Origin of the sequence: Dokdonia sp. Asnod3-C12, assembly GCF_045063975.1 — a bacterium.
Taxonomy (GTDB): Bacteria; Bacteroidota; Bacteroidia; order Flavobacteriales; family Flavobacteriaceae; genus Dokdonia.
On record NZ_JBEFNY010000003.1, the window covers coordinates 1,057,672 to 1,173,014 of the forward strand.

92 protein-coding genes, 1 tRNA gene and 1 pseudogene (2 of these 94 only partly in view) are annotated in these 115,343 nt (G+C 37.9%); 27 read left to right on the forward strand and 67 right to left on the reverse strand.

Annotated features, from left to right (window positions below; all coding sequences use genetic code 11):
- From ACJJVW_RS04920 to ACJJVW_RS04945, 6 genes are all read right to left on the reverse strand, one after another.
- Positions 1-148 carry the 5' portion of an efflux RND transporter periplasmic adaptor subunit gene (locus ACJJVW_RS04920; protein WP_405222497.1) on the reverse strand. It extends 1,139 nt beyond the left edge of the window, so only the first 148 of its 1,287 coding nucleotides appear in the window; its start codon is at positions 146-148; its stop codon lies beyond the left edge, outside the window.
- 5 nt (positions 149-153) lie between these two features.
- Positions 154-1,611 (reverse strand): TolC family protein, encoded by a 1,458-nt coding sequence (locus tag ACJJVW_RS04925; protein WP_298329276.1) that lies wholly within the window; start codon positions 1,609-1,611, stop codon positions 154-156.
- A 139-nt stretch (positions 1,612-1,750) separates the two neighbouring features.
- Positions 1,751-2,920 (reverse strand): efflux RND transporter periplasmic adaptor subunit, encoded by a 1,170-nt coding sequence (locus ACJJVW_RS04930; protein ID WP_405250935.1) that lies wholly within the window; start codon positions 2,918-2,920, stop codon positions 1,751-1,753.
- Positions 2,921-2,942: 22 nt separating this feature from the next.
- Positions 2,943-4,202, reverse strand: a complete 1,260-nt coding sequence (locus tag ACJJVW_RS04935; RefSeq protein ID WP_405250936.1) for an ABC transporter permease — start codon at positions 4,200-4,202, stop codon at positions 2,943-2,945.
- A gap of 101 nt (positions 4,203-4,303) precedes the next feature.
- A complete protein-coding gene (locus ACJJVW_RS04940; protein WP_405250937.1) occupies positions 4,304-5,548 on the reverse strand; it encodes an ABC transporter permease in 1,245 nt (414 codons plus the stop codon).
- Positions 5,541-6,242, reverse strand: a complete 702-nt coding sequence (locus ACJJVW_RS04945) for an ABC transporter ATP-binding protein (RefSeq protein WP_298329288.1) — start codon at positions 6,240-6,242, stop codon at positions 5,541-5,543. The genes ACJJVW_RS04940 and ACJJVW_RS04945 overlap by 8 nt, the downstream gene beginning before the upstream one ends.
- A 325-nt stretch (positions 6,243-6,567) precedes the next feature.
- Here ACJJVW_RS04945 and ACJJVW_RS04950 point away from each other — a divergent pair, with 325 nt between their 5' ends.
- Together ACJJVW_RS04950 and ACJJVW_RS04955 are read left to right on the forward strand one after the other, a co-directional pair.
- Positions 6,568-6,951 carry a hypothetical protein gene (locus tag ACJJVW_RS04950; protein ID WP_405250938.1) on the forward strand — a complete coding sequence of 128 codons (384 nt, stop codon included), beginning with the start codon at positions 6,568-6,570 and terminating at the stop codon, positions 6,949-6,951.
- Positions 6,952-7,045: 94 nt separating this feature from the next.
- Positions 7,046-9,265 (forward strand): TonB-dependent receptor, encoded by a 2,220-nt coding sequence (locus ACJJVW_RS04955; protein ID WP_405250939.1) that lies wholly within the window; start codon positions 7,046-7,048, stop codon positions 9,263-9,265.
- A gap of 102 nt (positions 9,266-9,367) precedes the next feature.
- Here ACJJVW_RS04955 and ACJJVW_RS04960 read toward each other — a convergent pair whose 3' ends face one another.
- The 9 genes from ACJJVW_RS04960 to cyoE form a co-directional block, all read right to left on the reverse strand.
- Positions 9,368-11,869 (reverse strand): TonB-dependent receptor domain-containing protein, encoded by a 2,502-nt coding sequence (locus ACJJVW_RS04960; RefSeq protein ID WP_405250940.1) that lies wholly within the window; start codon positions 11,867-11,869, stop codon positions 9,368-9,370.
- Between the two features lie 154 nt (positions 11,870-12,023).
- A complete protein-coding gene (locus ACJJVW_RS04965) occupies positions 12,024-12,302 on the reverse strand; it encodes a hypothetical protein (protein WP_405250942.1) in 279 nt (92 codons plus the stop codon).
- Positions 12,303-12,848, reverse strand: coding sequence for a DUF420 domain-containing protein (locus ACJJVW_RS04970; protein WP_298329303.1), 546 nt, complete (start codon positions 12,846-12,848; stop codon positions 12,303-12,305).
- Positions 12,849-12,851: 3 nt separating this feature from the next.
- Positions 12,852-13,586, reverse strand: coding sequence for an SCO family protein (locus ACJJVW_RS04975; RefSeq protein ID WP_298329305.1), 735 nt, complete (start codon positions 13,584-13,586; stop codon positions 12,852-12,854).
- Positions 13,587-13,599: 13 nt separating this feature from the next.
- On the reverse strand, positions 13,600-14,283 hold the full coding sequence (locus tag ACJJVW_RS04980) for a hypothetical protein (RefSeq protein WP_405250944.1): 684 nt from the start codon (positions 14,281-14,283) through the stop codon (positions 13,600-13,602).
- Positions 14,284-14,412: 129 nt separating this feature from the next.
- Positions 14,413-14,796 (reverse strand): cytochrome C oxidase subunit IV family protein, encoded by a 384-nt coding sequence (locus ACJJVW_RS04985; RefSeq protein WP_298329310.1) that lies wholly within the window; start codon positions 14,794-14,796, stop codon positions 14,413-14,415.
- A 25-nt stretch (positions 14,797-14,821) separates the two neighbouring features.
- Entirely contained in the window at positions 14,822-15,799 is a 978-nt protein-coding gene (locus tag ACJJVW_RS04990; protein ID WP_339846862.1) for a cytochrome c oxidase subunit 3, read from the reverse strand.
- Between the two features lie 120 nt (positions 15,800-15,919).
- A complete protein-coding gene (locus tag ACJJVW_RS04995) occupies positions 15,920-16,501 on the reverse strand; it encodes a cytochrome c oxidase subunit 3 (RefSeq protein ID WP_298329316.1) in 582 nt (193 codons plus the stop codon).
- Positions 16,502-17,473 (reverse strand): heme o synthase, encoded by a 972-nt coding sequence (gene cyoE / locus ACJJVW_RS05000; RefSeq protein WP_013751072.1) that lies wholly within the window; start codon positions 17,471-17,473, stop codon positions 16,502-16,504. It abuts the gene before it with no gap.
- A 75-nt stretch (positions 17,474-17,548) separates the two neighbouring features.
- On the opposite strand from cyoE, the gene ACJJVW_RS05005 reads away from it, so the two are divergent.
- Both ACJJVW_RS05005 and ACJJVW_RS05010 read left to right on the forward strand, forming a co-directional pair.
- Positions 17,549-18,433, forward strand: a complete 885-nt coding sequence (locus ACJJVW_RS05005) for an MBL fold metallo-hydrolase (RefSeq protein ID WP_405250945.1) — start codon at positions 17,549-17,551, stop codon at positions 18,431-18,433.
- An 8-nt stretch (positions 18,434-18,441) separates the two neighbouring features.
- The gene (locus tag ACJJVW_RS05010) at positions 18,442-18,816 is read left to right on the forward strand and encodes a glyoxalase (RefSeq protein WP_405250946.1); all 375 of its coding nucleotides are present in this window, start codon (positions 18,442-18,444) and stop codon (positions 18,814-18,816) included.
- On the opposite strand, the gene ACJJVW_RS05015 is transcribed toward ACJJVW_RS05010, so the two are convergent.
- The 23 genes from ACJJVW_RS05015 to ACJJVW_RS05125 form a co-directional block, all read right to left on the reverse strand.
- On the reverse strand, positions 18,813-19,229 hold the full coding sequence (locus tag ACJJVW_RS05015) for a hypothetical protein (protein ID WP_405250947.1): 417 nt from the start codon (positions 19,227-19,229) through the stop codon (positions 18,813-18,815). The genes ACJJVW_RS05010 and ACJJVW_RS05015 overlap by 4 nt on opposite strands.
- A 68-nt stretch (positions 19,230-19,297) precedes the next feature.
- Positions 19,298-19,858, reverse strand: coding sequence for a hypothetical protein (locus ACJJVW_RS05020; protein ID WP_405250948.1), 561 nt, complete (start codon positions 19,856-19,858; stop codon positions 19,298-19,300).
- Between the two features lie 34 nt (positions 19,859-19,892).
- Positions 19,893-22,022 (reverse strand): gliding motility protein RemB, encoded by a 2,130-nt coding sequence (locus ACJJVW_RS05025; protein ID WP_405250949.1) that lies wholly within the window; start codon positions 22,020-22,022, stop codon positions 19,893-19,895.
- Between the two features lie 99 nt (positions 22,023-22,121).
- Positions 22,122-22,913 carry an energy transducer TonB gene (locus ACJJVW_RS05030; protein WP_405250950.1) on the reverse strand — a complete coding sequence of 264 codons (792 nt, stop codon included), beginning with the start codon at positions 22,911-22,913 and terminating at the stop codon, positions 22,122-22,124.
- A 162-nt stretch (positions 22,914-23,075) separates the two neighbouring features.
- Positions 23,076-23,804, reverse strand: coding sequence for an energy transducer TonB (locus ACJJVW_RS05035; RefSeq protein ID WP_298329338.1), 729 nt, complete (start codon positions 23,802-23,804; stop codon positions 23,076-23,078).
- A gap of 59 nt (positions 23,805-23,863) precedes the next feature.
- Entirely contained in the window at positions 23,864-24,253 is a 390-nt protein-coding gene (locus ACJJVW_RS05040) for a VanZ family protein (RefSeq protein ID WP_405250951.1), read from the reverse strand.
- Positions 24,246-24,626 carry a glycine cleavage system protein GcvH gene (gcvH, locus tag ACJJVW_RS05045; RefSeq protein WP_298329344.1) on the reverse strand — a complete coding sequence of 127 codons (381 nt, stop codon included), beginning with the start codon at positions 24,624-24,626 and terminating at the stop codon, positions 24,246-24,248. Before gcvH ends, ACJJVW_RS05040 begins: the two co-directional genes overlap by 8 nt.
- Before the next feature lie 104 nt (positions 24,627-24,730).
- Positions 24,731-32,203 carry a cell surface protein SprA gene (gene sprA / locus ACJJVW_RS05050; protein WP_405250953.1) on the reverse strand — a complete coding sequence of 2,491 codons (7,473 nt, stop codon included), beginning with the start codon at positions 32,201-32,203 and terminating at the stop codon, positions 24,731-24,733.
- A 7-nt stretch (positions 32,204-32,210) separates the two neighbouring features.
- Positions 32,211-32,792, reverse strand: a complete 582-nt coding sequence (gene ruvA, locus ACJJVW_RS05055) for a Holliday junction branch migration protein RuvA (protein WP_405222437.1) — start codon at positions 32,790-32,792, stop codon at positions 32,211-32,213.
- Between the two features lie 230 nt (positions 32,793-33,022).
- Positions 33,023-35,326, reverse strand: coding sequence for an NADP-dependent malic enzyme (locus ACJJVW_RS05060; protein WP_298329350.1), 2,304 nt, complete (start codon positions 35,324-35,326; stop codon positions 33,023-33,025).
- Between the two features lie 87 nt (positions 35,327-35,413).
- Positions 35,414-36,367 carry a carbohydrate kinase family protein gene (locus ACJJVW_RS05065; protein ID WP_405250954.1) on the reverse strand — a complete coding sequence of 318 codons (954 nt, stop codon included), beginning with the start codon at positions 36,365-36,367 and terminating at the stop codon, positions 35,414-35,416.
- A 44-nt stretch (positions 36,368-36,411) separates the two neighbouring features.
- Complete coding sequence (locus ACJJVW_RS05070; protein ID WP_405250955.1) at positions 36,412-37,749, reverse strand: MFS transporter; 1,338 nt, start codon at positions 37,747-37,749, stop codon at positions 36,412-36,414.
- A 121-nt stretch (positions 37,750-37,870) separates the two neighbouring features.
- Positions 37,871-38,800: a tRNA epoxyqueuosine(34) reductase QueG gene (queG, locus tag ACJJVW_RS05075; protein ID WP_405250956.1), complete on the reverse strand. Its 930-nt coding sequence runs from the start codon at positions 38,798-38,800 to the stop codon at positions 37,871-37,873.
- Positions 38,801-38,802: 2 nt separating this feature from the next.
- Complete coding sequence (locus ACJJVW_RS05080; protein WP_405250957.1) at positions 38,803-40,128, reverse strand: cytochrome P450; 1,326 nt, start codon at positions 40,126-40,128, stop codon at positions 38,803-38,805.
- A gap of 113 nt (positions 40,129-40,241) precedes the next feature.
- Entirely contained in the window at positions 40,242-41,264 is a 1,023-nt protein-coding gene (ruvB, locus tag ACJJVW_RS05085; RefSeq protein WP_298329362.1) for a Holliday junction branch migration DNA helicase RuvB, read from the reverse strand.
- 165 nt (positions 41,265-41,429) lie between these two features.
- Entirely contained in the window at positions 41,430-43,253 is a 1,824-nt protein-coding gene (locus ACJJVW_RS05090) for a cbb3-type cytochrome c oxidase subunit I (RefSeq protein WP_405222419.1), read from the reverse strand.
- A 37-nt stretch (positions 43,254-43,290) separates the two neighbouring features.
- Positions 43,291-44,373 carry a cytochrome c oxidase subunit II gene (locus ACJJVW_RS05095; protein WP_405250958.1) on the reverse strand — a complete coding sequence of 361 codons (1,083 nt, stop codon included), beginning with the start codon at positions 44,371-44,373 and terminating at the stop codon, positions 43,291-43,293.
- 28 nt (positions 44,374-44,401) lie between these two features.
- Positions 44,402-45,793 (reverse strand): quinol:cytochrome C oxidoreductase, encoded by a 1,392-nt coding sequence (locus tag ACJJVW_RS05100; RefSeq protein ID WP_405250959.1) that lies wholly within the window; start codon positions 45,791-45,793, stop codon positions 44,402-44,404.
- A 32-nt stretch (positions 45,794-45,825) separates the two neighbouring features.
- Entirely contained in the window at positions 45,826-46,521 is a 696-nt protein-coding gene (locus ACJJVW_RS05105) for a cytochrome c (RefSeq protein WP_298329375.1), read from the reverse strand.
- A 9-nt stretch (positions 46,522-46,530) separates the two neighbouring features.
- Positions 46,531-47,061 carry a DUF3341 domain-containing protein gene (locus ACJJVW_RS05110; RefSeq protein WP_298329377.1) on the reverse strand — a complete coding sequence of 177 codons (531 nt, stop codon included), beginning with the start codon at positions 47,059-47,061 and terminating at the stop codon, positions 46,531-46,533.
- Positions 47,062-47,067: 6 nt separating this feature from the next.
- Positions 47,068-48,831 (reverse strand): NrfD/PsrC family molybdoenzyme membrane anchor subunit, encoded by a 1,764-nt coding sequence (gene nrfD / locus ACJJVW_RS05115; protein ID WP_298329785.1) that lies wholly within the window; start codon positions 48,829-48,831, stop codon positions 47,068-47,070.
- Positions 48,832-48,862: 31 nt separating this feature from the next.
- Entirely contained in the window at positions 48,863-51,934 is a 3,072-nt protein-coding gene (locus tag ACJJVW_RS05120) for a TAT-variant-translocated molybdopterin oxidoreductase (protein WP_405250960.1), read from the reverse strand.
- Positions 51,935-52,023: 89 nt separating this feature from the next.
- Entirely contained in the window at positions 52,024-53,322 is a 1,299-nt protein-coding gene (locus ACJJVW_RS05125) for a c-type cytochrome (protein WP_405250961.1), read from the reverse strand.
- Positions 53,323-53,543: 221 nt separating this feature from the next.
- Between ACJJVW_RS05125 and ACJJVW_RS05130 the strand changes: the two genes are divergently transcribed.
- Positions 53,544-53,939, forward strand: a complete 396-nt coding sequence (locus ACJJVW_RS05130) for an SPOR domain-containing protein (protein ID WP_035335615.1) — start codon at positions 53,544-53,546, stop codon at positions 53,937-53,939.
- Positions 53,940-54,266: 327 nt separating this feature from the next.
- Here ACJJVW_RS05130 and infB read toward each other — a convergent pair whose 3' ends face one another.
- From infB to rimP, 3 genes are read right to left on the reverse strand one after another with little or no spacing between them, the layout of a single operon-like run.
- Positions 54,267-57,086: a translation initiation factor IF-2 gene (gene infB / locus ACJJVW_RS05135; RefSeq protein ID WP_405250962.1), complete on the reverse strand. Its 2,820-nt coding sequence runs from the start codon at positions 57,084-57,086 to the stop codon at positions 54,267-54,269.
- 52 nt (positions 57,087-57,138) lie between these two features.
- Positions 57,139-58,371 carry a transcription termination factor NusA gene (nusA, locus tag ACJJVW_RS05140; RefSeq protein WP_298329393.1) on the reverse strand — a complete coding sequence of 411 codons (1,233 nt, stop codon included), beginning with the start codon at positions 58,369-58,371 and terminating at the stop codon, positions 57,139-57,141.
- 11 nt (positions 58,372-58,382) lie between these two features.
- On the reverse strand, positions 58,383-58,847 hold the full coding sequence (rimP, locus tag ACJJVW_RS05145; protein WP_339846815.1) for a ribosome assembly cofactor RimP: 465 nt from the start codon (positions 58,845-58,847) through the stop codon (positions 58,383-58,385).
- A 214-nt stretch (positions 58,848-59,061) separates the two neighbouring features.
- Here rimP and ACJJVW_RS05150 point away from each other — a divergent pair, with 214 nt between their 5' ends.
- The gene (locus ACJJVW_RS05150; protein WP_405250963.1) at positions 59,062-59,895 is read left to right on the forward strand and encodes a universal stress protein; all 834 of its coding nucleotides are present in this window, start codon (positions 59,062-59,064) and stop codon (positions 59,893-59,895) included.
- A gap of 99 nt (positions 59,896-59,994) precedes the next feature.
- Here ACJJVW_RS05150 and ACJJVW_RS05155 read toward each other — a convergent pair.
- Both ACJJVW_RS05155 and ACJJVW_RS05160 read right to left on the reverse strand, forming a co-directional pair.
- Positions 59,995-60,248: pseudogene (locus ACJJVW_RS05155) on the reverse strand (Rho termination factor).
- A gap of 240 nt (positions 60,249-60,488) precedes the next feature.
- A tRNA-Gln gene (locus ACJJVW_RS05160) sits at positions 60,489-60,561 on the reverse strand.
- Positions 60,562-60,814: 253 nt separating this feature from the next.
- Here ACJJVW_RS05160 and ACJJVW_RS05165 point away from each other — a divergent pair.
- The 3 genes from ACJJVW_RS05165 to ACJJVW_RS05175 are packed head-to-tail and all read left to right on the forward strand — an operon-like array spanning position 60,815 to position 65,757.
- Entirely contained in the window at positions 60,815-64,138 is a 3,324-nt protein-coding gene (locus ACJJVW_RS05165; RefSeq protein WP_405250964.1) for a protein O-mannosyl-transferase family, read from the forward strand.
- Between the two features lie 8 nt (positions 64,139-64,146).
- A complete protein-coding gene (locus ACJJVW_RS05170; protein WP_339846809.1) occupies positions 64,147-65,091 on the forward strand; it encodes a TerC/Alx family metal homeostasis membrane protein in 945 nt (314 codons plus the stop codon).
- A complete protein-coding gene (locus ACJJVW_RS05175) occupies positions 65,092-65,757 on the forward strand; it encodes a polysaccharide deacetylase family protein (protein ID WP_405250965.1) in 666 nt (221 codons plus the stop codon).
- Between the two features lie 5 nt (positions 65,758-65,762).
- Here the strand turns inward: ACJJVW_RS05175 and ACJJVW_RS05180 are convergent, their stop codons facing one another.
- The 3 genes from ACJJVW_RS05180 to ACJJVW_RS05190 form a co-directional block, all read right to left on the reverse strand.
- On the reverse strand, positions 65,763-66,062 hold the full coding sequence (locus ACJJVW_RS05180) for a co-chaperone YbbN (RefSeq protein WP_298329410.1): 300 nt from the start codon (positions 66,060-66,062) through the stop codon (positions 65,763-65,765).
- A 63-nt stretch (positions 66,063-66,125) separates the two neighbouring features.
- A complete protein-coding gene (locus tag ACJJVW_RS05185) occupies positions 66,126-67,352 on the reverse strand; it encodes a metallophosphoesterase (RefSeq protein ID WP_405250966.1) in 1,227 nt (408 codons plus the stop codon).
- A gap of 110 nt (positions 67,353-67,462) precedes the next feature.
- Complete coding sequence (locus ACJJVW_RS05190; RefSeq protein WP_405250967.1) at positions 67,463-68,434, reverse strand: type I phosphomannose isomerase catalytic subunit; 972 nt, start codon at positions 68,432-68,434, stop codon at positions 67,463-67,465.
- 89 nt (positions 68,435-68,523) lie between these two features.
- On the opposite strand from ACJJVW_RS05190, the gene ACJJVW_RS05195 reads away from it, so the two are divergent.
- A complete protein-coding gene (locus ACJJVW_RS05195; protein WP_405250968.1) occupies positions 68,524-69,480 on the forward strand; it encodes an ABC transporter ATP-binding protein in 957 nt (318 codons plus the stop codon).
- On the opposite strand, the gene ACJJVW_RS05200 is transcribed toward ACJJVW_RS05195, so the two are convergent.
- A complete protein-coding gene (locus ACJJVW_RS05200) occupies positions 69,464-69,922 on the reverse strand; it encodes a hypothetical protein (protein ID WP_013751029.1) in 459 nt (152 codons plus the stop codon). The genes ACJJVW_RS05195 and ACJJVW_RS05200 overlap by 17 nt on opposite strands.
- 83 nt (positions 69,923-70,005) lie before the next feature.
- The gene (locus ACJJVW_RS05205; protein WP_405250969.1) at positions 70,006-71,118 is read right to left on the reverse strand and encodes an NAD(P)/FAD-dependent oxidoreductase; all 1,113 of its coding nucleotides are present in this window, start codon (positions 71,116-71,118) and stop codon (positions 70,006-70,008) included.
- Positions 71,119-71,185: 67 nt separating this feature from the next.
- On the opposite strand from ACJJVW_RS05205, the gene ACJJVW_RS05210 reads away from it, so the two are divergent.
- From ACJJVW_RS05210 to ACJJVW_RS05225, 4 genes are read left to right on the forward strand one after another with little or no spacing between them, the layout of a single operon-like run.
- Positions 71,186-71,668 (forward strand): toxin-antitoxin system YwqK family antitoxin, encoded by a 483-nt coding sequence (locus ACJJVW_RS05210; protein WP_405250970.1) that lies wholly within the window; start codon positions 71,186-71,188, stop codon positions 71,666-71,668.
- A gap of 4 nt (positions 71,669-71,672) precedes the next feature.
- Complete coding sequence (locus ACJJVW_RS05215; protein WP_405222380.1) at positions 71,673-72,383, forward strand: glycosyltransferase family 2 protein; 711 nt, start codon at positions 71,673-71,675, stop codon at positions 72,381-72,383.
- Entirely contained in the window at positions 72,380-73,870 is a 1,491-nt protein-coding gene (locus ACJJVW_RS05220) for a cellulose synthase family protein (RefSeq protein ID WP_405222377.1), read from the forward strand. Before ACJJVW_RS05215 ends, ACJJVW_RS05220 begins: the two co-directional genes overlap by 4 nt.
- Entirely contained in the window at positions 73,867-75,303 is a 1,437-nt protein-coding gene (locus tag ACJJVW_RS05225) for a mannosyltransferase (protein WP_405250971.1), read from the forward strand. Before ACJJVW_RS05220 ends, ACJJVW_RS05225 begins: the two co-directional genes overlap by 4 nt.
- Position 75,304: 1 nt before the next feature.
- Here ACJJVW_RS05225 and ACJJVW_RS05230 read toward each other — a convergent pair whose 3' ends face one another.
- The 4 genes from ACJJVW_RS05230 to ACJJVW_RS05245 are packed head-to-tail and all read right to left on the reverse strand — an operon-like array spanning position 75,305 to position 79,162.
- On the reverse strand, positions 75,305-76,936 hold the full coding sequence (locus ACJJVW_RS05230) for an ArnT family glycosyltransferase (RefSeq protein WP_405250972.1): 1,632 nt from the start codon (positions 76,934-76,936) through the stop codon (positions 75,305-75,307).
- Positions 76,933-77,553, reverse strand: coding sequence for a lipid-A-disaccharide synthase N-terminal domain-containing protein (locus tag ACJJVW_RS05235; RefSeq protein WP_298329438.1), 621 nt, complete (start codon positions 77,551-77,553; stop codon positions 76,933-76,935). The genes ACJJVW_RS05230 and ACJJVW_RS05235 overlap by 4 nt, the downstream gene beginning before the upstream one ends.
- On the reverse strand, positions 77,546-78,265 hold the full coding sequence (locus ACJJVW_RS05240; RefSeq protein ID WP_405250973.1) for a glycosyltransferase family 2 protein: 720 nt from the start codon (positions 78,263-78,265) through the stop codon (positions 77,546-77,548). Before ACJJVW_RS05240 ends, ACJJVW_RS05235 begins: the two co-directional genes overlap by 8 nt.
- Positions 78,266-78,271: 6 nt before the next feature.
- Positions 78,272-79,162, reverse strand: a complete 891-nt coding sequence (locus tag ACJJVW_RS05245) for a pseudouridine synthase (protein ID WP_405250974.1) — start codon at positions 79,160-79,162, stop codon at positions 78,272-78,274.
- Between the two features lie 321 nt (positions 79,163-79,483).
- Here ACJJVW_RS05245 and ACJJVW_RS05250 point away from each other — a divergent pair, with 321 nt between their 5' ends.
- Positions 79,484-80,107 carry an ExbD/TolR family protein gene (locus ACJJVW_RS05250; protein WP_405250975.1) on the forward strand — a complete coding sequence of 208 codons (624 nt, stop codon included), beginning with the start codon at positions 79,484-79,486 and terminating at the stop codon, positions 80,105-80,107.
- Positions 80,108-80,168: 61 nt separating this feature from the next.
- On the opposite strand, the gene ACJJVW_RS05255 is transcribed toward ACJJVW_RS05250, so the two are convergent.
- The gene (locus ACJJVW_RS05255) at positions 80,169-81,128 is read right to left on the reverse strand and encodes a carbon-nitrogen hydrolase family protein (RefSeq protein WP_405250976.1); all 960 of its coding nucleotides are present in this window, start codon (positions 81,126-81,128) and stop codon (positions 80,169-80,171) included.
- A 169-nt stretch (positions 81,129-81,297) separates the two neighbouring features.
- Here ACJJVW_RS05255 and ACJJVW_RS05260 point away from each other — a divergent pair, with 169 nt between their 5' ends.
- Positions 81,298-82,584: a putative DNA modification/repair radical SAM protein gene (locus ACJJVW_RS05260; protein ID WP_405250978.1), complete on the forward strand. Its 1,287-nt coding sequence runs from the start codon at positions 81,298-81,300 to the stop codon at positions 82,582-82,584.
- A 1-nt stretch (position 82,585) separates the two neighbouring features.
- On the forward strand, positions 82,586-83,356 hold the full coding sequence (locus ACJJVW_RS05265; RefSeq protein ID WP_405250979.1) for a TIGR03915 family putative DNA repair protein: 771 nt from the start codon (positions 82,586-82,588) through the stop codon (positions 83,354-83,356).
- A gap of 60 nt (positions 83,357-83,416) precedes the next feature.
- Here the strand turns inward: ACJJVW_RS05265 and ACJJVW_RS05270 are convergent, their stop codons facing one another.
- Positions 83,417-83,866, reverse strand: coding sequence for a nucleoside deaminase (locus ACJJVW_RS05270; protein ID WP_298329458.1), 450 nt, complete (start codon positions 83,864-83,866; stop codon positions 83,417-83,419).
- A gap of 38 nt (positions 83,867-83,904) precedes the next feature.
- Here ACJJVW_RS05270 and ACJJVW_RS05275 point away from each other — a divergent pair, with 38 nt between their 5' ends.
- Positions 83,905-85,683, forward strand: coding sequence for a 1-deoxy-D-xylulose-5-phosphate synthase (locus ACJJVW_RS05275; protein ID WP_379952812.1), 1,779 nt, complete (start codon positions 83,905-83,907; stop codon positions 85,681-85,683).
- Positions 85,684-85,739: 56 nt separating this feature from the next.
- On the opposite strand, the gene ACJJVW_RS05280 is transcribed toward ACJJVW_RS05275, so the two are convergent.
- Entirely contained in the window at positions 85,740-88,439 is a 2,700-nt protein-coding gene (locus ACJJVW_RS05280) for a T9SS-dependent M36 family metallopeptidase (protein WP_405250980.1), read from the reverse strand.
- 89 nt (positions 88,440-88,528) lie between these two features.
- Positions 88,529-89,860 (reverse strand): dGTP triphosphohydrolase, encoded by a 1,332-nt coding sequence (dgt, locus tag ACJJVW_RS05285; RefSeq protein ID WP_405253062.1) that lies wholly within the window; start codon positions 89,858-89,860, stop codon positions 88,529-88,531.
- A gap of 247 nt (positions 89,861-90,107) precedes the next feature.
- Here dgt and ACJJVW_RS05290 point away from each other — a divergent pair, with 247 nt between their 5' ends.
- Positions 90,108-91,370, forward strand: a complete 1,263-nt coding sequence (locus ACJJVW_RS05290) for a hypothetical protein (RefSeq protein ID WP_405222349.1) — start codon at positions 90,108-90,110, stop codon at positions 91,368-91,370.
- Positions 91,371-91,469: 99 nt separating this feature from the next.
- Positions 91,470-94,289 (forward strand): outer membrane beta-barrel protein, encoded by a 2,820-nt coding sequence (locus ACJJVW_RS05295; RefSeq protein ID WP_405250981.1) that lies wholly within the window; start codon positions 91,470-91,472, stop codon positions 94,287-94,289.
- 93 nt (positions 94,290-94,382) lie between these two features.
- Here ACJJVW_RS05295 and ACJJVW_RS05300 read toward each other — a convergent pair whose 3' ends face one another.
- Positions 94,383-94,748, reverse strand: a complete 366-nt coding sequence (locus tag ACJJVW_RS05300; RefSeq protein ID WP_041295652.1) for a toxin-antitoxin system YwqK family antitoxin — start codon at positions 94,746-94,748, stop codon at positions 94,383-94,385.
- 321 nt (positions 94,749-95,069) lie between these two features.
- Between ACJJVW_RS05300 and ACJJVW_RS05305 the strand changes: the two genes are divergently transcribed.
- Both ACJJVW_RS05305 and ACJJVW_RS05310 read left to right on the forward strand, forming a co-directional pair.
- A complete protein-coding gene (locus tag ACJJVW_RS05305; protein ID WP_405250982.1) occupies positions 95,070-97,310 on the forward strand; it encodes an inorganic phosphate transporter in 2,241 nt (746 codons plus the stop codon).
- A gap of 286 nt (positions 97,311-97,596) precedes the next feature.
- The gene (locus ACJJVW_RS05310; protein ID WP_013751007.1) at positions 97,597-97,749 is read left to right on the forward strand and encodes a hypothetical protein; all 153 of its coding nucleotides are present in this window, start codon (positions 97,597-97,599) and stop codon (positions 97,747-97,749) included.
- 267 nt (positions 97,750-98,016) lie between these two features.
- Here the strand turns inward: ACJJVW_RS05310 and ACJJVW_RS05315 are convergent, their stop codons facing one another.
- The 4 genes from ACJJVW_RS05315 to ACJJVW_RS05330 form a co-directional block, all read right to left on the reverse strand.
- Positions 98,017-98,763: a succinate dehydrogenase/fumarate reductase iron-sulfur subunit gene (locus ACJJVW_RS05315; protein ID WP_108877159.1), complete on the reverse strand. Its 747-nt coding sequence runs from the start codon at positions 98,761-98,763 to the stop codon at positions 98,017-98,019.
- Between the two features lie 7 nt (positions 98,764-98,770).
- Positions 98,771-100,783 (reverse strand): fumarate reductase/succinate dehydrogenase flavoprotein subunit, encoded by a 2,013-nt coding sequence (locus ACJJVW_RS05320; protein WP_339846756.1) that lies wholly within the window; start codon positions 100,781-100,783, stop codon positions 98,771-98,773.
- Between the two features lie 11 nt (positions 100,784-100,794).
- Entirely contained in the window at positions 100,795-101,463 is a 669-nt protein-coding gene (locus ACJJVW_RS05325) for a succinate dehydrogenase cytochrome b subunit (protein ID WP_108877161.1), read from the reverse strand.
- 399 nt (positions 101,464-101,862) lie between these two features.
- Positions 101,863-104,736: a WD40/YVTN/BNR-like repeat-containing protein gene (locus ACJJVW_RS05330; protein WP_405250983.1), complete on the reverse strand. Its 2,874-nt coding sequence runs from the start codon at positions 104,734-104,736 to the stop codon at positions 101,863-101,865.
- Between the two features lie 213 nt (positions 104,737-104,949).
- On the opposite strand from ACJJVW_RS05330, the gene ACJJVW_RS05335 reads away from it, so the two are divergent.
- Positions 104,950-106,242, forward strand: coding sequence for an aminopeptidase P family protein (locus ACJJVW_RS05335; protein ID WP_405250984.1), 1,293 nt, complete (start codon positions 104,950-104,952; stop codon positions 106,240-106,242).
- Between the two features lie 84 nt (positions 106,243-106,326).
- Here ACJJVW_RS05335 and ACJJVW_RS05340 read toward each other — a convergent pair whose 3' ends face one another.
- Positions 106,327-107,652: an aspartate kinase gene (locus ACJJVW_RS05340; protein WP_405250985.1), complete on the reverse strand. Its 1,326-nt coding sequence runs from the start codon at positions 107,650-107,652 to the stop codon at positions 106,327-106,329.
- A 99-nt stretch (positions 107,653-107,751) separates the two neighbouring features.
- Between ACJJVW_RS05340 and ACJJVW_RS05345 the strand changes: the two genes are divergently transcribed.
- Positions 107,752-108,408: a hypothetical protein gene (locus ACJJVW_RS05345; RefSeq protein ID WP_298329493.1), complete on the forward strand. Its 657-nt coding sequence runs from the start codon at positions 107,752-107,754 to the stop codon at positions 108,406-108,408.
- Here ACJJVW_RS05345 and brnQ read toward each other — a convergent pair.
- On the reverse strand, positions 108,405-109,679 hold the full coding sequence (gene brnQ, locus ACJJVW_RS05350; protein ID WP_405250986.1) for a branched-chain amino acid transport system II carrier protein: 1,275 nt from the start codon (positions 109,677-109,679) through the stop codon (positions 108,405-108,407). The genes ACJJVW_RS05345 and brnQ overlap by 4 nt on opposite strands.
- A 35-nt stretch (positions 109,680-109,714) precedes the next feature.
- Here brnQ and ACJJVW_RS05355 point away from each other — a divergent pair, with 35 nt between their 5' ends.
- Together ACJJVW_RS05355 and ACJJVW_RS05360 are read left to right on the forward strand one after the other, a co-directional pair.
- A complete protein-coding gene (locus ACJJVW_RS05355) occupies positions 109,715-110,503 on the forward strand; it encodes an alpha/beta fold hydrolase (RefSeq protein ID WP_405250987.1) in 789 nt (262 codons plus the stop codon).
- Positions 110,504-110,677: 174 nt separating this feature from the next.
- Complete coding sequence (locus tag ACJJVW_RS05360) at positions 110,678-110,932, forward strand: hypothetical protein (protein ID WP_298329502.1); 255 nt, start codon at positions 110,678-110,680, stop codon at positions 110,930-110,932.
- Here the strand turns inward: ACJJVW_RS05360 and thiL are convergent.
- The gene (gene thiL / locus ACJJVW_RS05365; RefSeq protein WP_298329505.1) at positions 110,929-111,981 is read right to left on the reverse strand and encodes a thiamine-phosphate kinase; all 1,053 of its coding nucleotides are present in this window, start codon (positions 111,979-111,981) and stop codon (positions 110,929-110,931) included. The genes ACJJVW_RS05360 and thiL overlap by 4 nt on opposite strands.
- Before the next feature lie 268 nt (positions 111,982-112,249).
- Between thiL and ACJJVW_RS05370 the strand changes: the two genes are divergently transcribed.
- Positions 112,250-112,471: a hypothetical protein gene (locus ACJJVW_RS05370; protein ID WP_013750994.1), complete on the forward strand. Its 222-nt coding sequence runs from the start codon at positions 112,250-112,252 to the stop codon at positions 112,469-112,471.
- A gap of 16 nt (positions 112,472-112,487) precedes the next feature.
- Here the strand turns inward: ACJJVW_RS05370 and ACJJVW_RS05375 are convergent, their stop codons facing one another.
- From ACJJVW_RS05375 to ACJJVW_RS05385, 3 genes are all read right to left on the reverse strand, one after another.
- A complete protein-coding gene (locus tag ACJJVW_RS05375) occupies positions 112,488-113,549 on the reverse strand; it encodes a ThuA domain-containing protein (RefSeq protein WP_405250988.1) in 1,062 nt (353 codons plus the stop codon).
- Between the two features lie 75 nt (positions 113,550-113,624).
- Entirely contained in the window at positions 113,625-114,383 is a 759-nt protein-coding gene (locus ACJJVW_RS05380) for a sulfite exporter TauE/SafE family protein (RefSeq protein WP_405250989.1), read from the reverse strand.
- Between the two features lie 4 nt (positions 114,384-114,387).
- Positions 114,388-115,343: the 3' portion of a TonB-dependent receptor family protein gene (locus ACJJVW_RS05385; protein WP_405250990.1), read on the reverse strand. The gene runs 1,096 nt beyond the window's last position; only the last 956 of its 2,052 coding nucleotides appear in the window; its start codon lies off the right edge, out of view — the gene reads right to left on this strand; its stop codon occupies positions 114,388-114,390.

Consider the following 115,343-nt stretch of genomic DNA (forward strand, 5'->3'; position numbering starts at 1 on the left):
CAATGATAGTTGCTCGCTCTAGCTTCTGCACCTCTACAGCCTTGAAATTACCCGACTTACCGAAAGCTCCAGATTTTTTACCTGCGATTAATGCTATTACTACAACAGCAACAATACCTAGTAAAATGAAAAGTGTTTTTTTACTCATTTTGGTTAGAATTTTAGTTCGGTAACGGGAACTCCAAAATAGAGCTCTAATACCTTAATACGGAAAATATAATCATATTTAGAACGCGCAATCTCAATCTGTGCGTTGTCGTAACGCAGTTTACTCTGGCTAAAGTCAAAGGCATTTGTAAGACCTACATCATAGCGATCTTTTGCATATGCGTAAGCTAACTCTTGAGACTCAACAGCTATTTTGGCCGCCTCATAACTTTCTCTTGCAGCTTTTGCATCTGTGTATGCTTGATACACCGCAGTTCTAAGGTTTTGCTCTGCTAGTTCCTTTTGAAACTCTGAGCGCATTACATTTACCTCACTACGTTTTACTTGATTTTTTACACTAAATCCGTTAAACACAGGAACCCTCAAAGATAACCCATAAGAAATACCATCATTGAGGTATAATTGCTCTATAAATGGTAATGGACCTAATTCATCAACTCCTGTAATATTAGGAGACAAACTAGTTACAATGTCACCTGTGTTACCCACAACTCCAATAGGATTTCCAGAATCTATAAAAGGAGTATCAGGATCTATAGAAGTATTAAAACCACTTGATCTATTAGACTCTCTAGTGTTATAATTAAAAAATGCATCTAGTGTAGGGTAAAAACCTGTCTTGCTTATTTCTAAATCCTTTTTAGCTATTGCTTCATTTTGTTCAGCAATCTTTAGATCGTAGCGAGTTTCCTTTGCCGTCTCTATTAATACATCTGCCTGAGTATCTAAGATTCCTTCTCCTTGTACTTCATATTCCCCTTCGGCAATATCAAAGTTTGCGATATCCTTTATATTTAATAGTTGCGCTAAGTTTACAAGACCTATGGTAACACCGTTTTCGGCAGCAACTATACGTTGCCTCTCGCTTGCGTCAGTTGCGCGTATCTCTAATAGATCACCTCTAGGCAATACGCCTCCATCTACAAGTTCTTGTGTACGTAATATTTGCTCTTTAGTCACTGCGTTTTGAGTGACAATTACTTTTGCACTTTCTCTCGCAAGTAACACTTGGAGATAAGACACCGCAACATTAAGCGCGACATCATCTTTAAGCTTAGCAATATTATAATCTGCTGCGATTTTAGAAAGTTCTGCTCTGTCCAGTACTTTATGGTTTCTAAAACCATTGATTAATCGCACTCCAGAACTTACCCCAAAAGATGAGTTACGTGTTTGTTGCGTTTCTAAAACTCCAGTAAGTACGTTTTGCGTAAGACCCGTTTGCCAAGAGTTTGACGCCGTACCATTTAAGGTAGGTAAAAATGCTCCTATTGCATCAGAGCGGTCTATGGCTGCAGTCTCTAGATCTAACTCCGTTTGCTGGATATTGATGTTATTATCTATCGCATATTGCACGCATTCTTGCAGGGTCCACTTTTTCTCTTGACTGTAAGTCGTGAGAGCGAGTAACGCTGTCATACAAAATAAGATGGCTTTTTTCATAATCTTGATTGATGTCCAATATGACTATTGAAACGGTTATATGTTACAAAAACTGTTAATTATTTTTTTTGAGAGATTGTTACGCTTTCGCGAAAGCGTACCTAAAACACCTCTGCAAGTCTATAAAACAAAAGGTTATCTAGCCTCTACCTCCTCCAAATCCAGTAGGGATTTTAAGTTGGTTCCACACTTTGATATTATCTTCTGCTGTGATTCCGCTCTTTACTTCTACAAAAATACCATCACTCACACCCACTTCTATATCACGACGTTCAAATTCTTGATCGCCAGTAGCGACCTCAACAAATGGCTTTTTAGTTTTAGGATCATATTGTACAAGTGCCTCTTTTATCGAAAGAACATCTGTTGCTTTCTCAAGGATAATACTCGCATTTGCACTCAGTCCTGCTCTAATAAAAGTATCTGAGTTTGTACGATCTAATGTCCCTTTTATTTCAAACTGGATAGCTCCATTTTCGGCTACGCCCTTAGGTGCTATATAATCAAGAGTCGCGTTAAAAGTCATATTTTCTATCGCTCCCACGGTGATTTCTAATGGTAAATCTTCTTTTATTTTACCTACTTCACTCTCGTCCACCTTTCCTTCAAAAATCATTTTATCTACATCTGCAAGCGTTGCAACGGTAGTTCCATCATTAAAGTTATTGGCTTCAATTACTTGGTTTCCCGTTTTTACTGGAACGTCAAGAATCATCCCAGTAATGGTAGATCTAATCTGTGTAGTGGCAGCATTACCCAGTCCTCTGGTAGTTCCCGTTTTTATAATATCATAATTTTGAGAAGCACTTGTAAGATTCACTTGCTCCTGCTTTACACGCTGTTCTGCTTGATTATATGAATTCTGAATGCCATCAAAATCATTTGCAGAGATCACTCCTTTATCAAAGAGCGCCTTCTGGCGGTCGTAAATACTCTTTTGGTTTGCCAGAGCAAGCTTTGCTGTTTCAACTCCCGTGCGTGCTCCTGCAATATTATTCTTTGCATTAGTAAGTGATGACGCATTAGGCACCACCTCAATTTGAGCAATAAGATCTCCAGCTTTGATATTATCTCCTGCCTCCACATAAATCTCTTTAATGATTCCAGACACGTTAGGCTTGATAAGTACTTCTTCCTTAGGAACAATGCTTCCAGTAGCTACCGTTTTCTTAACAATGGTACGACTAGTAGCTTGTTCTGTAGTATAAACAATAGGGTCTTGCTTATCCTTTGTGTAGATATACCAAATGCCTGCTGCAAATAATATGACGATTACAATAAGTGTAATAATGGTTCCTGTGCGTTTCATGGTATGAGTGGTTGATTGTGTTTTATTCTATTCTTAATGCGTCTATAGGCTTCATTTGTATTGCCCTTGATGCCGGAATAAATCCAGCTAGTAATCCTGAAACTATCAGGATAGCGAGTGCAACAAAAATGACATTTATATTTACTGATGGGTTTGCAAAATTATCTACTTTTCCTACTTGATCTAATATGGTATTCATCACCCATATAAATCCAGCGGCAACTGCTATACCTGCCATTCCCGAGATGATTGTAAGCACTAAAGATTCTTGCAAAATCTGAGATTTAATCTCCCATGGAGTCGCTCCTAATGCTCTGCGCACACCTATTTCCTTAGTACGTTCTTTTACTACAATAAGCATAATATTACTTATTCCTATAACTCCAGAAAGAAGTACTAATGACCCTACGAAGTAACCTACAAAGGTGAGGATAGAGAATAGCCCCATCACACGACCATATGCTTCAGATAGATCAAAATGACCTATCGCTCGTTTATCATCAGGGTGTATAGAGCGCTGCTCTCTCATGGTAGCAAATACTTGCTCCTTAATGTCTGTAATGTTGACATCTTCACTGGCAGTTATTGCCATCCACCCTACGTTATCACCTCTATTAAAAGCTTGTGAAAATGTGGTGAAAGGCACAAATATGGTATTTGCATCCTCCTCTGCGTCTCCGCTACTTTTTGGGTTTTTAAAGGTACCTACCACTAGAAAGTTTACACCATTTATTTTGATGTAGGTGTTGAGAACATCTTCTCCATTATCATACAAACCCTTCACTACATCTTCTCCTATAACACAAATTTTACGTTTTTCATTAATATCAGAATATGAGATGTAACGCCCAGAAGTAATATCTTGAGGCTGCTGTTTTATAAATTCTGGATAATCTCCGTAGATACTAAAAGCTCCTGTTTTTTCATTGCGCGTCACATTATTCGCACCATTAAAACCACCCAGCTGATTACGTGGTGAGATATATTTAAGTTCTGGATACTTTTCTCTAAGGATCTCAACATCTTCTAGTTTAAAACTAAATCTCCTTCCCTTAGGTAATCCCTTGTACGATATGGACGTTCCTTGCGACCACATAAACATTGAGTTTGTAGCAAAGTCACCAAAATCTGCCGAAACTCCGTTCTTAAGTCCGTTGGTTAATGCAAGAAGCAATACCAATATTAAGATTCCCCAGAATACACCAAATGCGGTAAGTAACGTGCGAAACTTATTTGCATTGAGGGCTTCTAATATTTCATTCCAGCGGTCTTTGCTAAACATCTTGTTATACCTTGTAAGGTGCTTTTAATTAAACGTTTGTTCCTCCTTGTATAATGGAAGTATCTTATGAGTACGCTTTCGCGAAAGCGTGATAGTTAATTTTATTCGTCTCTTAGTGCTTCTATGGGTCTAATATTTGCGGCCCTTCTAGCTGGAATATAACCCGCTAGCGCTCCTGCAACTATTAATATTATCACTGTTGAAATTGCTGTTGTAAAATCTACTTGAGGAAACTTAATAAAGTCACTATCTATTTGTGGTCCTATGAGTTCCAATAAACCTACGCCTAGAAACAAACCTAAAAATCCAGCGATTGCGGTAATAAAAATAGATTCTTGTAGTATCATCCCAATGATAGAACTAGGTAATGCGCCTAGCGCCTTTCTCACTCCAATTTCTTTGGTGCGCTCTTTTACGATGATGAGCATGATGTTGCTTACTCCTACTACCCCAGCGATAATAGTTCCTATGCCTACAAACCAAAATACCATGCGTATGGTGTCTATAAGGCTATATATTTTTTGTGCTTCTTCAAGATTATAATTTACACGCACCGCGCTTCTATCATCTGGTGATATCTGATAGCGTGACTTAATCTCATCTTCAATACCCTGACTCACTGCTGCAGATAATGCTACGGCTTCATCAAAATTTTCAGACATTTTAACGGTAAATGCCATAGAGCGCAAGTTATCTCCAGCATTAAAAACTCTTTGCGCTGTACTAAGCGGAATAAAAATTCGAGATTCCTCGCGTTCACCTCCTGGATCTGTAAAGACTCCAGCTACAAGAAAGTTAATGCCACTTATTTTAATAGTTTCACCGATAGCATCTTCAGCTTTAAAAAGATCATTTTTTACTTTTTGACCTATGATTGCAACTTTTACGCCTTCGTCTTCGTCTTTTTGAGTGAGAAATCTGCCTGCAGAGAGTGTTGCGTTTTCTATAAATTGCTGTCCATAGTTTGCTCCTTCTATACGATAATTACCAGACTCGTTGCCATAGTTTACTTGACCACCCCAGATATTATATAATCCTGTTTTGTGCTCTAAGGCCTCACCAAACTTTGTGTTGACATTTTCATAATCACTGTTATGCATCTGGATACGCCTACCAGGATTAAGACCTGCATATTCCTTTGTAGTAACGCCCGTCCATACATTTACACGGCTTTCGGCATCTTGAGCAAATTGGGTTTTTACACCTTTTTGAATACCTGTACTAAAACCAAGTAAGATTACTAGGATAAAAATCCCTGAAGCCACTGATAGACCAGTAAGAAACGTACGAAGTTTGTTTTTTCCTATGGTCTCAAAAATTTCTTGCCAGCGTTCTACATCAAACATGATTGATTGCCTTTACTTGATTTACGAGTGTGTCATCTATTATGCGACCGTCTTTTAAGTTTACAATGCGTTTAGTCATCTCTGCGATATCTGGCTCGTGAGTAACAATTAAGATTGTTTTTCCTTCATCATTAATTCCCTGTATGAGATCCATCACCTCATAAGATGTCTTTGTATCCAGTGCTCCCGTAGGCTCATCTGCTAGTAATACTTTTGGGTCACTCGCTAGTGCACGCGCTATCGCGACACGTTGTTTCTGCCCTCCAGACATTTCGCTAGGTAAGTGTGTTGCCCACTGTGCAAGACCTACTTTTTCTAGATAATGCATGGCTCTGTCTGTGCGCTCTGCGCGCTTCATACCTTGGTAGTATAACGGCATAGAGACATTATCTAAAGCATTCTTATAATTGATAAGATTAAAAGACTGGAAGATAAATCCTAAGAATTTATTGCGGTATTGGGCTGCTATTTTTTCATTGAGGTTTTTGATAGGGACATTATCTAGGGTATAATCACCCTCATCTGCCTCATCAAGCATTCCAAGTATATTTAAAAGCGTCGATTTTCCAGACCCAGAAGATCCCATGATTGAAACTAGCTCTCCTTCTTTTACAGAAAAGTCTATACCCTTAAGAACGTGAAGCGAGTTGCTCCCCATCTGATACGATTTGTGAAGACCTTTTATTTCAATCATAGTCAATGGTTTATAACAATATTAACATTTAACAACTTAAATACTGTGAATTTCTTGTTAAGACTATCTGAGATGCAAGCAAGCCTTTATGCTGTAAAATGTATTGAATAGACTGTTTTTGAGAGTTTCTGTTACACCAACATATGTTAGCGTTTTGTTAAAGATAATTTTATGGTTTCGCGAAAGCGTAACCCTAATTTTCTTAAACTATTCTTAAAACGAAACCCTCGAGGTCATATTACCGTAAGTTCTATAGTAGATTCACACATACAAACTGAAAACTAACCATTACATATCATCCATTACCAAAACTATCGCCTTTTGCATGGCGGTCTTTTGCTTGCTATCACCTGTACAAAAGGTGGTTTTCCAGCTTGCACACAATATTGAACATGCCATCGCGCAGGATAATCATCACAACCCACCACATCACCACGAGACTCCAGCTAGCAATCACCATGGGAATGATGTTGCTACACACCACAGTCACCGTGTTCTTACTTTTCTTAAATTGGTTTTTAACGATAATGACCAACAGCCTGAGCATTTTAAAAGCGACGAAAAATATAACACAGACAAACAATTGTCACAAACATATTACCCTACTCTAGCAAGTACTACTCCTATTGAGATAGTACATAACTGGTGGTACCTAGAGAAAAAGTACACTTCACAAAGAGATTTGGTTATACAGCCTCCACGGCTGTAGTATTCTCACTATGGAATACTGTTTTTATACTCGTCTATCGCTAGGCTAGTCATATAAACACGCACAAATACATTCAAATCTCAAATATAATTATATGAAATTCTTTCTTGGAGTTATCACGATGCTCCTTATTATCCCATTATACGGCCAGTCTATTAAAGGTGTGGTGCTAGATGAAAATGCTAGCCCAATAGAAAATGCAAATATCTTTAATAAAGAATCCGGACAGCACGCACACACGAATGCTACAGGCTTCTTTAGTATTCCTAAAACAAAAGTAGGCGACTCTCTATATTTTTCTAGTCTAGGCTATGAAACGCTTCTTTATGTATTATCAGAAGAAGAAACACAGTTACAAATTAAGCTTGAGCCTAAGTCATTTTCACTTGACCAGGTTCTCATCGTATCTGAAGTAAACCAACTAAGCAGAATTGTAGATATAGACGTGCAAAACAATCCTGTAAAGTCATCACAAGAAATTTTACGCAAGGTGCCTGGGCTGATTATAGGGCAGCATGCAGGTGGAGGAAAAGCAGAGCAAATTTTCTTACGTGGTTTTGATATTGATCATGGCACAGACCTCGCGCTTAGTGTAGACGGACTCCCTGTTAATATGGTCTCTCACGCCCACGGACAAGGATACTCAGACTTGCACTTTGTAATACCAGAAACTATACAGAATATAGAATTTGGCAAAGGTCCTTTTAATGCTCAGCAGGGTAACTTTGCAACAGCGGGATATATTGATCTTAAACTTAAAGATGTTGTAGAAGACAATTTAATTACTCTTGAAGTTGGCCAATTTAATACCAAGCGCCTTTCAGGTTTATTCCCAGTGCTTAATAAAGAGTATAGCTCGTTATACTTAGCATCAGAGATATACCTTACTGATGGGCCTGTAGATTCACCACAGAACTTTAATCGTCTTAACTTGATGAGTAAATATATTTATGCCAAACCTGGAGAGGAAGAGCTAGACATTACATTATCACACTTTCAGAGTAAATGGGATGCCTCTGGTCAAATACCACAAAGAGCTGTAGATGCTGGATTAATAGGCCGTTTTGGAGCAATAGATGATACCGAAGGTGGTACTACGAGTAGAAGCAATGTATCTCTCAACTACACTAAAAACTTAAATGATAGTGACACTTTTAAGACCAGTACCTTCTTATCTAAATATGACTTTGAACTTTATTCAAACTTCACCTTCTTTCTTGAAGACCCTGTAAATGGTGACCAGATAAGACAGCACGAAGACCGCGTATTAATGGGTGTTCAAAGTTCTTTTGAACGTAAGGATACAGAGGTTGCTGGTTTTAATCTAGATTATCAAACGGGTGTAGGTTTTAGATATGATGATGTGAATGATGTAGAATTATCACGCACAAAAAATCGTCGTGAGACACTAGAAAATCTATCCTTAGGTGATGTGGATGAACTCAACGCATTTGGTTACTTTAATGCCGAATTTAAAAAAGGAGATTGGAACATTAATCCGTCAGTACGTTTAGACTATTTTAAGTTTGACTATGTGAATGAGCTAAGTCCTGTTTATGATAATCGCAGCGAAAACAAGGTAGCCTTTAGCCCTAAGCTTAATGTGATTTACACACCGTCTACTACATTTCAATATTTCCTTAAAACTGGTATAGGCTTTCACTCTAATGACACACGCGTAGTTGTAGCAAATGAAGGTGAAGATATTTTACCAGCGGCTTATGGTGTTGACATAGGTACTATTATTAAACCAGCCGACCGCCTTGTGGTCAATGCTGCATTATGGAGCTTATTTCTAGACCAAGAGTTTGTATATGTAGGTGATGCAGGAATTGTAGAACCTAGTGGACGCTCTCGCAGAGTGGGTATTGAGCTAGGTGCTAGATACCAGTTTAACGATTGGTTATACGCATACTCAGATGTAAACTATACGTATGCTAGAAGCACAGACGAACCTAATGGAGCAGATTTAATACCACTAGCACCCGACTTTACGGCTGTAGGAGGAATTAATGTAGATAACTTAGGTGCATTTTCTGGATCACTTTCTTACCGCTATATTGACGATAGAGCAGCAAATGAAGACAACTCCATCGTAGCAGACGGTTATTTTGTTACAGATATGAATCTCAACTATAAAGTAAAAAACTGGACGTACGGAATTGTGATCGAAAATCTATTTGACACTGAATGGAATGAAACTCAATTTGCTACAGAAAGTAGATTGTTTAATGAGACACAGTCTGTAGAGGAGATTCACTTTACGCCTGGTGTTCCTTTCTTTTTAAGAGGAAAAATCTCTGTTTCTTTTTAAACAAATGATTTTTTTTTATTACCTAAAAAAGTAAAGGTGGACGGTTATACCGTCCACCTTTTTTTATTGGGAAAATTACGCTTTCGCGAAAGCTAAAAAAGTCTATCCTTCAAAATCATCTTCTCCTTCACCACCACCTCGGCTACCACGCTCACGTTTCTTCTTTTGATTAAATCTATACGTAAAAGCTAGATTAACAGAGCGAACTCTAAACTGGAACTCACTATCACTTGTAAAAGAATCTGTGGTAGTAAGTGATTGTCTCTTACTTGAATTAAATACGTCGCTCACGTTTAAAGCAAGTGTCGCGTTATCATTAAGTATGTCTTTACTAAATGCTAGGTTTGTAAATAAGAAACCTTCTGTATCTGTCTGTGCATTGTTGCTAGGACCTCTGTAGAAGATATTAGTTTGCCAGTCAATTTTATATGGTAAGGTTACTTTTGCACTTCCCCTTGTAAAGAAGCTAAAGTTACTTGCACCATAATCTACACCATTAAAAGAACCGTTTGTTTCAAATAAGAATGCATTTGCACTCAAGTTTAATCGCAACCATTTATTAGGATTGTACAGAACACCTAGTTCTGCTCCATAACGCTCGTTTGTACTTAAGTTAATAGGAAGTGTTCTAATGATAGGCACTCCATTTGCAGTGACTAATCCTGTATCTTCTTGGATACGTTCAAAAGAGTCTGTCTCATACTGGTAATACACAGATGAAGTCAACGTCAACTTATCCCATCTTTTTAAGTAGCCTAAATCATATGCGCTTGCAAATGATGGTACAAGATCCGGGTTTCCTTGGAAGATGTTTGCTTCACTTGAACGTGATGGGAAAGGATTAATAAAACGACCTCTTGGTCTATTAATACGTCTGTTAAAACCTAACGTAATATTCTCACGCTCATTAAACTCATAAGTAAGATTTAATGTAGGGAATAAACCATCTGTTTGGTTGTCAAAATCAAGATTAGTCCCTAGTGGGTTATCATCAGAAATTACTGCATCTACCGTTCCTTGCTGTCTTGTATTTTCATAACGAAGTCCCGCTAAGAAAGAAAAATCACCAAACTTATCTCCATACTGTGTGTAGATTGCGTGTACATCTTCTTTGTAAGTAAAAATGTTAGATAAGCCATCATCTCTTATAAATGTACCTCCTGCAACATCTTCTTCTAGAAGTGTGTAATCTGTTTCTGTTTCTTCAAAGTTTCCTCTATATCCTATCTCAAATTGAGCAGTCTCACCTATAGGTCGTACATAATCTATTTGCGCTAGGTATTCTGTTTGATCTTCAATCTGAGTAATATCTTCTGTAGGTAGGTTTTCTAAAGTTGGGAAAGAGTTAAACTCTGTAATAAGAGAAGTCTCTGTTTCCTCATCTCTAGCATATTGTAAAGCTGCGGTAAGCTCGTGCCCAGACTCCTCAAACTTTGTAATAGAATTAAGTGAGAATTGATAGGTCATGTCCTCTTCATTCTCGCGCTCAAGTCTCGTTCTTGACACTGTCAATTCATTATCTGGTGTAAACTCACTGGTAAAGTTATCTGTACCAGAATCGTTATCTCCTAATCTTAAGAAACCACTTGCAGTTACAGATGTTTTTTCTGTTAGAAAATACTCAATACCTAAGTTAGTATTAAACCCTCCACGGTTTCTATCAAAATCTCTATCCTCTCTAAGAATACGATCTATCTCACTTGTAAAAGTTTGCTCACCATCTGCCCCTATTTCTGATGCAAAATATTGATTTTCGGCAGAAGCATTTCCTGGAGAAGTACGTTTACTATACCCTGTGGTATTAAAAATATTAAACTTATCTGTTCTTAGGTTTATATTTCCTGTGATTCCGTAACGTTCTGGGTAGCCTACATTAGTCTGTATAGAACCATTAAGACCTAATGTTTTCTCTTTCTTCAGTATAATGTTGAGTATACCTGCCGTTCCTTCTGCATCATAACGAGCAGATGGAGATGTAATCACCTCTACACGTTCAATAGCATCTGCTGGTAATTGACTCAACGCATCTACAGATCCAAAACCTGCAATTGCAGATGGTCTACCATTAATTAAAATACGCACGTTTCCGTTCCCTCTTAAGGCTATAGCTCCATCCACATCCACTGTAACAGAGGGTACATTACTAAGTGCATCACTTACTGTCGCACCACTTGTGGTAAGATCTTTTCCTATGTTATAAATCTTTTTATCCAGTCGCACTTGAACTTCTGTAGTCTCTGCACGCACAATTACTTCATCCAGAGATTGAGAATCTATGGCTAGTGTTTGTGTAGGTAAGTTAGTGTCCTTAATAAGACGTTGAGCAGAAAGTACTTTTGTTTCAAACGAGATAAACTCAAACTTCACATCATATACGCCTGCTGGTAATTCTATGCGATATTTTCCAGATGGATCTGTGATTCCTCCTGTTACCACTTTACCATCTGCAGTGGCAAATGATACTGTTGCATACTCTAAAGGTATATTAGTTTCTGCCTCCATTACTGTACCAGTAATAACAACATCTGGTCGATCCCCACCAGGTCGCTGTGCTACAGCAACTAAGGAAAATGACAGTAATAAAAGGGTAATAAAATTTTTCATCCGTTTGATAGTTTGGTTCTAAAATTAGACACGCAAATTACGGATGGGTTTAGTCGGGTTGTCCTAAGGTTTTGTTAAAGAATAATAAGTATTAAACCTTGGAGTAACTAAAGGAAAAATCAACTGAGAGCAAGTGAGTTGAAAACAGTAACTTTTACGACTCAATATGCTCTTCTTGTGACTCACTAGAAGCATTTTTTCTAGATTTATAAACGAAGTAGAAAACACCACTCACAAGGATATATGGAATTACCATAAGGTACTTTATTCCATTATTTATTCCTTTGGCAGTACTGTTATCCTCTTCAGATTCTAGGACTGCACGACACATGGCGCACTGAGTAGTAGATGCTACCACTGTTGCATTTAAGTCCGCTTTCGCGAAAGCGCAACAGAAAAACATTACAACTAGTACTTGTTTAAGATTTTTCATCTAGTGGATGTAATAAGGAGAGATCATTAAATACACAATAACACCAGTAATTGCAACATACAACCATATAGGAAAAGTGATGCGTGCGAGCTTTCTGTGTTTATCAAAGCGCTCTGCAAGTGCTCTTACATATGTAAACAATACCAATGGTATGATAATTATAGATAGTGCTATGTGCGTTATCAAAATAAAGAAATACACATAACGTATGATACCCTCACCACCAAAACTTGTAGAGTCTGATGTCATGTGATAAGCAACGTACATCAATAAAAACAATACAGATAATCCGATAGCTGTCTTCATTAAACGCTCATGAAGTGTGCGATTTCCATTTTTTATGGCGCGCACCGCTAGTATCAACACAATAGCTGTAAGTCCATTTATAGTAGCGTAAACTGGAGGCAAGAATGTAAGTGGTTCTACATCTATACCGTAATCCTTAAGCTTAATACCAAATAATATAGCAACGGCTATAGGAATCACTATGGATAAAATAATGATCCAAACTCTGTATTTCTTTTCTGTAGGGTTAAGTGTACTCATAATCTATTTAAGTAATTTCTGTATATCTTCAATAAGTATATCTATCTCTGGCGTTTCTCCTCCTTCTGGCACGTTCTCATTCATAGGCACAAATCCTCTGTAATAAGGTTTAGCATTACCATATGGGTCTAACCTAGAACGAATGAATCCATTTTGATCAATAAGTGCAAACAGTCCCGAGTGGTATAAGTCACTCTCATCTCCTTCTTCATTAGTAGCAAGATAAAAACCTTCATTAGAAAGCTTTCTAATAACAGAACGATCGCCAGTCATGAAATTCCAGTTAGGGTTAGTTACTCCATATTCTTCTTGATACTTTTTAAGCACCTCTGGTTGGTCGTGCTCTGGATCGATAGAGAAAGAAGCAATTCCAAAATCATCACGCCCTTCAAATCTCTTTGATATTTCAATCAAATTATGACTCATTGGGATACAAATATCTGTACATCTCGTAAAGAAAAACTCTACTAGATATACTTTGCCCTTGTAATCTGCATTTGTAATAGTATCGTTATCTTGATTTACAAATGAAAACGGTGGGACTTTTCTATCTACTCCACCTTGATTAATATAGATTAAACCATCTGGTGCATCATTAATCTTCTCACCACCTTCTTGATGCATTCTACCACCGCGGGATACATCATCATTTGCTATGCGCTTGTAAATCTTTGGGATTACAATGATCCCAAAAATGAGCACAATTGCGGCTATTCCTATATATGTATTTTTTCTCATGACTTAATAGCTATTACTTGTTATCTCTGCGTTGCTCAATCTTAGGACTCGCATTATTATTCTTCTTAAGTGCCAGTCTATATTCTGCCAGTAATATTTTTACATCATCCTTAAGATAACCCATTTCTACAGCTTGTGTAAAATCATAGCCGTACACATTTGCCTTCTTTTCCTCGTGACCAGAACGTAACGCTCTTGCCTTATCTATCACAAACACATTAGGATGTCCGCCATCATTCATCATAGAAAGTGAAGTGCCTAGGCTATTAAAATGCTCTTGAGTTTGTTGCTTTGATGCTACGATGAAGCGCATTTTTGAAGTGTCGAAAATACGTGATAATTCTGCTCTTAGATTATCTATCACTTCTTCACTTCCTTCATTTACAAATAAAACCAATTGGAAATCTGTATAACGCTCAAAGTATTTGAATATCATTAAATTCAAATTAGCCGTATAGCCTTCATTGCTTTTAAGCCCATCACCTAGGTAACCAACTAAAGTTATGTGATCATCAAATGTAAGTGGAGCTTCAGGTGTTGCTTCTGTTCTAATTTCTTGGTCTGCATACCTATTAATGTCTACTACTTCTGGCGTAAGCAAAGGTAAATTTGCAAAGTTGTAAACTCCAGACGCAAAGAAGAGATAGATAAGCACTGGTAGCACAAAAAGCGATATGAGAACGATTTTCTTTTTCATGTTACAAAGATAAATCTCAAGAAGTAATCGAGCTTATAATTGGTTTCAATTTTTATGAAATAACGCTTTCGCGAAAGCGTAACTACAAGACATAAAAAAAGCGACTCGAAAGTCGCTTTTAATTATTTATTAGAAATTCCAGCTCTGGAATCCTGTGTTGTAAACTTCAAAGATGTAATCACCTTCTGTAAGTAATATGAAAACCAAGTAAGATATAAGGAAGATACCTGTCCAAACTACTGCTCTTCGTAATCCTTTTACTTCGTCACGCATGTGCATGAAATCCCAAGTGATGTAATATGCCTTTACAATGGTAAGAATTATGAAGATCCAGTTAAGGAGTTTCATTCTTATAAATGTAGTTTCAATTAAAAACTCTGGCTTTATAATACCTAGAACAACTTCTACAGCTGTGATAATAGAGAGAAATATTAATACTCCCCAAATCTTCTGAATGTTATTCTTGAACTTTAATGTTCCTCTAAATATTGCAAGTTTATGTTCGTGTGCCATAATATATAATAGTCTGAAAGGTAAATTAAACTAGGTAGAAGAATGTAAATACAAATACCCATACAAGGTCTACAAAGTGCCAGTATAAACCAACCTTTTCAACCATCTCATAGTGTCCTCTTCGCTCGTATGTTCCAAGAACTACGTTAAAGAAAATAATGATATTAATCATTACACCAGAAAATACGTGAAAACCGTGAAATCCTGTAATAAAGAAAAAGAAGTCTGCAAAGAGTGGCGCTCCATATTCATTGTGAATAAGGTTTGCTCCTTCTACTACAAGTTTTCCATCCTTAGCTAGCTTGGCAAGAGATTCTTCTCTTGACAATACCGTCTTCTCTCCATTTTCTGTAAGAGTCTGGATACGAATTAATGCATTAGGAGTAGCTTCAAAACCAGCTTTTACTTCCTCAATTGAATATGTAGTAGGTGCAGCCTCATCTGAAAACCAAACTCCATTTTTATTAAGGTGTTGCTCTCGCTCTCCTACTTGTGTAATTGCAAAATCACCAAGTGCCATACGGTTACCATCTGTATCAACAAACTGAAGTATCTTACCTCCCTTTGTTTCTACTGCTCCGTAATCACCTTTGATAAAAGTAGCCCACTCCCATCCTTGTGACCCCACGAAGATGATACCACCTATAATTGTAAGGAACATGTAAAATGCTACACTTTTATGCTTTAAGTGGTGTCCTGCATCTACAGCAAGTACCATAGTTACAGAAGACATAATCAATACAAACGTCATAAACGCCACGTATATCATAGGGAAGTTTCCGTGTATGAAAGGTACGTGTGTAAATACTTCGTCGGCTATTGGCCAAGCATCAATAAATTTAAATCTAGAAAAACCATATGCGGCTAGAAAGCCAGAAAAGGTTAATGCATCTGATAAGATGAAAAACCACATCATTAGTTTTCCGTAGCTCGCTCTTAGTGGTTTATTACCACCACCCCAAGTTGTTCCCTCGGCGTCGTTGTTTGTCACTGTCGTGTCCATTCGTAAGAATTGGTTAATTTAATGGTTGCAAAAATAAGTATTTTATGTTCAGATATCAACACTGAACCCTCGATTTATAATCGTTTTAGATACGTGTCAATATAACAATGTATCGCTAGTCTACTTTGTTACAAATAAAAGCACAAATAAAAATACCCAAAGAATATCTAAAAAGTGCCAAAACGTTACCCCTAGTGTTAATCCTAAATGTTCTGCTGCAGAATATTTGCCTCTTAAATGATTGATAATTACTGTAATTAACGATATAAAACCAGCAATAAGGTGTGCAATGTGCACTGCAATTATAAGAAAGAAAAACGTAGTTGTAATATTACTAGACGCTCCCGTAAAATAATATCCTTGTTCTTGAAACGCACTGAATCCTGCAAACTGAGAAACCACAAATCCTATTCCTAGCGCTAGTGTAAGCATTAAAAATAAAGTTCCCATTGAATTTTTACCGCTTATGATAGCATTTTTGGCAAGATGTATCGTGATACTACTTATTACGATTAACACTGTAGAAACTATAAGCGCCTGCGGAAAGTCATAATTTTCTAACCAATCACGACGTTCCATACTTACGATATATGCACTCGTAAGTCCTGCAAATGTCATACACAAACTTATAATCCCAAACCACAACATCTGCTTTTTAGCACGATCTAGTTTCAACTTTTCACCTCCTTGAGTATAATCCATCTATCTTAAAAATTTATCTATTACAAAAACAATTTGAAGTAGCGTGATGTAAGTCACACTTGAAAGCATTAGTCGTTTGGCTGTTTTTGCATCTCTGTTTTGGTACAATTTAATTGCCCAATACAGCATAAATAATCCTAGTGCCCCAACGATAATTGCAGACACAGGTGTTAAAAATAAATCTCCAGTCACCCCAAATGCAGGTATAATCGAGATAAGTACTGTCCATACCGTGTATAACACGATTTGAACTGCAGTTCCTTTATCACGTTTTCCCGTAGGCAACATAGCAAAGCCTCCTTTTTTATAGTCATCAAAAAGAAACCACCCTATTGCCCAAAAATGAGGGAACTGCCAGAAAAATTGTATCATAAATAACGTCCCAGGCTCTATCCCAAAATCGTTGGTAGCAGCAACCCAACCTAACATGTAAGGTATCGCCCCTGGAAATGCCCCTACAAAAACAGATAAAGGTGTCTTCGTTTTTAAGGGAGTATATAACAGTACATACATAAATATAGAAATCCCTCCAAACATTGCTGTCTGAGGATTTATGTAATACAATGTTCCTAAACCTAGAATCGTAAATGTAATTGCTATTAAGAGCGCCTTTTGCTTAGACATCCTTCCGGAAGCTACAGGCCTATTTTTTGTGCGATCCATCAATGCATCTAGATCTTTCTCTAGCACCTGATTATACGCATTTGACGCGCCTACCATAAAGTAGCCTCCTACAGCTAGCAGCAACACAATAAACCAGTCTATCTCTGTGGCTCCAAGAAAATATCCTGCAACACTAGAAAACACTACGCTTATAGATAAACGCATCTTTGTGATTTCTTTAAAATCGTACCAGGCAGAGTAGGTATTCGTATGTATGGCGACGTCGCTCAAAGACAGTAGGTTTAGCAATTTTTTAAGTGGTGCAAAGATACTGCCCAAAAGGAATCTGCACAACAAAACGACAAGCATAATAGGTTGTTAAAATTACGCTTTCGCGAAAGCGCAACTACATCAATACGACTACCTTTATAAAAAAACTCAAAAATGAAACACTTTACACTCATTATCATCGCACTTATAACTGCTGTAGCTACTGCACAAGGACGTTTTGACGATGTACAAATTACTGTTGAAAAAGTTACAGATCACATCTATATGCTTCAAGGAGCTGGTGGAAACATAGGAATTTCTACTGGAAAAGATGGCGTTTTTATGATAGATGATCAGTTTGCACCTCTTAGCAAGAAAATCACAACTGCTATTAAAACCATATCTGATCAGCCTGTGAGTTTCTTGGTCAACACTCACTTTCATGGTGACCATACTGGAGGAAATGCAAATTTTGAAGCCACTGGAGCAATGATTGTAGCTCATGATAATGTACGTAAGAGACTAGCAGCCGACGAGAAAACAGCTAATGCGGGACTCCCTGTAATCACTTTTAGTGAAGATGCTACTTTCTATCAAAATGACGATGACGTATTTTTAACCCATGTCCATAATGCACATACAGACGGAGATGCGCTTGTTTATTTTGCGCAGAGTAATGTACTACATACTGGAGACACCTTCTTTAACGGTAACTTCCCTTTTATAGATACAAACCGTGGCGGAAGCATTCAAGGAGATATTGATGCAGCAAAGAAAGGACTCATGCTTATCAATGAGGATACTAAAATAATTCCTGGACATGGAAATCTAGCAACAAAAGCAGATTATCAAAAATATCACGATATGCTAGTAGATGTATACACTTCAGTTTTCAAAGCAATGGAAAACAATAAAACTCTTGAAGAAGTAACCGCAATGGAGTCAATCACATCTGAATATCTTACAGACGAAGCGTCTGCAAAAAGTTTTATAACTGGTCCAAAATTTAGAAGTACTGTTTATAAAAGCATCCTTGAGAATATTGACACCAATAAATAATACATCATATGAATCCAACGGCTAAATCCATCAGACCATTTATAGGTGCTACTGACTTTATTTCCTCAAGAAGGTTTTACACTTCCATTGGTTTTAAGGAAACTGTCATCTCCTATAATATGTCACTATTCACAATGGATGACTTTGGATTCTACTTGCAAGATGCTTATGTAAAAGACTGGATAGACAACACGATGGTGTTTCTAGAAGTGCAACATCTAGATGAGTACCTCACACACCTCGAGTCGCTTGATTTGACTACGTTATTTAAAGACGTTAAGATTTCAAAAATTGTAGAGAATGACTGGGGAAGAGAGTTTTTCTTACACGATCCGTCTGGCGTGTTGTGGCATATTGGGTCGTTTACAAATCGCCCGTCTTAATCTACAATATACTCTACAGAATCATACACCAAAGCCGACCAACCATAGTCGGCTTTTTGCTTGTTGAACTTTAAGCCTATTAGCTGCGCACCTTGATATCCTTTACTTTTATCTATTTCAATATGATTTGCATCTTCCTCTGAAATTACCAAACATAACTTCCCGCAGAATGCATTACCATAAGCAGTAACTACGAGGTAATGTTGCCCAAAGATTTCCTCACGCATTTCATAATAATAATCTACTTCTGGGCTTTCCTTTATCAAGCGATAGAGCTCTGCTTGATATTCCTTACTATTATATGAGTTTGCAGCAAGAATGTGATTGCGCTGTGCGCTTTGACAGTTCTCTTCCTGACAAGAACATAAGAAACATAGCACTATTATCCCCAAGATGGTGATTCTAGATAACATATCGTTTTAGTGATTGATGAAGTAGTTTCTTGTCTAGAGCTATAACGACGTAACAACTTCATATAGTACTAGCATGATAACTTTTTTGATCGACTTTTAATTTCCTCGACAATAAGGTTAGCAAACCCTTTAATTGCTATAGTGTCTGCAGCATTAGTAGTTTTGTGAAAGAATCGATGTTCATCTGTTTTTGTTTTGACGGTAAGATCAACAGATACAAATCTTCTTGAAATGTATTTAATTTTCTTTGTTCCTGAAGTATAATCAATATGCAATGACATACTACTCTTTAACCTGATAGTCTTTTTCTTAAATAGGTCCACAAATTCAATCTTATCTGGATATATCTTAAGTTCTGAGTAAAGAATCCCAATTATTGTCAGCAAAGAAAGTAATCCTGGAACAACAACAATTACAAGCATTATTGTCAAAACTAAATCTAACTCCCACACCCTAATTATTAAACTAACTAAACAAATGGAAAGAAACATCCATAAAAACAAATCGATATCACCGCTCTTTGTCAAACTAATTTTTGGTTTTATAGCCACAAAACCCTTTTCCTTTTTCACATGGATACTAAGCTTCTTACCTAATTCCTTAAGTCGTAAAAAAACTTTGTCATCCATTTTTAGCTAATTGATGTTTAACTATAAAATCTACTTAATAATCATAATACCAATTAAACAAATCTGTTCTAAAACCTATGTTGAGCCACAGCGTGCTGGTATCAAATGTATTTGGCGCATCTTGAATATCTGCGGTTACACTACGATAGATAGGATTTGCATATACTTTTAAGTTGGTTGCAGGGTTTATCAAATATCCTAGCTCAAGATCTGCATACAGGCTATTAACCTTATTTCCTTGAAAAAATGCAATCCCATCATCTGATGGTCTATTCTCATCATTGCCATAAATACTTCCTCCGTAATACACTTCATTGATATCTCCTATCTCAACACCTCGAGCTCCTACAATAAGCTTCGCTGTTCCATACCATCGCTCTCTTTCATAACGAGCAATCCCAATAAGCTCTTTAAAATTTGCTCCCCATTGATGTGCTAGCGACTGGTTTGCATGCCCATAATTAAGTTGGATCTCATTATTAGAATACACATAAGGACGCACTTGATTGTACTCACCTTGCAATGTCAAATTCTTAACCCCAAAGGCATCATAGTACTTTGCTCCAATCTGGAAGCCTTGTTTGTTTTTATAGCTTTGATTTCCGCCTATCACATCACTAGCCGAAAACTCATCTATCACAACTTGACCATATACATTTACACGGTCATTTACTTTGTACTTACCCGTAAGACCTATAAGTGCATTACCACCGCGTGAACCTGTAGAAAACTCTATTGCTCTGTAAAAAATCACTGGATTTAAGAAATTAAAATCAAAGCCTCTTCCATTTTCATCTTCCCATATTACAGATTCAAAGAGTCCTACATTAAGTTTCTTACTTAGGTTCCAACTCAAGTAATGATTACTCATAAATTTTGTTCTAAAAGCACCATCTGCAGTAACCTCTGGTCTCACATCTCGCAAGGAAGTCCAAGTATTGGTGTACTTAAATTTCCAGAAGGTTGTATTTAATTTTAAATAAGGAAAATTACTTGCGTTATCACTAAGCAACAGGGAGCGATACCCATCTCCTAGAAACTGCTTCCCGTGACCTAGCTGGATATTAAAATACTTACTGGGTGTGTATGAAATGTAACCTTCGGCTACTGGATAATCTAGATCTCCGTTTGTTCCTTCTTTAGCAATACCACGACCAGGCACAACCCCCGGATTACCTCCATCTGGGCGCAATGACCTTGCAATAGCATCAAAGTATCTAGGGAAACGACCTTGACTTTCATATACAGCAGCAAAAAAATTGAGCTTCTTTCCTAATCCACCTTGAATATACACTGCACGTGTATTATTGTAGGTAAAGCTATCAGACTTCAAATCATCGGTTTCATACCCCAATTGCAAATCGGCTGCTGGGTCTAGGGTAATCCAGTAATCCTCTCCTTGTATTTGCACCATGTGCTCATTAGACCATTTTCTCCCAAACCACGTTTTCTTCTCTTTCTTAAGAGCGTCTGTCTTTTCTTGAAAATTATAATACGGATTTACTGTTTGATACAGGTAAGGCTTACTTGCCGTGTGTGCATTTGTCCCCACAAGATTTAACTCTTGATCAAACCTACTGTAGACCTGATGCGAGAAAGGAATATTCAGCTGACTCGTATACTCATTTGCTGGATTGAATTTTTGATTTTGAATACGGTCATATTCATCCTGCATTGGGTTTTTAAGCGGTGTCTCTTTTTTTGCTTTCGCGAAAGCGTCACCTTTAATATCACCATTATTCATCTCACCTATTTTATTACGTGACAACGGCAATAGCACAGGCATTGTAAATTGCATATAGGTAGGCTCACCGTTATAGGTTGCTGGATCAATTACGGGTAGTTTACTAAAAACCTCTTGCGCCGAAGTCTTAAGCGATGCAAAAACCGCATCCGTATACAGTAGCTTAAAAGCACCCTCGCGAGTAACTTCAAACAAAATCACCATCTTACCCTCGTAATTCTCCTCCATAACCTCTGCCGGGACTTCAAGATTATCGATTATAAAGGAAATAAAAGTTTCATTAAAACAAGCCGCAACTTCGCTCACTGGCAAGTCGGCACATTCTGGAAAAACGGGATACTTTTCATAATCACTAGTGGTTTCCTGAGCGGTAAGACTACTAGTAGCGAAAACGAACAAAAGAAATACATATTTATGCATGGATGTAGGCGTAATAATTGCGCACGAAAGATAGGGTTTTATACACAAAAAATCCCGTTGCCAGAGGCAACGGGATTATAGTAAAAATGTTCTTATAATTTAATCTTCTATTTGAAATGAGATAGGTAATGAAAAAAGTACCGCAACATTCTCACCTGCTTGTTTTCCAGCAGTCATGTCAGGTAGCAACTTTGTAACTCGCAAAGCCTCTTCTTCAAGTTTTGGATGAGGGGCTTTGGCATTTACATCCACTACTTTTCCAGAAGCATCAATTTTAAATGTCACAAAGATTCTATTTACTCCAGAGAGGCCTAGACCTTCTCCTCTTTCTGCTCTGAACTTTTTAGATACAAATTTAGAAATCTTGGCACTCATGCAATCCTTGCGTTCATCATTTGAGCTTAAACCTTCACAACCCGGATACAAAGGAGCTGTCTCTACTAGAGAAAATATTTTAGCTACTGGCTCATCGTCTACCGTATCATCATAATCAGGAATACGTGGGTCTACAATAGGATCATCTGTGGCATCTGTTGGCTTGAGATCATCTTCAAGGAACTTGGAATCATCTTCCTTTGTCTGGACGTTCTCAAGAATCTTAGGATCTTGAATTTTTGGGAGCTGTACTTTCCTTACAACTTCCCTTTTAGGTTGCTCTACTTTCACTTGGTCAAGAGTAAAAATTTGATCTACGTTTTCCCGCTCTACCGCTATCGCCAGTTTCTTTTCTGGAGTACGCATTTCGATAAAGAAGATGGAAGCTAGAAGTGCTAAGATTAACCCAATTTGAAAATGAAGCGTGGGATTTCTTCGTAAATTTGCCTCGTGCTTGCGGCTTGATTTGTACACGCTGTTTTGGCGAACAGCAGTGCTTTCTTTGGAATTTTCCATAAGATATAGTTTTAAAAATGTTGAACAATTCTTAAAACGAATCAATAAGCAAGCCAAAATTGAGGTCACCTTAGGGCGGCCTCTTTTTTTTTGATATAAGACACAAAAAAAACCATCTCATTGCTGAGATGGTTTTTTTAATATTTAAAAAGTCTTTATGACTTAGTCTTCTACTTTAAATGTAATAGGCAGTGAGTATAAAACTCCTACTGGCTTACCACGTTGCTTACCTGGTGTCATTTTAGGTAATAACTTAATTACACGCTCTGCTTCTGATGCAAGACGTGGGTGTGGTGCACGAGATCTGATGTTTACAATTCTTCCAGTTTTATCAATCTTAAAACTTACAAAGATTCTGTTTATTCCAGATAGACCTAGATCTGAACCTAACTCTGTGTTGAACTTCTTGTTTACAAGCTTGCTCACCTTCTCAGACATACAGTTCTTACGATCGTTATTGTTAGTCATAGACTCACAACCAGGAAAAATAGGCACATTTTCAATAACTGCAAACGGTACATCTGCAATCTCTTCTTCTTCTTCTGCAACCTCTACTTCCTCTACTTCAACGATTTCCTCTTCGGCATCTGTTTCTGTAGACTCTATAATTGTTTCTTCTATTTCTTCTTCATCCTCTACTACCTCAATAATTTCCGGTGCTGGTGGCGGCGGTGGTGGTGGTGGTGGTGGTGGAGTATTCAACTCCGTGATTGGAATTTCTTCGTCGTCTAGATCATCAAGATCAAGCTGACCAATATCAATAGCCACATCATCATAAGTCTTCCACTCGATGGTGATGTACGTTAGTGCGAGTACTGCAATGAGTCCTAGCTGAAAAAACAGCATGCTTCTCTTGCGAAGGTCTGCTTTGGGATTTTTCTTGGGTTCCATAATTAAAGTATTAGTAGAGAGCTAAAATAGCAAAATAAATCTCAGTTGTGAAACTAAAATTACGATTTTAACCCTTTAAATTTCTTAAAAAATAGTAGAAATGTTAAACTTCCGAGTATTACACCTATACTATTTGCAAGTACATCCCACACATCAGGCGTTCTGTATGTAGTTGCACTGCCTTGTAATAACTCAATCACTATGCCATATACCACTAATGCTAAAGCAATTGCTATATAAAAAAATGGCTTTGCCCATTTCTGAGTTATCGAGGTTTTCACGATATGAAAATAACTCAGCCACAGTATGGCTAAACCAAAATAAGCTCCTAAATGTAGGAGCTTATCTATATTTGAAATATTAGTATCTAGTTTTACAGGCTTAACAAGGGACCCTATGCTTAATGCGCAGGTATATGCTATCGCTGTAAAACCAATAAGCTTATCCACCTATAAGTTCTTTGTAAGCATCTGCGCTTAAAAGCTCATCTACCTGTGAAGCATCAGAGAATTTGATTTTAATCATCCAGCCTGCTCCATAAGCATCGCTGTTTACGATTTCTGGCTCATCTTCTAGACCTTCATTAAAAGCTACAATCTCACCAGAAAGCGGTAAGAAAAGATCAGAAACGGTCTTTACCGCCTCTACAGTACCAAAAACCTCATCTCTATCAAGAGTTTCATCAAGAGTTTCTACTTCTACGTAAACGATATCTCCTAGTTCTCCTTGTGCAAAATCTGTAATTCCCACTACGGCTACGTCACCTTCTATGCGTACCCACTCGTGATCTTTCGTGTATTTTAACTCTGCTGGTATATTCATCTTAGTCTGTATTAGTTTGATTTAATTCCGCTTTCGCGAAAATATTCTTTTTAATAGATTAATGCTTACTATTTTCAAATTTTCGCGAAAGCGAACTCATATAATTAATTCCCGAAATTATATCTCAATGTAAATCCAGACCTAATAGTCGTTTGTGGAAATGCTGTGGATATTGCAAATGTCGAAAAAGTATGGTCATAAAAGAAGAGCGCAGTAAGATTTTTACTCAACGCATAATCTGTTGTAAACCTAAGTCCATAAATATCTTGTCCAGCAGTGGTCTGGCTATTGTCTATATCAAGATATCTGATGATAGTTTCGTTTTGTCTAAGAGAGAAATCTGCCTTAAAGTTGAGATCACTCTTAAGAACCCTACGAGATCCACCAAAGTTTGTAACAAACCTAAGGTCCTTAATACGATATCCTAATCCTAATATATACTCATTACCCTTAATCTCGGTTAAGAGGTTGTTATCAAAGCTTAACCCTAATGCTCTATCTCTTTTAATTTCGGCAAGAATCTTTACAGAGTTTTTCATTTCAAAATCAAGACGAACTAGCGGCGTGAACTGCTCTGTAAGTGTCACATTACTTAATAGCGTTTGATTTAAAAAGTTACCTGCTTGATCTCGCTGTGCGGTCGCAGGGTCTCTATCTGTATTTCTATTATAAGCAAGGTTAGTCAAGTAATTGTTTACAGAATATCCAGCTGTATAACCGTGCTGAACTGAGAATCTCTTGAACTTATCCTTAAACCACTTCATGTTCATTAAACCGGTATACTTTATATTCCAGTTAGGTAATGGGATACTTCTAAGAAAACCAGTATCTGTTTTATTTACATCCTTACCGCTGTATGCAGCTAAGAAAGCAGGTAACAACACTTTTTGATTAGTACGCCCGAAACCTTCTGGATACCCATCTGCATCTACCTCAAAGGTGGTTGTACCGTAAAACTCTCTTGCCAGTCTATTTGCTACAGCCAGTCTGTTTTCTCTAAACGTATTAAATGTACTACTAGACTCAGATGTACTCTGTGCAAAGGCAGTACCTATTAATACCGTAGATATATTAAAGCGACCAAAACTATTTCCAGTAAGGGATTGATATGCTAAACTCTGCTCGTTAACTCGGTAATTTTCTTGATAGTTTTCTTGAAAAACACGATTTAAGTTAAGATCTATATCAAGATCTTTAAGGAGCCCTATTCTCGCTTGAATAGCAAGATCTCTACTTTCTATCTCGCGATACTGCTGGTTAAAATCTTGAAACAATGTTAACCATCCATTACTCGCTGCAAGCTCTCTTACCTCTGCCTGACTTCCAAAAATAAATCCTGGCGTAGGTCTCAAACTACCTGCAAACCCAACTGATGGCAAATACCCTGGTAAATAGATACCATTACTCTCTTCATAAGTGAGCTGCACTCGCTTAACCGCGGTAATTAATCCTACCCCTGTATTGAGCGCCTTATCTGATGTACTTAAACCACTCGTGGTTCCATCACTTGAAGCATCTTCTTTTAACTTTTCAATCTTGCTATTACGATCATCTTCTGGTGATGGTAATCCTCTAGGTCTAGTGCTAGTAGCACGCTGTTTTTTCTTCTTTGTTAAGCCTACATATTTATAGAGCTTCTCCATATCAAAGGTTCCATTAACAGCATGGGTATTTGTATTCTCCACACTATTTCCTATCTCTGGAATATTGTCTAATACTTGAAATTGTTGCGAACCTCTCTGCCATCTGTAGTTTGCAGTGTAAGCGTAAGTAGCAGTAATCCACTCTGTGAACGGAATCTTATCGAACGGTAAGTCATAGTTAAGTTGTAATACTCCAAAATGCGTATCTGGCGTACCTACATCAAAAAATCCCCTATAAATACCATAACCATCTACTTCTTGACCTGCATCATCTAAGAAAGCTGGTGTCCCATCATTATCAAGATAGTTTCTTACAATACGGTTGTGGTTTACATTATAATTAAGTCGCAGACTTTTAGTAATAGGAAAGTCGACAGCATACCCCCAATCAAATAAGTAGTTACGCTGAAATAAACGTGGCACCGCAATATCACCTTCGTTTGCAAATACATCTCTAAACTTCTGCTGATTATACTGGCGCACAACATTAGACTGTACAGCAATATTAGACGGCAAGTAATTAAAGTTTAAATCTTTTAAGAACTTATAGTACTTCCCAGTGAATAGAGAGTCATTTTTTGCAAATGGTTCTACAGGTTTAGAGTTAAAACTATAGTTATAAGTACCTCCTAATCTCACATTCTGATCGCGAGATTCTTCTATCTCAAAATCCTTATGATCTGTCTGGTTGTAAGAATATGAAAAAGTAAGATTTTCAATATCATACGGCATAGGCTTACGCTCTGTATCCGTGCGCTCTTTTCTCACTCCTATAGCATTAAAGCTTTGACGCTTTGTGTAATCTACAGAGTAATCTTCTATGTTATCTCTCTCCTCTTGACTAGCTGCATTATCTAGTGATGTATCTAACTCAACATCCTCATAAAGCGGATTAAACTTAGGTGTAATACTCTGCTCGCCTATTGCATAATTAAGAGGTAACTGTAATCCCCATTTCTTTGGCAGTAATTGACCCGCGTTAAGATTTGTCACAATATCATATTGAGTCACATCTTCTAAGCTACGCTCACCTGCGTTTTGCTCTATACTCCCAAAACCTACAGTACTTAAACGTCCCGTTGCAGATACATTTGCAAAGTCTGCAATATTTCCATCTACACTCAATACTCCAGCATATCCACCATCATTAGTAAGATCTGATAAGCGTAGCTCATTAAACCAAACTTCTCCACCTATTTCTCCTGGAGAACAACCCATAGCTTGGTTGCTCGTTGGGTTTCCATTTTTTACACCAAGCATTAATGTCCTTACATCACCAAAACTAGGAAGACCTTGAATACCTATACGCAATTGACCTTCTTCATAACACATAGACTCTGGATTGAGAATACGATCACCGTTTTGATCAAAATACGTGATATCATCTGGATCTGATTCTACATCTCCCGCAATAACTTTTGACTTAATAATCTGTAATAATTCTAATGGAAGATCGAGCTCATTTGCTGCTGGCCAGATAGCATCTCTATCTTGGTTAGACACATTAAATGCAGTAGGCTGTAGTGGTAATTCTATCTGATAAAAATTTGAATTAAGGTCGGTTCCCATTCTTATGAAACCTACTAGATTCTGATTATCAAGACCATTCTCAACAATAGGCTCTGCGTGCATAAACATCTTAAGATTTTTATACTGTCGCATGTCGAGATTATAATATTTATAAACTCCTCTTGCGTCTTGCTCTTCAAGATTTTGAACTCTCAAAGAAAGAGACTGCTCGTTTTGCCTGATATTGTTATTGTTATTATTGAGCCTCTCACGCTCTACCCCTGGAGGTAATGCATAAGGAACTGGCTGTCTTGTTTCATTTGCCTCAATATTTACGGCAGCTACCTCAAACTGCGTGTTATCCGCATCATTGATTTGCGTGTTCTCATTAGGATCTAACGTTAGTAGGTATCTTCTAAAATCTCCACGTACTAAATCTAATGTTCCAAAACGAAGTACAACATCTTCTTGCCAACCACTCATGTACATACGCATAAAACGTATAGACCTAAAGTCATTAATTCCTCCAACTACATTTGTCGCTTGGTTGATTGGCACTCTAAACTGCACCCATCTTGTAGGTAGTTGATTTCCATTTTGAGTAGTGACAGTAAGTTCTCTTACATCAGTTACAAATGGATTATTTTCTATACTTAAAGATGCTGGATTAATAGGTAATTCATATTCAAAATATGCATCTACCGTATTCATTGTATTATCACGGTTTACATCTTCCACATCTGGAAAAGTAGTTGAACCACGATTAGTTTGTGTCACCTCTACCGGAGAGTTACCCTGATTGTTATTATAATCTCTATATCGTTCTATAACGCCACCTTCTGTATTTAAGAAGTAATTGTAGTTGTCACCTGCAGGATCTGGGAGTCCTGCAAAGTTCGGAAACTCCATTGCCTCCTCTACATCGCTTAGTCCATCATAACCTACATCTTGATTAGTACGCTGCTGGCCTTCTGTGTCAAAAGCATAGACTAAAGATTGATTAGTAGGTACTTTACCCCATACAGTTTCTGAGGTTGACTCGTCTCCTCCTTCATTAGGAAGTCCGTTTTCATATTGTTTTCTTCCATCCTTAAGAATATCTTCAGAGATACTACCTAAGTTAAGTGTAAGATTTCCTCCAGCATTTGTTGTGTCACCATCTCCAAAAAATGGATCTAGTAACCAGAATTCAACAAACTCTACATTTGCTTGCTCAAAGTCTGTAGAAGTTAACTGCCTTGTAATTCCTCCAAAATTTTGCTGAGGATTAGAAAGCATGCCGTCTTGCGCATCAGGACTAAAGTTATAAGGCCCTCTCTCTTGCGGGAAATAAGCTAAATCAAGTGTAAAAAGTGCCTGTGTTTGACCTGCAATAATATCTTGTTGAGGAAATATCTCATCTCTAAAAACACGTCTTGTTTCTGCTAGGGACAAATCGTCGTCTGAGATACCACCAGGACGCTGATTGTTATAAAAAATAGGATCTATAGAATACCAAGCAAATTTCGCTCTTCTATATCCCGTAGCGAGATCGCCGTTTGCTAGCTCACCACCAAAACCTACCGGTGCAGATGATAAACTCCATTGTAAAGCTCCTCCAATATCTATTGAAGTTTGTGATCCCTCAAAATCATCTACATAAGAGGTTGCCTCGCCATTAAAATCTGTTCCTTTAGGTTGTCCAGGAATTAGATATGCTACCTCACCTCTAACTGATAGATTGGAAGGAACATCAGTATCTATATTAGGAAGCTTATTAACCCATCTTGTTAAGAAAGGAAGTTCTGTAGAGTAGCTTGCATTTAACCCTACAATCGTATTGTTTATTGGCTCAAAGCTATATGTCGCTTTTTGAGTAAGTGGTCGCTCATTAAGATTTAAGAAAGTACCTCCTACTATAAAATTCTCATTAAACTGGTGTTCTACATTGATCCCTGTAAAACGTTTATTCTGCTGTCCAAAAATAGCATTATTCTCTACAGATGCAGAGATAGGAATACCGGACGCCTCTAAAGATTTATCTAAAATAATAACACGACCTAATTGGTAATTAACCGTATAGTCAAGTCCTTCTACTAGTCTTCTTCCTCCTGCAGTTACTGTAACAGAACCTTGTGGCACATTAAAAGCTCCTAATGGAATACCCTGCTCTTGAGCAGATTTATAACGTCCTTTTAATAAGAATTTGTTCTTCTCTGCATTATCTCTAGCTATCGTTTTTGTAGACTGATATAAAGAAGAATAAACATACTTGTCTTGATGCGGATTATAAGTCTCTGTATTCTCATAAGTTTCTGCACCATCATTTACGCTCAGTAAATCAAATAATGTCTCTCCAAATGGTTCTACAGTTGTAAATACGATACTTCCATTTTGCACATGCACTGTTGTACCTGGCACAAAATCAAAGAAACCATCTCCTCCTACTTGCGGATCTCCAAAGGTGGTTAGTCTATCAAGATTAAATAATCGTAACAACGTATTACTCTCAAGATCTCCACGATCTTGACCTTCATCCATGGTGTTATCGTTATTAGTCCCATCAAACAGTGTAGGTAAAGGGGCTCCACCTACAGGAGTTATGAAATTAATAGGAGAAGGATCTGAGTATACAATGTTCAATCTAAATCCTTCCTGCTCTAATTGAAAAGCACCTAGCGGATAGATGTTTTTCATCATTAAGTCCCATATAGGCTCTTGTACATTTGTGAGGTTACTTTTTAGCATTTTAACCACAAGATTAACGGGGCTTCCAGCTTGTCCAGCAGGAATTACGGTATCTAAAATACCATCTCCATTTACATCTTGACCGTTTAAAATACCATCACCATTCACATCTGCATCTGCACTATCTGCAATGTTATCGCCATCTTGATCTGGACGACCTTGTCCAAAATCTGCATCAATAATATCTGGTCTTCCATCTCCATCTGCATCTGGACGGCTACCCTCGGTAGCATTAATACCGTCATTTGCAAATTCTCCTACTTGATACACTTGACCTCCTACTGTATATTGAAAGGCTACCCCAAGTACTTCATCATTATTTAATCGCTGGCTAAGAGATATGTAACCTAGTGCTGGGTATAATGTAAACTGAGAGCTTTGTAATTGTCTAGCGTTTTCAAGTAATACGTAGTCAGTTCCATCCTGCACTGTAACGTTACCAAAACCTTGACTAGCCGTCGCTACGTCTCTTATGGCAGGTGTAAGAACAGACTGCACAGACTGATCATTTATACCACGTGGGTTAAAATCATTATTACGGTTATCTGGAAATGCATTTGCAGAGTTATTGATAAAACCAGGGTTTGCTCCTGCATCAATCCCTAAGTTTGCTGGGTCAGATTCACCTATATCTTGTAATGCAATTATATTTCGTGCGTTTGTAGTTTGGTTTTGTCTATTTGTAATCCAAACTTCTACCCTAGTTATTTGAACTCCTCTGTTATCAATAAATGGATAGTTCTTAAGAGCATCATTATACGTATCTCTAAAGTAATGCGCTAAGAAGAAGTGACGATTTTCATCATAATCTAATGCAGGCACTTCAAAGTCTTGCACAGTTGCACCACCTTCTGCAGTTACAGTTCTAGGTTGTGATTGGTTCTCAGAAAACACAGCCGTTACTCGCGTCTTTCCAAACTGTAACTCAGTTTTTACACCAAACAAACTCTGCGAACCTTGAATAAGTGCGCTATTAAGTGGCATCGAGATATTACCTACTTCAATTTTCTGTATAATATCATCCTCAGTAGGAGTGTATTCTAGCTTAATTTGATTTTGGAAATTAAAGGTAGACTCCGTATCGTAATTTGCTGTAATCTGTAAGCGCTCACCCACTTGACCTAGTAAACTCAAGCTTATTCGTTGATCAAAATCGAAGGTAAAATTGCTACGGTTACGTGGTGAAAATGCTGGGTTATCTTGTTTTGTAAATAACAGCCCAAGATCCATCTCTACAGATCCCTGAGGTGTAAACTCTATCTTATCTCCACCAAAAATGCTTTTAAATAAATCATTCTCAACATATAGTGATTTTACTAAACTATTGCGGGTATCATCCTCTTCAGACCTACCATCTACAACATTTACTTTCTCTCTAAAATACTGACGCATCTGCTCGTCACGTACTCTTTTTTGATATTCGGCTGGGGTTAAAATTAAAGGATATGTAATATTAAAACTCCCTAATTCCTCCGTGAAAATATACCTATCGAGCACAGCATCATAAGTATATTTTGACACAATACTGTTAGGGTTAGGCAACACCAGGCTACCTAACGAGAAGGTTGTGGCTGTAGAGTCTTGAGCTGCTGCATCCTCCTCTTCTTCCTGCGCCATTGCTACGGAATTTCCTAGAAAGAAAAATCCAACTACAAACAATATCGCTATACGTACATTTAAATAATAGTGTTGCTTCAAAATATGCCTACAGTTTTTTTAATGCTTCTTTGATAATCGTTTCTACGCTTGCGTCTGGCTTTTCTTTTACGATAGCCGTACAGACTTTTTCTGCTTGCTTACGCGCAAAACCTAATGTCTCTAAAGCAGATAACGCCTCTTCTTTGCTAGTATTGCTTTGCACAGCACTTTCACTACTCATATCGTACACCTTCAGGATCTTATCCTTGAGGTCGAGTATTACTCGCTGGGCTGTTTTTGCTCCTATTCCCTTAATACTTTGTATGGTTGCTACATCATTTGATGCAATAGCTTGTTTTATCTGGTTAGGATCTAGAGAGGACAACATTGTCCTTGCCGTACTTGCTCCTATACCAGAAACAGACAGTAATAATCTAAAAATCTCACGCTCCATCACCTCCATAAACCCAAAAAGTGTATGGCTATCTTCTTTAACTTGTAGATGGGTGTGTAACTTTAAAGCCTCGCTATCTCCTAGCTGCCCAAAAGTGTGCAATGAGATATTAATAAAATATCCTACTCCGTTGCAGTCTAGCACTACGTGAGTTGGATTTTTTTCTATAAGTCTTCCGCTTAAGTGAGTGATCATTTAACAAATAATTAAGGAGCGTAAATGTAAGAAAATTATGTCTAGGAGATTGCCAATTTTAATGGTTACGCTTTCGCGAAAATGAAACCACTCAAAACCACGCTTCTTCAAGAAAAACTAACGATTACTCTTCCTCATTACGTCAACAAAACAACTCACAAAAAAAGAGGTGTAAACATTACATTTTACACCTCTTTGTATCAAATTTTCGCGAAAGCGAAATCTATATATTACTTCTGTTCTTGCGCACGGCGCACTTCTTGTTTTTGCTTTTTCTGAGCGTCAATAACCGTAATTGCAGCCATACTTACCATTTCGTCTACACTTGCTCCTAGTTGAAGTACATGTACAGGCTTGCGCATACCTAATAAAATAGGCCCAATGTTATCTGCCTTTTCAAGCTCCTTAATCACTTTATAGGTAATGTTTGCACTATCTATATTTGAAAATACAAGTGTATTTACTTTTCTTCCTGCTAGTTTTGAGAAAGGAAATTTTGCTTGTAACATTTCCTTGTTAAGAGCAAAATCTGCTTGTACTTCACCATCTACCACAAGATCTGGATAATAGCGGTGCAAGTAAGATACCGCCTTACTCACCTCTGTAGCTTTCTCATGTCCAGAAGATCCAAAGTTTGAATAACTCACCATCGCAACAACAGGCTCAAGACCAAACATTTTTACGGTAGTGGAAGTCATTTGAGCAATTTTAGCAAGCTCCTTTGCTGTTGGATTGATATTTATTGAAGTATCTGCAAGAAACAAAGGCCCTCTTGATGTCACCATCAAGTTACAAGCTGCTACTTTTTGCACTCCAGGTGCAGTACCTATAACTTCAAGCACAGGCTTTATCACAGTAGGGTAACTACGACTATAACCAGATAACATACCATCTGCATCTCCTTCATTTACCATCATAGAGGCAAAATAATCGCGACGCTTTACTTGACGCCTTGCATCAAGATACGTGATACCTTTACGCTTACGTGTGTTCCAGTAAATGTTTGCATAGCGATCTACTTGATCTTTTTCCTCATTAGATAAAGGATCTATAATCTCTACATCTGCCTCAAAACCTATTTCTTCCTTGAGCTCAAGTATCACCTCTCTATTACCAAGTAACACGGGAATTGCAATTCCTTCTTCATGCACAATCTGAGCAGCTTTTAATACATCCAGCTGGTCTGACTCTGCAAAAATGATACGCTTAGGATCTAGCCTAGCTCTATCAAGCAGTAATCTTACTATCTTATTATCTTCTCCTAGGCGTTCTAATAACTCATCGTTATATGAATCCCAGTCTGTTATAGGCTCAAGTGCAACTCCGCTATCCATAGCAGCTTTTGCAACTGCTGGAGGAATCGTTGTTATCAATCTCGGGTCAAAAGGCTTTGGAATGATATAATCTCGTCCAAAGGTAAATCGTGTTGCTCCGTATGCAATGTTCACCTGCTCCGGAACTGGCTCTTTTGCTAGTTGAGCAAGTGCTTTTACAGCAGCCATTTTCATTTCTTCATTTATTGCCGTTGCTCTTACATCAAGCGCTCCACGGAAAATAAAAGGAAAACCAAGCACATTATTAACCTGATTAGGATGGTCAGAACGTCCCGTCGCCATAATAAGATCTGGTCGAGAAGTAATTGCTACGTTATAGTCGATCTCTGGCGTTGGGTTTGCCATTGCAAAAACAATAGGATCATTTGCCATAGATCTAATCATATCTGGTGATACAATATTACCTACAGAAAGTCCCAAGAACACATCTGCATCTACCATGGCATCTGCAAGATTCTTGTAATCCTTGTTACTTTTAAATTTCACCTGCTCTGGAGAAAGGTCTGTACGATCTGCTCTTAGCAAACCGTTTATATCAAACATTGATATATTTTCTAGCTTAGCACCTAGTAAGTGATATAAGTTCATGCAAGAGATAGCAGCGCTTCCCGCACCACTCACCACAATCTTTACATCCTCAATACGTTTACCTGCAATTTCTAATGCATTAAGCATTGCCGCAGCCGAAATAATTGCTGTACCATGCTGATCATCATGCATCACTGGGATATCCAACTCTGCCTTAAGTCTGCGTTCTATTTCAAAAGCTTCTGGAGCTTTAATATCTTCTAAGTTAATACCTCCAAAAGTGGGAGCAATATTTTTTACAGTTTCTACAAAAGCGTCTACATCCTTAGTATCCACTTCTATGTCAAACACATCAATACCAGCAAATATTTTAAACAAAAGTCCTTTACCTTCCATTACAGGCTTAGAGGCTTCTGGCCCTATATCTCCCAGTCCTAAAACTGCGGTACCATTTGTGATTACGGCAACTAGGTTACCCTTTGCCGTATATTTATAAACGTTATTTACGTCTTTTGCAATCTCTAGACAAGGCTCTGCTACACCAGGAGAATATGCTAACGCTAGATCGCGCTGGCTAGAATACTTCTTCGTAGGAACTACGGCAATTTTACCTGGTTTAGGCTTTGCGTGATACACGAGAGCTTCTCTACGCTTGTTGCTGTTTTGACTCATAAAGTTGATTTGTATTTGACTTACAAAAATACAGATTTCCTAATACGCCACATAAGCTATAACACATTATAGTTATGAGGTAAGGTTCTATTTAAAATCTAATAATTGCGTTAAGATATCTACATTTTGAGGAAGTCTCCCTACGTGCTGTAGTTTGATTGCAGCTAGTGATAGTGCGATTTTGAGACATCGCTCGACTTCATACTCCTTGATGTATGCAAATAAAAAGCCACTCCAAAAGGCATCTCCTGCACCTGTAGCGTCAAGAATATTTTCTACTCTTGCTGCCGGTAGTTCAATTATTTCTTGAGATTCTTTTTTACGCTTTCGCGAAAGCTTAACCCCATCAGAACCAAGCGTGAGACAAACAAGCTCAACACTAAAATCGTTATGAAAGAAATCAAATATCTCATCATGAGACTTACGTTCTCCAAACAAGCGCTCCATATCATCCTCGCTTATCTTCACTAGCGGATTATATGAACAGTATTTTCTAAAGGTTTCTAATGCTTTTTCTCGCTTTGGAAAAATGCGTGGAGAGTAATTGAGGTCAATACTCAGCGTGCAACCAGCCTCAAAGGCTTTCTTTGCTTTGGCTAAAATAGTAGTCCGCGCAGGATTTTTACTTAATGCAAAAGCTGTGGTGTGAAAAATGGAGGTCTTTTCAATAAGCTCATCTGGAATTTGATCTTCGGTAATTTTTGTATCTGCATAGCGATAGGGAATAAAATCTGGCGTCCCCGTAGTTTTCGATACAAAAATTACACTAGTAGGATTTACAGCATCTGTTCTCACAAGATCTGTTTGCACTCCATTCTCGGCAAGTTTCTCTTCTATATAAAGACCTAGACCATCATCACCTCTAGTTGCAGCAAGCTTCACATTCATCCCTAGACGTGCTAAGTTCATTGCCACATTTGTAGGGCTGCCACCTAGATACCTGTGATAATCTCTAGTTTGATCAATTCTCACTTCCTTTTGGTGACCTATGAAGTCTATCAGAACTTCGCCTACACATATGATGTCGATATCTCTACTCACGTCTTTTTAGAATTTTGATTCTTATAAATGATGTAAACTACTAATTACTCTGGTTGATTATATACTTCTTGCGCTTGCTTAGGTGTCAACCTAAGTGCTAGAATAGCCGATATCAAGAAAAATACACCAGCAAATAATATGGCGTTTATAGCACTACCACCTAATAAATATTTATAAATAGGACCAAAAGTAACGGTCTCAATAGCCATAGGTATTACAATCATCATATTTAAAATACCCATATAAATACCACGTTTAGTTTGCGGCACAATCTTAGAAACCATTGTGTATGGAATTCCCATCATTGCGGCCCAACCTATCCCAAAAAGAATCATAGGTAACACCACTAAATTTGCATCGTTTATATATGGGATCAAAAACATAGCAAGTGCTGTACCTAGTAAACTTGCTGCATAAATTTTCTTACCTCCAAACTTTAACGTGAGCGGTACGAGCACGAGCGCAACGACCATAGTCACAGAGTTGTATGTTAAACTCATTTTTGCAGATTGCGATGCAGCTTCCCCGATAGTAAAATTTAGTGTGTCCCTAAACATAGGTACATTAAACTGCCAGTATACAAACAATGCGTACCACTGAAAAAGATACACACCAGCTACCTTCCACATAAATGCAGGCATAGTCTTTACAGTTTGAGCAATCTCGACAAAAGGATGTTTAAATTTTTGTAAAAATGTTAATCCTCTAAATGCTTCTATTTCCGCCATCTCACCTTCAGAAGGTGGTATTTCTTTGGTTTTACTCACAGACCATAAAATGGTAGTGATAGATAATATCGCACCTATAAAAAATGAATAATACAACCACTGAGGTATACTTCCTACAATCTCCTCTGCTACCCCTAGAATTTCTTGAAAATATATAATTGATAGCATCGCAATCACCGTTCCTGCACCTACAAATAGACTTTGCATTTGATAACCAAGGCTTAATTGCTTTTGAGGTAACTTATCTCCTACTAGCGCTCTATATGGCTCCATAGCCATGTTATTCCCTATATCAAGTATCCAAAGTAATGCAACCGCTACCCATAACACAGGACTAAAAGGAAATGCAAACAAACAGATACTACCTATGAGAGCACCTATAAGAAAAAATGGCTTTCTTCTTCCAAATTTTGGCGACCATGTTTTGTCACTTATCGCACCTATAATAGGCTGTACAATCAATCCTGTAATAGGACCTGCAATATTGAGAATAGGCAGCAAATCTTCGGCTGCTCCTAGATATAAGAATATAGGGTTTATAGCTGTTTGTTGAAGTCCGAAAGAGAACTGAATCCCTAAGAAACCAACGTTCATATTAAAAATTTGCCAGAATGAGAGGTTAGGCTTTTTAATGGAGCTTAGTATTTTATTCATAAGATAGCGCGTAGTTATTGCAGTGTAGCGACAGTAATATCCGTAATAATTATTAAAATTCGGTTTACCAGGTTTAAAAATTATTACAATCACGCTTTCGCGAAAGCGTAACATATAAACTCTACTGCTTTTTAAGTGCATTTATATTGCGCTGTAAACCTAAAAACTTTGTCCGTTTTACTGCAGATTTTCTAAAGATTTCAGAAAATACTTCTTGGGTGATTTCTTCCCAGTCCTTTTTTGAATTAGAGAGCAATTCTGGATGAGGGTCAAAAAGCGGCTCACTATGCGCTTTTGAAAAACGATTCCAAGGACACACGTCTTGACACACGTCACAACCAAACATCCAGTCATCTAGATGTGGCTTTGCATAGTCAGGAATTTGATTTTTTAACTCTATCGTAAAGTAACTTATGCACTTACTACCATCTACTTTATAAGGCTCAACAATAGCATCTGTGGGACATGCGTCTATACAAGCAGTACAACTCCCACAATGATCTGTTACAGGTGTGTCGTATTCCAGATCCAGATCAATCACTAGCTCTGCAATAAAGTAAAAAGAGCCTGTCTTTTTTGAGAGTAAATTGCTGTGCTTTCCTATCCAGCCCAATCCGCTTTTTTTTGCCCATGCCTTATCAAGCACTGGAGCGCTGTCTACAAAAGCACGGCCATGCACATCCCCTATTTCCTCTTGAATGTTATGTAAAAATTCTTTGAGCTTATCCTTTATCACAAAGTGATAATCGCGGCCATAAGCATACTTAGATATCTTGTACGAATCTTCATTTTGAATTTCGTGAGGAAAATAATTAAGCAGTAGAGAAATAACACTTTTTGAGCCCTCCACAAGTTTCGTAGGGTCAAGACGCATATCGAAGTAGTTCTCCATATACTGCATCTCACCATTCATATTTTGCTTGAGCCATGATTCAAGTCGAGGTGCTTCTTCCTCTAGAAAACCGGCTTTACTTATACCACAAGACATAAAACCTAGGCGAGTAGCTTCGGCTTTAATGAATGCTGTATGTTTTGCTCGATTTTCAATCATTACTATCTTGGTATAAACTCCAGCATTGCATTTTTAGGCTTTAATGTAATAAGCGGCAATATCTCAATGGGCGTACTTTTTGGAGTAATCTTAAACATAGCTACCAGCTCAGTAACGGCTAGTATCATCTCATACATAGCAAAATTATTACCGATACACATTCTAGGTCCTGCGCCAAAAGGGAAATATGCCGGATGTTTCATTCCTGCATTATCATCAAATCTAGTAGGATCAAATTGATCTGCTCGATCCCAAAAGTCTTTATGTTTATGTATTTCTATCACAGAAAATAGCAAATTAGAACCCGCAGGAATCTCCATACCGTTATGCTCATCATCTTCAATATTCACACGATCTATAAAATATGCCGGTGGATACATACGCATGGTTTCCTCCAGCACTTGCTTAGTAACCGTACATTTTCTTAAAAACTCATTGAGAGTGGTGGAGTTCGCTTTCGCGAAAGCGTATTCTTCATAAATCTTATCTTGCCAGATAGGATTTATAGCAAGTAGCTCGGCTGTAAATGTAAGTGCGTTTGAAGTAGTCTCATGACCCGCCGAAAACAAAATGAGAATTTCATCTATAAGCTGTTCTTCCTCCATAAATCCGCCATCCTCATATTGAGAATCTAGCAGCATATCAAGTAAATCACCAGGCTTGTCACCGCTATCCTTGCGCTCTTGTACAAGTTCCTTTAAAATCACCCTCGCCTCTTTAGTAAGAGCGAGATGCTTATCTATAGGTCCACCATATTTAAAATACCATGCCTTAAATGGCTGGCGAAGTTCTTTTACAAGCATCTTTTGTGCTTGCTCTGTGATGTATTGTAATCTATTTATTTTGTCTCGATCAACATCAGTTTTAAATAACGCCTTAACGACAGTCATAAATGCAAGGTCATTAAAAACCTCAAACACATCAAAAGGCTTATGCGTTTCAACACGCAATAGTTCTTCTTTAATTACCTCATGCATTGCATCAAGTAATTGTGCTAGCTGCTTCTTATGAAAAGCTGGCTGTATAAGTTTGCGTTGTTTTTTCCAGTGGTCGCCCTCTGCGGTGAGCAGACCTTCCCCAACATATTTTGCTAAGTCCTTAGTTTGGATAGGTGATTTACTATAATTGCGCTGATTTTTTTGAAGTGAATATTTGGCAAATTCCGGATCTCTTGAAAAGACTACATCATTACCAAAACCAAGCTTTAGTTTGAAAGTATCACCTTTTAACTCAAAGTTTTCTTTATGAAAAGGCAGAGGGTTTTTAAGGATACTTCCCGCATTGGCAAGAAATTTAAACACGGATACTGCTGGAATTTTATCTGGCATATAATGTTTTATAGGATCAATTATAAAGATACGGCTTGATTAAAATTAAGATAATCCAGGCTTTCAAAAAATATGAATCATCCACTTTCAATAAACATACTTTACCACTATAATTAAAAGAGTCCGCCCTGCACAGGTCCTTTTACACGACCTAAATGCCTATAAGCTTCTTCGGTCACTTCTCTACCTCTAGGTGTACGCATTATAAAACCTTGTTGTATTAGGAATGGTTCATATACTTCCTCAATTGTTTCTGCACTCTCAGATACTGCAGTTGCAAGGGTTGTTATACCTACCGGTCCACCCTTGAACTTATCTATAATAGTCGCAAGTATTTTATTATCCATCTCATCAAGACCATGTGCATCTACGTTTAATGCCTCAAGACTATATTTTGCAATAGCAATATCTATACGCCCGTTACCCTTGATCTGAGCAAAATCACGCACACGTCTCAATAACGCATTTGCGATACGAGGAGTTCCTCTACTTCTTCCTGCAATCTCCACAGCAGCTTCCATAGAGATAGGCACTCCTAATATGCTAGAGCTACGCTCAACGATAGTAGTAAGCAGTTCTGTAGTGTAATATTGTAATCTGCTTGAGATACCAAAACGTGCGCGCATAGGTGCTGTAAGCAGTCCTGAACGCGTTGTTGCACCCACTAGTGTAAATGGAGCAAGATCAATCTGAACACTTCGAGCATTGGGACCTGTTTCAATCATGATATCGATACGATAATCCTCCATAGCTGAGTATAGATACTCTTCTACTATTGGACTCAATCTATGTATCTCATCAATAAAGAGGACATCTCTCTCATCGAGATTAGTAAGTAATCCCGCAAGATCTCCTGGCTTGTCAAGTACTGGACCTGATGTGATCTTAATATTTACATCAAGTTCATTGGCGAGAATATTTGCAAGTGTCGTTTTACCTAAACCTGGAGGACCATGAAACAATGTATGATCTAAAGCTTCTCCTCTTTGGTTTGCTGCTTGAACAAATATTTTCAAATTTTCTAGCACCTGATCTTGTCCCGCAAAATCATCAAAGGATAGCGGTCTCAATGCCTTTTCGACATCTACATCTTCTCTAGAAAAACCATCGTTTGTGGGGTCTAAATGTTCATTCATACGTAGCAGTGATTTCAATCAAAGATAAGGAATAGTGTTGGGTCATGATGAATTCCTAACAATGAGCACTCACAAAATTTTCCATTGCATAAGTACGCTTTCGCGAAAGCGTAACAACAAAAAACCCACTCATTTGAGTGGGTTTTTAATACTATATATTATAATCTAGTGATTCATTTCTTCTTCATTAGGCTGAAGAGGCATGGTCTGTGGGATAAAATCTTGACCAGGTATTACGTAATCTGAACCATCTTTATTCAATTTAGAATAATCATATGGCCAACGTTGTACTTCTGGAATTGCTCCAACCCAGTTACCGTGAATATGCTTATGCCCCGTAGTCCACTCTAATGTATTAGACTTCCAAGGGTTTTGCGCTCCTACTTTTCCATAGAACATAGAATGGATAAAGTTATATAAGAATACTAATTGTGCTCCTGCAGTTATGAATGCAAAAATACTTATAGCCTTGTTTACGTCTAGTAAATCATCAAAATATGGGAAGGCTGAGTTTGTATAATAACGTCTTGGAAGACCCGCCATTCCAATAAAATGCATAGGGAAGAAAATACCGTATGCTCCAATCACAGTGATCCAGAAGTGAACGTAACCTAAGTTTTTGTTCATCATCTTACCTTCAAACATTTTTGGGAACCAGTGGTACACTCCTGCAAATAATCCATAAAGGGCAGATATACCCATTACTAAGTGGAAGTGAGCAACTACGAAGTAAGTATCATGTACGTTAATATCTAATGTAGAATCTCCAAGGATAATTCCTGTAAGACCTCCAGATATAAATGTAGATACAAGACCTATAGAGAATAACATTCCAGGGTTGAACTGTAGGTTACCTTTCCATAAGGTCGTTATATAGTTAAAAGCTTTTACTGCGGACGGTATCGCAATAAGTAAAGTTGTAAATGTAAATACCGATCCTAAGAAAGGATTCATTCCCGAGATGAACATATGGTGACCCCATACTATAGTTGACAAGAATGCTATCGCAAGAATAGAAGCAATCATCGCACGGTAACCAAAAATAGGCTTACGTGAGTTAGTTGATATAATCTCAGATGATATTCCTAATGCTGGTAATAATACAATGTATACTTCTGGGTGACCTAAGAACCAGAAAAGGTGCTCAAATAATACAGGTGAACCTCCAGAATTATGTAATACTTCTCCACCGATATAGATGTCAGACAAGAAGAATGATGTACCAAAACTTCTATCCATGATAAGCATTAATGCCGCAGAAAGTAATACTGGGAATGAAACAACACCAATAATTGCTGTTACAAAGAATGCCCAAATGGTAAGAGGAAGCCTAGTCATAGACATACCCTTAGTACGTAAGTTTATTACAGTTACCACGTAGTTCAATGATCCTATTAGTGAAGAAGCAATGAAAATAGCCATTGAAACTAACCATAGTGTCATTCCCATACCTGAAGCAGGGATGCTATTAGGTAATGCTGATAATGGAGGGTAAATTGTCCATCCTGCAGCAGCTGGACCAGACTCTACAAAAAGAGAAAGAACCATGATTACTGAAGAAAGGAAAAATAACCAGTAAGATACCATGTTCAAGAATCCTGAAGCCATATCTCGAGCTCCAATTTGAAGTGGAATCAATAAGTTACTAAATGTACCACTCAAACCAGCGGTAAGTACAAAGAACACCATGATGGTTCCGTGTATCGTAATAAGTGCTAAATAAATATTTGGATCCATAACACCATCCTTACCCCAGTCTCCTAAGAGTACTTCGTAAATAGTGAACTGGTGATCTGGCCAAGCAAGTTGAAGACGGAATATCAATGACATCCCAATACCTATAATACCCATTATCAAACCAGTAATTAAGTACTGCTTTGAGATCATCTTATGATCTGTACTAAAGATATATTTTGTTACAAATGTTTGCTCGTGGTGGTGCTCGTGATCGTCATGACCATGATCTGCTGTTGGTGCGTGTGCTGCCATACCTTGATTCTTTAGTTAATTTTTCTTTTTCTTTTTTTTACTCTTGAGCCGTTGCTAAAGAACTACCAAATGTCTTTTGTTCTGCCATCCAAGCATCATACTCTTCTTGGGTTTCAACAACAATCTTCATCTGCATGTTATAATGCGAAGCTCCACAAATCTTATTACATAGCAAGTAATAGTCAAATTCGTCATAAGCATCTATTGGACCGTCTCCAGCTGCAATAGACTGTTTGTTTTTCTCTTTTCTAATATCCTTAATAGTCGCCATCTTATCCTTCATGTAATCCGTATCGCGTATTTCAGCAGTGGTTTTTGAAGGTGTGAATGAGAACTGAGTAATCATACCTGGCACTACATTCATTTGCGCTCTAAAGTGCGGCATATAAGCAGAGTGAAGTACATCTTGAGAACGTAACTTAAAAATCACTTGACGCCCTACAGGAAGGTGTAACTCAGTAGTGATCTTATCATCCATTGCATCTGCATCACTCTCATCTACTCCGACAGTATTTGCCCCTTCAATGAATCTTACGTTTGCATTACCTAAGATATTATCTTCTCCGGCATATCTAGCTTGCCATCCGAAACGTTTTGCATAAAGCTCCACTACGATAGCATCTTCATCCTCCTCAAAGTTCATAATATCTGACCAAGTAAAAAGACCATATATAATTAAACCTGCAAGAACGATTACTGGAATTATCGTCCAGATAAACTCTAATTTATCGTTATCTGCATAAAAAAGTGCCTTCTGCCCTTTCTTACCACTATACTTATAAGCAAAATAATGCAACAATGCTTGTGTTATAACCTGCACAAACATAATGAGTGCTAATGAGATAAATAACAAATTGTCATAATCTGCTCCATGTTCTGAAGACGCTTCTGGTAAATAAAATTTACTGTAATTAATAAAACAGTATGCCATTATAAAATAAAATACAACTGCAAACCATAGCATCAATTTACCATTGATACGATTGTCTTTGTCGTCAGCTACTTGAGCTGTTTCGCTATTAGTCTTCTTATTAAACTGTGATAGTTTAAAGATCTTCGACATTTGCCAAAGTGTGACTACAAATAGAATTACTACGATGAGTGCTAATAAACCTGTCATTGTTTTCTAACTTCTTTATATCAATATTCTAATAATGAAAGTGTTTACTTTCTTCAATAAGCGGATTGCGCTTAGGCTCTAATGGACGTTTTGTAAGCGACGTAAATACAATCAATACAAATAATCCAAAGAAGAACATAAGTGATCCTAACTCTACAAATCCAAATGACCAAGCTTGCCCAACTGTACCAGGCATAACCATGTTATATATATCCACATAGTGACCTAATAAGATAACGATACCAGCCATAACAACGAACCAGTTTACACGTTTGAAGTCACTGTTCATAAGTATTAATAATGGGAATAAGAAGTTCATTATAAGCATTCCGAAGAATGGTAAGTTATAATCTTCTATACGCTGTATGTAGTATGTTACTTCTTCTGGAATGTTTGAATACCAAATAAGCATGAACTGAGAGAACCATAAGTATGTCCAGAAAATACTAAATCCAAACATAAATTTAGCAAGGTCATGAATGTGACTATCATTTACGCTTTGTAAATAACCAGCACCTTTAAGTATCATAGTTATTAAAGCGATAGTCGTAATACCACAAACCATCATTCCTGCAAGTACATACCATCCAAATAGCGTACTAAACCAGTGTGGGTCTATAGACATAATCCAATCCCATGACATCATTGACTCAGTATATAAAAAGAATACTAAGAATGCCGCAGCAAGTTTAAATGACTTCTTATGTGATTTGTTATTTGTTGCTTCATCTTGCTCCTTAGAAAACTTTACAGCAAAGAATCTATATGCATTCCAACCTGCAATAAATATTACAGCTCTAATCAATAACCATGGAACATTTAACCAATCTGATTTACCAGCAATTAATTTATCATAGTTTTCACTAGTTGGATCTGTAATACCATCTGCCATCCAGTGGAAGATATGGTTGAAATGAAAACCAGAAAGAGCTAACAAAATCAACATGATAATACTTCCAGGTAACAAGTACCCAGTAATACCTTCCATCACTCTAAGCAATAAAGGAGACCATCCAGCTTGTGCTGCATATTGAACAGCGTAAAACGCTAGACATCCCAATGAAATCATAAAGAAAAAGAATGCCGCAACATATACTGCAGACCATGGCTTATTCTTATAACCGTCTAAAAGGTGTTGATTATGTTCAGCTTCGCTCATTGCATGACCTTCTTCAGCTTGATGACTAGCAACTGCATGATCATCACCGTGACCTTTTGCGGTAGCAATAGCTTCGTGTGTATCATGACCTTCACCAGATACTGCTGTATCATGACTCTCTCCGTGATCATCACCAGCGTGCATAGCTTCAATATCTGCTATTGACGAAGGCATATACATCGCATCTACTGCAAATAATAACGCCCCTACTACCATAAAAATGATAGCTGATAATTTTAAGTTCTTAGATAATGTGTACATATCTTAAATATCGGTTGTTCCGTTAATTAGTTTTATTCGTGACCTTGAGCATTCATTGGCTCTGATTCTGGACCAGGAATTGCATCTACTGCACCCTCGTTTAAATCAGTGTCAATTTTACCTTCAGTCATCTCAGAGATAATTTCAGAGGCTGTAAATTCCTTCTGTGGCTTACCATCTAACGCATCTTTAAGACCCATTACATAATGATCAACCATCCAAAGTTCATCTTCTGTCATTTGAGATGCATATGACCCCATAGAGTTGATACCATAGTACATTACGTGGTATACACTACCTTCAGTAACAGCTCTACCTGCATCGTTGTAAGCAGGCACTCCTAGGATTTTTTCGCGTTTAGCAAGATTCCCTTTACCGTCACCTTTAACACCGTGACAGATTGAACAATAAATATTATAAAGTTCGTTACCCTTTACATAATTGTCTTCTGTAAGAGGAAGTGGATTTTTCAAGTTCGCTTTCGCGGAAGCTTTACCTTCTGGAGTATTTTCAAAATCGTAAGGCATCCAACCTCTCATTACAGATCCCTCTGCTGGCTCTAGTGCTTCATAACCATCAGGAAAAACCTCGTACTTACCGTAAGTTTCATAACCTACAGACTCATACATATTAGGCATATACTGATAGTTAGGTTTATTATCATCTTGACAAGAGATTACACTTGCAAAGGCAATTAATAAAACAGCTATTTTAAATATATTCTTCATTGCGTTGGCTTATGCTTCGTTTGCAATTAAATTAATCTCTACGGCTCCTGTTGTAACTAAAAAGTTTGCGAGCTCTTCTCCATCCTTACCAGTTGCGTCAATCTCCATAAGGAAGTGATCATCTGTTGTACGTACATCTGGATTTTCAGCTTTCTTAAATGGCCATAATTTACTTCTTAAGTAAAAAGTAATTACCATTAAGTGAGCGGCAAAAAACACAGTAAGTTCAAACATGATAGGCACAAAAGCCGGCATGTTCTCTATGTAACTAAAAGAAGGCTTACCACCAATGTTCTGTGGCCAGTCCTCAATCATTATAAAGTTCATCATTAATGTCGCTACTGTAATCCCAACACACCCATAAAGGAATGCTGTGATAGCAAGACGAGTAGGTGCAAGGCCCATAGCCTTATCAAGTCCGTGTACAGGGAATGGCGTAAAGATATCATTGATATGAAGATGCTTCTTCTTTACCTCCTTGACAGCGTTCATAAGAACATCATCATCCGTGTATATTGCGTGTATAACTGTAGATGCCATACTTAATTATTTAAGATTGTTAGCTTGACCAGCCCAGTCATCGCGCTCTGCACGACCAGGAAATGATCCAGTTAGATTATCAAGTAACGTGTACTCATTAGAAGTCATTCTGCTTACCTGCTCATAAGTATAAATACCAAGAACATTAAGCTTCTCCTCCATTTTAGGTCCAATACCGTTAATCACTTTAAGATCGTCTGCTTTCTGTGTTGCAGCATCAAATGAACCTAGACGGTCAGTTAATGAATCAGCACCATGATTATCTTCTGCGATAACAGTTTCCCCTTTAGATAATTCCTGTGGCTTAGCAATGTATGCGCCGTCAAGATTAATTTTTACAGGTCCACCAGAAGTACGAGGATCTGCCCCTGTACCTACTAATGATTGTCCCGACTCGCGTAATTTCTTGTAACGCTCTCCAGAAGACTTCATGATTGTCTTTACTTCTGCTTGTGCAATCACTGGGAATGTACGAGCATATAATAAGAACAATACGAAGAAGAAACCTATAGTACCAATAAAGATACCTATATCTACAAATGTAGGTGAGAACATCGTCCATGATGATGGTAAGTAATCACGGTGAAGTGAAGTTACAATAATCACAAAACGCTCAAACCACATTCCTATGTTTACTACAATTGATATAATAAAAGAGAACATTATAGATCTTCTCAGTTTTGGGAACCACATAAATTGAGGAGAGAATACATTACATATCATCATACTCCAATATGCCCAAGCATAAGGTCCAGTTGCTCTGTTTAAGAATGCATACTGCTCATACTCTACACCAGAGTACCAAGCCATAAATAACTCAGTAATATAAGCAACACCTACTATAGAACCTGTAATCATAATTACAATGTTCATAAGCTCGATGTGCTGTACTGTTATATAGTTTTCTAAACTCACAACCTTACGCATTATAATAAGAAGTGTATTTACCATGGCAAAACCAGAGAATACAGCTCCCGCAACAAAGTAAGGAGGGAAAATAGTAGTGTGCCATCCCGGTATAACCGAAGTTGCAAAGTCAAAAGATACAATCGTGTGTACAGAAAGTACTAATGGTGTTGCAAGACCTGCAAGTACCAATGATACTTCTTCAAAACGCTGCCAATCTTTTGCTCTACCTGACCAACCGAAGGCTAGTAGACTGTAAATCTTCTTTTGGAAAGGCTTTACAGCTCTATCACGAATCATCGCAAAATCAGGAAGCAATCCAGTCCACCAGAATACTAGTGACACAGAAAGGTATGTAGAAATTGCAAATACATCCCAAAGTAGCGGTGAGTTAAAGTTAACCCATAGAGAACCAAATTGGTTAGGTATAGGTAACACCCAATACGCTAGCCATGGACGCCCCATGTGAATAATAGGAAACAAACCAGCTTGTACTACAGAGAAGATAGTCATCGCCTCTGCCGAACGGTTAATTGCCATACGCCACTTCTGACGGAATAATAATAGTACCGCAGATATCAATGTTCCTGCGTGCCCGATTCCTACCCACCATACAAAGTTGGTAATATCCCAAGCCCATCCTACGGTTTTGTTTAGACCCCAACTACCAATACCGTTTGTTACAGTATAGATAATACAGCCTATTCCCCATAAGAAAGCAACAAGTGCGATAGAGAATACGATCCACCATGATTTATTAGCTCGTCCTTCAACAGGAGCGACTATATCTAAAGTTACATCGTGATAAGTTTTATCTCCGGTAACTAGTGGTCTTCGTATAGGTGCTTCGTAATGCGCCATAATCCTATATAATTAGTCTTTAGATTAGTTGTTTTTATGCTTCTTCTGTATTACGTACCATTGTCTGGTAGAATACATTAGGTTTTGTTCCTACATGCTCAAGCAAGTGATACATACGATCATCTGTTCTAAGCGTTTCAATTTCACTCTCCTTATCGTTTATATCTCCAAAGGCAAGAGCTCCACTTGTACAAGCGTTAGAGCAAGCTGTAGCAAACTCTCCGTCTTTTACTTTACGTCCATCACGCTTTGCATCAAGAATAGTCTTCTGTGTCATTTGAATACACATAGAACATTTCTCCATAACTCCTCGTGAACGAACTGTTACATCTGGGTTAATTACCATACGACCAAGGTCGTTATTCATGTGGTAATCAAACTCATCATTCCCGTTATATAGGAACCAGTTAAAACGACGTACTTTATATGGACAGTTATTTGCACAATATCTTGTACCTACACAACGGTTGTACGTCATATGGTTTTGACCTTGCTTACCGTGTGCAGATGCTGCAACTGGACAAACTGTTTCACATGGTGCGTGGTTACAGTGCTGGCACATGATAGGCTGGAAAGCAACCTGCGGGTTTGCCGCTGGATCTTCTAGCTCACCAAATCCTCCAAGAGAACCTTTATCACCACCTAAACCACTAAAATCATTTTTCTTAGTATCATCAAGCTCAAACGTCTCCTCAGAAGAGTAATATCTATCAATACGCAACCAGTGCATATCGCGACTACGACGTATTTCTGACTTACCTACTACAGGAACATTGTTCTCAGCGTGACAAGCAATCACACAGGCACCACAACCGGTACATGCATTTAAGTCTATAGCAAGATTAAAGTGATGTCCAACAGAACGATCAAATTCATCCCAAAGATCAACTTCTGGTGAAGTTACTTCATATTCTATATGACCTTTACTCACTTCTGGCATTACATTCCAAGAGTGCTTGTCTTTTGTATTAAAGATCTCAAGTGTAGTTTCTTTTACGATATCCCCACGACCCATCAATGTATTGTGAAGTTGCACAGATGCAAATTCATGTACACCACCTACTTTTTCAATAGATACTTTTTGAGTTGTCTGGAAGTTCTGCATTAACGGGAATGCATTTACACCCGTTTGCATCTCCTCTTGAATTCCGTTTTTACGACCATACCCTACAGCAAGTCCCACAGATCCTTTAGCCTGACCTGGCTGAATCATTACAGGAACATTCTCTAAGGTAACACCGTTTACAGTAACATTTGCATAATGACCGTTAAGACCACCGTTTGCATTGTGACGTGCTTCTGTGAAGAATGTACTTCTATCAAACCACAATCCTTTCTCTTTGGCATCTGCCTCAGACATTGTCAAGTAGTTATCCCAAGTACAACGTGTTAACGGATCTGGCATCTCTTGCAACCATGGGTTGTTTGCCTGTGTACCGTCACCCATTGACGTCATTGTGTATAACGTCAATTCAAAATCACCAGTTCCTTCTTGTAATGTGCTCGATAATCCAGCATCTGAAGTGATTGATGTATTTGAAGGTGTCACCGCTTTCGCGAAAGCGTTAGTTTCAACAACACCAGCTTGAACAGACTTATTAAAAGGAAGTCCAGCCGAAGTCATTGTATCCTTAAGATACTCGTAATATGTTTTATCCTCACCCATCCAAGTCAACAAACTCTGTTGAAATTGACGTGTGTTGAAAATTTCTTTTATCGTAGGTTGCTGAAGGCTTACCTCTCCCATTTTGATTTGCACATCTCCCCAAGATTCTAGGTAATGTGGTACAGGAGCTATATGTGTAGATAAAGCTGCAGTCTCGTCTGCTCTTATAGAACAAGCGACAGAAACTTCTACCTTCTTAAGACCTTCTGTAAACTCTGTAGCATTAGGTAAACTATATACAGGGTTTACACCCGCCATAATAAGAGTTCCTACTTGCCCAGCATTCATATCTTTTACAAGCTGCATCATCTTGCGTGCATCTCCAGAGCGAGTCATCTTAGGCTTAGCAGTGTCCATTACAGACTTACCAGCGTTAAAATCAAGCGCTATTTTTTGAGTTACCACATCTTGCACTCCTGTTATAAGGAGTCCGTTATCTCCAGCCGCAAGTAATGCCTTACGAGCTTGAGCGACTTTTGCCTTTATTCCCTCTGGTAAACCAGATACAGAACCACCAGCAAGAGCTTGTACTATTAATTTTTGTTGCGATGGTGTAGATGGCACACGAACATCTGCATTTGCACCAGAAAGAGACATGTTTGCCTCAAACTGAAAATGCTTAGACATCTTTCCATTTTTAGGAACACGCTTCTTACCGTAAGCAGAATCATATCCACCACCATTCCAATCTCCTACAAAGTCTGCACCTACAGCAATTATAACATCTGCTTTAGCAAAGTCATAATCTGGTAATGCACGGAAACCGTATTTCATTTCAAAAGCATCCAAAGCAAATTGTTCTCCAGCAGCATCGTACGCTACGTGCGATACATTAGGAAACTTAGCTTTAAATTCTTCTATAAGTTTATCTGTAGAAGGACTTGCAAATGTTTGCGTAAGCAACACTGCTTTCCTCCCTCCTTCAAGCGCACCTACAACACCCTTATCTATATCTGACCAAGAAACCTCTTCACCAGCTGCAGTAGGGAATTGCGCACGATTAGTATCATACATTCCTAATACAGATGCATGAACACGAGCATTTGCTCCGAAACCACCTTTAGCAAGATCGTTATTCTCAATCTTGATAGGGCGACCTTCGCGTGTCTTTACAAGAACACTTGCAAAGTCAAAACCATCTGCAATTGTTGTTGCATAATAGTCTGCTACACCAGGAACTATTTGTTCTGGCTGCACTACGTAAGGAACAGATTTAATAACAGGACCTTCACAAGCTGCGAGGGAAGCTGCGGCAGTAGAGAAACCTACATACTTCAAAAAATCACGACGTGTTGTTTCTGAAGCCTCAAGCGTTTCCTTATCACCTAAAAATTCATCTGTCGGAATTTCTTGTACAAACTCATTCTGTCTTAGCGCCTCGATAGACGAGTCTCCTTGGAGCTCATCGACACTTTTCCAGTATTTCTTGTTTGATGACATATACTTAATTTATTAATTGTGATCTTCTTTAGATCGATAATTCGTTTTGGTTAACATACACACCGTATTAAGGCATGCTAGATACTATTCTAGTAGTGACACTTACCACATTCTAGACCACCCATTTGAGCAGCAGTCACTTTCTCAACACCATACTTCTTTGCAAGTTGCTCGTGAATCTCCGTGTAATACTCATTACCCTCAATTTTCACGTTAGTCTCACGGTGACAGTTAATACACCATCCCATTGTAAGAGGAGCATGCTGATACATAACCTCCATCTCTTCCACAGGACCGTGACACTTCTGACACTCAATACCTGCCACACTTACGTGCTGAGAGTGATTAAAGTATGCGAAATCTGGAAGATTATGAATACGAACCCACTCTACCGCCTGAGTTTCCCCAGTGTAAGATTGTGTTGACTCATCCCAACCTACAGCCTTATAAAGCTTTTGGATTTCTTTATCGTAAAATTCTTTTGAGTAATCCTCAGTAACAGATGTAAACTCAGACTCAGGCCCAGCAACTTCTGCAATAGACTTGTGACAGTTCATACATACATTTAACGAAGGTATTCCCGAGTGCTTAGACACACGCGCAGATGAGTGACAATACTTACACTCAATAGCATTTTCACCAGCGTGAATTCTGTGTGAATAATGAATAGGCTGCACTGGCATATAACCCTGATCAACCCCTATTTGAGACATCCATCCATATGCAAAATATGCACTACCCAATAAAAGGAAGATTACAGAAACAAGTACTAAGAATTGATTTTCAACAAATGCTTTCCAGATAGGCTTACGCTTCTCTTCTGCCTTCAATTCAATTCCTTGAGCCGAAGCAAACTTATTAAGCGTGTTGTTTACTAAAAACAATACCGCAACAAGAAGCAACAGTACAAATCCAAGAATTGCAAGAATCAAGTTGTTTGAAACTCCACCACCTTGATTTCCATCCGCACCCCCTACTGGAGCAACTCCAACTGGCGCTTCTGGTTTTGGCGTATCCGTGTAAGCAAGGATGTTATCTATATCTGCATTAGACAATGCAGGAAAAGAGTTCATCACTTTATTACCGTTTTCCTCATACACTTTTACCGCAAGTGCATCACCAGACTTGATAAGCCCTTGACTATTCTTAATCCACTTATACAACCACTCACGGTCATACTTCTCAGAAACCTGATGAAGTAATGGACCCGTCATAGGCTTATACAGTTTATGACAAGCAGCACAATTTGCCTTGAATAAAGCTTCACCAGCCTTAGCATCAGCAACAGGCGCGTCTTGCGCAAAAAGAGAACTAGAAAGTGTAAGAATCACCACCACGGCTAGGGTAAGGACTCTTGAGAATGAATTTTGGCGTTTAACCTGTATCATATTAATATTGAATTAGCTTCAAAAAGATGGCACGATTTTTAGACAAATAAGATTGTTAAGAGCCTGTTAATCTCGCACGCAAAATGGTTAGCAAAAATACTACACAAACTGCATTCTCAAAGACACCTTACAAGGGTTCTTATTAATTTATAACAGTTCTAAATAATAATTTTAATTTGTTTAAGTTTTAATCTTTTACCTTTACAAAAAATAAAACAATTATGAACGGCATTACGTTTAAAAACATACAATTAGCACTAGCCGCTGCTGTGTTTTCATTCGCTTTCGCGAAAGCACAAACCGCACAATCCACTATAAATCAAGATGAAAGAATCACTGAACTTCTTGATTTGAAAAGTAACCTTGAGAAGGAAGGTAAGTTAACAGATAGATATAAAATACAACTCTATTCTGGAAGCTTAAATACCGCAAGCTCAACATTAAAAAAATACAGAAATCGTGTAGGGACGTGGTCTTCGTCTATAAAACACGAAACCCCTAACTATAAAGTATGGATAGGAAGTTTTAGAAACAGACGCGAGGCAGACAGAGCTCTTATGGAAATCAAGAAAGACTTTCCAAGCGCTTTCATCTTCAAACCAGATGGTCGCGACTAATCAATCACGACACCAATTACACCCCCTTATCAACTTAACTGTTTTTAAGGGTTTTTTTATGCTTAGTTTAGAAAACATAGTTCTCTCCAGCAAAACGCATTAGAAGCTGCTCATAAAGCCCAAATCGCATCAACCACAACTTCACTAACAGCTCAGCCTGAACCTTGACAAAACCTACTAGTGCAATCAAACAACCACTCTTAATTGAGATAACGACAGATGACACAAGCAACATTATAATTAACCTGTAACACTTTCGCGAAAGCGCATAAAAAAATCGCTTAAGATAACTCCTAAGCGATTTATATAATTAAGCGTTCTGTGATTCTATTTAAGCTTCTTCTTTACAGCTACTTCTTGGAATGCTTCGATTACATCGTCAATTTTAATATCGTTGTAATTCTTAATCTGCATACCACAGTCATATCCTTTTGATACTTCCTTAACGTCATCCTTAAATCGTTTTAAGGCCGCAAGAGTACCAGTATATACTACTACACTATCACGGATAAGACGAATGTTTGAATTTCTAAAGATCTTACCGTTCATAACCATACAACCTGCGATTGTACCCACTTTAGATATCTTGAATGTCTCACGGATCTCTGCAGTACCAGTTATCTCTTCTCTCATCTCTGGAGAAAGCATACCTTCCATTGCATCTTTAAGATCGTTTATCGCATCATAGATAATTGAGTATGTACGGATATCGATTTCTTCTTTATCTGCAACCTGTCTCGCATTACCTGCTGGTCGAACGTTAAATCCAATAATTATAGCGTCTGAAGCAGAAGCTAGCAACACATCACTCTCTGTAATAGCACCAACACCTTTGTGTATAATGTTTACTGCGATCTCCTCAGTAGATAGCTTCTGGAAACTATCTGTAAGTGCTTCTACAGATCCATCCACATCTCCTTTAAGAATAATATTAAGCTCTTTAAAGTCTCCTAATGCGATACGACGGCCTATTTCATCAAGTGTAATATGACGTTGTGTACGCACATTTTGCTCACGCTGTAGTTGCGTACGCTTCGTTGCAATATCTTTTGCTTCACGCTCATCTGACATCACAACAAACTTATCACCAGCCTGTGGAGCTCCATCAAGTCCTAAAACTGAAACTGGAGTAGATGGACCCGCTTTTTTAATTTTCTTACCGCGCTCATCATGCATTGCCTTCACCTTTCCAGATGTTGTACCAGCTAATACATAATCACCCACTGAAAGCGTACCTGCCTGCACAAGAATAGTAGATACATATCCACGTCCTTTATCAAGGAAAGCTTCAACTACGGTTCCATTTGCATTTCTATTAGGGTTTGCCTTAAGCTCAAGTAGCTCTGCTTCAAGTAATACTTTTTCAAGTAATTCCTTAACACCAGTTCCTTTCTTTGCAGAAATTTCTTGTGATTGTATTTTACCTCCCCAATCCTCTACTAGAAGATTCATTTGAGCAAGTCCTTCTTTTATTTTCTCTGGATTTGCTGCTGGCAAATCTATCTTGTTAATTGCAAAAACGATAGGCACTCCCGCTGCTTGTGCGTGAGAGATTGCCTCTTTAGTTTGTGGCATTATACTATCATCTGCTGCAACTACAATTACTGCAATATCAGTAACCTGAGCACCACGTGCACGCATTGCCGTAAAGGCTTCGTGACCTGGAGTATCTAAGAATGCTACTTTCTTACCATTTTCAAGTTGCACCCCATAAGCACCAATGTGCTGTGTGATTCCTCCACTCTCACCTGCAATAACGTTTTCTTCACGTATGTAATCAAGTAAAGATGTTTTACCATGATCTACGTGACCCATTACAGTTACAATAGGAGCTCTTTCAACAAGATCTTCTGGCAAGTCCACTACCTCTTCGATAGAATCCTCAATGTCTGCATTTACAAATTCTACTGTATATCCAAACTCATCTGCAACAATAGAAATCGTTTCTGCATCAAGACGCTGGTTCATTGTCACCATCATACCAAGTGACATACACGCTGATATAATTTGAGTAACACCTACATCCATCATAGTAGCAACTTCACTTACCGTAACAAACTCTGTTACTTTAAGGATTTTACTTTCTATATCCTGCTGTGCCTGATCATCCTCTGTCTTTTGACGGTGTTGATCACGCTTATCACGACGATATTTTGCTCCTTTTCCTTTGCTTGACTTTCCTTGAAGTTTTTCAAGAGTCTCACGGATTTGTTTTTGTACTTCTTCTTCAGTAGGCTCTGCTTTAACAACACGACCTCTACCTTTACCAGCGTTATTTCCGCCTCGAGAATTATTACCCCCACGCGTATTATTTCCTCCAGGTTTTGAACCACCTGTAGTAGTTCCTGGCTTTGTAATACGGCGACGACGTTTTTTCTTATCGTCTGAAGCAGATGATTTTTTCTCAGGTTTTTTAAACTTAGAAAGATCAATCTTCTGTCCTGTAAAGTTAGGACCGTTAAGTTTTTTATAATCCGTCTTGAGAACTTCGTCCCCTAAACGCACTTCTTTTTCCTCTTTCTTAGCTTTAGAATCGGCAGGTTTTGCCTCTTCCTTTTTAGCTACTGGAGCTTCCTTTTTCTCTGGCGCTTTAGCTTTGATATCAGATTTAACCTCTTCCTTCTTTGCTTCGACCACAGGAGCTGGAGTTTCTTTCACTTCCACCTTTGGAGTAGCCGCTTCTTCAGTCTTCACCCCTTTTACAGGCTTAACCTCTTCCACTGGCTTCACATCTTCTACAGCTTCTTTTTTAGCTTCCTTACGGTCTGCTATATTTCCTGCTGGTTTACTAAGATCGATTTTACCCACTTGCTTTGGTCCGCTAAGCTGTGCTTTAGCCTTAACAACCTCTTGCTTTTTAGGCGCTTCGGCTTTTGCCTCAGCTTTTGCTTCGATCTCAACTTCTCGAGCGGCGCGCAGTGCCTCCTTCTCTTTCTCTTTTGCTTCGGCAACTTCCTTAGAAGCTACTTTCTTATTGGCATCCGTTTGAAATTCCCCCGAAAGCACCTCGTAAACCTCCGTAGTGATTTTCGTAGTCGGACGCGCCTCTATCTCGATACCTTTGGTTCCTAGGAACTCAACGGCACGATCAAGAGAAATGTTCATTTCTCGTAATACCTTGTTTAATCGCATTGTTGCTGCTGCCATAAACTGCTCTAAATTTTATTCTTAACCTACTTACTTCCGCTCGTAGGGTACTCTATTCTTCAAATTCTGCCTTAAGGATTCTCATCACATCAAGAACTGTTTCTTCTTCTAAATCTGTACGACGTACTAGATCTTCTGCATCTTGCTCTAATACGCTTCTTGCGGTATCAAGACCAATTTTCGCGAAAGCTTCAATTACCCACGCTTCTATCTCATCTGAAAATTCTGTAAGCTCAACGTCTTCCTCTACACCTTCTCTGTAAACGTCAATCTCATATCCAGTAAGCTGTCCAGCCAAACGAATGTTATGACCACCGCGACCTATAGCCTTACTTACCTCTTCAGGCTTAAGAACTGCTTGTGCGGTTTTATTTTCCTCATTAATCTTAATACTTGTAATACGCGCAGGGCTCAAAGCTCTAGTAATGTACAAGTTAAGGTTTGTTGTGTAATTTATCACATCAATATTCTCATTTCCTAACTCACGTACAATACCGTGAATACGAGAACCCTTCATACCAACACAAGCTCCTACAGGATCAATACGATCATCATAAGAGTCTACTGCTACTTTTGCCTTCTCACCTGGAATACGCACAACTTTCTTAACAGTAATTAAACCATCAAAAACCTCTGGTATTTCAGACTCAAATAACTTCTCTAAGAATAATGGAGAAGTACGAGACATAACGATTGAAGGCTTATTACCTTTTAACTCTACACTCTCAATTACTCCACGTACATTTTCTCCTTTACGGAAAAAATCTGAAGGTATCTGACGATCTTTTGGTAAGATAATCTCGTTTCCATCATCATCAAGTAAAATGATAGCTCTATGTCTAATATGGTGCACCTCTGCAGTATACAACTGACCTTCAAGCTCTTTAAACTGCTTGTAGATATTAGTGTTATCATGCTCGTGAATCTTGCTAATTAAATTTTGACGTAATGCCAAAATAGAACGTCGACCTAAGTCAAAAAGCTTCACCTCCTCAGACACATCTTCTCCTACTTCAAAATCTTCTTCAATCTTGCGAGCATTAGTTAATGAAATCTCTTCGTTATCATCTTCAACCTCGCCATCTGCTACAACCACACGGTTACGCCAGATCTCAAGATCTCCTTTATCAGGATTTATAATAATATCAAAGTTATCATCACTACCAAAACGTCGCTTTAACGTACTTCTGAACACCTCTTCTAAGATGGCCATTAAGGTTACACGATCTATTAATTTATCGTCCTTGAATTCTGAAAAAGAATCGATTAACGCTAAATTCTCCATATCAACATTTGTTAAAATTTAATCATCACTTTTGCTTGAACTATCTCACTGTAAGGGAACGTCTCTATCTTTTCGACAGTTACTTTTCCTTTACCTACAGGCTTAGGCTCTCTTGTTTTCCAAGTAAGCGTAATCTCTGCATCTGTCGCCTCGGTCATCAATCCTTCGATTTTCTCACCATCCTGCGTCTTCACTTCTAGGTGTCTACCTATATTCTTTTTGTACTGCCTAGGGATTTCCAAAGGGCTTGTTGCGCCAGCAGACATCACTTCTAGCGAGAAGTCTTCTTCCTCACGATCTAAGTTATGTTCTACCTTACGACTCACCGCCATGCAATCCTCAACTGTCACACCACTATCACCATCTATAATGATTTTAACCTCGTTATTCCCTTGAATATCAAGACTAATCAAAAATAAACTTGGATTTTCATCCAGTGCTTCTTGTAGTAAATTGGTTACTTTTTCCTTCAACATATAAGCCTATAAAAAGAGGGGACCGCTGTCCCCTCTGTATTCACTTCGTCTTTCAACGGTGCAAATATACTACAAATTATCCGTTTTTAAAAGCCTAAAACCCTGCGTATTATTTTGTAAATTTAAGATGCCTTTCTTAATGAGTATTTACATCTGTTCTACGAGACGACAGGGCGTCTATCTTGATAGTCAGATTCACTAAATAATTGTTAGCATGATTAAAAAGATACTTGTACCTACAGATTTTTCTAAACAGGCCGAAAACGCATTGCGAGTTGCCGCAGATCTAGCAAAGAAACACAATGCCTCAATCAACCTGCTACACATGGTAGACCTCCCCATGACTCTTGTAGATGCGGTCACTGGAAATCAAAGCGAACTTCCCGAAGCAATTTTCTTCATGAAACTAGCCCATCAAAGATTTGAATCCATGATGAGCGCACCTTTCTTAGACGGAGTCACCATCGAGGAAAGCGCCGAATTTGATGGCGCCTTTGAAGGAATAATGGATTATGTAAATAAATATCAATCAGACATTATAGTAATGGGATCTCATGGTGATAGCGGTTTACACGAATTCTTCGTTGGCTCAAATGCAGAAAAGGTTGTGCGTAATTCTAAAATCCCTGTATTGATTATCAAGAATAGGCACGAGCAATTTGAGATTAAAAATTTTATTTATGCACTAGACTTTCAGGCTGAGAATCACAATGCATTCAAACAAGCTATTGCCTTCGCCAAAACAAATAATGCACAACTCCACTCTCTTTACGTAAATACCCCAGGAGATTTTAGATCAACCCACGAAGTCGAAGAACAAATGAAAAAGTTTATGGATATAGAAGGACATGTAGAAAACTGCACCTTAAATATTTATAATGACAATACGATAGAAAGTGGGATCCTTCATTTTGCCGAAATGATTGACTCTGGCCTTGTAGGTATCGCAACCCATGGCCGCAAAGGTCTCGCTCACTTCTTAAATGGATCATTAAGTGAAGGACTTGTAAATCACGCAAAACGACCCGTTATCACTTTCAGGATTTAAAATATAGTTTAGAGCACAATTCACTACTGAATATTTGAGGGAATATTCACTCTTGATGTGCTCTAGATTTTTTATGCTTTCGCGAAAGCGTAAAATAAATCAATGACCCTCCCTCAAAGCATTAATTAATTCCTCCTTATCCATTTTACTACGGCCGTCTATGTCTAGATCTTGAGCCTGCTTGTACAACTCCTTTTTAGAGCGCTCTTCATAAGGCTTTGAAGCGCCCCCCCCTTCTTACCAGCGTCAGGAGTATTAGCAATACGCGCAGCTTTCTCCTTACTCATTCCCTCATTCTTTAATGCTTCGTATTGCTTCTCATTCATAACTGATGGTCTACTGCCCTTATCCATAATTGCTTGTCTTTTCATCTAAAGTTACTCTTTTGACTCACTAAAGCCATTAGCTTTTAGAATAGTATAACTTTTTTAAGAGACTTTGGGAAATTGAAGATGATGAAAGCTAAAGGGAACATAAACTAGCAATGTATAACTATGCAGATATAGCTGAGCGCGTACTATTATATGGAAGAATACTATTAAAAACTTAAGCGCATAAAAAGAACCCGACCTAATTAAAGGTCGGGTTTCTTGTTGGCCCACTAGGTTTCGAACCTAGACTCTTCTGCACCAAAAACAGACGTGTTGCCAGTTACACCATAGGCCACTATTTTTTGATAGCGAGTGCAAATTTAAACCAAAGTTTTAATAATCCAAACATTATTTTAAAAAAAATCTGATTTTTTTTATGACAAATCATCCCCCAACGCAAAGCATGCTACTCAAATATTTGAAATTGAATTAAATATGCGACTATAGACAGAAAAAAAAGTTTTTGTAGGGCCAATAATTAATGCCTCTATCGCGTTACCACAAATCACACGTATTGCTTAACTTCGTCCCTTTACAAAATATATAATATGACCGACTTCAATTTTGCGAAGTATAATAAGATATTAGGCTGGGCAGTATTTGCCATTGCCCTTATTGTTTACTCTCTTACTGTAGAGCCCACAGCGAGTTTCTGGGATGCAGGTGAGTACATATCCACCTCCTCAAAACTAGAAATAGGCCACCCACCGGGAGCACCACTTTACCAAATACTAGGAGCCTTTGTTTCTATTTTTGCACCAGACGCCACCTACATAGCACTTGCTGTAAATTATCTCTCGTGCCTCACAAGTGCGTTTACCATACTTTTCATGTTCTGGTCGCTCACCTTATTAATCACAAGGTCGCTTACTATTAATGCAGAACTTATCACAAAAACAAAGCAACAAGCAATTCTTGCTAGTGCGGCTATAGGCGCTCTTGCATTTGCGTTTACAGATAGTTTTTGGTTTAATGCCGTAGAAGCAGAGGTATATGCCCCAGCAGCCGTGGTACTCTCTCTTTTATTCTACTTAGGATTATTGTGGGAGCGTGACATGCACGAACCAAGAGGTAATCGCTGGCTCATATTGATATCATTTATCGTCGGACTCTCATTTGGTATTCACTTTATGGGATTACTTACCATCCCAGCAATTGGCTTACTCTATTTCTTCAAGAATACAGAAAAAGTAACTGCCAAAAATCTTATTATAGCACTCGTTATCGTTGTAGCCATATTGATGTTTATTTTCAAGTTACTACTACCTTATACGCTATCATTATTTGGATATTTAGAAGTATTCTTTGTAAACTCTATGGGACTACCTTTTAATAGCGGTACCATTATAGCAGGTTTACTTCTTATAGGTTTATTTGTTTACGGATTTAAGCTTTCGCGAAAGCGTAACAAACCACTACTCAACACCATGCTGCTTTGCATGCTTTACATTTTTATAGGGTTTTCTAGCTGGATGATGCTTCCTATACGTGCAAATGCTGGTACTACTATTAATGAGAACAACCCATCAAACGCTCGATCATTACTTGCTTACTATAACCGTGAGCAATATGCCGAAACAAAACTCTTTTATGGACCACAATTTACCTCAGATTATTCTGGGCTAGATCCAGATACGCCATACCTCGATAAACCGAAGTTATACGAAAAAGACGAAGCGCTTGGGAAATATGTTGTGGTAAATGAGTGGCGTAATGCCAAGCAAAATCTTGATGATGCGCACAATGCCATCTTACCAAGAATGTGGAGCCCAGAAAACAATGCAAACTACATGCAATATACGGGTCCTTTGAAATTCAGTATCAAGTATGATCCTGATATGCCAGAGGAAGATCGCCAGTATCTTCAAGATGTTGTAACTCAGTTTAAGATAGATTACAGAGACGGAAAGGTGAACTATGAAGGTTATGATGCCTTTTTAAAGAGTCAGATAGGGAGTTACCTAGATGTAGAGAAGCCTTCTTTTGCAGCAAACATGAATTATATGTTTAGTTTCCAGTTTGGGTATATGTACTGGCGTTACTTCATGTGGAACTTTGTAGGAAGACAGAATGATATACAAGGTAAGGGCGATGACTTTAACGGAAACTGGATTTCTGGAATAGACTTTATAGACAGCATGTTCTTGGGACCACAAGACAACCTACCGTCTGACGTTGCCGACAATAAAGCTCGTAACACCTATTTCTTTCTCCCTCTATTACTAGGGTTATTAGGTTTACTTTTTCACGCAAGTAAAGACTGGAAACGTTTTGCCGTATTGCTCGTCTTCTTCTTATTTACAGGTCTTGCTTTAAAGGTGTATTTAAATGAACGTGCCTTTGAACCTCGTGAGCGTGATTATGCTCTAGTTGGATCTTTTTACGTCTTTGCGATGTGGATAGGCTTTGGAGTGTATGCGCTATTTGATATTGTAAAAGATTTTATAAAACCTAAAATAGCAATGCCTATCGTGGCTGCTATATGTTTACTGGCTGCTCCTGTATTACTAGCCTCGCAGAACTGGGATGACCATGATCGTTCTGGAAGAAAAACGGCACTAGCCATGGCAAAGAAGTATCTAGACTCTGTAGATGAGAATGCCATTATATTTACGATAGGTGATAATGACACATTTGCACTCTGGTATGCTCAAGAAATTGAAGGATATCGCACCGATGTACGTATTGTAAATACTAGTTTAATTAATACAGACTGGTATTATGACCAAATGAAGAGAGCGGCATATAAAAGTCCGCCGGTGCCTAGCTCGCTTACACATGATAAGTATGCAGCTTCTAATCGTGAGGCACTATTTTATCAAGAAACCAAGGATTCTATTATCCCTATCTCACAATGGATGAACTTTGTTGCTAGTGATGATCCTAGAACAAAAGTAGAATATACTAAGGGACAGTTTTTTAACACCTTTCCTAGTAAAAAGGTACGTATTCCTGTAGATAAGGAAACTGTACTTAAGAATAAGATAGTGCCAATGGATGATGCAGATCAAATTGTACCGTACATAGACATTGAACTTAAAGGAAATGTTCTTTATAAGAATAGGCTTCTTATGCTAGACATTATTGCTAGCAATAACTGGGAACGACCTATTTACTTTACCGGAGGAAGCTTTGGTGATGATGACTACTTGTGGATGAAGGACTACTTGCAACTAGATGGTGTAGCTTATAAACTTATTCCTATAAGGACTCCTATAGATCCTCGTAATCCTTATGATATGGGACGTGTAGATGCAGATAAGATGTATGACATCGTAAAGAAATGGTACTGGGGTAACAGCGGAAGCCCAGATATCTATCACGATCGTGAGACACGCACTAATGCTATTACCTATAGAGGTAACATGGCACGTCTAGTAGAGCAACTTCTAGCAGAGAATAAGCCAGAAAAAGCTAAGGAAATCATGGATCTCGCTATGGAAAAAATGCCAGTAGATATTTTTGAATTTTATACGCTTGTCGAGCCATATATCACTGGATATTATGAGATAGGAGAAACACAACGTGCTCAAGAAATATGGAAAGAAGTTGCTGCTAAATATCAAGAGCAACTCACCTACTTTAGCAACGTAGATGAAGAGCTTCAATACAAATATTATGAAGAGATCTTGACTAATATTGAAAAGTACAGAAGTCTTGTAGACCTTCTTATTATAAATGATGATAGAGAACTGTTTGAAAAAGAAGCAAAAGTCTTTGATAACTACATGCGCACGTTCCCATATTTAATGGGCGATGATGACGAAGGAGAAGAAGTTCCTCAAGAATTACTTGAAACACTACCTGAACCGTCCATTGAGATCCCAGCGCAAGACAGTGTAAAAGATGAAGTACTAACAGACTTAAATTAACCTCAACGATGCAGGAGCGTATTTTACCATGGGCTTTATTAATAGGCTATATAATTATCCTACTGCTTATAGACTTTTTTGTACTTCATAAAAAAGGAACAACCATAAGCGTTAAAAAAGCATCGTACGAGACTATCTTTTTTATTACCAATGCCCTTCTCTTTGGAGGGCTTATTTATTGGTTTTATAGCTCAGGACTAGTAGCAAACCCTTATGATTATTCTGGCACAAAAGCAGTAGTCACCTACTTAACAGGCTATCTTGTTGAGCTATCGCTTAGCGTAGATAATCTATTTGTGATTGCAGTAATCTTCACCTCTTTTAAGATTCCAAGCCAGTTCCAACATAGACTGTTGTTTTTAGGGATTTTAGGTGCCATCATATTTAGAGCACTACTTATAGGGGTAGGCATTACACTTATTAATAAAATACCTGGAATGCATTTCATTTTTGGAGGCATCTTACTCTTTACAGCGTTTAAGATGCTTAAAGATGACCAAGAGCCTGTAGAGAATGAGGAGCCAAAAGGGCTTGCGAAATGGTTTAAATTTTCAAAAATAATAGACGGAGATAATTGGGTCACTACAGTAGATGGAAAGCGTGTTTTTACAGCGTTATTTGGCGCACTGGTTACTATAGAACTCACAGACTTATTATTTGCCTTAGACAGCATACCGGCAATACTAGCTATCACAAAAGACCCATTTATAGTATATAGTTCAAATATATTTGCCATTATGGGCTTAAGATCACTCTATTTCTTTCTAGCTAATATGCTAGAGCGATTTAAGTATCTCAAGTATAGTGTTTTTGTAATACTGCTATTTGTCGCTGCAAAACTTATTGTAGGTCATTACTATCCATTCCCAGAATGGTTATCACTCGTTGTTATTTTTGTATGTCTAGGCGCAGGAGTTATGTACTCTCTTAGCAAAGATCAGACACGACTATAGATGAGCTTTTTAAAACCTTCGCGAGTACCTTCCATATTGACTTGGTTGTATCCAAGTTGGTATTTATGGAGCAAACCTAAAGGCAAGAAAACCATCTACCTCACCTTTGATGACGGACCTATTCCTGAGGTGACCGATTTTGTTTTAGATACGCTTTCGCGAAAGCGAGACAACCCCATTCCCGCTACTTTTTTTTGCATAGGGGATAATGTGCGTAAGCATCCAGAGGTGTTTAAAAGAATCCTTGCCGAAGGTCACGCCATAGGAAATCACACCTACAATCACTTACAGGGATGGAAAACGGATAACGATACGTATTTAAAAAACACACAGCTCGCCGAACTTGAGATGAGCAAGCATATAGAACGTAATCCTGATACATTATCAAGTTCGCTATTTAGACCACCATATGGGAAAATAAAGCGCACTCAAGCATCTGCATTGCGCAAAATGGGATATAAAATCGTAATGTATCGTGTAGTTGCTTATGACTGGGAATCAAGCCTTACTCCAGAAGCATGTTTACATAATGTAATTGATACTGCAAAGGATGGAGATATTATCGTTTTTCACGACAGTGTAAAAGCATATAAGAACTTGCAGTATGCACTTCCTAAAGTTATTGAGTATTTTGAAAATATTGGATTTAGCTTTGGGAAATTATAATGATGTTAGTAAGAATACTCTTCCATAATACCAATAATGGTATTTGCATCTAGCTCACCGCTTTGACGCCATATCATCTCACCATTTTTATAAATAATAAGTGTAGGTAACGCTTTAATGCGCAGTGCTTCGGCAAGCTTGTTATTCTTATCTACATCTATCTTAATCACTTTTCCCTTATCGCCTATTGCAGCAGCTACTTCCCTAAGTACAGGATGCATTGCCATTGAATTCTCATTCCAGTCTGTATAGAAGTCTAACAGTATCGGAATATTTACGTCTATAAGTTCTCCAAATTTTGACATACCTATGGATTTTATTAATCAATTAAGGATTACGTGCTTAGTAAAGATAGCACATTCTTGGTATTATGCGTTTGCACTACCTTTTTTCAACTCTATAACAGTTATCTCAGGCCATATTCCTACCCTTCCAGGAAAAGCGAGATACCCAAAACCACGGTTTACATTTATATACTGCTTTGCATCTTCATAGATACCGGCCCAGTATTTATAGCGCCACTTTACAGGACTCCATTTAAACCAACCTGGTATCTCAATACCAAATTGCATGCCATGCGTGTGACCACTGAGCGTTAAGTGAAAATGGTCTGGATGATCTTTTACCTCAAACTCCCAGTGTGAGGGATCATGACTCATTAATATCTTGAAGTCTTTCTTACCTATACCGCTTATTGCTTTATTGAGATCTCCTGCTTTTTTGAATCCGCCTTCACCCCAGTTTTCTACCCCTACAATTGCAAGGCGCTCTCCATCTCTTTTAATAAAGTGATGTTCATTAAGTAATAGCTTAAAATCCATTTCTTTTTGGATTTCTTTGAGCCTATTGAGGTTATCAATTTTTGCTTGAGCAGTAGGCCATTCTACATAATCACCATAATCATGGTTCCCTAAGACTGAAAACTTTCCATCTTTTGCACGCAAACGAGCAAAAGATTCTTGCCATTGATCCATCTCGCTCGCCTCATTATTAACCATATCTCCAGTAAATAAGATAGCATCACTCGCCTGCTCATTGATAAGATCTATGGCATAATTTACCTTCTCCTTATTATCAAAGCTTCCGCTATGTATGTCACTTATCTGAGTAATCTTATAACCATCAAAGGCAGCTGGAAGATCATCAAAGGTGAGTGTATACTTGAGGACTTTAAAGTTATAACGCCCTTTTATAACACCATATAAAATAGATGCAAATGGTATTGCTGCTAGCCCTAATGCAATCTGACTTACAAATTTACGGCGGGAGGGGATTGCTTTCCCTTCTGAGCTTGTAGAGATTTTATTCACTCCACCGCGTATAAGTCTAAAGATATCTTCACCAAACATAGTTGCAATAATTACTAGCTTACAAACAATGAGAATGATAAATGACACCACAAAAAATTGCGTCAACGCACTCATGTTACGTCTTCCACCAGTTGAGAATTGATAAATCATCCCTCCTATAATAAAAACGGTAATAAGAAAGTATAAAATGGTTCCCCAGCGGCCTTTTACAAGAAATCTAAATGCTTGATAGGCATATATATCTAAGGCAATCACGAATAGGATAATAAAAATAAATCTGAGCACAGTTTATGAATTTAGGCAAAAATAGAGGGTGAACTATTAGTAGAGTTCCGTTTCACGTTTCTTTAACTATAAAGGTATTATTTACATACGCTTTCGCGAAAGCGTACCTATCAAACAGTAACTTCTAGAATTTTTGCATGACTACTTGCAAATGAAAGTTCATTTACAACCGCCGGCAGCACTACTGTTTGTCCTTTTTTAAATGCATACACCTCATCATCACATGAGAACGTTGCACTACCATCTACACACATAAGGATTGTAAAAGAATCCTTATTACTGTAATCCCTTGTTGCTTCTCCTTCTAGGGCTAATAATGTTGTCTGGAAGTATGGTGTTTCCATGATAGAAACCGCAGTGTTTACCTCCGTTTTATAAGGGGTATTGTAAGTGTCATATCCTTTTAAGTCTACCACATCGATAGCTTCCTCACTATGCAAGTCTCGCAAAGCTCCAGTTTTTGCATCTATCCTATTGTAATCAAATATGCGGTAAGTAACGTCAGAGGTTTGCTGTATCTCGGCAAGTAATACTCCTGCACCTATAGCATGTACTCTACCCGTAGGTATGTGGAAGATATCGCCCTCTTTTATATATTCTGTATGTAATAGATCAACTATGTTTCCGCTTTTTACAGCTTCTTCATATTGTTCTTTTGAGGTATCCTCTTCAAAACCAACAATAATACTTGCATCATGATCTGCTTGCATAATATACCACATCTCATTTTTCCCAAAAGAGTTATGGCGCTCCTTTGCTACCTTATCATCTGGGTGAACTTGTATAGAAAGCGGAGTTTTGGCATCTAGAAACTTAATAAGCAAAGGGAAATTTGTACCAAATCTCTCAAGCACAGACGTTCCTAAAAATTGAGCTCCAAAGGTGGTAATAAGATCATGTAACGTATTTCCAGCAAGCGCTCCATTTGACACTTGTGTCTCGCTGCCTTCTACATCAGAAACCTCCCAAGATTCACCTATCTGATCTCCACTAAATTCTTTATTGAGCTCTGTGCGCAGCTTATCACCACCCCAAAGGCGGTATTTAAAGTGTGGAGTAAAAAAAAAGGGATATAGTTTCATAGTCTAAATAGGTCGCAAATATACAGCTTACCTTAAATTTTTCTATCACTTCTATTTCTTGATTCGCTATCTGTATTTTTGTAAACACTATGCTTAAATTAAAAGATGTACTATTTCATATTTCTAACCGCTTTACAATAGGTCCTATCAACTTGTCTATCAGCCAAGGTGATCATATCGCGCTCATAGGAGAAAGTGGTTGTGGTAAGACTACCTTACTCAAAATGATTTATGGACTTTATGACCTAGATGAAGGATTTATCACGTGGAATGAAGAAAAAATCACGGGCCCAGAGGATCATCTCATACCAGGAATGCCTTTTATTAAATATCTTTCTCAGGATTTTGACCTCATGCCTTTCACCTCGGTAGCAGAAAATATTAATAAATATTTAAGCCGACTAGAGCCTGAAGCGAGTAAGGCGCGTACAGATGAGCTCATGGAAGTGGTAGAAATGACGGCGTATGCAAATGCACACGTAAAAACACTCTCTGGCGGTCAAAAACAACGAGTTGCACTCGCACAAACACTAGCTAAGGAACCAGAATTACTGCTGCTAGACGAGCCATTCTCACATATAGACAACTTTAGAAAAAACAAATTACGTCGTAGGTTGTTTAGCTACTTGAAGAAACAACAAATCACCTGCCTTGTTGCCACGCATGATAGTACAGATGTACTTGCATTTATGGATAAAACAGTAGTGTTGAAAAGCGGAAAAGTAATCGCCCATGAGGAAACATTAAAACTATATAAAAACTCGCTCAACTATTATGTTGGTTCGCTTTTTGGAGATATTAATGAACTACCTAAAACTTGGTTTTTCAAAGATTATCAAGGTGATGCTACCCTCTTATTACATCCTCACGAGATTACTACAGTACAAGATGGAAAAATAGCAACCGTTACAGATTGCTATTTTATGGGTTCACACTATTTGGTAACCGCTATGGTAGGAGATAAAACAGTTCTTTTTAATGCATCAGTTTCATATCCCACGCATACAGATGTCACACTAGGCTTAAGAATTAATACACCGAAGTAATGGTAATATCGCTTTCGCGAAAGCGTACTACATCACCTTTTTTCTTACTCAGTAATAACTGCCCCATAGGCGATGCAAGGGCTATCGCATAATAAGGTCTTCCTTCTATTTTTATTTCTCCCGCCGAAACTGAGATAAAGAAACGATTTGTAGAGGTATGAACTACACTACCTAGACGCACGTAATCACTCTTTACCTTTATATCAACTTTAGATAAGGCATCTTCTATCTTGCCTATTTCTTTAAGTTGCTCACCAGCTTGCTCACGATCTATCTGTAGCATTGCTCGTCCTGTCTCATGCTTATCTCCTGCTGAACTCTTAGTCTCATCTTCTAGAGATTCCATAATATCTGCAATCACGGTTTCCACCTTATTGCGACGGTTTACAATCCACTGCGTGCACTTTGTAAAGAGTTCTAATTTTATTTCTTGATGATTCATAAATTACCTGCCTATGGTTATGTGACAATAAACTTATTATACGTGTAAACACATAAAAGGTTACAATTGCTAGTTATAAAATTCTAAATTAAATCTGCGAGATTCTTACCTATGGTACTTCCTATAGCAACTCCCATTCCTCCTAGACGTACTCCGCAATAAGTATGCTTAGATATTTTCTTAACGATGGGCTTTTTTTGAATACCCACACCCATGATACCACTCCATCTGTAATCTATAGTATGAGGCGTATTAGGTAAAATCACCTCAGCCAGCAGTCGTTCTAATTCATTTTGAATAAGTGCTGTTTGAGACATCACCATCGTTTCCTCTCCTTGTATATCTAGATTTCTCCCTCCACCTAAGAGAATTCTGTTATTTATATTTCTAAAGTAATAGTATCCTTTATCGAGATGAAAAGTGCCTTTCACTTTGAGTTCTGGAATAGGATGTGTGATTAACACCTGTGCTCTCGCTGGTTTTACTTCGCTAAGTCCTAGCGTGCTTGCAAAACCATTTGTAGCAATAAAGAGCTTTTTTGTAGAGAATGTATTGTGAGCAGTTATAACTGCCACGCTCTCGGCTTCTTCTTTATAAGAGTTTACAGTCATGCCATTTAAGATAATAATTTCTTTAGCATGTGCGAGTTTGAGAAGTGCACTCATCATCATTCCCGTATCTATCTGGCCTTCGCAATTATTAAAAATCACCTTATTTTCTATACCATCAAAACCAAATGCATCATCCTGCAGCGTGTACACTTCTTTATTAAGAATAGGAAATAGCAACTTATTTATGTGAGCTAGATTCTGTACACATTCCTCATACAGCACGGTATCATTTGAAGTGAAAAGCTCATAACCTCCATGCTCTTGATAGTCTATTTGTTCATCTCCAAGCATACTTCTCAACAGTTGTAAACCTTCCACACGTTGTTTAACTAGAGAGATCACCTCTTCTTCTGAGTGTGTTTTGAGATCTTCTAGTAATTCTGAAATACTTCCAAAGCATGCAAAACCAGCATTTTTTGTACTCGCCCCATTAGGAAGTAAACCTTTTTCTAGAATAACTATTTTTGAGTTGGCATCTTTTTCGCGTAAGCGTATTGCACACATTAAACCCACAATACCGCTGCCTACAATGGTGTAATCTACATTATTAAACCACGATTCTCGCTCCCAGAAACTTAGATTCATTAGATATTTTTCATTAAAAATACGTGTTCTATGTTAGTGCCTCAAATTTCTCTCGTCTAACACTCGTATGACAGCGCAGGCAATTACTACGATCTTACTAGCTTTTATAGCATTTTCACTCCCAGAGCCGAGAATGTATAGCAAGCTATATCATGATGATGGCACCATTCAAGCAGAAGGATGGATAATGGGAGAGCAAAAGGTAAAATACTGGAAATTTTATCACGAGAATGGAACCATCGCCGCCGAGGGACATTATCAAACTAATAAGAAATCAAAGTACTGGCATTATTACGATAATCAAGGAAAACTGACTAAGGAAGGGCATTATGAGGACGGAATTGCCCAAAATTGGTGGATTTTTTACGACCTTGCGCGCCAAGAAACTAGAAAAAGCCAGTACGTTGACAATCATTTACATGGTTACTGTCTCGTATATAAAAACAAAAAACTTTTTAAGGTAGAAAAATACGAGAAGAATCAATTAAAAGGCGCGTGGACAAGCATACGTGATTTCCGCCGCGATAATCCTGATGTATCACTCTACTAGCGTTATGACTCCCCTTATTAAAGTAATAATACCAGCTTACAACGAGCAAGACTCCATAGGTCATGTGCTACGAGACATTCCTACTGCTGTGAGTGAAGTTATTGTAGTAAGCAATGCCTCTACAGATAATACAGAACAAGTCGCGAGAGAAAATGGCGCTACAGTACTAAGAGAAGAACGCAAAGGTTACGGATATGCCTGCCTCAAGGGTATGGAATATATAGCAACCGTGGGTGTAGATGATGTTGCACAACGCCCAGACATCGTCGTCTTTTTGGATGGTGATTATAGTGATTATCCAGAAGAGCTTACTAAGATAGTCACTCCTATTATCAATGGAGATTACGACATGGTTATAGGTGCTAGAGACAAACGCTTTCGCGAAAGCGGATCAATGACCACTCCTCAGATTTTTGGAAATTGGCTTGCTACTTCATTAATGACGCTATTCTTTGGAGCAAATTTTACAGATCTAGGTCCTTTTAGAGCTATGAAATATGATAGCTTACTCGCCTTACAGATGGAAGACAAAACCTACGGTTGGACGGTTGAAATGCAACTCAAGGTTTTAAAGAAAAAAATGAATTATATAGAAGTCCCGGTAACTTATCGCAATCGCATAGGTGTTTCTAAAGTCTCTGGTACAGTAAAAGGTGCAGTAATGGCAGGAGTTAAAATACTAGGATGGATTTTCAAATACAGTTTTAAGAAATGATATTAGAAACCGTTATTATTGTTATTTACACGATTTCGCTTATTATCATATTTGCGTATAGCTTATCCCAGCTCAACTTACTTTTTAATTACTTGCGCGCACAGCGCAAGAAAGATGACGCTGTCTTATTTAATTTTAAAGATCCAGCACAAATTCCATTTGTAACGATACAGCTTCCAGTATATAATGAACTGTATGTAATGGAACGTCTACTAGATAATATTGCGCTCTTAGACTACCCTGCAAATAAGCTTGAAATCCAAGTGCTAGATGATAGTACAGATGAGTCTTTTGAAACTACAAGAAATCACATAAAACGCCTTAGCGATAAAGGACTAGACATAAAACATGTTACTCGTACAGACCGTTCAGGTTTTAAAGCCGGTGCTTTAAAGGAAGGACTTAAAGTTGCAAAAGGCGAATTTATCGCCATATTTGATGCAGATTTCCTTCCAGAACCTAACTGGCTACAGCGCACCGTTCCTTATTTTAAGGATCGCAATATAGGCGTTGTACAAACTCGCTGGGGACATATAAATAGAGATTATTCTTTGCTTACGAAAGTGCAGGCTTTTGCACTTGATGCACATTTTACACTAGAACAAGTAGGTAGAAATAGTAAAGGACATTTTATAAACTTTAATGGAACTGCTGGCTTATGGCGCAAGCAGTGCATAGAAGATGCTGGAAACTGGGAAGGTGATACCCTTACAGAAGATCTTGACCTAAGCTACCGTGCCCAACTCAAAAACTGGAAATTTAAATACCTAGAGGATGTAGAAACCCCTGCAGAGCTTCCAGTAGTAATAAGTGCTGCACGCTCTCAACAATTTAGATGGAATAAGGGAGGGGCAGAGAACTTCCAGAAAATGTCTAGAAAGGTTTTAACTAGCAAGACTATTTCTCCAAAAACAAAAATGCATGGCTTACTACACCTTTTAAATAGTACCATGTTTTTAAATGTTCTTATTGTAGCAATATTGAGCATACCTATGTTACACATCAAGAACGAATACGCACATTTAAAGCCATATTTTTATGTGATGTCTTTCTTTGTGATAAGCAGTGTGATTTTCTTTATCTGCTACTGGTTTATGTTTAAAAGTATATATGGTGGAGGTTTCAAACAATTTTTAAAATACACGGGGATGTTCTTTGTGTTCTTTAGTATTGCCATGGGATTCTCTCTTCATAATTCTATTGCAGTAATAGAAGGTCACCTAGGTAAACGAAGTGATTTTATACGTACGCCTAAGTTTAATATAAGCGAACTCAAAGACTCTTGGAAAGGCAATAAATACCTCAAAAAGAACATATCAATCAATGTAATTTTTGAAGGACTTTTGATGCTGTACTTTGGTTTTGGGATGTACTATGCATCTGTGGTAGGAGATCAAGGTGGTGACTTTGGATTGTTCCCTTTTCACTTTATGTTATTCATGGGATTTGGTTTTGTGTTTTTTAAATCACTTACGAGTAAAGCGTGATAGAACGTCTTTGGAAATATCAAAAAACTCCTATCGCACTAGCGATTGTTTCCTTAGTTACCTACTACCTCTTTGCTTTTCAACTAGAAAGAGCTAACACCGCACTCCTACTAAGTCTGTACAGCATACTTTTTGCTTGCTTTTACTTCATAGTAAGCAAAGGTAAAAATGACTTCTCTTTGCTACTCGTTTTTGCAGTAGCATTAAGACTCATATTTATACCTGTAATCCCAAATCTCTCTCAAGACTTTTATCGCTTTATATGGGACGGACGCATGTTTACACAAGGTCTCAATCCATATTTAACAACTCCACAAAGCTATATAGAAGCAGGTAATCTCCAGATTGTAGCGCAAGCAAGACAGCTCTATGAAGGAATGGGAGCACTCAACGGAAGCCACTTTACAAATTACCCACCCGTAAACCAACTTATATTTGCAATTGCAGGATTATTCTCTGACAATAGCATCATTGGCGCAGCTATCGTTTTTAGAATTACTATTATTCTAGCAGATGTTGGGATTATCATTTACGGCAAAAAATTATTGCAAAAACTAGGATTACCCATCCATAATATCTTCTGGTATGGGCTCAATCCCTTTATCATTATTGAAATGACTGGCAATCTGCATTTTGAGTCTGTAATGTTATTTTTTGTCGTCTTATCTTTGTATTTACTGGCCCAAGGTAAGTGGATATTAAGTGCTGTGATGATAGCATTATCTATATCTACTAAGTTATTACCGCTACTCTTTATGCCTCTTTTCATGCAATACTTCTTAACTCGTGGTGATAGAAAAACAACCCACTTTAGAAGCTCTTATCCTTGGAAAGTCCGCTTTCGCGAAATAACAAAAAACCTACCTCGTCTCGTTTATTTCTATTTGATCGTGATTGGAGTAGTCATATTGACCTTCTTACCATTTCTTACAAATGAGTTTGCCGAAAACTTTGGAGCATCCATTGCGCTATGGTTTAAGAAATTTGAATTTAATGCTAGCATCTACTATATCATTAGATACATAGGTTATCAAACGATAGGCTGGAACATCATAGGAGACGTAGGTCCTTTACTCCCTAAGATTGTGTTAGGTTTTCTGATAGTTATAGCCTTTTTTAGAAATAACAGATCATTACAAGCAACAATTACAGCCATACTCATTGGGATTTCCTTTTACTTTTTAATGTCTACCACCGTTCACCCTTGGTATGTGGCTACGCCTTTACTTTTGTGTGTATTTACACGCTATCGCTTTCCACTAGTATGGAGTGCTACTGTGATGCTTAGCTATGCCGCATACGGTGCAAATGGTTTTAATGAAAACTTATGGCTAGTGGCTATAGAGTATGTTGTGGTAATTGTATTTTTTATCTGGGAAATTTATAGACCTTCTGAGCTTACTATCATGACAAAGACCGCCATTGAGAGTTGAACTATTTCCCCACCATAATCATTTCATACACTTTTCCAGCCTTCCTATCTTTATAAGCCTTACTTATTCTGGCATTATAATTAAAATCGAAGTCTTGAACATACGTTGCTCGATAGCTATTGAATTTTTCTGAGAGAACCGCTTCACAATCTGAACATAATAGCAAGTAGAATCTTTCATCTACGAGTACAGGCTCTTCAGAGTCAAGCATAACTATTTTCTTCCCAGCTTCCCAGAACACCTCAGGTGCGCCCATTTCAAAACTGTACAGTGGTATGCTGCTTTTTAGTACCTCACCGTTAAATGCGCTGTAATATTCATTAAACAGGTTGTTTTTAAGAACAGAAAGACTTCCTATGGCCGTACAAATAACAGCGAACACAATAAGCAGAAAAACATGGTATATATCTTTACGCATCAAAGCACGCATAATATAAATTGCAACTATAAAGACTACTAGAAAAGCGATTACAGCAATAACATCTACAGTTATTAAGTTCGTTATTACTAAATACATTAATGCTAGAGGCGCAGCTATAAATATCAAAAGCAGTAAACCTACATTGAAATACACGGGAACAATCTCTTTTCTATCTATTAATTCGCTGAAACGTTTTACGAGATAAGTCACATAAAACCCAACATTCATGGCTAGTGGTATAAGCACAGGCATGAGGTATCGAGACTTTTTCTCAGGAATAATTGATAGTAAAATGACAGCAATCACAGTCCACAAAAATGTAAAACGATATGCTTTTCTATTAGCAACCCTAGTCTTCAGATAAGGATACAATAGACTTATGAAGGCTGGAATTGTCCATAATCCGCTTTGTACAAAGAAGCTCCAGTAGTAATAAAAAGGCCTTACATTATAACTCGTCCAGTTTCCGGTTTCTTTCGATGCTATCGCTGCAAAGGTTTCTGGATCTATAGCACGTACATAACCGTACCAACTAAACCCTAAGAATAATCCTCCTAGCAAAACGAGCACTACTGGCAACCACTTTCTCCGTTCTGTTTCTCTTCTATAGACTACGAGATAAGCAATCAGAAATGGCAAGAACAATACGTATAAAGAAACAGGACCTTTACTCAACACAGACCCTCCTATACATATCGCAGCGAAAAGCCAGGTAGTTACATTTCCTTGTAATTTATCTTGACTCAATCCTTTGAAAATACAGTAGATTGCCGTGAGCATAAATGCATGTGCATATATATCCCATGGCGCTTCAAAAACTATAAGGATAACATATAATGACGTTATACTTACGAGTGCATTAATAAGACTATTGCGCTTAGTAAGAGTCAGCTTTCGCGAAAGCGTATATATCATACTCCCCAACAACATCACCATTAGTACTGCTGGAAAACGCATTCCCCACACACTGTTCACACCAACAATTCCAGCCGAAATTGCCGTTAACCATGTTGGCAAAGGAGGCTTTTCATAGCGAGGTTCACCATTCATAGTGGTGAGTATCCAGTTACCATCAGTAAGCATTTCTCGGGCTGTCACAAAGTTGCGAGCTTCCATGATCGTCACTTCTAGCACATCAAGAAAAGGCAATAATAAAACTCCAACCACGATAATGATTGTGAGAACAGGCCGCTTTTCTATGAGTGTAATCAAGCCTTTTGAGATTTATAATAAAGATAAATATTGCGTGCGTAGATAAAGGTTCCTAGCCCATAAGAGAGCACCATTACATAATCTACACGGTATAAGAAATACAGCAACGAGAGAAGTCCTCCCGTAAAAGAAAACAACCAGAACCCAAGAGGTAGTGTTGCTTCTTTATTCTTTTCTGCATGAAACCACTGGTACACAAAACGAAGTGTAAATAACACTTGTGCTACGATTCCAAGAGTAAGTAACCAGGTGCTCATCTCCTCTTTTGAGAACAATGCTGCGAGGTCAAATTTTCCATTATTCCACCCGTATGCAATAATCCCGATAGGAATGGCAATGATTAAAAACTGAGACCATTTGGGTAACAATTTCCACTGCTTTTGGATTTGTAAATTCCTTATGTAAATGATATATCCCAGCACCTGACCCAGCATAAGCGGGAAGTCTGTGCGGAAGTAACCATAAATAAATAGTACAAAAGATCCAGAAAGACTAAGCCACCAGAAAGTGAGTGGCGTAACTACTTTTTTTCTCTTTTCTGAAAGCAACCACTGCGATAGCATACGCCCTCCAAAGAGAAGCTGCGCAAGTACGGCAAGTAGCGACAGACTATCCACGGCTTGTACTACCTACTTTATAATTGATGTACTTCTTCTTCATCCAGAGGTAAGCAAAGCAATCCATAAGTGGACCTAATAATCTGTTCCAAACACCAAATTTTGCCTCCCCAGCAATACGCGGGAAGTGTCGCACAGGAACTTGTTTTACTTTACCATGTTGCAATAAAATCATTGCTGGTAAAAAGCGGTGCAATCCTTTAAACATAGGTATGCGCTGTGCATACTCAGTTTTTATAATTTTAAGCGGACAACCAGTGTCATCCATCCCATCATGTGTAAAAGAACGGCGTATCCCATTTGCGATCTTAGAAGACATGTTTTTTACAAACTTATCCTTACGATCTGCACGTACGCCAGTCACAAGATCATAAGGTCCTATTTCTTTAATAAGCACATTAAAATCTTCTGGAGACGTCTGTAAGTCACTATCTATATAACCTACGAGTTCTGTATCTGCGTGATCAAATCCGGCTTTAATTGCGGCACTTAGTCCGCAATTTTCTGTAAATGCGATATACTCAAAGTCAGTATTTCTAGCGCAAATCTCCTTGATGATATCAAGACTGGTATCCTTAGAACCATCGTTTACAAACAGCACCTTACTCTTTGCTGTAGCAGTTTGAAAATAAGCTACAAATTCAGACTCTACCCTTGCGAGGTTCTCTTCTTCATTATAAACTGGGACTACGATGGTAAGACGATACTCCATAAAAACTTATCCGTTTTTAAGATTTACAACCTCTTGTTTAGTTAAGTGTCTCCAGTGACCTCTAGGTAAATCTTTCTTTGTAAGTCCAGCAATAGTAACACAGTCTACACGAACCACCTCGTAGTTAAGGTGTTCAAAAATAGTGCGTATAACACTATTCCCAGTATTTCTAATACGAAGACCTACTTCCTTTTTTGGCGCTCCATCTACATAGCTTATCTCATCTACAGTTATGGTTTTACCATCAATTTTAAGACCTTCATTGATTCGCTCAATATCTGCACCTTTCAAGTTGTTAGAAAGTTCCACATGATATAACTTATCTACTCCTTTTTTGGAATTTGTAAATTTTTGTACAAGTTCATCATCATTAGTAAAAAGTAATAATCCCATCGCATTACGACCTAATCTACCTATAGGTTGTATACGAGATTTAGTGGATCCTGCAACAAGATCCATAACTGTATTTCCTTTATCATTACTTGTTGTAGTTGCAAAGCCTTTAGGCTTGTTAAGCAACACATAAGCTTTTGCCTCAGGATTGATACGACGTCCATCAAAACGAACATCATCCTCTAGTTTTACTTGATAACCCATCTCATTAACCACCTTACCATTTACGGTAACTTGACCTATAGAGATATACATATCTGCCTCACGACGAGAACAAATACCTGAGTTTGCTATATATTTATTAAGGCGCATCGTTCCGTCATCCTTCTTTCTAGGCGCTTGTCTTTTTGGTGCATCAAAGGCTATATCCTTAGGTTTTCCTGCTGGTTTATTCGCTTGTTTACGCACGGGTTGTGTCCCTCTAGAACCACTCTTTTGCTTTCCGCCAGCGCCACTACGCCCAGATGGTTTTCCTTTTCCTCTATTATCTGCTCCTCTGCTCATTACATTATTGTTTAAGCTGCAAAGGTAAGATTTACTCCGTACTCTTTTACTACCTAGTGAGCATAATAATAAGTTGCTCGCTTTCGCGAAAATTTGACCTCATCACAAAGAAGCTTTTATGAAGTAAAACAAGCCCAACATACTACTCTCATTACATCTAAAACCATATAAACGTCTGGATAAATACTGACAATTAAAATCCTAAAGCTGCCTATAAAACACACTCGCTAAGAGCTTAGACATTCTCCATTTCAAAAAACAGCCTACTGGCACAGAACTTGATTCTCACAAACTGTTCAACATTTTAAAACTTTATACATTATGAGAAGACGCACTACTCCCGAAGTAAATGCAGGATCTATGGCAGACATTGCCTTCCTCTTGCTTATTTTTTTCTTGGTTACCACAACTATAGAAAAAGACAAAGGCATCGCACGGCAACTCCCGCCAGCGATTCAAGACAAGACCGAGGTTCTTATCAAAAACAAGAACCTTTTTGAAATCATTGTCAACGCAGATAATATGCTGCTGGTAGAAAATGAACGTGTCCCGCTTGAAGCTTTAAGACAATTAACCATTGACTTTCTTGATAACGGCGGCATTCCATCAGATCAAGATGAATATTGTGACTACTGCAATGGCAGTAGAGATCTACTCTCGTCAGATAATCCTCAGAAAGCTGTAATCTCTATTTCGCCAGATAGACTTACAAACTACAATACGTATATCGCGGTACAAAATGAGATTTCAAGTGCTTATGAGTTTTTAAGAAATAGAGAAGCACAACGCTTATTTGGCATTGACTTTACAGCTACAGATAAGGCCGTAAAGAATGGCACTTACAAAGGTGATGTATTAAAAAAAACAGCTCAATTAAAACAAGTGCGAGCTATGTTCCCAATGCTTATCTCAGAGGCAGAGACTTCAAAAGAGTTAAGGATTTAAAATACGTATTCAAACAATAAAAAAGCGGCAGAAATCTTCAAGTGATTTCTGCCGTTTTCAATTAGTCATTAAAGGTTACCGTGCTTTGACGTTCTCTGTTAACTGTAAGCTTTGTTACATCAGGACGGGAATAGTGCCCAGAAGGATCAAAATTTTGACGTTCCTCATACACCCTATTAAAATCTAAGGTGTGATATATATTACCTTCTGTTTCAATGTCTGGAGGTAAGATGAATTCGCCATCCGGCCCTGCAATACAAGAACCACCGTTTGATGAACGCTCTGGAGCCCGTTTTAAAATTTCATTGAGGTGAGGAGTATCTTCCGGAAAGTCTGTAGCAATTGCCATTCTGCTTGATACAGAGATTACATAACTACGAGATTCTCTGGCAATAAATCGTGTGATATCTTTCGTATTGTAATCACTTCCTGGCCATACGGCTATATGTAAGTTTTCACCTTGTGCATACATAGCAGCACGTGGTAATGGCATCCAGTTCTCCCAGCAATTAAGACCACCTACTGTAAACTGTTTAAGAGGATGCACTTTTAGACCGTGACCATCTCCTGGCGCCCAAGTTAATCGCTCGTCATAGGTAGGCTGCAATTTGCGATGCACAGATTGTATTTCTCCATTTTGATTGATATACACTAAGGAGCAATACAAACTTGCCCCTCCTCTATCCATTGGTTTTTCAATTATTCCAAGATATATTGCAATATTGAAATGTTTCGATAATGTACATATTTCATCTAGATCGCCACGCTCTATATCAACCGCATTTCGTGCGTAATGTGCATGTAGTTCTTTCACCACTTTTGTATCCCATGCCGCACCATCTGTGAGTGATAACCAATAAGGGTATCCAGGCAATAACCCTTCTCCAAAGACAATGAGTTCTGCCTCATTTTCGGCGGCTTCTTGAATGGCGATTTTTATTTTTTTAATCGTCTCTTCCCTATTCCCCCAGACGGGAGCTATTTGGGCTAGAGCAACTTTTAAACGATTAGGCTGTGACATATGTATAGTTTAAAAAAGTGATGATGTTAAAAGTACTAAATAGTAGTCGGCTTCATGAGGTTACGCTTTCGCGAAAGCATACTTATTTCTTTCAATGCCATTCACAAAATTTGAGATACAATCCATATATTAGGAATTATTCCATAATTTTGTTTTAAATCCTATTGCTATGAATTTTGAACGTATTAAAGAAAAGCTCAACATCCTCGCAGATGCTGCAAAATATGATGTGTCTTGCTCTTCTAGCGGAAGTAAGCGTGCAAATAAAAATAAAGGCTTAGGAGATTCTAGTGGGATGGGAATTTGCCATACCTATACAGAAGATGGACGATGTGTATCGTTATTGAAAATCTTACTTACCAATCATTGCATTTTTGACTGTGCATATTGCGTGACTCGCAAAAGTAATGATGTAAAACGTGCCGCTTTCAAAGTGCAAGAGGTAGTAGATCTCACCATCAACTTTTACCGTAGAAATTATATTGAAGGCCTATTCTTAAGTAGCGGTATTTTTAAAAATGCCGACTATACGATGGAGCGTCTTGTTCTTGTTGCTAAGAAATTACGTCTTGAAGAAAATTTTAATGGTTACATCCATCTCAAATCTATTCCTGGAGCGAGCGACGAGTTAATGAGAGAAGCAGGACTTTATGCCGATAGACTTTCTGTAAATATAGAAATTCCCACCGAGCAAGGTCTCAAATTACTTGCTCCAGATAAAAAGCGCGAAGACTTTATCAAGCCTATGCGTAAAGTGAAAAATGAGATCATACAGTATAAAAGCGAGAAGAAGCTTATAAAAAGTACTCCTATATATGCACCTGCCGGACAAAGCACCCAAATGATTATAGGTGCTACGGGCGAGACAGATGCACAGATCATGTACACAAGCGCATACTTTTATAAAGAATTCCAGATGAAAAGGGTGTACTACTCTGGATACATCCCTATAAGTCATGACGAGCGATTACCTTCTATAGGTACAGATGTGCCCATGTTACGAGAAAATAGGTTGTATCAAACAGACTGGCTATTGCGTTTTTATGGATTTAGCATACAAGAATTACTTAACAAAGAACACCCTAATCTTGAAACAGATATCGACCCAAAATTAAGTTGGGCACTACGCAACTTACAGCACTTCCCTGTAGATGTAAATTATGCAGACCGCAGATTGCTCGCTCGCATTCCTGGTGTAGGAATGCGCTCTGTAGATAAAATTATTAACGCTCGTAGATATAGAAAACTAGGCTGGGAACATCTAAAGGCTATAGGCATTTCTATGAATCGTGCTCAGTATTTTCTCGTTTGCGCTTCTTCACAATTTGAAACTAAAGACCGCACCGCTGCACAACTTAAAAGTTTAATCATGGGAACCTCTGCTAGTAAATGGAGGGGTGCTTACAGCAGCCAACTTAACCTTTTTGAATCTAACGCAAATGTAACTGTGTCGTAAGATGGGAATGATAGATCAATACATCTATGATGGAAGTTTTGAAGGTTTTCTCACTGCAGTATTTGAGGTTTATGACCGTAAACCTACACGAGTAAAAATTGTAAGCGAGCGACTAGTCACCGTAAATTTCTTTGATGAGGAGCATACAATATATACAGATCAAGCAAAATCTGATCGTGTGTGGAAAGGTATTGAAGATAAAATAGGAAAGAAAGCTGGAAATCTCATTTACAAAGCATTTTTAAGTGAGCAATCAGATAGAGAGCAAGTGCTCTTACGAATAATCAAAAAAGGATTTAAAGGAGAAAATGTAACAGACAACTTTGCAGATATCGACGTTTTGAGACTTACCAATTTGGTTAAAATTGTAGGACGCGAGAAACATAGAATGGACGCCTTTATAAGATTTAGACTCACTAAGGACAACGTTTATTTTGCAGAGGTAGAACCAGATTTTGACACCTTACCACTCAATGCCATCCACTTTAAAAATAGATATGCAGATCAAAAATGGCTCATCTATGATCGCTGTAGAAATTATGGGATTTTTTATGATTTAAAGACTGTCAACTATGTGCAGCTTGAAATCTCAAATGATATTAATAGTAGTCTTGCTGCGCCATTTTACTTCACACATGATGAAATGCACTATCAAGACTTATGGAAAAACTATTTTAAAAGCACCAATATTCCGTCTCGTAAAAACATGAGATTACACTTACAGCATGTACCTAAGAGGTACTGGAAGTATTTAAGTGAAAAACAGCCGTAAATTGGGTCATTACGCTTTCGCGAAAGCGTAACTATAACAAGTAAATAATAAACTAGCTCGTTAGTTAAGGTTGCGCTTATCTACAAAAAAGCGCTTCATGATACTTTCACACTCTTGAGCGAGCACTCCGCTTTTTACTTTTGTCTTAGGATGTAAAGTGGTACCCATCACATCATAACCACGCCTCAAATCTTTTGCACCATAAACAATTCTCCCTATTTGACTCCAGTAGAGAGCACCAGCACACATCTGACAAGGTTCTAAAGTAACATACAACGTACATTGCTGAAGATATTTACCACCTATAAAACTAGAAGCACTTGTAATCGCTTGCATCTCTGCATGTGCGGTTACATCTGTTAAGCGCTCTGTGAGATTGTGTGCTCTGGCAATAATCATGTTATCAATTACCACCACAGCACCAACAGGGATTTCACCTTGATCAAAAGCGGCTTGCGCTTCTTGCAAAGCCTTCTTCATAAAGTAAGTATCATCATAAGGTTCTAGCATGTATCCTGTTTTTAATAATATAAAAATACATATTCAAGATGTACCTTTGTAACATGCCAGAGAGTATTCTTGATACTATAAAAACACCGAGCGATTTGCGTCTATTGACGCAAGAGCAACTACCCCAACTTGCCGTAGAGCTTCGTCGTTTTATTATTGATATTATTGCGACTAAGGAAGGTCATCTAGGCGCTAGTTTAGGAGTTGTAGAACTTACAATTGCCCTACACTATATATTTAATACCCCAGAAGACAATCTTATCTGGGACGTGGGTCACCAAGCTTATGGACATAAAATACTAACGGGACGTAAAGATGTTTTTCATACTAACAGGCAAAAGGGCGGCATAAGTGGTTTTCCTAACCGTATGGAGAGTGTGTATGACACCTTTGGCACAGGTCACAGTAGCACTTCCATCTCTGCAGCGTTAGGTATGGCGATGGCCGCAACATTAAAAGACCAAAAAAATAGACATCACATCGCCGTAATAGGAGATGCCTCTATAGCCAGCGGTATGGCTTTTGAAGGATTGAATCATGCCGGAGTAACTGATGCTAACCTACTAGTGATTCTTAACGACAATGCTATAGGAATTGACCCAAGTGTGGGAGCTCTTAAAAAGTATCTAACTAATGTAAAGAAGGGCACTGCTAGAGAAGACAACATCTTTGAAGCGCTTAATTTTAAATATTTTGGCCCAGTAGACGGTCATGATTTACCTAAACTACTAGAAACCTTAGAGGCTCTTAAAAAAGTAAAAGGTCCAAAATTCTTACATGTAATTACCACAAAAGGAAAGGGACTAGCCCTCGCCGAACAGGAACAGATCACCTATCACGCACCTGGTAAATTTGATGCCATTACTGGAATCAGAGTACAGAAAGAGGAAATAGCAGAGCCTCCAAAATACCAAGATGTTTTTGGGCATACCATTGTGGAGCTCGCTACACTTAATAAGAAAATAATAGGTATTACACCTGCCATGCCTACAGGCAGCTCTCTTAAATATATGATTGCCACCTTTCCAGACAGAGCATTTGATGTAGGTATCGCAGAGCAGCATGCCGTAACGCTTTCGGCAGGAATGGCTACAGAGGGGATGGTTGTGTATTGCAATATCTACTCTACTTTTTTACAACGGGCATACGACCAAATTATTCATGATGTGGCGCTGCAAAATCTACCTGTGATTTTTTGTTTAGATCGCGCTGGCCTCGTGGGGCAAGACGGCGGAACTCATCAAGGTGTTTTTGATCTAGCATATCTCAATTGCATTCCTAATCTCATTATATATGCTCCAAGTGATGAGATTGCGCTTCGCAATATTTTATATACAGCACAGCTTGGATTAGAGCATCCTATTGCCATACGATATCCTCGCGGTCGTGGTATTCATATAGACTGGCAACTTCCTTTTAAAAAGATTAAAATAGGTGAAGGGCGCTGTATTCAAAAAGGCGAAAAAGTTGCTATTATAAGTATAGGAAGCATTCTAAAGAATGTTATAGCAGCAGTAAAAAAGTCAGAACAAGCATTTGGTGTTTACGACATTGGTTTTCTAAAACCTATAGACACTGACCTATTAGACGAGGTTTTTAAAACCTACAAGCATATAATTACTATTGAAGATGGCTCAAAAATAGGCGGCCTAGGAAGTGTTGTGGGTGATTACGCTTTCGCGAAAGCGTACAAAGGTAAACTCACCGTCCTAGGAATACCAGACGCGTTTATAGAACACGCCACCGTAGATGAGCAATATGAAGAAGCTGGAATATCTGTAAACGCAATTACTAGCCTTCTTAAAAATCTTGCATAAAAAAATCGGCAGACTATATGAGTCTGCCGATTTATTATTTAGTCATCTATCTAATGTTACTCGATAATAATCTTGATAGTTTCAGTAGTATTAGTACTCTGAACTTGTAGTAAGTAAATACCTGTTGCAAGCCCTTCTGCTTGTAATCTTACGGTACCTTCAAGCACAGCATCTTTAGTATATACCACACGTCCGTTTATATCAATAATTTTCACAGTTCCTCCACCTTGAGGTGTATTTACTGCGATATTGATATTACCGTTACTTGGATTAGGAAATACACTGAATGCTCCAACTGCTGCAACTCTATCTACAGATAGAGGTCCTAAGCAAGGATTAAGATTATCTGGCGGTAAATCCGTAGCAGAAGTTCCATCCTCTCTTTCTCTCCAATCACCTTGATCTGCAGAAAAACCTAAACCTCTATTTGCAAAAGCATTCCAAATAATACATCCAGCAGTAGCTTTTGTATCCTCATCCGTAAAATATGGACTCATCTCTACGGCTGCTAGTATCGCATCTCTACCATCTACAAATCCTGGATTACACGGCTGTAATTTAAGACCATCCATCACTAATTGAAGAGCTATATTATTACCTCCTGTTCCATTATATATATCTGCATCAAAACCAAATTCATCAATGAATCCCCATGTCATGTCCCAAATCATAGTAGCCCATACGTAACCTACTGGGTGCGGCGCAGTTGTATTTTCAAACACTGCAACAGAATCATATGATGAATCATTAATAGCTAAATCTGTACTATAAGGTGTGGGTCTTATTCCTCTTCCATCTGTAGGTTCACCAGACGCATAGGTTCCAATACCACGTGCATCTGCACCAGTATCTCCTTCCTTCATAGTAAGCATTAATCCGAAATAATCTGACCAGCCCTCACTCATCACTTCTGTTGCTCTACCTGTAACACAGTCGTCATTTTCATCAAACTGTAAACAAGTTCTCATACAATTAGAGTTTTCTTTTCCTCCAGTAAGTCTATTAGATACACCGTGCCCATACTCATGAGCTATAATTCCATTATCTAGATCACCATCAATCTGTGGTTCTTCTGTAACTAAGATAGAGACATTAATTTCCTCACCATTCTCTAACGCTTCAATAAGAGCTTCACCATCTTGAGCTCCTATCATTAAACTAGGTATTGTCACTTGATCACCTACATCTCCTCCTACCATATTAAAAGGAGTTCCTGCTACGTTATTTACTATGATAACAGCAACTGCACCAGCCTCCTCAGCGGTGAGAACTTTTGTTCCAAACTGACAAACACCTCTTCTTATAACGGCAATAGACCCGTTAATTTCGGCAGCGTTAGTATAGGCATCACAACCATCATTTATATCTGTAGATTCTCCTGCGTTGTCATCTAACGTTAAAACTAAGTTTCCTGATAATGCAACATCACTTGATAGTTCTGCTCCAAAAACAGCTGGAGCACCAATATAACTACCCGCAAGAGAACCTCCATTCACACTTACTAAATCTCCAAGAGGGGGAGAAAACAAAAACATTTGCATTCTTGGGTTATTACCATCTGGTGGCGTTGCAAAATTTGCGTTATTAAGACCTGATCCATCTTGAGCATCTGCTATAACAAAATCATTTCCATCTCCCAAGTTAGAATAATTGGTTTGTTGAAAATTTCCACTCTCTTCATCAAATCCGTAAAAGAATAGAACATCATGCATAATGTTGTTCCAATAAAATAGATTTGTAGTGGATGCCTCTAGCATATTTACTGGGTTAGTATCAAAATCATAAGGGAAATCAAAACTAAGTGCCGCTCCTCCATCTGGTGAAGTCCCCGCTGTATCTTCATTATCGCCCAATATATCATCCCACGCAAGAACATTGTTACCTCTAGTAATTGTAAACTCTGCACCTGCTACTCCATCAGTATCATGCCACCCAAAAGGAGAAGCCTCAAGATTTTGAGGATCTACCACTAACGATGCTTCACCATGGTTAGGACTTTCTAAAGGAAGAGCATATACATTATATTGTTCACCCGCTAGGGCAGCTGTAGCTTCTTCTGTCTTAAATAAGGAAAAATTCTTTTTAGCTACCTCATTATTCTTATTTACTAATTGGTGGTTATGAGTGCTAAACGAACAAGAAACTACCCAATCATTTTGATTAATAATTTCTCCAGTTTGAGAATCTATACGCACACTCCACCAATGTTTACCATCAAGAGTATGAATATTAAGATCCCACGCAAGTTTTAAGTCCTTACCTACTGGTACATAAACTAATTCTACAGGTACATCTTCTAAAGAAACACCACCATTCGTTAGTAAAAACTCTTTGGTAGTTACAGTCTCGATTAAAGAAAAGTTGCCAGTACCCAAACCTAATTTTAATGCTGCAGCACGAGCCGCTTGCAAGGGATTAAGTTGTGGAGTTGTTGCATTTACACGAGTAGATACATTTGCTTCGAGAGTATTTGAAAAATAAACTATCTCTTGACCCTTAAATGCTACGTTTGCTGTAGCATTAAATATCGATATGTCATTATACTTCTGTCCTGCATATACATGCATTACATCAGTTTTTTGAGTTTTGCTCTTACTATATATGTATAGTTCCTCAATATCTCGAACAGCGATACCAGATTGGCTTCGCTCATAGCTGATTTTCTTCTTGAGTAAGGATAAATAATCTTGCGCCTGCACACCAAAAGATGAGATCAAGAGCAAAACAATAAAAATTTTAGTGTAATTTTTTTTCATATATAAATAGGATTTAATAAAAAGGTATAGATAAAATTAAACGAAACCCATCAACTCCACAATGAATGCACATTCATTAACACAATTGTTTACCCATTAATGTTCATTCCTTGAAGTTGCTCAAATATTTTAACAGATTTGCTATCTGTCATAACAGATACCTGATTACAAATTTCTAGGAGCTCTTGATACAAAGTATAATCACCATCTGACCTTGTTTTAAACAATTTTAAAACCAACTTATCATAATGTGTAGGCGTTGTTGTGATTGCATTGCACCTTGCAGATAATAAAGTGTTTAAGATCTCATAACCCGCTATTTCTTTTGAAATCACCTCGTCACTCTCATAAATATTTGAAATACTTATTTTGAGAACGTCATTGATTTGCGCTTCATATTTAGATTTACCTAGCAATGCCTTATCAAATGCTCCCTCAAGGATAGCTTCTTCATTTTTCATAAAAATAGCAACTGCCTCATCTATGAGCGTTCCTATAGCTAGAGCTCTCAGATAACCTACTCTTGCCGCTTTATCTGTAAGTGTTGAATATTTAGATCTGTTTATATGAGGAACAAGTTTTATAAGATATTCTAGAGCATATTCTTCTGGAATGAGTCCTAAGTTAATACCGTCTTCAAAATCTATTATGGTATAGCAAATATCATCTGCCGCTTCCACTAAGAAGGTAAGCGGATGTCTCGCATAACTTATATCCTTACCTGACCTAGTCTGGATAAGACCTAGTTCTTCGGCTACATCTTGAAAAGAGGCTTTATCATCTTGAAAGAAACCATATTTCTTATCTGCAATATGCTTTGTAGGTTTGTGTGGGAGCGATTCTTTTGGGTACTTCATAAACGTACCTAAAGTAGCATATGAAAGTCTTAAACCTCCATCTGCACCAGGACGAGATTCCGTTAATATTTTAAATCCATTTGCATTTCCTTCAAATGTGCATAGATCTTGATATTCCTTATCTGTGAGCTTTGCTTCAAATCGTTTACCTCCACCATTTTTAAAATAATCACCTATAGATTTTTCTCCAGAATGACCAAAAGGAGGATTCCCAATGTCATGTGCTAGTGCAGCCGCAGCTACAATTGCCCCAAAATCATTCATCTTATAACCGTGTACCTCAGAAAGGTGTGGATATTTTTCTAGAATCTGCTTCCCTACTTGCCTCCCTAATGATCTTCCTACAACAGCGACCTCTAAACTGTGAGTGAGTCGTGTATGAACAAAATCAGTTTTAGATAAAGGGATTACCTGGGTCTTGTCTTGTAAACTTCTAAAAGCCGAAGAAAATATAATACGATCATAATCTACTTCAAAACCTAGTCGCGATTCGTCTTGTTCGGCACGAAGGCGTTTGTTTGTATCTCCTTGCCTCTTAAGTGAAAGCAGTCGTTCCCATTGCATCATTTTTTTCAATCCTTTGTTAGCAAGGGGAAAGATAGTCTTTTTCTACTTTTTTTTGATTGGTTTACGCTTTCGCGAAAGCGTAAAAAACATGACACCTAAAGAATTGCATAACAGTCTTAACGTTGAGATAACACTAAAATTACAAGAAGCTAATGCAACTATAACAATGAGGTAACTTCAAAAAAAGATAATGCTAGCATCTTTGCATCGAAGATTTTAAATGACAATCAAATCGAAAACCAACATGAAAAAATTAATTTTTAGTCTAGCCTTATTAGGTGGAATTTTAGCGGGATGTTCAAGTGATGATGATCAACCTATCGTAGTAACTGAAGTTCCTGGAACTGGAGGAGGTGATGATACAGATAGCGTAGACACTACACTTTCTGGAAACATCACAGAAGACATGACATTAACAAATGACGCTATATGGCAACTAGATGGGCGTGTTATTGTAACAGCTGGAAATACGCTTACAATAGAGCCAGGAACAATCATTAAAGCATTTGCAGGTCAAGAAGCAAATGCGTCTGTTTTAATTATTGCACGTGATGCAAAAATAGAAGCAAATGGAACAGCTACTGCTCCAATTATTATGACATCTAGTGCAGATGGTATACAGTTAGGACAAACAGAAGGAACTCTTGATGAAAACACTCGTGGCTTATGGGGAGGACTTATCGTATTAGGTAACGCACCTATCTCTGAGGATGGTGATGTAGAAGCTTCTCAAATTGAAGGAATACCTGCTAGTGATACTAACGGTCTTTATGGAGGTACTGATGCAGCAGATGACTCAGGAACTATAACTTATGTTTCTATCCGTCACGGAGGGACTTTAATAGGAGAAGGAAACGAAATTAACGGACTTACTTTAGGTGGTGTAGGAACAGGAACTACTATTGATCACGTAGAGGTTGTAGGAAATGTAGATGATGGTATCGAATTTTTTGGAGGTACTGTTAATGCTTCAAACCTTTTAGTTTGGGCTCAAGGAGATGATGGTCTTGACATTGACCAAGCATATGCAGGAACTGTAACAAATGCAGTTGTAATTGCTGGAGATATCTCTGATCACGCTTTAGAAATAGATGGACCAGAAGGATCTTTAAACGGTGCTTTCACACTTAACAACATTACGCTAATAGGAAGTGCAACTGCTCCAAACGGAGAATATGCAGACTATAGAGATGGTGCACAAGGAGCAACTAACAATGTTTTTGTAACAGGATTCCAAGATGGTAAAGACGTAGAATTAGATAATAATGGAGTTGCTCAAAACTACATTAGTGGATTAATTTCATTTACAAACTGGATCGTAGAAGGAGTTACTCCTGCAAATTCAATTTTTGTTGAAAAAACTGGAGACGGTGAAGAAACTATTATTTCTCCATCATTTACAGATCAAGCTGCAGATTGGACAACAGCTGGAACAACTGGAGGTGCAGATCTTACTGTCTTTGCTTGGACATTTGCTGCAGCAACTACATCTGGTGTAATTGACTAAATAATACAAAGGGGCTTTAACATCCCACACGCATACAAACTATACAATAATATAGATTGCCCGCCATTAATGGTGGGCAATCTTATGAATTATAACATAATGAAAACCGTTTTATATTCACTCTTACTTTTACTGTCTGCAATAACTGCAAATTCTCAAACGGGAATTATCGCTGGTACTATTAATGATGGACAGCTCAATGACATATTGCCATTTGCAAATGTTATTGTTCAAGGAACAACAAAGGGTACTACTTCAGACTTTGATGGGAAATACACTCTAGAGATTGCTCCTGGAACCTATGTCATAGAATTTTCTTTTGTTGGATATAATACACAGCAAATTTCTGAGGTGATTGTCACCGAAAATAATACTACAAATCTAGATGTAACATTATCTGGAGCATCATTGGACGAAGTTATCATCACATCTACTAGTCGTCAAAATACAGAGCAATCAGTTTTAAATCTTCAAAAAAAATCGGTTCAATTGCTCGATGGATTGTCATTAGAGAGTATTAAGAAAAGTGGCGCTAGTAATGTTGCTGCTGCAGTAAAGAACATTCCTGGAGTATCTGTTCAGGGTGGAAAGTATGTATATGTAAGAGGTCTAGGCGATCGTTATACAAAAACCATACTCAATGGTGTAGATGTACCTGGACTTGATCCAGACAGAAACACACTACAACTTGACATTTTCCCTTCTTCGATTTTGGAAAATATCATAGTTGTAAAATCCTCTACAGCAGATCAACCAGCAGATTTTACTGGTGGTGTAGTTGATATAGTTACTAAAGACATCCCTAACGGAAAAGAAACTAGTGCTTCTATAGGCCTTGGCTATAATCCTAATTTTCACTTTAATGATAGCTACATAAGTAACGAATCTAGTGGAACAGATTTTCTAGGTTATGATAATGGACAGCGAACTAACCCTTTTAATGAAAATCAGGTATTTGACTTTCCTACAAACACGCCTAACACTGCTTCTTTTCTGGCAGGTAGACTTAATCCTGTACTAGCTGCACAGAGAGAAAACAGTGGGGCAGACTTCAACTTATCTTTTACTACAGGAAACTCTTATGATGTAGGTGATAACAAACTTGGATACCTTGCTTCTGTTTCTTACCGTAATGAAACCACATATTATGATGATTATGTAGATGGACAACGTTTTAGAAAAGATACCGATGCAAGCATTTTTGAACTAAATACAGACAGAACACAACAAGGTGAAAGAGGAGAAAACAATGTTCTTATAAGTGCACTAGGTGGATTGTCTTATAAAACTGACAACTCTAAATACCGCCTTAACGTACTACACATTCAAAATGGTGAATCTGGTGCTTCACTACTTAGTCAAACTAACAGAATAGACAACAGTAACACCATTAAGAAGGACATCTTAATTTATACAGAACGCGCTCTTACAAATGTACTTTTAAGTGGAAAACACACTAATGAAGATGCCACTTGGACAACGGAGTGGAAACTATCTCCTACTTTTTCAAGAGTAGACGATAAGGACTTCCGTACAACTCCATTTCTAGTTAATGATGAAGATGGGAGCTTTACAATAAGCCCGAGTGAATCTGGTGATGCTTCACGTTTTTTCAGAAATCTTGATGAGATAAACCTAGCTGGTAAATTAGATGTGACCCGCAAACATGAACTATTTGCAAAGGATGCAAAATTGAAATTTGGTGCGGCATATACTTACAAGCAACGTGATTTCAAAACAGTACGTTTTGCAACACCTTTTAGAAACTTCAATAGCGCTCTTTTAAACGGAGACCCTAACGCAATACTAGGACAAAACATATATAATCCAGATTCTGATAGTGGTTTCTTTGTGAGAAGAGATTCTAATGATAATGATCAGTACGATTCAAATATCAATGTAGGTGCATTATACGTATCAGAAGAACTTAGACCTGCTTCATGGTTTACAGCAATTGTGGGATTACGTTTTGAAAAATTTGACCTCATTTATACGGGACAAGATCAACAAGGAAATGTTTTTAATGACGAAAGAATCTTAGATAAAGCAGATTTATTTCCTTCTGCAAATTTAATTTTTGATCTTAACGAGGATGGGAATAAAAAGATTAGAGCATCATACTCTAGAACTACAGCACGCCCTTCATTTAAAGAAGCTTCACTTGCACAAATATTTAATCCTATTGAAAACGAACTTTTTATAGGTAATATAAATTTACAGCCTACTTACATAAACAACTTAGACCTAAGATATGAGATTTATGGAGCTAGTGATAAGAAGTTTAACATAGGAGATTTTGCAGCAATTAGTGGTTTTTACAAAAGCTTCAAAGACCCTATTGAACTAACATTTTTTGCTGAGGCAACGGGACAGGTAACACCACGAAACTTAGGAGATGCAAATGTAATAGGAGCAGAAATTGAGCTACGTAAAAACCTTGATTTTATAGGACTTAACAACTTCTCGCTAAATGTAAACTACTCTATTATTGAGTCTGACGAAACATACAATGAAGACGAGAGATTGTTGAGAGAAAACTTACTGAGAGATGGAGAAACTCTTGACTCTGGAAGAGTTTTACAAGGACAATCACCATTTTTATTAAATGCTGGTATTGCTTTCGAATCTGAGGATTCCGCATGGAAATCAAGTCTGTCTTACAATGTTCAAGGTAAAACACTTCAAATTGTAGGAGCAGGAGAAATTGCAGATGTATATACACTTCCTTTTAATGACTTAAAATTCAATATTTCAAAGTCATTTGGAGAAGATCAAAATCAAACAATCACATTTAAAGCAGGAAACTTACTTAATGATGATCGTGAGAGTGTTTTTCAATCTTACAAAGCAGAAGATCAGTTATACTCTAAGTGGAGTCCTGGACAAGATTTTAGCTTAAGCTATAGCTTTAAGTTCTAATGAACTATTATTATCTAAATTAGCCACAAAAAAAGGTCTCCAATATGGAGACCTTTTTTACTTGTATCGTTTTACGCTTTCGCAAAAGCGCTATTATCTATTGCTAGCTACTTTGGAACCTTCATTTTTCCAAGTATTAACAGAAGCTACTCGTGAATCTTGATAGTCTACCTCAGTAAGTTTATCACTTGACCAAAAGAACCAAGTACCTACTTTAGTTCCATTATCATATTGAGCTTTGGCAGTTTTATCTCCATCACGGTTATAACTAATCCATTGTCCAGTAACCTGTCCTTCCTTAGTATAAAAACCTGTTTGACTAACTTCACCATTATCAAAATATAAAGTTGCCTTAACTAGGTCTCCTACTTCTACATATGTAGGCTTGTTATTTTTTTCTTGAGCTTGCATTGAAACAACCATTAAAAATGCAACTGCTATCATCATTATCTTTTTCATAATTTGGGATTTTAATTTTTCTATGATATAAATGTAACACAAAATTTACATAAAACAAACTTTTACATAACATTTTATTTACATTGAATTAACATTAGACTAATAACTCACTGATTTCTAATGAGTTAATTTTGTTTTAAATCACATTTTAATCTACATCTCTTTATCGTTCACAAGCTGCTAGTGTACTGCGAATACTATAAATTTGCATTATAGTTCAACGTAAAAAGTTATTATCTTTCGCTCGATATAACCTTTACATAACGCTTAATCTTTTTTTAATTAAGATTTTTGCCACCTTGGCTTTTCAGCTTACATTTTATGGAAAATATTTACATTTTTATGATTGCTGCGTTGGCAATTCTTGCAATTGCAGATTTGGTAGTCGGAGTGAGTAATGACGCAGTAAACTTTCTAAATTCTGCAATAGGATCTAAGGCAGTTACTTTTAAAACAGTGATGATTGTGGCTAGTGTGGGTATCGCTTTTGGCGCGCTCTCCTCTAGTGGTATGATGGAGGTTGCTAGGAAAGGGATTTTTGATCCTAGTCAGTTTTATTTTGATGAGATTATGATCATCTTCATGGCTGTCATGATTACAGATATTATATTGCTTGATATCTTCAACAGCCTTGGCATGCCTACCTCTACAACGGTCTCTATAGTATTTGAACTACTTGGAGCTTCTGTGGTTATGTCCATTATTAAAATATCAAACAATAGTGATTCTCTTGCCCAGATAGGTGAATATATAAATACAGATAAGGCAACGGAGATTATATTAGGTATACTACTCTCTGTTTTTATCGCCTTTACTATAGGAGCCATTATACAGTTTTTAACAAGATTCCTCTTGACTTTCAATTTTGAGAAAAAACCATCTTGGATTGCTGCTGTTTTTGGAGGTATTGCAGTTTCATCTATTTCATACTTTATAATTATTAAAGGATTAAAAGGAGCAAATATTTTACCACCTGAGTTTAGTAGCTGGGCAAATGATAATTTAATCCAATTTCTAGGAGCTAACTTTATTCTTTGGACCGTAGTCTCTTGGGTGTTTCATGCAATTCTTAAACAAAATATATATAAACTTGTTATCATCTTAGGAACCTTTGCGCTCGCAATGGCCTTTGCTGGTAATGACTTAGTAAACTTCATAGGGGTTCCTATGGCTGCCTATAATTCATTTATAGCTTGGTCTGGTTCTGGAATATTACCAAGTGCATTCAGCATGGAGCAGCTTGCCGAAAAAGTACCTACACAACCTATTTTACTTCTGGTTGCTGGTTTAATCATGGTTCTTACATTGTGGTTTAGTAAAAAAGCAAGACGCGTTGTAAAAACCTCTGTAGATTTATCACGTCAAGATGAGGTAAAAGAGCGATTTAAGCCTAACTGGGTTTCACAACACTTAGTACGGGGAGTTATCATTGCAAATAATGGTGTTAATAAAATATTACCTGCAAAGCTGCGCCAAAGCATAAACAAGAGCTTTGAACCATCTACTGTAATCCACACAAAAGCATCAGAAGCACCCGCTTTTGATATGGTGAGAGCTGCAGTAAATCTTGTAATTGCGAGTGTTCTTATATCAGTAGCTACTGGACTTAAGCTTCCACTATCTACAACTTATGTTACTTTTATGGTTGCTATGGGTACTTCCCTAGCAGATCGTGCTTGGGGAGCAGAAAGCGCTGTTTATAGAGTTGCTGGTGTTCTTAATGTAATAAGCGGATGGTTCTTGACAGCATTTAGCGCATTTACCGCGGCAGGTATTCTAGCATACTTAATGTATTTAGGAGGGAATATTGCCATCATAGGCTTATTCTTCCTTGCTATTGCCATGCTAGTAAGAAATTATTTATCTACTAAAAAGAAAAATAAGGAAGCAAAAATTGAAGAAGACCTTCGTAAAGCAGAAAGTAAAACCATTTCTGGTATCATCGAAGAAAGCGCAGATAACATTGCAAAAACGATTATTCGTACTGACAAAATTTACACAGGAACTCTAAAAGGTCTTGCTAAAAATAAGGTAGGAAGCCTCAGAAAGAGCAGAGCCACTGTCGAAAAACTTAATGAAGAGATAGATGAACTGCGCAATAATATTTTCTATTTCATTAAAAACCTAGAGGAAACAAGTGTACGAGGATCAAACTTCTACATAGAGATATTGGGATATCTTGAAGATATCACTCAATCGCTTGAGTACATAGCAAAAGTGAGTTACAAGCACGTTAACAATAATCACAAACCGCTACGTTTTAATCAAATTAGAGATTTACAAGAAATAGACAACAAGCTGTGTGACTTCTTACAAGAAACAGCTCAAGCTTTTAAAGACCGTAATTACAACAAAATAGAGAAGCTTTTAGGAAGAAAACAAGAGCTTTATGGTCACGTAACAGATAAGATTCAAAAGCAAGTAGAGCGCACACGATCTGAAGAGTCTAGTCCTAAAAATACCACCTTGTACTTTGGTCTATTATTAGAAACTAAAGATCTTATAGAAGAGATTATGAACTTACTTGAACTCTATAACACAGAGCACAAAAGATCAAAATAAAGTGTATCACACATGTATACCAAAATGCCAGAAACAAATAATGTTTCTGGCATTTTTTATTTGTGATGTAGATACGCTTTCGCGAAAGCGTAATCATATCCCGCAAAAGGCTCTATCAATTGATTTAAAGCTTGTTTATTATTAAAGTAAGGGAATGTAGTCGAATAACACCTAAAAACGGCTCAAAGCGTTAAAGCTTACTAAAAACGTCTGTTAATCTTACTTAAGACGAAATGAAATAGCAGCAGTAATCTTTAATATTATCATCTAACCAAAAATTAATAGTATGGCAGATATAGTTAAGGACGAAAAAGATCCAACAGATGAGTATTTACTTCAAGATAATAAGAAGACACGCTTTGGCGCGACTTTTATAATTATAACATTAGTAATCCTAATCATTGCAGTGGTAGCAACTTACTTTGCATTAGGATTATAATATATTTAAACGGAAATTCTAAGGTATAAATGCGATTGCTAAAAGGATACACACGATAATAATGATTGTAATTTTCATAATTATGATTTTGAGGATTTATACATAGCAAATATGCACCTCATTTATTAAAAATTAACGGGGTATTTACCCCTAATCAAATCGCAATCAAACCTTTTCAACAAGAATGCAAAACATAAAAAAGCCCGAATTCCATATGGAATTCGGGCTTTTTATTATCTATAACTTTTTCGCGAAAGCGAATATAAATTATCCTTTTAGTGAAGCAGAAAGGTACTCACGGTTCATACGTGCGATGTTTTCTAGAGATATCCCTTTAGGACACTCAACCTCACAGGCACCAGTGTTTGTACAGTTACCAAAACCTTCTTCATCCATTTGCTTTACCATGTTAAGAACACGAGTAGTTGCCTCTACTTCTCCTTGTGGAAGTAATGCAAACTGACTAACCTTTGCTCCTACAAATAGCATAGCACTAGAGTTTTTACAACTTGCAACACAAGCGCCACAACCGATGCATGTAGCCGCCGCAAAAGCGTCGTCTGCATTTTCCTTTTCGATAGGAATCGAGTTTGCATCTTGTGTGTTACCAGAAGTATTTACAGAGATAAATCCTCCAGCATGCTGTATGCGGTCAAAAGAAGAACGATCTACCATAAGATCCTTTATAACAGGGAATCCCGCTGCTCTAAAAGGCTCTATAGTGATAGTATCACCATCCTTAAATTTACGCATGTGTAATTGGCAAGTAGTTACAAGTCTATCTGGACCATGCGCCTCACCGTTAATAAACATAGAACATGAACCACAAATTCCCTCACGACAATCGTGATCAAATGTTACAGGTTCATCTCCTTCGAGGATAAGCTTATTGTTAAGCATATCCATCATTTCTAAGAAAGACATATCTCCATCGATACCATCGATTGGGTACGTTACTATGCTTCCTTTAGCTGTGGCGTTTTTCTGGCGCCATACCTTTAGCGTTAGTTTCATCGTCTTCTTATTTATAGCTTCTTTGTTTTAACTCAATATTTTCAAACTCTAGTTCTTCTTTATGAAGAACAGCATCCTTAGGTGCTCCTTTATATTCCCAAGCAGATACAAATGTGAAGTTTTCATCATCACGAAGTGCTTCTCCTTTTTGTGGTCCATCTAGCTCAACAGACTCTTCTCTAAAGTGTCCACCGGCAGATTCGTTACGTGTTAATGCATCTTTTGCAAATAACTCACCTAGCTCTAAGAAATCTGCTACACGAAGTGCTTTTGCAAGTTCTTCGTTAAACTCATTCTGTCCTCCAGGTACACGTACTTCTTTATAGAAATCACTACGTAGCTCTGCGATCTCGTCTATAGCGCTCTGTAGATCTGTTGCATTACGTGACATACCACATTTGTTCCACATAATCTTACCTAACTTCTTGTGGAAGTAGTCTACAGATTTTGTTCCATTGTTATTTACTAAAGCGTCTACCTGCTTACGCACGTTTTGCTCTGCTTCTTCAAACTCTGGAGTATCTGTTGGTATAGGTCCTGTACGTATATCATGAGATAAGTAGTCACCTATTGTATATGGTAATACAAAATATCCATCTGCAAGACCTTGCATAAGCGCCGAAGCTCCTAAACGGTTTGCACCGTGATCTGAGAAGTTTGCTTCTCCTATCGCATATAATCCCTCTACAGAAGTCTGTAAGTTATAATCTACCCATAATCCTCCCATTGTATAGTGTACCGCTGGGTAGATCATCATAGGTGTTTTGTATGGATTCTGATCTACAATCTTTTCATACATCTGGAATAAGTTTCCGTATTTATTACGTACTACTTCTGTTCCTAATGCCGTTACGACTGCTTTGTCATTTGCATCTTTATGCTGTACGTATGCTTGTTCCTTACCGTAACGCTCGATTGCGCTAGCAAAGTCTAAGTATACTGCTTCTCCAGTTTTGTTTACTCCAAAACCAGCATCACAACGCTCTTTTGCAGCTCTAGATGCTACATCACGTGGTACTAGGTTACCAAAGGCTGGGTAGCGACGCTCTAGATAATAATCTCTCTCGTCTTCGGTAAGCTCTGTAGGCTTCTTCTTCCCTTCGCGTATTGCAATCGCGTCTTCTTTTTTCTTAGGCACCCATATACGACCATCATTACGTAGTGACTCAGACATAAGCGTTAACTTAGACTGGTGATCACCAGAAACTGGTATACATGTAGGGTGTATCTGAGTATAACAAGGATTTGCAAAGTAAGCACCACGTTTGTGTGCCTTCCATGCTGCCGTTACGTTAGAACCCATTGCGTTTGTAGAAAGGTAAAATACGTTTCCATATCCTCCAGTTCCTAATACAACCGCATGTGCAGAGTGACGCTCTATTTCTCCAGTAACTAGGTTACGAGTGATAATACCACGAGCTTTACCATCTACCTTTACGACGTCTAGCATCTCGTGACGGTTATACATTTTTATTTTACCACGACCTATCTGACGGTTCATAGCAGAATATGCTCCTAGTAGTAATTGTTGTCCTGTTTGTCCTTTTGCATAAAAAGTACGACTTACAAGTACACCACCAAAAGAACGGTTATCTAGCAAACCACCATAATCACGTGCAAAAGGAACTCCTTGTGCTACACACTGATCAATAATGTTTGTAGAAACCTCAGCAAGACGATAAACGTTTGCTTCACGTGATCGGTAATCACCACCTTTTACCGTATCATAAAATAAACGGTAGGTAGAGTCACCATCACCTTGATAGTTCTTTGCTGCGTTAATACCTCCTTGTGCTGCAATAGAGTGCGCACGACGTGGAGAATCTTGAAAGCAAAAAGCTTTTACGTTATAGCCTAGTTCTGCAAGCGTTGCTGCTGCAGATCCTCCGGCAAGACCTGTACCTACTACAATCACATCAATAAGACGCTTGTTTGCAGGGTTTACAAGGTTAATTTCATTTTTATAGTTAGTCCACTTATCAGCTAGTGGTCCTTGGGGTATTTTAGAATCTAATGCCATAGCTTTATTTTTTAGTGAGGAATTTGATTAAAGTGCAGGTATACTGCAATAATTATAAATCCTACAGGTATTGTAATTGCCCAAACTTTAGCAAACTTTGAAAGTCCAGCAGAGTATTTATTATTAAATCCTACCGACTGGAATGTCGATGCAAATCCGTGCCATAAGTGAAGTGCTAGTAGCACAAAAGAAATCACATATAGTACTACACGTACAGGGCTTTCAAATTTGTGAACAGTCTCTGCATAATATCTTGTAGGATCTTCTGGATGCGTTTCTACATATTTATGAATCATTTCTGGAATCCAGAAGTCATAAAAGTGAAGCCCTAAGAAAGCAAGCACCACAAGTCCCGAAAGAATCATGTTACGAGATGTCCAAGGTGCGTTTGCACTTCCTTTGTACTGTGCATATCCTACTGGACGTGCTTTTCTGTTTTGCAATTCTAACACAAACCCCATCACGAAGTGAAAAACCACTCCGAATATAAGTACAGGCTGCAATCCATATTGTACTAACGGGTTAGACCCCATAAAATGCGACCACGCATTAAATGTATCTGGCGCAATAACCGCTGTACTGTTAATTACAAAGTGCTGTGTTAAAAAGACAACTAGAAAAAGACCTGATAGCGCCATGGCTACCTTTCGGCCAATCGAAGATTTTAATAATCCGCTCATTTAATTTTTGGTTTGGAATAATCTATACAAAAATACGGCGCAAACGTTGTTTTGGCAACTATACAAGGAAAGCATTGTTATTATTTAGAATCATTATAAGAAAAAAACGCAACTATGTTCAACACTAAAAGGTAGACATTGCAAAAACTCCATTTTACGTTCAACATTTTCAATATTATTGAAAACTTTTAAGAGAGATTTATAAATTTTTACGCTTTCGCGAAAGCGTAAATTCAATCATAAAGACCTATTTCAGTCAGATTTACTATGACATTTTAAACTTATGAATAGACGCAACATAACCAAGGATTACATCTTCTCTTCGGTAATCAGTGTCTTTTTAAAACAAAAAACCCCGTACACTTGGTACAGGGTTTTAAAAAATCTTGTCTAATTATATTATTTAATCTCTAAGGTAGTTTGCGCTGCATTACTATTACCTCCTCCACCATCAAGGGAAACTGTATACACTCCTTTTGGGAGGTAATACTTACCACTTTTGGCTTTCTGAATGTCTAATGAAGAGTTTGCCTTCTCAAGTATCTTTTTCCCTTTTTCTGCTATAGAAAGATCGTAATTAAACACATTAATTCCCGCCGAAGGTAGTAATGCTACTCGTTGCACTTCTTTCCCCTCTGCATCCTTAATGACCATAGCATATTTACCTGCGTTGCTTGTGTAGTAATTGATTGCAACATTTGGCTCGTTTGGTTCAGACCAGCTGCTCCAACTATTGCCCCATCTCCCGCTTGATCTTACACTAGCAATGTCAAATATTTGAGCATTTGCCCCTGTATTTACTTGCTGTATAGGTGTTAGATCTGCTCTGTATATGCTTCGGCCGTGCGTTCCTAGTAATAGGTGATTTGCTTTTTTCTGTATTTTCATATCGTGAACTGCTACTGCTGGTAGTGGCGCAGTGGTTTTATCTGATACCGCTTTCGCGAAAGCGTTATAACTCTCACCGCCATTTATGCTCACGTAAGCACCATTATCTGTACCTACGTAAATGATATTTTCTTTTACAGGATCTTCGATAATCACATTAACAGGAGACATAGGAATCCCTGCCGAAATATTCTTCCATGTCTGTCCGTAATTATCAGAAACATAGATATATGTTGCAAAATCATCCCAGCGATATCCATTTAAGGTGGCATATACTCGCTCCTTCTTATGCTCTGAAGCCACGACACGTGATACCCACAAATCTTTAGGCAATGTGTTACTAATCACTTGCCAATCACTACCGCCATTCTTTGTTACAGAAATCTTACCATCATCACTTCCTGTATATATCAACCCAAATTGAAAAGGAGACTCTGAAACTGAAGTAAGAGTTCCATAAGCCACATTACCAGGCTTACCGCCATGTGTAAGGTCTGGGCTTATTGCAGTCCAGCTATCACCTTGATCCATAGATCTCATGAGTTTATTACCTCCTAGATATAAAATATCCTGGTTATGAGAACTTAGTAAAATAGGCGTTTGCCAATTAAAACGATATGGCTTCTCTCCTAAGGTGTGCTTTATATCAAATCGCTTGTTTTCTCCCGTCTCGCGATTAATCCTGAAGTAATTTCCAAACTGAAATCCTGTGTACACAATATTTGCATCACGACTATCTACTTGTACTTGCATACCGTCACCACCCATGATACTTTCCCAAGGATACTGCCCGCTTTGTAACCAGCCTCTACTTTCTTGTGCAGTACTAGGAGCTACCCACACACCATTATCTTGTAATCCTCCATATATATTATAAGGCTCCTCGTTATCTACTTGAATAAAATAAAACTGACCAACAGAGGGATCATTTGCCTTTATCCAGCTAGCACCATCATCGTATGAAATATTAATACCTCCATCATTACCATTTATAAGGTGCTTTTCATTCTTAGGGTTAATCCACAGCGCATGGTGATCTGAGTGCACGTTAGGAGCATTGATACTTGTAAATGTCTTTCCTCCATCTTTAGACTTTACAATAGGCACACCGTAAATGTAAATATCTTGAGCATCTGATGGGTTTACGTTAATCTCTCCAAAGTAATACCCGTAGCTATAATATAAATCCTCTATGTAACCCTTATGAGTCTTGCTCCAAGTTGCTCCACCATCATTAGATCTATACACCTCTGCTCCTACTACAGGTGTATCAAACATTTGAGTATTTGCAGTTTCTAAGTAAGTGGCAAGATCTACTGGTTGTACATCTCCTTGACGTACCATAGATTTCACATTTGCAGCACGATATTTTTCTTGAAAGCCATTTCGCTTTAAGTAGTCATCTAATTTCTTGTCATCAAGGGCTAATAATGCATCTTTAGACATTGTTTTAAAATCGTCTTTTTCTAGCTTATTTGAAGTAGATGATTTCTTTCCATCTCCCTCACGACGAAACTGACTATCATGCACTGCATACACCGTATTTTCATCATAGACCGCAATACCTATTCTACCAACACCATCACCAGAAGGGAATGAGTTAAGCTGTTGCCACGTATCTCCACCATCTGTACTCTTATAAATTCCAGATCCAGCGCCCGCTCCTTCAAAGTTCCACGCTTTGCGGTCTTTTTGCCATGCCGAGGCATACATCAAATTAAAGTTAGCCGGATCATTATCTATATCTATAATTCCCGTTTTATTATCAATAAATAAGGTTTTCTTCCAGGTCTCACCACCATCCTTTGTTTTATAAATTCCTCGCTCTTCGTTATCTGAATATAGATGACCTAGTGCTCCTACAACCACCTCATCTGGATTAGATGGATTTATTAAAATGCGCCCTATGTGGTGACTATCTATAAGTCCCATATTTTGCCACGTTGCTCCTTTATCTGTAGATTTCAATAGACCGATACCCGCATAACTAGATCTAGATGCGTTATTCTCTCCAGTACCCACCCATATTGTTCCGCTTTTCCAGTCTACAGTAACTTCTCCTACATTTTGCGTAGGTGCATTATCCATTACCGGTGTAAAAGTGGTTCCGTTATTATTGGTATACCATAAACCACCACTTGCATAGCCTGCATAAAACTCTGAAGGCATGTCTGGATTTACTGCAATATCTACAATACGACCACTCATTACCGAAGGCCCTATGTTTTCAAAAGGGATATTTTTTACAATACTATTACTAAGCGACTGCTCTTTTTGCAGCACTGCCTGTTCTTGTAATTGTATCGAGGTCGCTGGTTGTTGTGACTGCCCTTTAGTAAGTGCAAAAAGAACCGCACTTGAGGCAAGGAAATAACGTAATTTCATTTGGTTTGGATTTTATAAGGCAATGAAAATACGGAAAGGACTTATTTTAAGAAAACTTTTGGTTTTTGTTTAACACGTCATTACGAATAGTAGGCATTATTAAGGGAATAGATAGGAAGTATTGATAGCATGTTTTCGCGAAAGCGTATCCAAATTTGTACTTTTACAATAGTAGATTAATGAATAATAGATACACCGCAAAAGGTCACAATTATGAAATACGACTTAATAGATAATACCCTTTTTATAAAAAATCGCAAGAACTTTATGGCTCAAATGAAGCCTAAAAGTCTAGCTGTTTTTAATAGTAATGACACTTACCCAGTAAGCGCAGACTCTACTCTTCCTTTTGAGCAGCATCGTGATATTTTTTATTTAAGCGGCGTTGATCAAGAAGAGTCTATTCTTGTTTTATTTCCAGACTGTCCTAAAGAGCAATATCGCGAGATCCTTTTTTTAACAGAGACTAACGATCACATCGCAGTTTGGGAAGGAGAGAAGCTAACAAAAGAAAAAGCACTAGCAACTTCTGGAGTTAAGACAGTTTTCTGGCTTCAAGACTTAGAAAAAGTTTTTGCAGAGCTTATGACGTATGCAGATACTGTATACGTAAACACTAATGAACACTATCGCCAGTCTGTAGCACTTGAGACTAGAGAAGATCGTTTTACAAAATGGTGGAAAGCAAAATATCCAGCACACAGTGTTGCAAAAAGTAACCCAATCTTACAGCATTTACGTTCTGTAAAAGATTCTATCGAGCTAGATCTAATGCAGAAGGCTTGTGATATTACTAATAAAGGTTTCCGTCGCGTGCTTGGATTTGTAAAACCTGGAGTTTGGGAGTATGAGATTGAAGCAGAGTATATGCATGAATTCTTACGCAATCGCTCTAAGAAGTTTGCATACACACCAATCATAGCTTCTGGTAACAGTGCAAACGTACTTCACTACATTGAAAATAAAAATCAGTGTAATGATGGAGAACTTATCTTAATGGATGTAGGTGCAGAGTATGCAAACTACGCTAGTGACATGACAAGAACTATCCCTGTAAACGGAAGGTTTACTGATAGACAAAAAGATGTTTATAATGCAGTGTTGCGCGTAAAGGAGGAGGCTACAAAAATGCTTGTACCTGGCACTATGTGGGAGCAATATCATGTAGAAGTGGGCAAACTAATGACTTCTGAGTTATTGAGTCTAGGTTTACTAGACAAAGCAGATGTGCAGAATGAGAATCCAGACTGGCCTGCTTATAAGAAGTATTTTATGCACGGTACTTCTCACCACATTGGTCTTGATACTCATGATTACGGATTGCTACACGAACCTATGCAAGCTAACAATGTGTTTACTGTAGAGCCTGGAATATACATTCCTAAAGAAGGTTTTGGGATACGTCTAGAGGATGATCTGGTAATCCAAGAAAATGGAGCTCCCGTAAATCTTATGGGTGACATTCCTATCACCGTTGAGGAGATTGAAGATCTTATGAATAAGTAGAATAAGTACGCTTTCGCGAAAGCTACCAAACAACAAAAGCCCGTTTTCATTATGAAAACGGGCTTTTACAATCAAAGGAAATTCTTAGTTTGCTACGGGAAGAGAAAATACATAACGCTGCAAAAGCTCTAGAGCGCTACGCTTATCTTCTGTTGCGACTAGCAATGATATATTGTGATTGCTTCCTCCGTAAGAAATCATGCGCACTTGCACATCCTGGAGTACTTGAAATAACTTGTGTGTATCTGCATGGCGGTTTACCTCATTACCTACGAGACAGATAATAGTCTGATTTTTATCTACTACAACTTGTGCAAATTGTAACAGCTCTGCTTGTATGGCTTCAAGATGCGTAGTATCATCAATCGTGAGTGACACCGCTATTTCTGAAGTAGTAATCATATCTATAGACGTCTCATAGCGCTGGAAGATTGCAAACACTTTACTTAAAAACCCATGCGCAAGTAACATCTTGCTAGATTTTATTTTGAGTGCTGTAATCCCATCTTTGGCAGCGATTGCTTTTATCCCTTCCCCTTCAGATCTATGAGTAATTACTGTACCTGGAGCATCTGGCTCCATCGTGTTCTTAAGTCTTAACGGTATACGATCCTCTCGCAATGGTTGCACCGTTTGCGGGTGCAAAATTTTGGCTCCAAAATAAGCCAACTCTGCCGCCTCATCATAAGAGAGTGCACCTATAGCTTTTGTTTTCTCAACTTCTCTAGGGTCGTTATTATGAAAGCCATCTATATCTGTCCAGATCTGCACCTCACTCGCTTGTATTGCAGCTCCTATTATAGTTGCTGTATAATCACTTCCTCCACGTTGCAAGTTTGAAATCTGACCGTAGTAATTGCGGCATATAAAACCTTGGGTGATATATACAACACTGTCATCAGTCTGCTCAATTACACGACGTAAGTTTTGTGCGATGTAAAATTGATCTGGCTCATGCTCTTTATCAATTCGCATAAATTCTAGCGCAGGTAACAAGACAGCTTTAAGCCCTTCTTGCTCTAGAAAATGACAAAATATAAAAGTAGAAAGTAATTCTCCTTGCGCTACAATTGCCTCGGCTTTTTGATCACTAAAATCTTCTGATGAAAGTCGCTCTATCTCTGCAAAAATCTCATCTACATATCCTATTACAAGAGGCTTTAACCTTTTGTCTGTAATTAATTGCTCTACTACATCGTCATACCTAGACTGCAGGCTACTACGTAGCTCGCTTGCTTCTGTAAGATTTGATGCTTTTGCGGCATTTGCAATTTGGACTAAAGCATTTGTAGTACCAGACATTGCAGAAAGCACTACTATTTTAGGAGTTGGCGTATCAATAATATGTCTTACAGAGATCATATTTTCTGTAGATCCAACGGAGGTACCCCCAAATTTTAAAACTTGCATACGTGTTATTTTTAGGTAAAAGTATTTCAGAGTTAGATTACTACCACATAAATGAAGAAAATAGACTAATTTTGAACAAAATGTTAACTATATAACGATTTGAATACTATATCCGACTGCGTATCAGAGATTATCGCACAGCAACCTTATCTGGAAGAGGCATTATCACAGAAGATTATTAACTATGCCGCTCTCGCTGAGAATCTTAATCCTCAGGTCTCACAACTACTTAAGAAACCTGTAAAAGACGGGGCTATATTAATGGCGCTACGTCGTTATGCATCACCTACAGACACTCAGAAATCGCTACGCTTAAAGGAAGTGCTTAGTACGCTAGGTGATATCACAGTACGTTCTAAGCTTATTGTGTTTACTTTTCAAAATTCTGGTACACTTATCCAGAATCACGCTCAAATATTGAGCACTATTGCTAAAAATACGCAGGTGTTTTACACGTTTACACGTGGTATTCATGAAAGCACACTCATAAGCTCTTCAAGTGAGGAGGAGAACATTCGTAATCATTTTGAGACAGAAAGCATTCTTGGATTTCAAGGCAACTTATCTGCTATAAGCATAAGACTTCCACAGGGTAACACTGCTGTTGCAGGTTTATACTACCAGATATTTAAGCGTTTGGCTTGGGAGGGCATTTCATTACAAGAGGTTATTTCGACCACTAATGAATTTATTATTCTCGTAGAAGACCATCTTGTTGATCGTGCGTTTTCTACTATTAAGAAGTTACAGTCTTAGATGGTACGCTTTCGCGAAAGCGTAATAGCACTCACCACTATATAAGTGACCACAGCAGGTAATAACCAGCCTAAACTTACGGTACCTAACGGAATCATTTCTTGTAACACTTTCATCTGATCGCCAAAACCTACAGAGGCCCAAAAGTCTGGTGCGCTAAAAAGTATGGTAGCAATTACTACTGCTCTAAATACAACTGGTGCCGTCCACCTTCTAGGCATTGCGTTAAGTAATATTAACACGATAGTGATAGGGTAAATAAACATAAGTGCTGGTACAGCAACTATAATGATAGAATTTACATCTAGTTGCCCCATTACAACACCAAGTATGGCTCCTAGAATTGCTGTGATTGTATAAGCTACTTGCGAGTTTCCTAGGATTCCTTTGACAAAATCTGCAGTTCCTGTTACGATTCCTACGGCTGTAGTAAAACAAGCTAAACTCACTAAAACAGCAAGCACCTTTGTCCCTATCACTCCTAGTGTATCTGTACTTAGAAGGTTCAGAAGTGCCGTACGATCTGTCATCTCTATACCGCCACTTCTTAGAGCACCTAGATAGATAAGTCCTCCATATATTAGTAACAATCCTATACCTGCGATGATGCCCGCTCTAGTTAATAAACGTTGCTTTGCTCTACTAGAACCCTTTTTAAAACCAAGAGAAATCACAATGACTCCTCCTACAACCACTCCACCTATGGCGTCAAAAGTTTGATAACCTTCTAAAATCCCACTAGTGAGTGTACTATCAAAAATAGATGCACGCATAGGCTCATAATCTCCAAATATGCCAATACCAATCACCAAAGCTAAAATAATGAGAATAGCAGGTGTAAGATATTTACCCACAAGATCCATCATCTTAGATCTATTAAGCACAAATAATAAGACTAGCCCGAAGTAAATTGTACTCCACAGCCAACTAGAAATATCAAAATATGGAGCTATTGCCATCTCATAAGTCACAGAGGCTGTACGTGGACCTGGTAGTGCGATAGAAATAGCATAGACTACAATTGCATACAAGAGCGCAAAGAGTGGTGAGACTTTATTTGCAAAATCAATCAACGTTCCTTGTAATCTTGCATGACCATAAATCGCGAGAATAGGTACTACCACAGCAGAAATAAGAAAACCTGCCAACACAAATAACCAAGAGCTACCCGCATTATAACCTAGAAAGGATGGCAAGATTAAGTTCCCCGCACCAAAAAAAAGTGAAAATAAAGCAAAGGCTGTGATGAAGGTTTGTTTGGTCATTCTCATAGGTTGCGTGATATTTGCCCACCAATATAGAACTAATGACTATTAACCACAAAGGTGCTTCCATATTTTATACAGATCAAGGAAAAGGATCACCCGTAGTCTTACTACACGGATTCTTAGAAAATCACCAGATGTGGGACCATTTCCTTAGTGTTTTGTGTGAGCAACACCGCATTATCTGCATTGATTTATTAGGTCACGGATTTTCGGAGTCGGTGGGTTACGTGCATAGCATGGAAGAAATGGCTGCAGCAGTTGCTGCTGTTACAAATCAATTAGAGCTTAAAGACATTTCGATAATAGGACACTCTATGGGAGGTTATGTGGGTATCGCTTTCGCGAAAGCGTATCCAGAATTTGTATCAAAATTATGCCTTCTTAACTCCACTCCAGAACCTGATGACGACGCTAGAAAAAAATTGAGATCACGGGCAAATGTGATGGCAAAAAAACAATATGAACAACTTGTTAGAATGTCATTTATAAATCTTTTTGACAAAAAAGCAAGTACAAATCATACGGCAGAAATAAACAATGCACTTGCACAAGCACTCAACACACCTGTGCAAGGATATATCGCTGCAAATTCTGGAATGAAAGATAGACCAGACAGTTCTGAGTTTTGGAAAACAACCTCTATAACCACTGGAATGATTTTAGGTAAATCTGATTTGCTCATTGATGCTGAAATTCACGAGCAAAACTATAAAGAGGACACAAATTTCTTTGTTATTATCGATAGTGGGCACATGTCACATATTACTAATGCTACAGAGACTATTAATAATATACTTGACTTTCTATCTGCCTCGTCTAGCACTTGACAAGTTAGTTATCAAGATGATTAGGCAATTTTCTCGCATGAGGAAGCATTAATTAAGGGTGAATAGAAATTTTGACGGCTGAGGTTAAATGTTAAAATTTTAAGTATTTAATCGGTAAATTTGTGTATTTCACAGATTAATTCTTAATTTGTGTATCCCAAATCAACCCCTATAATGAAAACAATTGACCTCAACTCAAAAAAACAAAACATCAACCCACTCACTACTGTAGGCTGTAAATTATTTGGACATAAGTATAGAATCATAAAGCGTTACGAGTCTAATCTAAAGGAATTTGAATGCTCACAGTGTAAAAAACAATATACGCTAGATGGCTATGGTCATTACACACCATTAACACCTAAGTTACGTCGTATTAATGAGGTATATGAAGAGTTTTACATGCGTAAACTTGCTCGCACCTCTTAGTCTTCTTTTTGAAGAGCATTCCATCCACGGGCAACTAGAGGTATTTTAGTATCTGCTCGTGTGATGAGGTGTATACCTTCTTTCTCTTCTGTCATATGACCTATAATAGAAAAATTAGGGTTTGCTTTTATTTTCGGAAAGTCGTCTTGACTAATAGTAAATAGCAACTCGTAATCTTCTCCTCCACTTAATGCGATGGTAGTACTATCAAGTTCAAACTCCTCACAACTACTTATAACTTGAGGATCTAAAGGAATTTTATCTTCATAAAGATTACATCCTACACCAGAGTTTTTACAAATATGCAGTACTTCTGATGAGAGACCATCGCTTATATCAATCATTGACGTAGGCTGTACTTCTAGAGATTCTAGAATCCCTCTTACATCTTTACGAGCCTCTGGTTTTAGTTGGCGCTCAATCAAATAACTATATTGCTCAAGATCTGGCTGGTTATTAGGATTTACCTTAAAAACTGCCTTTTCTCTCTCTAGTATCTGTAACCCCATATAAGCTGCCCCTATATCTCCAGTCACTACTAGTAGATCTCCAGCTTTGGCAGTAGATCTCTTTGCAATTTTCTTAGGTGCTGCGTGGCCTATTGCCGTAACACTTATTACTAAACCTACGTTAGACGAGGTAGTATCTCCACCTATAAGATCTACTTTATAGTTAGTACACGCAGTTTGAATCCCTGCATATAATTCTTCAAGTGCCTCTAGTGGAAAACGATTTGAAACCGCGATTGAAACTGTAATCTGAGTCGCCTCCGCATTCATAGCATACACGTCAGATAGATTTGCCATCACTGCCTTATAACCTAAATGTTTTAATGGCACGTAACTTAAATCAAAATGTACACCCTCTACAAGAAGGTCTGTAGTAACAATAACCTGGCTTTTAGGAAACTTCAACACTGCAGCATCATCACCTACACTTACTACCGTGCTTTTATGATGGATTTTAAAGTGCTTTGTTAAGTGATCAATAAGACCAAATTCTCCTAATTCTGAAAGCGAAGTGCGCTCTTGATTTTTATCTTCTAACATAGCTGCAAAGATACTTAAACATCTTCTTTTATCACTTTCAAAATAGGACAGCTAGTATTACAAAATATAGAAACACTTATTCCAATTTCACCTAGAAGTGAAATTAAATATTTTCTTGATTATTTAATTTTAAGGGAGAAAAGAGGTGAAAAACTAGGATATCACAGATAAAACAGCCATGTTTTCATAAAGTATTCTTAAAAGCCAGCAATTGCGTAGGTTAGTTAGAATTGTTTAAGTAATTTAACCTAAAATTAAACAATTTCCTATGGACCTCTTACAACAAGCAGAAGTATATGAAAATAGAACGATGAGTCATATGTCTACTAGTGATCGAGTAGCAGCATCACGCGAAGGCAAAAAATTGATTCTTGCTATTAATGAAATATACAAGAAAACAAAAGACAGTAAACTTATGGACGTTATGAAACGTCTTACTGTAAAAAAGAAGAAAATCGAAAAACGTATTAAGGGCAGACTAGCTGCATAATATGTTAATTATATAATTATTTCCAAGAGCGCTTTACGGCGCTCTTTTTTGTTGGAAAATCACTTGGCACTTCTTGTGTTACTTTCCCCGTAGCTGCCCATTCTGCTCCTCGCTGCAAGGTTGTAATAAAGCCGACACTCTCCATAGAAATATCCATATGTCCTAAGGCAGTATGGAATACACGTCCACTTTCATAATTTACAGTCATAATAAGAGGTTCTCCTCTACCTGAACCTTTATTTTCTGGAGCCCAAGGCTGTGCGTTTCCCTCTACGTCTGAATATGCGTAGTATAACACATTTACATTTTCGGCAGGGCCGCGTAAACGATCGTAGAGCTCATCCTTAGTATGCATCCACTGTTTAGGCAATCCTCTTGTGATAGGATGTAATGTATCCCAAGCTGTAAGAACAAATTCTTTTTCTGGACCGTGTGAAGATTCCTCACCATTACTTGGTTCAATCTGAAGTTGTTCCTCTTCGTTAATGTATATCTGATTAAGTGCATCGTGTGGGCGGTTTCCCCAGCCACCTACACCTATCATCTTATTGAAAGCCGGCCAGTCTCCCCAAGAATTATTTACTCCATGCACAACCACAAGACCTCCACCATTCTTCATATAAGATTCAAAATCTTCTTTTGTATCCTCAGGCCAATTTGCAGTTTTGTCACCAAAGTTTGATAAGATCACATCATATGTATCAAATTCGGGCTTAAAAGAAGCATCGGCAATGATGCTATCTTTTACTTCATGTATTCGTGCATCATCTACTCTATACTTTTCGACCAATTGTGTGATACTATCGTGATTGAGTCCGTCTACAATACCGTGATGTGGACCTTGATACGTATAAGCGGTTCTATAAATATCAACCTGAAAAAGACCTGTTTCTTCCAGATATGATTTCATCATCATTGTTGTCTTGGGCCATACTCCATGGTTGTTTTGACCGTCTACAATGAGCGCTCTAAGTTGCTTAACTGGTTCGTCTATAACCTGCTTCTTATCTTCAGCCTGATTGCAACTAGTAATAAATAGTATACAGAAACTTATTTTGAGTAACATTTTGACACGCATAATATCTTATTTAGATTCCTAAAAATACTTACAAAATAATAAAGAGGATAAGCACGCTTTCGCGAAAGCGTACTTTTAAAATAAAAACATCTTTCCTATGGCACCTATGAGCACAATAATAAGAACGTAATATGCTACTTGATCTGCCCATTTATTCTTACTAGCGAAACGTGCAGTAAGAAATCCTCCTGTAGTCTGCCCTATTGCCATAATGCCTCCCAGTTTCCAATCAATGAGCCCTTGGTAGTGAAAAATTGCAATTACAAAGAGCGTATAAAGTCCTATTACAAAACTTTTAAGCGCATTACTTTCTATGATGTTAAAGCGCATCCCTAACACCATTATTATGAGGAAAAACACACCCATACCCATCTGGATAAATCCTCCATAAAATCCTAGTGCAAGAAGTAGCGGGAAATAGACATACCATTTAGGTTTAAACGTTAAATCTGTTTCCCTCAACCAGCGCTTGGGCTTCACTAATACAGCTAGCAGCATGAACACCATCATGAATTTAAACACTGCTCTAAACTGCTCATTACTTACATTTATGGCTAGAATAGCCCCAGCAATTGCTCCTATAAAAATGGGAATGATATATTTTTTATTCTTTGCGATATCAAGCCTTCCATTCTTATAAAAAACCCACGAGGTTGCCGAACATTGTGTAAAAATCCCAATACGGTTAGTTCCATTTGCAATATTGCCTGGCAGCCCAAGCACCTCCGTAAGAATCGTTAAGGTAATGGCGCTTCCATTTCCTGCAAGGGTATTGATCCCGCCAGCGATAAGACCTCCTATTATAGCAATAATATATGTTTGTACTTCTGTCAAAATATTAAAATTCGAGTGTGATTCCTCCAAAAATAGTGAGTCCCGGCGCAGGCTCATAAAACCTTCCTCCAAAGGCATTAATACGCACATTATCCGTGTATTTTTGATCTAGCACATTATTTACCCCAATGTAAGGCTTTAACCTGACCTCTCTAAATAATGTCTCGTAGCTTGCTCTCACATTAACAAGCTCATATCCATCTATGGTAGTCTCGTTGCTATCTTGAGCAAATTGCTCTCCTATAAAGTTTGTGCTCACGCTCGCGTTAAAACCATTGCTCCCTGCATATTGTAATCCTACACTAGACATATGCTTTGCAATTCCCGGCAAGAAATTACCGTCAAAATCTCCGTTTGGCGTTTCAAATTCATCGTAAGTGAAATCTGAGTAGGTGTAAGAACCCGTAGCGTTTAGCCAACCGTTTCCTAAGGGTAATGCTCTGTATGAAGCCTCAACCTCAACACCATGACGCTTAGTTTTTCCTGCATTTCTAAAAAACTCACGATCTGGAAATTGCGCCAACTCAAAAGGCACTAAATCATCTTTTGTGTTTATCAAAAACGCAGCGAGTTGATATTGCAACTTACTTGCAATAGTCCCTTTTAAACCCACTTCAAAGCTAGCTGCCTTTTGAGCTTTTAGATTTTCATTAAATCCTATAGAACCATCAGGATTTGATGATAATTCTGATAATGATGGTGTCTCAAAACTTGTTGCGACATTCATGTATGCAGATAACGCTTTCGCGAAAGCGTAACTAACACCAACACTAGGGTTAAAAGAATTTAATGTAAGACTTCCAGAATCATCCCCATTATCCAGTAAATCATCATCTGCCGAAAGTTTGTTGTAATCAAACCTCGCTCCGGCTGTAATCAATAATTTACCTAGCGAAAGGTGGTCTGTAACGTAAATACCTAGGTTAGTAAATTTCTCGCGCTGTCCCAGCGTTTGACCTC

What these genes read in the sequence shown, in the direction of transcription:
- ACJJVW_RS04925 (WP_298329276.1), bottom strand. Translation starts at nt 1,611, where the DNA reads ATGAAAAAAGCCATCTTATTTTGTATGACAGCGTTACTCGCTCTCACG.
- ACJJVW_RS04930 (WP_405250935.1), bottom strand. Translation starts at nt 2,920, where the DNA reads ATGAAACGCACAGGAACCATTATTACACTTATTGTAATCGTCATATTA.
- ACJJVW_RS04935 (WP_405250936.1), bottom strand. Translation starts at nt 4,202, where the DNA reads ATGTTTAGCAAAGACCGCTGGAATGAAATATTAGAAGCCCTCAATGCA.
- ACJJVW_RS04940 (WP_405250937.1), bottom strand. Translation starts at nt 5,548, where the DNA reads ATGTTTGATGTAGAACGCTGGCAAGAAATTTTTGAGACCATAGGAAAA.
- ACJJVW_RS04945 (WP_298329288.1), bottom strand. Translation starts at nt 6,242, where the DNA reads ATGATTGAAATAAAAGGTCTTCACAAATCGTATCAGATGGGGAGCAAC.
- ACJJVW_RS04950 (WP_405250938.1), top strand. Translation starts at nt 6,568, where the DNA reads ATGGCGGTCTTTTGCTTGCTATCACCTGTACAAAAGGTGGTTTTCCAG.
- ACJJVW_RS04955 (WP_405250939.1), top strand. Translation starts at nt 7,046, where the DNA reads ATGAAATTCTTTCTTGGAGTTATCACGATGCTCCTTATTATCCCATTA.
- ACJJVW_RS04960 (WP_405250940.1), bottom strand. Translation starts at nt 11,869, where the DNA reads ATGAAAAATTTTATTACCCTTTTATTACTGTCATTTTCCTTAGTTGCT.
- ACJJVW_RS04965 (WP_405250942.1), bottom strand. Translation starts at nt 12,302, where the DNA reads ATGAAAAATCTTAAACAAGTACTAGTTGTAATGTTTTTCTGTTGCGCT.
- ACJJVW_RS04970 (WP_298329303.1), bottom strand. Translation starts at nt 12,848, where the DNA reads ATGAGTACACTTAACCCTACAGAAAAGAAATACAGAGTTTGGATCATT.
- ACJJVW_RS04975 (WP_298329305.1), bottom strand. Translation starts at nt 13,586, where the DNA reads ATGAGAAAAAATACATATATAGGAATAGCCGCAATTGTGCTCATTTTT.
- ACJJVW_RS04980 (WP_405250944.1), bottom strand. Translation starts at nt 14,283, where the DNA reads ATGAAAAAGAAAATCGTTCTCATATCGCTTTTTGTGCTACCAGTGCTT.
- ACJJVW_RS04985 (WP_298329310.1), bottom strand. Translation starts at nt 14,796, where the DNA reads ATGGCACACGAACATAAACTTGCAATATTTAGAGGAACATTAAAGTTC.
- ACJJVW_RS04990 (WP_339846862.1), bottom strand. Translation starts at nt 15,799, where the DNA reads ATGGACACGACAGTGACAAACAACGACGCCGAGGGAACAACTTGGGGT.
- ACJJVW_RS04995 (WP_298329316.1), bottom strand. Translation starts at nt 16,501, where the DNA reads ATGGATTATACTCAAGGAGGTGAAAAGTTGAAACTAGATCGTGCTAAA.
- cyoE (WP_013751072.1), bottom strand. Translation starts at nt 17,473, where the DNA reads ATGCTTGTCGTTTTGTTGTGCAGATTCCTTTTGGGCAGTATCTTTGCA.
- ACJJVW_RS05005 (WP_405250945.1), top strand. Translation starts at nt 17,549, where the DNA reads ATGAAACACTTTACACTCATTATCATCGCACTTATAACTGCTGTAGCT.
- ACJJVW_RS05010 (WP_405250946.1), top strand. Translation starts at nt 18,442, where the DNA reads ATGAATCCAACGGCTAAATCCATCAGACCATTTATAGGTGCTACTGAC.
- ACJJVW_RS05015 (WP_405250947.1), bottom strand. Translation starts at nt 19,229, where the DNA reads ATGTTATCTAGAATCACCATCTTGGGGATAATAGTGCTATGTTTCTTA.
- ACJJVW_RS05020 (WP_405250948.1), bottom strand. Translation starts at nt 19,858, where the DNA reads ATGGATGACAAAGTTTTTTTACGACTTAAGGAATTAGGTAAGAAGCTT.
- ACJJVW_RS05025 (WP_405250949.1), bottom strand. Translation starts at nt 22,022, where the DNA reads ATGCATAAATATGTATTTCTTTTGTTCGTTTTCGCTACTAGTAGTCTT.
- ACJJVW_RS05030 (WP_405250950.1), bottom strand. Translation starts at nt 22,913, where the DNA reads ATGGAAAATTCCAAAGAAAGCACTGCTGTTCGCCAAAACAGCGTGTAC.
- ACJJVW_RS05035 (WP_298329338.1), bottom strand. Translation starts at nt 23,804, where the DNA reads ATGGAACCCAAGAAAAATCCCAAAGCAGACCTTCGCAAGAGAAGCATG.
- gcvH (WP_298329344.1), bottom strand. Translation starts at nt 24,626, where the DNA reads ATGAATATACCAGCAGAGTTAAAATACACGAAAGATCACGAGTGGGTA.
- ruvA (WP_405222437.1), bottom strand. Translation starts at nt 32,792, where the DNA reads ATGATCACTCACTTAAGCGGAAGACTTATAGAAAAAAATCCAACTCAC.
- ACJJVW_RS05060 (WP_298329350.1), bottom strand. Translation starts at nt 35,326, where the DNA reads ATGAGTCAAAACAGCAACAAGCGTAGAGAAGCTCTCGTGTATCACGCA.
- ACJJVW_RS05070 (WP_405250955.1), bottom strand. Translation starts at nt 37,749, where the DNA reads ATGAATAAAATACTAAGCTCCATTAAAAAGCCTAACCTCTCATTCTGG.
- queG (WP_405250956.1), bottom strand. Translation starts at nt 38,800, where the DNA reads ATGATTGAAAATCGAGCAAAACATACAGCATTCATTAAAGCCGAAGCT.
- ACJJVW_RS05080 (WP_405250957.1), bottom strand. Translation starts at nt 40,128, where the DNA reads ATGCCAGATAAAATTCCAGCAGTATCCGTGTTTAAATTTCTTGCCAAT.
- ruvB (WP_298329362.1), bottom strand. Translation starts at nt 41,264, where the DNA reads ATGAATGAACATTTAGACCCCACAAACGATGGTTTTTCTAGAGAAGAT.
- ACJJVW_RS05090 (WP_405222419.1), bottom strand. Translation starts at nt 43,253, where the DNA reads ATGGCAGCACACGCACCAACAGCAGATCATGGTCATGACGATCACGAG.
- ACJJVW_RS05095 (WP_405250958.1), bottom strand. Translation starts at nt 44,373, where the DNA reads ATGACAGGTTTATTAGCACTCATCGTAGTAATTCTATTTGTAGTCACA.
- ACJJVW_RS05100 (WP_405250959.1), bottom strand. Translation starts at nt 45,793, where the DNA reads ATGTACACATTATCTAAGAACTTAAAATTATCAGCTATCATTTTTATG.
- ACJJVW_RS05105 (WP_298329375.1), bottom strand. Translation starts at nt 46,521, where the DNA reads ATGAAGAATATATTTAAAATAGCTGTTTTATTAATTGCCTTTGCAAGT.
- ACJJVW_RS05110 (WP_298329377.1), bottom strand. Translation starts at nt 47,061, where the DNA reads ATGGCATCTACAGTTATACACGCAATATACACGGATGATGATGTTCTT.
- ACJJVW_RS05120 (WP_405250960.1), bottom strand. Translation starts at nt 51,934, where the DNA reads ATGTCATCAAACAAGAAATACTGGAAAAGTGTCGATGAGCTCCAAGGA.
- ACJJVW_RS05125 (WP_405250961.1), bottom strand. Translation starts at nt 53,322, where the DNA reads ATGATACAGGTTAAACGCCAAAATTCATTCTCAAGAGTCCTTACCCTA.
- ACJJVW_RS05130 (WP_035335615.1), top strand. Translation starts at nt 53,544, where the DNA reads ATGAACGGCATTACGTTTAAAAACATACAATTAGCACTAGCCGCTGCT.
- infB (WP_405250962.1), bottom strand. Translation starts at nt 57,086, where the DNA reads ATGGCAGCAGCAACAATGCGATTAAACAAGGTATTACGAGAAATGAAC.
- nusA (WP_298329393.1), bottom strand. Translation starts at nt 58,371, where the DNA reads ATGGAGAATTTAGCGTTAATCGATTCTTTTTCAGAATTCAAGGACGAT.
- rimP (WP_339846815.1), bottom strand. Translation starts at nt 58,847, where the DNA reads ATGTTGAAGGAAAAAGTAACCAATTTACTACAAGAAGCACTGGATGAA.
- ACJJVW_RS05150 (WP_405250963.1), top strand. Translation starts at nt 59,062, where the DNA reads ATGATTAAAAAGATACTTGTACCTACAGATTTTTCTAAACAGGCCGAA.
- ACJJVW_RS05165 (WP_405250964.1), top strand. Translation starts at nt 60,815, where the DNA reads ATGACCGACTTCAATTTTGCGAAGTATAATAAGATATTAGGCTGGGCA.
- ACJJVW_RS05170 (WP_339846809.1), top strand. Translation starts at nt 64,147, where the DNA reads ATGCAGGAGCGTATTTTACCATGGGCTTTATTAATAGGCTATATAATT.
- ACJJVW_RS05175 (WP_405250965.1), top strand. Translation starts at nt 65,092, where the DNA reads ATGAGCTTTTTAAAACCTTCGCGAGTACCTTCCATATTGACTTGGTTG.
- ACJJVW_RS05180 (WP_298329410.1), bottom strand. Translation starts at nt 66,062, where the DNA reads ATGTCAAAATTTGGAGAACTTATAGACGTAAATATTCCGATACTGTTA.
- ACJJVW_RS05190 (WP_405250967.1), bottom strand. Translation starts at nt 68,434, where the DNA reads ATGAAACTATATCCCTTTTTTTTTACTCCACACTTTAAATACCGCCTT.
- ACJJVW_RS05195 (WP_405250968.1), top strand. Translation starts at nt 68,524, where the DNA reads ATGCTTAAATTAAAAGATGTACTATTTCATATTTCTAACCGCTTTACA.
- ACJJVW_RS05200 (WP_013751029.1), bottom strand. Translation starts at nt 69,922, where the DNA reads ATGAATCATCAAGAAATAAAATTAGAACTCTTTACAAAGTGCACGCAG.
- ACJJVW_RS05205 (WP_405250969.1), bottom strand. Translation starts at nt 71,118, where the DNA reads ATGAATCTAAGTTTCTGGGAGCGAGAATCGTGGTTTAATAATGTAGAT.
- ACJJVW_RS05210 (WP_405250970.1), top strand. Translation starts at nt 71,186, where the DNA reads ATGACAGCGCAGGCAATTACTACGATCTTACTAGCTTTTATAGCATTT.
- ACJJVW_RS05215 (WP_405222380.1), top strand. Translation starts at nt 71,673, where the DNA reads ATGACTCCCCTTATTAAAGTAATAATACCAGCTTACAACGAGCAAGAC.
- ACJJVW_RS05220 (WP_405222377.1), top strand. Translation starts at nt 72,380, where the DNA reads ATGATATTAGAAACCGTTATTATTGTTATTTACACGATTTCGCTTATT.
- ACJJVW_RS05240 (WP_405250973.1), bottom strand. Translation starts at nt 78,265, where the DNA reads ATGGAGTATCGTCTTACCATCGTAGTCCCAGTTTATAATGAAGAAGAG.
- ACJJVW_RS05245 (WP_405250974.1), bottom strand. Translation starts at nt 79,162, where the DNA reads ATGAGCAGAGGAGCAGATAATAGAGGAAAAGGAAAACCATCTGGGCGT.
- ACJJVW_RS05250 (WP_405250975.1), top strand. Translation starts at nt 79,484, where the DNA reads ATGAGAAGACGCACTACTCCCGAAGTAAATGCAGGATCTATGGCAGAC.
- ACJJVW_RS05255 (WP_405250976.1), bottom strand. Translation starts at nt 81,128, where the DNA reads ATGTCACAGCCTAATCGTTTAAAAGTTGCTCTAGCCCAAATAGCTCCC.
- ACJJVW_RS05260 (WP_405250978.1), top strand. Translation starts at nt 81,298, where the DNA reads ATGAATTTTGAACGTATTAAAGAAAAGCTCAACATCCTCGCAGATGCT.
- ACJJVW_RS05265 (WP_405250979.1), top strand. Translation starts at nt 82,586, where the DNA reads ATGGGAATGATAGATCAATACATCTATGATGGAAGTTTTGAAGGTTTT.
- ACJJVW_RS05270 (WP_298329458.1), bottom strand. Translation starts at nt 83,866, where the DNA reads ATGCTAGAACCTTATGATGATACTTACTTTATGAAGAAGGCTTTGCAA.
- ACJJVW_RS05275 (WP_379952812.1), top strand. Translation starts at nt 83,905, where the DNA reads ATGTACCTTTGTAACATGCCAGAGAGTATTCTTGATACTATAAAAACA.
- ACJJVW_RS05280 (WP_405250980.1), bottom strand. Translation starts at nt 88,439, where the DNA reads ATGAAAAAAAATTACACTAAAATTTTTATTGTTTTGCTCTTGATCTCA.
- dgt (WP_405253062.1), bottom strand. Translation starts at nt 89,860, where the DNA reads ATGCAATGGGAACGACTGCTTTCACTTAAGAGGCAAGGAGATACAAAC.
- ACJJVW_RS05290 (WP_405222349.1), top strand. Translation starts at nt 90,108, where the DNA reads ATGAAAAAATTAATTTTTAGTCTAGCCTTATTAGGTGGAATTTTAGCG.
- ACJJVW_RS05295 (WP_405250981.1), top strand. Translation starts at nt 91,470, where the DNA reads ATGAAAACCGTTTTATATTCACTCTTACTTTTACTGTCTGCAATAACT.
- ACJJVW_RS05300 (WP_041295652.1), bottom strand. Translation starts at nt 94,748, where the DNA reads ATGAAAAAGATAATGATGATAGCAGTTGCATTTTTAATGGTTGTTTCA.
- ACJJVW_RS05305 (WP_405250982.1), top strand. Translation starts at nt 95,070, where the DNA reads ATGGAAAATATTTACATTTTTATGATTGCTGCGTTGGCAATTCTTGCA.
- ACJJVW_RS05310 (WP_013751007.1), top strand. Translation starts at nt 97,597, where the DNA reads ATGGCAGATATAGTTAAGGACGAAAAAGATCCAACAGATGAGTATTTA.
- ACJJVW_RS05315 (WP_108877159.1), bottom strand. Translation starts at nt 98,763, where the DNA reads ATGAAACTAACGCTAAAGGTATGGCGCCAGAAAAACGCCACAGCTAAA.
- ACJJVW_RS05320 (WP_339846756.1), bottom strand. Translation starts at nt 100,783, where the DNA reads ATGGCATTAGATTCTAAAATACCCCAAGGACCACTAGCTGATAAGTGG.
- ACJJVW_RS05325 (WP_108877161.1), bottom strand. Translation starts at nt 101,463, where the DNA reads ATGAGCGGATTATTAAAATCTTCGATTGGCCGAAAGGTAGCCATGGCG.
- ACJJVW_RS05330 (WP_405250983.1), bottom strand. Translation starts at nt 104,736, where the DNA reads ATGAAATTACGTTATTTCCTTGCCTCAAGTGCGGTTCTTTTTGCACTT.
- ACJJVW_RS05335 (WP_405250984.1), top strand. Translation starts at nt 104,950, where the DNA reads ATGAAATACGACTTAATAGATAATACCCTTTTTATAAAAAATCGCAAG.
- ACJJVW_RS05340 (WP_405250985.1), bottom strand. Translation starts at nt 107,652, where the DNA reads ATGCAAGTTTTAAAATTTGGGGGTACCTCCGTTGGATCTACAGAAAAT.
- brnQ (WP_405250986.1), bottom strand. Translation starts at nt 109,679, where the DNA reads ATGAGAATGACCAAACAAACCTTCATCACAGCCTTTGCTTTATTTTCA.
- ACJJVW_RS05355 (WP_405250987.1), top strand. Translation starts at nt 109,715, where the DNA reads ATGACTATTAACCACAAAGGTGCTTCCATATTTTATACAGATCAAGGA.
- ACJJVW_RS05360 (WP_298329502.1), top strand. Translation starts at nt 110,678, where the DNA reads ATGAAAACAATTGACCTCAACTCAAAAAAACAAAACATCAACCCACTC.
- thiL (WP_298329505.1), bottom strand. Translation starts at nt 111,981, where the DNA reads ATGTTAGAAGATAAAAATCAAGAGCGCACTTCGCTTTCAGAATTAGGA.
- ACJJVW_RS05370 (WP_013750994.1), top strand. Translation starts at nt 112,250, where the DNA reads ATGGACCTCTTACAACAAGCAGAAGTATATGAAAATAGAACGATGAGT.
- ACJJVW_RS05375 (WP_405250988.1), bottom strand. Translation starts at nt 113,549, where the DNA reads ATGCGTGTCAAAATGTTACTCAAAATAAGTTTCTGTATACTATTTATT.